The sequence below is a fragment of the Solibacillus sp. FSL W7-1324 genome, assembly GCF_038008025.1.
Taxonomy (GTDB): Bacteria; Bacillota; Bacilli; order Bacillales_A; family Planococcaceae; genus Solibacillus.
In genome coordinates this window covers 3,111,199-3,226,541 of sequence record NZ_JBBOYH010000001.1, presented here as the reverse complement: position 1 = coordinate 3,226,541, position 115,343 = coordinate 3,111,199, and the positions used below count along the sequence as shown (strand labels likewise).

General features: G+C 39.0%; 112 protein-coding genes and 1 riboswitch (2 of these 113 only partly in view). Of the genes, 71 read left to right on the top strand and 41 right to left on the bottom strand.

Annotation, left to right across the window (positions count from 1 at the left end; translation table 11 throughout):
- Positions 1-390: the 3' portion of a thioredoxin family protein gene (locus tag MKY71_RS16165; protein WP_340733311.1), read on the top strand. 168 nt of this gene lie to the left of the window's left edge; 390 of the gene's 558 nt are visible here — the last part of the coding sequence; its start codon lies beyond the left edge, outside the window; the stop codon is at positions 388-390.
- A 175-nt stretch (positions 391-565) separates the two neighbouring features.
- Positions 566-1,492 (top strand): diacylglycerol kinase, encoded by a 927-nt coding sequence (locus tag MKY71_RS16160; protein WP_339173807.1) that lies wholly within the window; start codon positions 566-568, stop codon positions 1,490-1,492.
- A gap of 123 nt (positions 1,493-1,615) precedes the next feature.
- Here the strand turns inward: MKY71_RS16160 and MKY71_RS16155 are convergent, their stop codons facing one another.
- Both MKY71_RS16155 and MKY71_RS16150 read right to left on the bottom strand, forming a co-directional pair.
- On the bottom strand, positions 1,616-1,759 hold the full coding sequence (locus tag MKY71_RS16155) for a hypothetical protein (RefSeq protein WP_340733310.1): 144 nt from the start codon (positions 1,757-1,759) through the stop codon (positions 1,616-1,618).
- Between the two features lie 172 nt (positions 1,760-1,931).
- Positions 1,932-3,617: a methyl-accepting chemotaxis protein gene (locus tag MKY71_RS16150; protein WP_340733308.1), complete on the bottom strand. Its 1,686-nt coding sequence runs from the start codon at positions 3,615-3,617 to the stop codon at positions 1,932-1,934.
- A gap of 189 nt (positions 3,618-3,806) precedes the next feature.
- Between MKY71_RS16150 and rlmD (MKY71_RS16145) the strand changes: the two genes are divergently transcribed.
- Positions 3,807-5,171 carry a 23S rRNA (uracil(1939)-C(5))-methyltransferase RlmD gene (rlmD, locus tag MKY71_RS16145; protein WP_340733307.1) on the top strand — a complete coding sequence of 455 codons (1,365 nt, stop codon included), beginning with the start codon at positions 3,807-3,809 and terminating at the stop codon, positions 5,169-5,171.
- 63 nt (positions 5,172-5,234) lie between these two features.
- On the opposite strand, the gene MKY71_RS16140 is transcribed toward rlmD (MKY71_RS16145), so the two are convergent.
- The 6 genes from MKY71_RS16140 to MKY71_RS16115 form a co-directional block, all read right to left on the bottom strand.
- A complete protein-coding gene (locus tag MKY71_RS16140; RefSeq protein WP_340733306.1) occupies positions 5,235-6,212 on the bottom strand; it encodes a choloylglycine hydrolase family protein in 978 nt (325 codons plus the stop codon).
- A 223-nt stretch (positions 6,213-6,435) separates the two neighbouring features.
- A complete protein-coding gene (locus MKY71_RS16135; protein ID WP_340733305.1) occupies positions 6,436-7,152 on the bottom strand; it encodes a ferredoxin--NADP reductase in 717 nt (238 codons plus the stop codon).
- A gap of 164 nt (positions 7,153-7,316) precedes the next feature.
- Positions 7,317-7,745: a MarR family winged helix-turn-helix transcriptional regulator gene (locus MKY71_RS16130; RefSeq protein ID WP_340733303.1), complete on the bottom strand. Its 429-nt coding sequence runs from the start codon at positions 7,743-7,745 to the stop codon at positions 7,317-7,319.
- Positions 7,746-7,883: 138 nt separating this feature from the next.
- Positions 7,884-8,513, bottom strand: coding sequence for a nitroreductase family protein (locus MKY71_RS16125; RefSeq protein ID WP_339173766.1), 630 nt, complete (start codon positions 8,511-8,513; stop codon positions 7,884-7,886).
- A 375-nt stretch (positions 8,514-8,888) separates the two neighbouring features.
- Complete coding sequence (locus tag MKY71_RS16120; RefSeq protein ID WP_340733301.1) at positions 8,889-9,149, bottom strand: hypothetical protein; 261 nt, start codon at positions 9,147-9,149, stop codon at positions 8,889-8,891.
- A 191-nt stretch (positions 9,150-9,340) separates the two neighbouring features.
- On the bottom strand, positions 9,341-9,877 hold the full coding sequence (locus tag MKY71_RS16115) for a hypothetical protein (RefSeq protein WP_340733299.1): 537 nt from the start codon (positions 9,875-9,877) through the stop codon (positions 9,341-9,343).
- 389 nt (positions 9,878-10,266) lie between these two features.
- Here MKY71_RS16115 and MKY71_RS16110 point away from each other — a divergent pair, with 389 nt between their 5' ends.
- Positions 10,267-10,452, top strand: a complete 186-nt coding sequence (locus tag MKY71_RS16110) for a hypothetical protein (RefSeq protein WP_340733297.1) — start codon at positions 10,267-10,269, stop codon at positions 10,450-10,452.
- A gap of 57 nt (positions 10,453-10,509) precedes the next feature.
- Here the strand turns inward: MKY71_RS16110 and MKY71_RS16105 are convergent, their stop codons facing one another.
- On the bottom strand, positions 10,510-12,555 hold the full coding sequence (locus MKY71_RS16105) for a methyl-accepting chemotaxis protein (RefSeq protein ID WP_340733295.1): 2,046 nt from the start codon (positions 12,553-12,555) through the stop codon (positions 10,510-10,512).
- 305 nt (positions 12,556-12,860) lie between these two features.
- Here MKY71_RS16105 and MKY71_RS16100 point away from each other — a divergent pair, with 305 nt between their 5' ends.
- Positions 12,861-13,766 carry an NAD(P)/FAD-dependent oxidoreductase gene (locus MKY71_RS16100; protein WP_340733293.1) on the top strand — a complete coding sequence of 302 codons (906 nt, stop codon included), beginning with the start codon at positions 12,861-12,863 and terminating at the stop codon, positions 13,764-13,766.
- Between the two features lie 217 nt (positions 13,767-13,983).
- Positions 13,984-14,835, top strand: a complete 852-nt coding sequence (locus tag MKY71_RS16095) for a DegV family protein (RefSeq protein WP_339173754.1) — start codon at positions 13,984-13,986, stop codon at positions 14,833-14,835.
- 137 nt (positions 14,836-14,972) lie between these two features.
- Here MKY71_RS16095 and MKY71_RS16090 read toward each other — a convergent pair whose 3' ends face one another.
- Positions 14,973-15,710, bottom strand: a complete 738-nt coding sequence (locus MKY71_RS16090) for a YqcI/YcgG family protein (RefSeq protein WP_340733290.1) — start codon at positions 15,708-15,710, stop codon at positions 14,973-14,975.
- A 167-nt stretch (positions 15,711-15,877) separates the two neighbouring features.
- Here MKY71_RS16090 and MKY71_RS16085 point away from each other — a divergent pair, with 167 nt between their 5' ends.
- The 6 genes from MKY71_RS16085 to MKY71_RS16060 all read left to right on the top strand — a co-directional run bounded on the left by MKY71_RS16085 (position 15,878) and on the right by MKY71_RS16060 (position 20,324).
- A complete protein-coding gene (locus MKY71_RS16085; protein WP_340733288.1) occupies positions 15,878-16,732 on the top strand; it encodes a dimethylarginine dimethylaminohydrolase family protein in 855 nt (284 codons plus the stop codon).
- Positions 16,733-16,900: 168 nt separating this feature from the next.
- The gene (locus MKY71_RS16080; RefSeq protein ID WP_339196174.1) at positions 16,901-17,752 is read left to right on the top strand and encodes a DegV family protein; all 852 of its coding nucleotides are present in this window, start codon (positions 16,901-16,903) and stop codon (positions 17,750-17,752) included.
- Between the two features lie 667 nt (positions 17,753-18,419).
- A complete protein-coding gene (locus tag MKY71_RS16075) occupies positions 18,420-18,563 on the top strand; it encodes a hypothetical protein (RefSeq protein ID WP_014822645.1) in 144 nt (47 codons plus the stop codon).
- 105 nt (positions 18,564-18,668) lie between these two features.
- Complete coding sequence (locus tag MKY71_RS16070; RefSeq protein WP_008405570.1) at positions 18,669-18,890, top strand: DUF2829 domain-containing protein; 222 nt, start codon at positions 18,669-18,671, stop codon at positions 18,888-18,890.
- Between the two features lie 55 nt (positions 18,891-18,945).
- Complete coding sequence (locus MKY71_RS16065; RefSeq protein WP_339196172.1) at positions 18,946-19,668, top strand: 3-oxoacyl-ACP reductase; 723 nt, start codon at positions 18,946-18,948, stop codon at positions 19,666-19,668.
- Positions 19,669-19,820: 152 nt separating this feature from the next.
- Positions 19,821-20,324, top strand: a complete 504-nt coding sequence (locus MKY71_RS16060) for a QueT transporter family protein (protein ID WP_339173739.1) — start codon at positions 19,821-19,823, stop codon at positions 20,322-20,324.
- Positions 20,325-20,387: 63 nt separating this feature from the next.
- On the opposite strand, the gene splB is transcribed toward MKY71_RS16060, so the two are convergent.
- The 4 genes from splB to MKY71_RS16040 form a co-directional block, all read right to left on the bottom strand.
- The gene (gene splB / locus MKY71_RS16055) at positions 20,388-21,416 is read right to left on the bottom strand and encodes a spore photoproduct lyase (RefSeq protein WP_340733284.1); all 1,029 of its coding nucleotides are present in this window, start codon (positions 21,414-21,416) and stop codon (positions 20,388-20,390) included.
- A 217-nt stretch (positions 21,417-21,633) separates the two neighbouring features.
- A complete protein-coding gene (locus MKY71_RS16050; RefSeq protein WP_340733283.1) occupies positions 21,634-22,698 on the bottom strand; it encodes a polysaccharide pyruvyl transferase family protein in 1,065 nt (354 codons plus the stop codon).
- The gene (locus MKY71_RS16045; RefSeq protein ID WP_340733281.1) at positions 22,695-23,837 is read right to left on the bottom strand and encodes a glycosyltransferase; all 1,143 of its coding nucleotides are present in this window, start codon (positions 23,835-23,837) and stop codon (positions 22,695-22,697) included. Before MKY71_RS16045 ends, MKY71_RS16050 begins: the two co-directional genes overlap by 4 nt.
- A complete protein-coding gene (locus MKY71_RS16040; RefSeq protein ID WP_340733280.1) occupies positions 23,830-24,528 on the bottom strand; it encodes a glycosyltransferase family 2 protein in 699 nt (232 codons plus the stop codon). Before MKY71_RS16040 ends, MKY71_RS16045 begins: the two co-directional genes overlap by 8 nt.
- A 156-nt stretch (positions 24,529-24,684) precedes the next feature.
- On the opposite strand from MKY71_RS16040, the gene MKY71_RS16035 reads away from it, so the two are divergent.
- Together MKY71_RS16035 and MKY71_RS16030 are read left to right on the top strand one after the other, a co-directional pair.
- Complete coding sequence (locus MKY71_RS16035) at positions 24,685-24,861, top strand: DUF2642 domain-containing protein (protein WP_340733278.1); 177 nt, start codon at positions 24,685-24,687, stop codon at positions 24,859-24,861.
- A gap of 16 nt (positions 24,862-24,877) precedes the next feature.
- On the top strand, positions 24,878-25,090 hold the full coding sequence (locus MKY71_RS16030; protein ID WP_340733276.1) for a hypothetical protein: 213 nt from the start codon (positions 24,878-24,880) through the stop codon (positions 25,088-25,090).
- A 194-nt stretch (positions 25,091-25,284) separates the two neighbouring features.
- On the opposite strand, the gene MKY71_RS16025 is transcribed toward MKY71_RS16030, so the two are convergent.
- Positions 25,285-25,410 (bottom strand): hypothetical protein, encoded by a 126-nt coding sequence (locus tag MKY71_RS16025; RefSeq protein WP_285848938.1) that lies wholly within the window; start codon positions 25,408-25,410, stop codon positions 25,285-25,287.
- 95 nt (positions 25,411-25,505) lie between these two features.
- Positions 25,506-26,951, bottom strand: coding sequence for a 4-hydroxyphenylacetate 3-monooxygenase, oxygenase component (gene hpaB, locus MKY71_RS16020; RefSeq protein ID WP_340733274.1), 1,446 nt, complete (start codon positions 26,949-26,951; stop codon positions 25,506-25,508).
- 552 nt (positions 26,952-27,503) lie between these two features.
- On the opposite strand from hpaB, the gene MKY71_RS16015 reads away from it, so the two are divergent.
- A complete protein-coding gene (locus MKY71_RS16015; RefSeq protein WP_340733273.1) occupies positions 27,504-28,358 on the top strand; it encodes a malate synthase in 855 nt (284 codons plus the stop codon).
- Between the two features lie 64 nt (positions 28,359-28,422).
- On the opposite strand, the gene MKY71_RS16010 is transcribed toward MKY71_RS16015, so the two are convergent.
- Positions 28,423-28,863 (bottom strand): YtoQ family protein, encoded by a 441-nt coding sequence (locus MKY71_RS16010; RefSeq protein WP_339173718.1) that lies wholly within the window; start codon positions 28,861-28,863, stop codon positions 28,423-28,425.
- Between the two features lie 161 nt (positions 28,864-29,024).
- Here MKY71_RS16010 and nadX point away from each other — a divergent pair, with 161 nt between their 5' ends.
- Complete coding sequence (gene nadX / locus MKY71_RS16005) at positions 29,025-29,801, top strand: aspartate dehydrogenase (protein ID WP_340733272.1); 777 nt, start codon at positions 29,025-29,027, stop codon at positions 29,799-29,801.
- A gap of 147 nt (positions 29,802-29,948) precedes the next feature.
- Positions 29,949-30,914 carry a tRNA dihydrouridine synthase gene (locus MKY71_RS16000; protein ID WP_339173712.1) on the top strand — a complete coding sequence of 322 codons (966 nt, stop codon included), beginning with the start codon at positions 29,949-29,951 and terminating at the stop codon, positions 30,912-30,914.
- 104 nt (positions 30,915-31,018) lie between these two features.
- Here MKY71_RS16000 and MKY71_RS15995 read toward each other — a convergent pair whose 3' ends face one another.
- Positions 31,019-32,587 carry an IS1182 family transposase gene (locus MKY71_RS15995; RefSeq protein ID WP_107934954.1) on the bottom strand — a complete coding sequence of 523 codons (1,569 nt, stop codon included), beginning with the start codon at positions 32,585-32,587 and terminating at the stop codon, positions 31,019-31,021.
- Positions 32,588-33,246: 659 nt separating this feature from the next.
- Here MKY71_RS15995 and MKY71_RS15990 point away from each other — a divergent pair.
- On the top strand, positions 33,247-34,908 hold the full coding sequence (locus MKY71_RS15990) for an SLC13 family permease (protein WP_340733271.1): 1,662 nt from the start codon (positions 33,247-33,249) through the stop codon (positions 34,906-34,908).
- Between the two features lie 119 nt (positions 34,909-35,027).
- Complete coding sequence (locus MKY71_RS15985) at positions 35,028-36,596, top strand: alkaline phosphatase family protein (RefSeq protein WP_340733270.1); 1,569 nt, start codon at positions 35,028-35,030, stop codon at positions 36,594-36,596.
- A gap of 32 nt (positions 36,597-36,628) precedes the next feature.
- On the opposite strand, the gene MKY71_RS15980 is transcribed toward MKY71_RS15985, so the two are convergent.
- Together MKY71_RS15980 and MKY71_RS15975 are read right to left on the bottom strand one after the other, a co-directional pair.
- A complete protein-coding gene (locus MKY71_RS15980) occupies positions 36,629-37,513 on the bottom strand; it encodes a patatin-like phospholipase family protein (protein ID WP_339173706.1) in 885 nt (294 codons plus the stop codon).
- A 305-nt stretch (positions 37,514-37,818) separates the two neighbouring features.
- Entirely contained in the window at positions 37,819-38,064 is a 246-nt protein-coding gene (locus MKY71_RS15975; protein ID WP_340733269.1) for a hypothetical protein, read from the bottom strand.
- Between the two features lie 229 nt (positions 38,065-38,293).
- Between MKY71_RS15975 and MKY71_RS15970 the strand changes: the two genes are divergently transcribed.
- On the top strand, positions 38,294-39,691 hold the full coding sequence (locus MKY71_RS15970) for a hypothetical protein (protein ID WP_340733268.1): 1,398 nt from the start codon (positions 38,294-38,296) through the stop codon (positions 39,689-39,691).
- A gap of 106 nt (positions 39,692-39,797) precedes the next feature.
- Here the strand turns inward: MKY71_RS15970 and MKY71_RS15965 are convergent, their stop codons facing one another.
- Entirely contained in the window at positions 39,798-40,358 is a 561-nt protein-coding gene (locus tag MKY71_RS15965; protein WP_340733267.1) for a DUF3298 and DUF4163 domain-containing protein, read from the bottom strand.
- A gap of 267 nt (positions 40,359-40,625) precedes the next feature.
- On the opposite strand from MKY71_RS15965, the gene MKY71_RS15960 reads away from it, so the two are divergent.
- A complete protein-coding gene (locus tag MKY71_RS15960; protein WP_340733266.1) occupies positions 40,626-41,882 on the top strand; it encodes an MFS transporter in 1,257 nt (418 codons plus the stop codon).
- A gap of 67 nt (positions 41,883-41,949) precedes the next feature.
- On the top strand, positions 41,950-42,189 hold the full coding sequence (locus MKY71_RS15955; protein ID WP_340733659.1) for a hypothetical protein: 240 nt from the start codon (positions 41,950-41,952) through the stop codon (positions 42,187-42,189).
- A 63-nt stretch (positions 42,190-42,252) separates the two neighbouring features.
- On the opposite strand, the gene MKY71_RS15950 is transcribed toward MKY71_RS15955, so the two are convergent.
- Positions 42,253-42,489: a DUF1540 domain-containing protein gene (locus MKY71_RS15950; protein WP_079523677.1), complete on the bottom strand. Its 237-nt coding sequence runs from the start codon at positions 42,487-42,489 to the stop codon at positions 42,253-42,255.
- A 287-nt stretch (positions 42,490-42,776) separates the two neighbouring features.
- Between MKY71_RS15950 and MKY71_RS15945 the strand changes: the two genes are divergently transcribed.
- The 3 genes from MKY71_RS15945 to MKY71_RS15935 all read left to right on the top strand — a co-directional run bounded on the left by MKY71_RS15945 (position 42,777) and on the right by MKY71_RS15935 (position 45,973).
- Entirely contained in the window at positions 42,777-44,264 is a 1,488-nt protein-coding gene (locus MKY71_RS15945) for a class I adenylate-forming enzyme family protein (RefSeq protein ID WP_340733264.1), read from the top strand.
- A gap of 159 nt (positions 44,265-44,423) precedes the next feature.
- Entirely contained in the window at positions 44,424-44,921 is a 498-nt protein-coding gene (locus MKY71_RS15940) for a YehS family protein (protein WP_340733263.1), read from the top strand.
- 152 nt (positions 44,922-45,073) lie between these two features.
- Complete coding sequence (locus tag MKY71_RS15935; protein WP_340733262.1) at positions 45,074-45,973, top strand: radical SAM/SPASM domain-containing protein; 900 nt, start codon at positions 45,074-45,076, stop codon at positions 45,971-45,973.
- 52 nt (positions 45,974-46,025) lie between these two features.
- Here MKY71_RS15935 and MKY71_RS15930 read toward each other — a convergent pair whose 3' ends face one another.
- The gene (locus MKY71_RS15930) at positions 46,026-46,601 is read right to left on the bottom strand and encodes a metallophosphoesterase family protein (protein ID WP_339173692.1); all 576 of its coding nucleotides are present in this window, start codon (positions 46,599-46,601) and stop codon (positions 46,026-46,028) included.
- Between the two features lie 211 nt (positions 46,602-46,812).
- On the opposite strand from MKY71_RS15930, the gene MKY71_RS15925 reads away from it, so the two are divergent.
- The 12 genes from MKY71_RS15925 to MKY71_RS15870 all read left to right on the top strand — a co-directional run bounded on the left by MKY71_RS15925 (position 46,813) and on the right by MKY71_RS15870 (position 60,255).
- Positions 46,813-47,658 (top strand): MurR/RpiR family transcriptional regulator, encoded by an 846-nt coding sequence (locus MKY71_RS15925; RefSeq protein ID WP_339173691.1) that lies wholly within the window; start codon positions 46,813-46,815, stop codon positions 47,656-47,658.
- Between the two features lie 57 nt (positions 47,659-47,715).
- The gene (locus MKY71_RS15920; RefSeq protein ID WP_339173690.1) at positions 47,716-49,116 is read left to right on the top strand and encodes an extracellular solute-binding protein; all 1,401 of its coding nucleotides are present in this window, start codon (positions 47,716-47,718) and stop codon (positions 49,114-49,116) included.
- 79 nt (positions 49,117-49,195) lie between these two features.
- Complete coding sequence (locus MKY71_RS15915) at positions 49,196-50,089, top strand: carbohydrate ABC transporter permease (RefSeq protein WP_339173689.1); 894 nt, start codon at positions 49,196-49,198, stop codon at positions 50,087-50,089.
- Positions 50,090-50,102: 13 nt separating this feature from the next.
- Positions 50,103-50,927: a carbohydrate ABC transporter permease gene (locus tag MKY71_RS15910; RefSeq protein WP_339173688.1), complete on the top strand. Its 825-nt coding sequence runs from the start codon at positions 50,103-50,105 to the stop codon at positions 50,925-50,927.
- Positions 50,928-50,937: 10 nt separating this feature from the next.
- Complete coding sequence (locus MKY71_RS15905) at positions 50,938-51,969, top strand: serine hydrolase domain-containing protein (protein ID WP_339196138.1); 1,032 nt, start codon at positions 50,938-50,940, stop codon at positions 51,967-51,969.
- Between the two features lie 13 nt (positions 51,970-51,982).
- Entirely contained in the window at positions 51,983-52,960 is a 978-nt protein-coding gene (locus MKY71_RS15900) for a BadF/BadG/BcrA/BcrD ATPase family protein (RefSeq protein ID WP_340733258.1), read from the top strand.
- Positions 52,957-53,862, top strand: a complete 906-nt coding sequence (gene murQ, locus MKY71_RS15895; RefSeq protein ID WP_339196135.1) for an N-acetylmuramic acid 6-phosphate etherase — start codon at positions 52,957-52,959, stop codon at positions 53,860-53,862. The genes MKY71_RS15900 and murQ overlap by 4 nt, the downstream gene beginning before the upstream one ends.
- A 161-nt stretch (positions 53,863-54,023) precedes the next feature.
- The gene (locus MKY71_RS15890; protein WP_340733256.1) at positions 54,024-55,166 is read left to right on the top strand and encodes an acyl-CoA dehydrogenase family protein; all 1,143 of its coding nucleotides are present in this window, start codon (positions 54,024-54,026) and stop codon (positions 55,164-55,166) included.
- A gap of 23 nt (positions 55,167-55,189) precedes the next feature.
- Complete coding sequence (locus tag MKY71_RS15885; protein ID WP_340733255.1) at positions 55,190-56,371, top strand: acetyl-CoA C-acetyltransferase; 1,182 nt, start codon at positions 55,190-55,192, stop codon at positions 56,369-56,371.
- A gap of 524 nt (positions 56,372-56,895) precedes the next feature.
- Positions 56,896-58,131, top strand: a complete 1,236-nt coding sequence (locus MKY71_RS15880; RefSeq protein ID WP_340733254.1) for a DEAD/DEAH box helicase — start codon at positions 56,896-56,898, stop codon at positions 58,129-58,131.
- A gap of 3 nt (positions 58,132-58,134) precedes the next feature.
- Positions 58,135-59,364, top strand: coding sequence for an aminopeptidase (locus MKY71_RS15875; protein ID WP_340733252.1), 1,230 nt, complete (start codon positions 58,135-58,137; stop codon positions 59,362-59,364).
- A gap of 21 nt (positions 59,365-59,385) precedes the next feature.
- Complete coding sequence (locus MKY71_RS15870; RefSeq protein WP_340733250.1) at positions 59,386-60,255, top strand: SGNH/GDSL hydrolase family protein; 870 nt, start codon at positions 59,386-59,388, stop codon at positions 60,253-60,255.
- A 50-nt stretch (positions 60,256-60,305) separates the two neighbouring features.
- On the opposite strand, the gene MKY71_RS15865 is transcribed toward MKY71_RS15870, so the two are convergent.
- A complete protein-coding gene (locus tag MKY71_RS15865; protein ID WP_340733249.1) occupies positions 60,306-61,949 on the bottom strand; it encodes a glutathione ABC transporter substrate-binding protein in 1,644 nt (547 codons plus the stop codon).
- Positions 61,950-62,344: 395 nt separating this feature from the next.
- Between MKY71_RS15865 and nikC the strand changes: the two genes are divergently transcribed.
- From nikC to MKY71_RS15835, 6 genes are all read left to right on the top strand, one after another.
- Complete coding sequence (nikC, locus tag MKY71_RS15860) at positions 62,345-63,241, top strand: nickel transporter permease (RefSeq protein WP_339173672.1); 897 nt, start codon at positions 62,345-62,347, stop codon at positions 63,239-63,241.
- Positions 63,242-63,256: 15 nt separating this feature from the next.
- Complete coding sequence (locus MKY71_RS15855) at positions 63,257-64,210, top strand: ABC transporter permease (protein WP_339173670.1); 954 nt, start codon at positions 63,257-63,259, stop codon at positions 64,208-64,210.
- Positions 64,211-64,231: 21 nt separating this feature from the next.
- Complete coding sequence (locus MKY71_RS15850; protein WP_340733248.1) at positions 64,232-65,269, top strand: ABC transporter ATP-binding protein; 1,038 nt, start codon at positions 64,232-64,234, stop codon at positions 65,267-65,269.
- Entirely contained in the window at positions 65,241-66,254 is a 1,014-nt protein-coding gene (locus tag MKY71_RS15845) for an ABC transporter ATP-binding protein (RefSeq protein WP_339173666.1), read from the top strand. The genes MKY71_RS15850 and MKY71_RS15845 overlap by 29 nt, the downstream gene beginning before the upstream one ends.
- A gap of 95 nt (positions 66,255-66,349) precedes the next feature.
- The gene (locus MKY71_RS15840) at positions 66,350-67,513 is read left to right on the top strand and encodes an exonuclease SbcCD subunit D (protein ID WP_340733247.1); all 1,164 of its coding nucleotides are present in this window, start codon (positions 66,350-66,352) and stop codon (positions 67,511-67,513) included.
- A 2-nt stretch (positions 67,514-67,515) separates the two neighbouring features.
- A complete protein-coding gene (locus tag MKY71_RS15835; protein WP_340733245.1) occupies positions 67,516-70,569 on the top strand; it encodes an SMC family ATPase in 3,054 nt (1,017 codons plus the stop codon).
- Between the two features lie 46 nt (positions 70,570-70,615).
- Here MKY71_RS15835 and MKY71_RS15830 read toward each other — a convergent pair whose 3' ends face one another.
- Together MKY71_RS15830 and MKY71_RS15825 are read right to left on the bottom strand one after the other, a co-directional pair.
- Positions 70,616-70,747 carry a hypothetical protein gene (locus MKY71_RS15830; protein WP_340733243.1) on the bottom strand — a complete coding sequence of 44 codons (132 nt, stop codon included), beginning with the start codon at positions 70,745-70,747 and terminating at the stop codon, positions 70,616-70,618.
- A 68-nt stretch (positions 70,748-70,815) separates the two neighbouring features.
- On the bottom strand, positions 70,816-71,148 hold the full coding sequence (locus MKY71_RS15825; RefSeq protein WP_339173660.1) for a DUF4870 domain-containing protein: 333 nt from the start codon (positions 71,146-71,148) through the stop codon (positions 70,816-70,818).
- A 115-nt stretch (positions 71,149-71,263) separates the two neighbouring features.
- Positions 71,264-71,372, top strand: a riboswitch (TPP riboswitch).
- Between the two features lie 101 nt (positions 71,373-71,473).
- Here MKY71_RS15825 and thiT point away from each other — a divergent pair.
- The 4 genes from thiT (at position 71,474) to MKY71_RS15805 (ending at position 74,629) form a co-directional block, all read left to right on the top strand.
- The gene (gene thiT / locus MKY71_RS15820) at positions 71,474-72,040 is read left to right on the top strand and encodes an energy-coupled thiamine transporter ThiT (RefSeq protein ID WP_339173658.1); all 567 of its coding nucleotides are present in this window, start codon (positions 71,474-71,476) and stop codon (positions 72,038-72,040) included.
- A gap of 189 nt (positions 72,041-72,229) precedes the next feature.
- A complete protein-coding gene (map, locus tag MKY71_RS15815) occupies positions 72,230-72,982 on the top strand; it encodes a type I methionyl aminopeptidase (protein WP_339173655.1) in 753 nt (250 codons plus the stop codon).
- A gap of 169 nt (positions 72,983-73,151) precedes the next feature.
- On the top strand, positions 73,152-73,994 hold the full coding sequence (locus tag MKY71_RS15810; protein ID WP_339173653.1) for a polyphosphate kinase 2 family protein: 843 nt from the start codon (positions 73,152-73,154) through the stop codon (positions 73,992-73,994).
- Between the two features lie 74 nt (positions 73,995-74,068).
- The gene (locus MKY71_RS15805) at positions 74,069-74,629 is read left to right on the top strand and encodes a GNAT family N-acetyltransferase (protein ID WP_339173650.1); all 561 of its coding nucleotides are present in this window, start codon (positions 74,069-74,071) and stop codon (positions 74,627-74,629) included.
- A gap of 57 nt (positions 74,630-74,686) precedes the next feature.
- On the opposite strand, the gene MKY71_RS15800 is transcribed toward MKY71_RS15805, so the two are convergent.
- From MKY71_RS15800 to MKY71_RS15790, 3 genes are all read right to left on the bottom strand, one after another.
- Positions 74,687-75,256 (bottom strand): beta-class carbonic anhydrase, encoded by a 570-nt coding sequence (locus MKY71_RS15800; protein ID WP_251690696.1) that lies wholly within the window; start codon positions 75,254-75,256, stop codon positions 74,687-74,689.
- A gap of 162 nt (positions 75,257-75,418) precedes the next feature.
- A complete protein-coding gene (locus MKY71_RS15795) occupies positions 75,419-75,619 on the bottom strand; it encodes a hypothetical protein (protein ID WP_339173645.1) in 201 nt (66 codons plus the stop codon).
- A 160-nt stretch (positions 75,620-75,779) separates the two neighbouring features.
- The gene (locus MKY71_RS15790; RefSeq protein WP_339173642.1) at positions 75,780-77,015 is read right to left on the bottom strand and encodes an aminopeptidase; all 1,236 of its coding nucleotides are present in this window, start codon (positions 77,013-77,015) and stop codon (positions 75,780-75,782) included.
- 192 nt (positions 77,016-77,207) lie between these two features.
- Here MKY71_RS15790 and motA point away from each other — a divergent pair, with 192 nt between their 5' ends.
- The 4 genes from motA (at position 77,208) to MKY71_RS15770 (ending at position 80,917) form a co-directional block, all read left to right on the top strand.
- Positions 77,208-78,008: a flagellar motor stator protein MotA gene (gene motA, locus MKY71_RS15785; protein WP_339173640.1), complete on the top strand. Its 801-nt coding sequence runs from the start codon at positions 77,208-77,210 to the stop codon at positions 78,006-78,008.
- Positions 77,992-78,747: a flagellar motor protein MotB gene (gene motB, locus MKY71_RS15780; protein ID WP_339173639.1), complete on the top strand. Its 756-nt coding sequence runs from the start codon at positions 77,992-77,994 to the stop codon at positions 78,745-78,747. The genes motA and motB overlap by 17 nt, the downstream gene beginning before the upstream one ends.
- 173 nt (positions 78,748-78,920) lie before the next feature.
- Positions 78,921-80,009 carry a carbohydrate kinase gene (locus MKY71_RS15775; RefSeq protein WP_340733241.1) on the top strand — a complete coding sequence of 363 codons (1,089 nt, stop codon included), beginning with the start codon at positions 78,921-78,923 and terminating at the stop codon, positions 80,007-80,009.
- Positions 80,009-80,917 carry a pseudouridine-5'-phosphate glycosidase gene (locus tag MKY71_RS15770; protein ID WP_339173634.1) on the top strand — a complete coding sequence of 303 codons (909 nt, stop codon included), beginning with the start codon at positions 80,009-80,011 and terminating at the stop codon, positions 80,915-80,917. The genes MKY71_RS15775 and MKY71_RS15770 overlap by 1 nt, the downstream gene beginning before the upstream one ends.
- 86 nt (positions 80,918-81,003) lie before the next feature.
- Here the strand turns inward: MKY71_RS15770 and MKY71_RS15765 are convergent, their stop codons facing one another.
- The gene (locus tag MKY71_RS15765) at positions 81,004-81,225 is read right to left on the bottom strand and encodes a DUF1128 domain-containing protein (protein ID WP_339173631.1); all 222 of its coding nucleotides are present in this window, start codon (positions 81,223-81,225) and stop codon (positions 81,004-81,006) included.
- Between the two features lie 184 nt (positions 81,226-81,409).
- Here MKY71_RS15765 and MKY71_RS15760 point away from each other — a divergent pair, with 184 nt between their 5' ends.
- Together MKY71_RS15760 and MKY71_RS15755 are read left to right on the top strand one after the other, a co-directional pair.
- Positions 81,410-81,739 carry a YtxH domain-containing protein gene (locus MKY71_RS15760; protein WP_339173629.1) on the top strand — a complete coding sequence of 110 codons (330 nt, stop codon included), beginning with the start codon at positions 81,410-81,412 and terminating at the stop codon, positions 81,737-81,739.
- A 54-nt stretch (positions 81,740-81,793) separates the two neighbouring features.
- The gene (locus MKY71_RS15755) at positions 81,794-82,729 is read left to right on the top strand and encodes a YihY/virulence factor BrkB family protein (protein ID WP_339173626.1); all 936 of its coding nucleotides are present in this window, start codon (positions 81,794-81,796) and stop codon (positions 82,727-82,729) included.
- 102 nt (positions 82,730-82,831) lie between these two features.
- On the opposite strand, the gene MKY71_RS15750 is transcribed toward MKY71_RS15755, so the two are convergent.
- Positions 82,832-83,923, bottom strand: a complete 1,092-nt coding sequence (locus MKY71_RS15750; protein WP_339173624.1) for a CdaR family transcriptional regulator — start codon at positions 83,921-83,923, stop codon at positions 82,832-82,834.
- Positions 83,924-84,039: 116 nt separating this feature from the next.
- Here MKY71_RS15750 and MKY71_RS15745 point away from each other — a divergent pair, with 116 nt between their 5' ends.
- Together MKY71_RS15745 and MKY71_RS15740 are read left to right on the top strand one after the other, a co-directional pair.
- Positions 84,040-85,158: a glycerate kinase gene (locus tag MKY71_RS15745; protein WP_340733237.1), complete on the top strand. Its 1,119-nt coding sequence runs from the start codon at positions 84,040-84,042 to the stop codon at positions 85,156-85,158.
- A gap of 15 nt (positions 85,159-85,173) precedes the next feature.
- Positions 85,174-86,520: a GntP family permease gene (locus MKY71_RS15740; protein ID WP_339173620.1), complete on the top strand. Its 1,347-nt coding sequence runs from the start codon at positions 85,174-85,176 to the stop codon at positions 86,518-86,520.
- Between the two features lie 54 nt (positions 86,521-86,574).
- On the opposite strand, the gene MKY71_RS15735 is transcribed toward MKY71_RS15740, so the two are convergent.
- Positions 86,575-88,479, bottom strand: coding sequence for a heavy metal translocating P-type ATPase (locus MKY71_RS15735; protein WP_339173618.1), 1,905 nt, complete (start codon positions 88,477-88,479; stop codon positions 86,575-86,577).
- 215 nt (positions 88,480-88,694) lie between these two features.
- Between MKY71_RS15735 and MKY71_RS15730 the strand changes: the two genes are divergently transcribed.
- Positions 88,695-90,074: an L-cystine transporter gene (locus MKY71_RS15730; protein WP_339173616.1), complete on the top strand. Its 1,380-nt coding sequence runs from the start codon at positions 88,695-88,697 to the stop codon at positions 90,072-90,074.
- Between the two features lie 621 nt (positions 90,075-90,695).
- Here the strand turns inward: MKY71_RS15730 and MKY71_RS15725 are convergent.
- Positions 90,696-92,234 (bottom strand): fumarate hydratase, encoded by a 1,539-nt coding sequence (locus MKY71_RS15725; protein ID WP_339173614.1) that lies wholly within the window; start codon positions 92,232-92,234, stop codon positions 90,696-90,698.
- Positions 92,235-92,491: 257 nt separating this feature from the next.
- Positions 92,492-92,677, bottom strand: a complete 186-nt coding sequence (locus tag MKY71_RS15720; RefSeq protein WP_445265723.1) for an SE1561 family protein — start codon at positions 92,675-92,677, stop codon at positions 92,492-92,494.
- 455 nt (positions 92,678-93,132) lie between these two features.
- On the opposite strand from MKY71_RS15720, the gene MKY71_RS15715 reads away from it, so the two are divergent.
- Positions 93,133-94,293, top strand: a complete 1,161-nt coding sequence (locus MKY71_RS15715) for an MFS transporter (protein ID WP_339173612.1) — start codon at positions 93,133-93,135, stop codon at positions 94,291-94,293.
- Positions 94,294-94,308: 15 nt separating this feature from the next.
- Here MKY71_RS15715 and MKY71_RS15710 read toward each other — a convergent pair whose 3' ends face one another.
- The 4 genes from MKY71_RS15710 to MKY71_RS15695 form a co-directional block, all read right to left on the bottom strand.
- On the bottom strand, positions 94,309-94,545 hold the full coding sequence (locus MKY71_RS15710; protein WP_339173610.1) for a carboxypeptidase: 237 nt from the start codon (positions 94,543-94,545) through the stop codon (positions 94,309-94,311).
- 160 nt (positions 94,546-94,705) lie between these two features.
- Positions 94,706-96,067, bottom strand: a complete 1,362-nt coding sequence (gene rlmD, locus MKY71_RS15705) for a 23S rRNA (uracil(1939)-C(5))-methyltransferase RlmD (RefSeq protein ID WP_339176656.1) — start codon at positions 96,065-96,067, stop codon at positions 94,706-94,708.
- A gap of 131 nt (positions 96,068-96,198) precedes the next feature.
- Positions 96,199-96,990, bottom strand: coding sequence for a polysaccharide deacetylase family protein (locus MKY71_RS15700; protein ID WP_339173607.1), 792 nt, complete (start codon positions 96,988-96,990; stop codon positions 96,199-96,201).
- A 49-nt stretch (positions 96,991-97,039) separates the two neighbouring features.
- Entirely contained in the window at positions 97,040-97,939 is a 900-nt protein-coding gene (locus MKY71_RS15695) for a TIGR01777 family oxidoreductase (RefSeq protein WP_340733651.1), read from the bottom strand.
- Positions 97,940-98,048: 109 nt separating this feature from the next.
- Between MKY71_RS15695 and recX the strand changes: the two genes are divergently transcribed.
- Genes recX through MKY71_RS15680 form a run of 3 tightly spaced genes read left to right on the top strand, consistent with a single transcriptional unit; the run spans position 98,049 to position 99,457 of the window.
- A complete protein-coding gene (recX, locus tag MKY71_RS15690) occupies positions 98,049-98,864 on the top strand; it encodes a recombination regulator RecX (RefSeq protein WP_339196091.1) in 816 nt (271 codons plus the stop codon).
- Positions 98,857-99,186: a YfhH family protein gene (locus MKY71_RS15685; protein ID WP_079523624.1), complete on the top strand. Its 330-nt coding sequence runs from the start codon at positions 98,857-98,859 to the stop codon at positions 99,184-99,186. Before recX ends, MKY71_RS15685 begins: the two co-directional genes overlap by 8 nt.
- A 1-nt stretch (position 99,187) precedes the next feature.
- Complete coding sequence (locus MKY71_RS15680; protein WP_339173599.1) at positions 99,188-99,457, top strand: YfhJ family protein; 270 nt, start codon at positions 99,188-99,190, stop codon at positions 99,455-99,457.
- Positions 99,458-99,540: 83 nt separating this feature from the next.
- On the opposite strand, the gene MKY71_RS15675 is transcribed toward MKY71_RS15680, so the two are convergent.
- A complete protein-coding gene (locus tag MKY71_RS15675) occupies positions 99,541-100,530 on the bottom strand; it encodes a metal-dependent hydrolase (protein WP_339173597.1) in 990 nt (329 codons plus the stop codon).
- 114 nt (positions 100,531-100,644) lie between these two features.
- On the opposite strand from MKY71_RS15675, the gene mutY reads away from it, so the two are divergent.
- From mutY to MKY71_RS15625, 10 genes are all read left to right on the top strand, one after another.
- A complete protein-coding gene (gene mutY, locus MKY71_RS15670) occupies positions 100,645-101,703 on the top strand; it encodes an A/G-specific adenine glycosylase (protein ID WP_339173595.1) in 1,059 nt (352 codons plus the stop codon).
- 45 nt (positions 101,704-101,748) lie between these two features.
- Positions 101,749-102,060, top strand: coding sequence for a hypothetical protein (locus tag MKY71_RS15665; RefSeq protein ID WP_340733232.1), 312 nt, complete (start codon positions 101,749-101,751; stop codon positions 102,058-102,060).
- Between the two features lie 246 nt (positions 102,061-102,306).
- A complete protein-coding gene (gene ntdP, locus MKY71_RS15660) occupies positions 102,307-102,855 on the top strand; it encodes a nucleoside tri-diphosphate phosphatase (RefSeq protein ID WP_339173590.1) in 549 nt (182 codons plus the stop codon).
- Positions 102,856-103,007: 152 nt separating this feature from the next.
- Positions 103,008-104,732, top strand: coding sequence for an ABC transporter ATP-binding protein (locus MKY71_RS15655; RefSeq protein WP_340733650.1), 1,725 nt, complete (start codon positions 103,008-103,010; stop codon positions 104,730-104,732).
- Positions 104,733-104,880: 148 nt separating this feature from the next.
- Complete coding sequence (locus MKY71_RS15650; RefSeq protein ID WP_339173588.1) at positions 104,881-105,900, top strand: ABC transporter ATP-binding protein; 1,020 nt, start codon at positions 104,881-104,883, stop codon at positions 105,898-105,900.
- Positions 105,875-106,852: an ABC transporter ATP-binding protein gene (locus tag MKY71_RS15645; protein ID WP_339173585.1), complete on the top strand. Its 978-nt coding sequence runs from the start codon at positions 105,875-105,877 to the stop codon at positions 106,850-106,852. The genes MKY71_RS15650 and MKY71_RS15645 overlap by 26 nt, the downstream gene beginning before the upstream one ends.
- 33 nt (positions 106,853-106,885) lie before the next feature.
- Positions 106,886-108,529 (top strand): ABC transporter substrate-binding protein, encoded by a 1,644-nt coding sequence (locus MKY71_RS15640; RefSeq protein ID WP_339173583.1) that lies wholly within the window; start codon positions 106,886-106,888, stop codon positions 108,527-108,529.
- Between the two features lie 84 nt (positions 108,530-108,613).
- Positions 108,614-109,618 (top strand): ABC transporter permease, encoded by a 1,005-nt coding sequence (locus MKY71_RS15635; RefSeq protein WP_339173582.1) that lies wholly within the window; start codon positions 108,614-108,616, stop codon positions 109,616-109,618.
- Positions 109,619-109,634: 16 nt separating this feature from the next.
- A complete protein-coding gene (locus MKY71_RS15630; protein ID WP_339173580.1) occupies positions 109,635-110,525 on the top strand; it encodes an ABC transporter permease in 891 nt (296 codons plus the stop codon).
- 244 nt (positions 110,526-110,769) lie between these two features.
- Positions 110,770-111,993, top strand: coding sequence for an IS110 family transposase (locus MKY71_RS15625; protein WP_340732598.1), 1,224 nt, complete (start codon positions 110,770-110,772; stop codon positions 111,991-111,993).
- Positions 111,994-112,415: 422 nt separating this feature from the next.
- Here the strand turns inward: MKY71_RS15625 and MKY71_RS15620 are convergent, their stop codons facing one another.
- The gene (locus MKY71_RS15620; protein WP_340733231.1) at positions 112,416-113,510 is read right to left on the bottom strand and encodes an FUSC family protein; all 1,095 of its coding nucleotides are present in this window, start codon (positions 113,508-113,510) and stop codon (positions 112,416-112,418) included.
- A 68-nt stretch (positions 113,511-113,578) separates the two neighbouring features.
- On the bottom strand, positions 113,579-114,865 hold the full coding sequence (locus MKY71_RS15615; protein WP_340733230.1) for a glutamate-1-semialdehyde 2,1-aminomutase: 1,287 nt from the start codon (positions 114,863-114,865) through the stop codon (positions 113,579-113,581).
- Between the two features lie 133 nt (positions 114,866-114,998).
- Between MKY71_RS15615 and bcp the strand changes: the two genes are divergently transcribed.
- Positions 114,999-115,343: the 5' portion of a thioredoxin-dependent thiol peroxidase gene (gene bcp, locus MKY71_RS15610; protein WP_340733228.1), read on the top strand. It continues 123 nt past the right edge of the window; the window shows 345 of its 468 coding nt (coding positions 1-345); its start codon is at positions 114,999-115,001; its stop codon lies off the right edge, out of view.

Below are 115,343 nucleotides of genomic sequence, written 5' to 3'. Positions count from 1 at the left end.
ATTACGGAAGACTGGTGCGGGGATGCGATGATTAACAACCCGATCATCCGTAAAGTAGCGGAAGCGGCAGATGTGGAAATTCGTACAGCATTACGCGATGCGGATACAGATTTAATCGATCGTTATTTAACAAACGGCGGACGAGCTATTCCAATGTATTTAATTTTAAATGAAGCCGGGGAAGTAATTACTACATGGGGACCACGTGCACCACAACTACAGCAGCTAGTTACAGATTTACGTGCGACTTTACCGGACAAAGAAGATCCTTCATTTGAAGAAGCTCAAAAAGCGGTATATGAAAATATGCGCGGACAATATGTAAACGATTCAAAGCTGTGGAGCTACGTATATGAAGACTTTAAAAATAAAGTAAACGCAGCGATATAATTTTACTTATTCTGTTACTTTTACGAGTTCTTACTATATAATATAGTAGGAACTTTTTTCTATTTTAAATGTATTATTGAAGAGAATATCCCAGATGCAATTGTTGCTTTTCTAAATCAGACAGCAGTATACTTTTGACAGAATGAAAAATATAATTAATCAGGATGAGATCAAAATGAAAAGAGCGAGAATTATATATAACCCGACTTCGGGTCGTGAGGCATTTAAGAGGCATCTTCCGGAAGTACTGGAGAAGCTGGAAATAGCCGGATACGAAACTTCGTGCCATGCAACGACTTGTGAAGGTGATGCGACAAAGGCGGCAATCGAGGCTGTACGTCGTGAATTTGATGTCGTAATTGCGGTAGGTGGAGACGGTACGTTAAATGAGGTAGTAGCAGGTATTAGTCAATGTGAAAAACGTCCGAAGCTTGGTTTGATACCAATGGGCACGACAAATGACTTTGCACGGGCTGTTCGTATTCCCCGAAATGTCGAGGAAGCACTGAACATTATTGTTGCAGGGGATACGATACCTGTAGATGTCGGCATTTTGAATGAAAACCGCTACTTTATCAACATTGCTGCAGGCGGGCGAATCACTGAGCTGACTTATGAAGTTCCGAGCAGAATGAAAACGGTACTTGGACAGATGGCGTATTATTTGAAAGCGATTGAAATGATTCCTTCCATTAAAGCGACACATATGAAAATCCAAATGGATGATGAAGAGTTTGATGGGAAAGCAATGATGTTTTTATGTGGCTTAACAAATTCAGTCGGCGGTTTTGAAAAAATCGCACCGGATGCATCGATCAATGACGGGCTGTTTACCGTTATGATTTTAAAGGAATGCAATATTGCGGATTTCATTCGCATTGCTTCACTTGCATTACGTGGCGAGCATTTATCCGACGAGCGCGTTATTTACCGAAAAGCAAGCCGTGTTGTCGTATCATCCGATCAGGAAGTTCATTTAAACCTAGACGGGGAGTACGGCGGTGATGCACCAGCTATTTTCCAAAATTTAAAACGACATATTGAAGTATTCGTGCCAATCAATCGAATTCGTGAAATTGAAACGGATGAAGAAGTAATTTAACGAAAGCTTGCAAGGGTAGTGGAATGCCCTTGTGAGTTTTTTGTTTTGTGAGGGGAGCGGGTGCGGGTGCGCTTGCGGCGGAGTTTGTTCTAATATATTGCTTAAATGTTCTAATAAAATAAATTAAGTTCTAATAAAAGGCGGAAGTTCTAATATATCAGCTTGATCTTCTAATATCGGTCTAAGATGTTCAAATAAACCGGCCAAATGTTCTAATATCCTTTCACCATCTTCTAATAAAGCTCCCCATTGTTCTAATATCCGCACACCTCCATAAAAAAGAGCAAACTAAACACTCTGCAGAAAGTCTATTTTCTAATTTCCCGCTCAACTTTTCTAATAAACGAAAATTTCTTCTAATATCCAACGAGAAACTTTTAAAAAACCCTCACTTCAACAATTAAAACCGTTAAAGTGAAGGTGATTAAAAGCAATCATTCTATAATGTAAATTTCTCCATACTTTGTTGGAGCTGTTTTGCCTGGTCGGCTAAACGTTTAGACAGCTCTTCCATTTCAACAACAATTTCAGTTTGAAGTTGAGTCGCATTGGCTACTTGCTCAACATCGGTCATCGTTTTTTCAGTACCTTGCGAAATTTCGATGACAGAAGCGGCAACTTCTTCAGAGCTTGCTGAAATTTGCTGTGATGTAGCAGAAATATGTTCTACACGCTCCGTTATACTGTAAATATTGTCGGTAATCGTATGGAATGATTGACCGGCACGATCGATGATAACAACGCCATCCGTTGCACACTTGAGACTGTTTTCCACCGCTTCGCCAACATTTTGGGAATTGTGCTGAATCGTTTCGGTTAAATGCACAATTTCGTTTGCCGATTTTTTCGACTGCTCTGCAAGTTTGCGAACTTCATCTGCAACTACAGCAAAGCCTTTCCCGTGTTCACCAGCTCTAGCCGCTTCAATGGCAGCATTCAAGGCGAGCAGATTTGTCTGATCTGCGATATCGGTAATAGCTTTCGTTATTGTACTGATCTGCCCCGACTGTTCGATTAACACATTTGATAGGTTGGATATCGATTGAGTCGATGTATGCACTGTTTCCATTTGCTGCATCGCTTCATCAATAATTTTCACACCATCATTGGCAAACTGCGTTAATGTGACAGCACCGCTATGCAGGTCCTGTGTTGCACGTGCGATCGAGTTAATTCCCTGAGCTGTTTCATCTACAGCAAGTGCACTTTCATTTGCTCCAATGGTCATCGTTGAGGCTGTTTGTGCAGTATGCTCGATCAGTTCTTTAATATGAGCCGTTTCCGAAGAAATCGACCCACTGTTTCTCATAAGTGCATCCGCCGAATTGCTAAGCTGATTCGCATTTTGCTGAATACTTAACAACAACTCCTCAAAGTTACGCTGCAATGAAATAAAAGCATTCGACAGCAACCCGAATTCATCTTTTGTGTGAACCGGTTTATGTTCAACTTTAATATTCCCGTCTGCGATTTGTTCCAGATCATTTGTAATGGATTGAAGACGCTGTGTAATACCGTATTTCGTATAGACCATATAAAATCCGATGACGATAAGCGTAATAATAATGAAAACAATCGACAAAATCGTAGAAAGTGAGATCATGTCTTTCGTATTGTTTACGACTTTATCAAGCTCTTTGTTTTCGACCTGTTCTACTTTCTCCGCAAGTTCACTAGTGAATACACTCGTATATGTATAATCTCCATTTACCATAGACAAAGCGGACGAAATATCACGTGCCTGTACAGAGGAGATCACCTTATCCATTTGCCCGGCAATTATTTCCGACTGATCTTTTAAGTTTGTAATAATCGGTTTAGCTTCTGCTAAAATATTTTCTTCTTGTACTTCCTCAATTAATTGAACGAGGCTTGTTGTATGGTTGTTTAGTAAATCCAAGTTATTTTGAGAAGGGTCTACCGCATAGGCACGTGCATAAATCCCTTGGGATAATATGTGCTGCTGAATATCGTTAATACGCGTAACCTGTGCCATTTGTACATCAACGGCTTTGGAAACCTCATCGCCAATACGGAAAAACTGAACGGTTGCAAATCCGATTGAAAGCAGAAGAATCGCCCCGATTAAAATAAAGCCTATATTAAGTTTTTTGCGAACTGACATGTTTTTTCTTCTCCTTGAAATTAATAGAATTATTTAAGCTATATGGTAAATTATATAGGCAATACTTACTGAATACTAGAACAAAAGTAATAATTTAAATTACTCTGAATATTAGTGGAAAGTATAATAAGTGCAAAATATATAGAGCGTGGTACAATAAAGTGATTGAAATGAGAGGAAGAAATGAACATGTCTGCACCAATTAAAAAAAATGATCGTCAAACAGTTTATATAGAAGATTTAACACATGATGGCAATGGCGTTGCGAAAATTGATGGCTATCCATTATTTATACAAGGGGCACTTCCTGGAGAAACTGCCGAAATTCATGTAATGAAAACATTGAAGAATTATGGCTTTGCAAAAGTGATCAATATACTGCAAAAGTCGCCTGATCGTGTAGAAGCGCCATGTGTCTATTTCTCGCAATGTGGGGGATGCCAGTTACAGCATCTTTCGTATGAGGGACAATTGAAATGGAAACAAAATATGGTTGCAAATGTGATGAAGCGTCTTGGTAAAATCGATGCTCCTGTCCTTCCGGTAAAAGGGATGGAAGAGCCTTGGCATTACCGCAATAAATCACAAATACCATTCGCTCAAAACGAAGCAGGACAAATGGTGGCAGGGTTCTATAAAACGAAGTCACACTCAATCGTTGATATGGAACGTTGTTTGATTCAAACAGGGGAAGCCGATGTTGTCATGGCAGACCTGAAACGTGAATTAGAAATTTTAGGTGTGCGTCCATATGATGAAAAATCCCATCAAGGCATGCTGCGTCATGTTGTCGTTCGTAAAGGGCGTGCAACAGGCGAAGTGATGGTCGTACTCGTTACGAAGTCCAAAAAATTCCCGCAGGCGAACGCGGCGATCGAAAAAATCCGTGCGCTAATCCCGAATGTTACGTCCATCGTGCAAAATGTAAACGGCGAGAAAACAAATGTCATTTTCGGTAATGATACATTTACGCTTTGGGGCAAGGATACAATTGAAGATACAATCGGCAATGTCCGCTTTGAAATTTCGGCACGCTCGTTTTATCAAGTCAACCCTGTTCAAACAGAAGTGCTTTATAAGCAGGCACTTGATTATGCACAGCTGACAGGCAATGAACGTGTAATCGATGCATATTGCGGTATCGGTTCCATTTCACTGTTTTTAGCCCAAAAGGCTGGTCATGTAATGGGTGTTGAAATTGTTGAGCAGGCAATTGAGGACGCGAAACGCAATGCCGCACTGAACGGTTTTACAAACACATATTTCGAAGCAGGCCCGGCAGAGGAAGTTATTCCACGCTGGTATAAAGAAGGTAAAGAAGCAGATGTATTAGTAGTCGATCCACCGCGTAAAGGCTGTGATGAAGCGTTACTGAATACAATCATCGAGCAAAAACCGAAGCGTGTAGTGTACGTATCATGCAACCCTGCAACGCTTGCACGCGACCTCCGCATTTTAGAAGATGGCGGATATAAAACAAAAGAAGTACAACCAGTTGATATGTTCCCGCACACTACTCACTGTGAAGCGGTCGCTTGGCTGGAGTTATTATAATTATAAAAAAGGTGTCCGAGAAGCGATTCTGGGACACCTCTTTTTTAGATGAGCACTTTTTATCTAGGTAGGAGAAGGATACCTGATATTTCCGAGACAGATTGGTTGCGTACCATGAAGGTCGTAATTCCAAAGGCTGGATGTTAGTATTTGATTATTCTCATAAGTTTTGAAGTAGTATTCACATGTACTCGTGTTCATAAAAGCAACGTACTTCGTATAATCATCAGTCCCTCTATCAGTTATTACGATACCTTTAGGAATAAAAACGCTATTCAGCAGATGGAAGCATGTCATAATTGTTTCGACCGGGTTGTCTGGAAGATGGACATGAGTTTTTAAAAATGCGGTACGAACAAAACGACTGGGAGAAGTAAAGCCACCTGGCAATTGCGCTGTTCCACCCCCTTGACTAAAAGGAGTTAAGGATACATTTCCCCAATTTACATTCTTTTTTTGTGTTGTTGAAATCTCCATATAATTTCTTAAGTTTGTCAAATGCCACCTGAAATCCGGGCTATTTGCCATGACGCCTATAGGATTTTCTATTACTTCTAACCCCGTTTTCGTTTGCTCAATTACAATGCATTTTCCACTTCTATCTGTAGCAATCCAGTGGAGGGGAGCAGCCTTTTGTGTAACCGGATCGGCTACTCCTACAATTTGAATGTTTTTTAATAAAGGCGCTACATCATCTACCGAGCTACACCGACCTAATAAATAATGAAGAAAATCTAAGGAAGCGATAGGCTCCTTATTTTCCAATGGCAAATCATAATCCGCGTAACCTTCAAAATATAGCGTTGCCGCAGCAAACCCTCGTTCATTGACTCCATCAAAAAAGCCCAGCATGCCATCTGTTTCTTGACCGATAGCCATGAAGCTAAAGCGGTTATGGTTAGTTTTCATTGTCGCAAGACTATTCCATTGATAGTTTCTTGGAATTACCCAAAGTTTTGGTTCAATAGGGTGGGAAAAATCCATCGTTCTGCCAAAGATGTTTTCTCCCTGCAAAGATAGTACTGAAATAGCAGTACACATATCACATACCTCCATTGGTTTTAAATACCTTAAAATTCAATCTATGCTAGGGGAGGCTTGAAAAATGAATGTAACCATAATATTTGAAGTCAAAATCAAATGAGTTCCAATAATTAAAACTCCAAGCAAGAATGCGAATGCGGTTAGTGTAAAATAAAGATAAAAAACAGGGCTAACCGAAAAGTGGAATACTTTTTCGGTTAGCCCTGTTTCATATAATCACTTAAATTGTAGTTTCTACCGGGAAGAAATTAGCTAATTGTCGTTCACGTTTATCAAGGACAATTTGTTCCGGTTTAATGCCTTGTTCACGCAATACGTCGATGTTTTGCAAAATAAACTCATCACTGCCGACAACGTAGAATAGACCGTCCTGATCTGCAGCAAGTTTTTTCACTTCTTCATAGTAATCATTTCGATTATTGACATACTGCGATGTGAAATTTTTATCTGGTGCAGTTTCAAAAACATCCGTAAATAAATAGTCTTGTGTTGAATCGATCGTAAGAGAATGAATGCGGTCGATGTGATCAGGTCGTTCCAAATAAGTAAGTACAAGCGGTCTGAATGTTGCGAGACCTACACCGGAGGATAAAAGGTAAATATTTTTATCTTCTCTTTTCAGCGGTACGTTGGAATGGATTTTAAATAGTGCCACTTTATCGCCGACTTCCAGATTTCTTAAAATCGATTTAAACTCAGAGCACAGTTCTCTTATGCGAGTTGTGATCCCGACAGTCTGCTCATTTGGTAGTGTACAGATGGACATATGACGAACTAAACTTTTATTTGGCTGATCCCCGGCATTAAACCCTTCTAAAGCAAGGTGTGTATGTGCACCTTCTTCCCACGTGAAGCCTTCAGGGAGATCCAGCATAAACGTTTTCACTTCTGGCGTTTCTTCAATGATTTTATTTATTTTCGTCCAGTAAATTTGCATAATACATTCTCCTTAAGTAATGCTTATTTTCTTATAGTTATAGTATACCATAGATGATAAACGTTCTCATTTAATTTATTTCCAGTATATTATAGCAACAAAAAAGAAGAACGATATCCTCAATAAGGGGAAATCGTTCTTCTTAGTTTATTATTATGCACCGGTTAAAGATTATCTACATTATCATTCAAGCGTGTAAGAAATTGCTTAAGTTGCTGTAATTCGCTATCCGAAAAATCTTCATAAAGATCATTCAGAAACTGATCTTTAAACATTGTGCAACCTTCAAGTAATGCTCGTCCTTTATCGGAAATCGTAACAAGTACTTCCCGGTTGTTTTTCTCATTGCGTTTACGTTCGACATACTGCTGTTCTTCAAGCAGCTTCAAATGGCGTGTGATTGCAGCTTGGTCGATAGCTAAGGATTGTTGCAGGACCTTTTGAGTAACGCTTCCTTTTTTTATTAAAGAAACTAAAATTTCGTATCGTGTCAAACTGACTTCTGTTCTTTTTTCAAAAATTTGCGTTACATGACGGTCTAATCTTTTTAACATCATGATCATCTGTTTTTTATCATCCAAACAAACTTCCATACTAACCCTCCTTACATTGAGTGCTCTTCGTTCTAGGTATCTATCCCTATATGGTAGCATTTCCGTTCATTCGGATAAAGCATAAAAAATTTCACACTATATGATTACACCTGTCAGATAAAGGAACCTGTAATACCATTAGCTAGAGAAACGAATAATTTGATCGAATGGTAATCGTGATGAGTTACGAGCAGGCATAGCCGCTTTTCCGATAGCAATTAAAATCATCGGTACCTCATTTGCAGGCAGTTCATATCTTTTAGCGAATGCAGCTTTATCAAAGCCGCCCATTATTACTGTATCATAGCCCATATCCTTCGCTAAAAGTACGATTTGCATAGAAATTAAACCTGAATCTAAGTGGGCGATATTACTGCGTTCAGCATCAGAAAAACTGCTGTATGCCGCTTCGGAATTGGAAATCATCATATCTGCAATCTCACGTGGCATATAACCCAATTCAACATTCAAATCGTTAATTTGCTTAGCATTTTTATACATTTCAATATCGCCGATTACCGCAATAATTGCTGACGATGTTTCGATTTGCTCCTGATTAAATCCGGCAATGCGCAACTCTTTTTTCTGCTCAGGATCATCAATAACTAGGAAGCGCCAAGGCTGCAGGTTACTTGATGATGGAGCTGTTGTTGCCTGTTGTAGTATATGTTGAATTGTCTCGCGAGGAATCGCAACCCCCGGTACATATTTACGAACGGATTTACGTTCTTCCATTAATTTTTCTAAAGCTGATTTTTGTTGTAGCATTTTTTTCACCCTTCTTTATCGAAATTGGAATAGGTTTTTATTTTAGTTGATGAGTCAATGATTGACAAGTCATATGTCTTATACATAAATTTCACTAGGGAAAAGGTATAAAAAAATTAGCTCGCAGCACAAGAAGACCGATTAAAAAATTATATCAATAATGAATTAATCCTAGTAGAAGGGGGAACCCTGCGCTTCGAATTGTGCTGTAATTGAGCTTGAGCTTCAACCTGAGCCTGGATATTCGCCTGAGCTTCAATCTGGGCTTGGAACTGGGTATCCGCATTGAGCTATGCAGTTTTTGGTCGATAGAGGTTAGAAACAAGAAATCATCAGAAAAGGCAGAGGAATAAGCTTCCCCTACCTAAAAATTTCTTAATCTTGATATTCCATATAGTGTTCGGATAATTGATTATTCAAGCGTTCTAATTGAATGATTTGTGAATGGGGCAATCCATCTGTTTTCGTCTTTTGAGAACACATCCAACATGAACAGTGAATTTTCCCTTTTGCAAAATATCCGTTAAAACGAGGATCCCATCCAATGTGCTTCGCAATATTAAGCTTCCGTTGAATGACTCTCTTTCGATGATGCCGATTATAGGCTCGACTTCGATTTTTAGTATGTGGTTTCATTACCGTCAACTCCTTGGGTTAGGGCTCAGCCTGTAAAAGTCCCCCAAAGAAGAAATTGGACCGTTACAGGCTGAGTATGTTGGCAATAAATATATTGTAAAGGTTCAAAACAGTCACTCCCAGATAAAATATTTTCTTTAATTATACATTAAATGTTGTGTTGCGTATGATCTGAATAAGCATGACATTTATTAATAATAGTTATGTGGACACTTAAATCGGTAAAAAAATTGCATTACAATTGCTGATGCGATCATATCGGACATAGCCAATGCCTCGGCTTCAATTTCATCAAACACTTCAATATCTGTTTGATAGTCTTTTTGAATCATGGTTACGGCTTCTTTTTTAGTTAGCTCTAAATGTTTATAGAACATTTCCTGCAGTGCATCTTTCGATAAGTATGGGTTCAGATTGCTTAAAAATAAAACAATGTCATCCGCATTTTTATACCATTCTTTTTCTTTAGTATTCACTGTGTTTGTATCTCCTTTGACAGCGGCTGTTACAAGTTCCGCAGCAATGACTAGGTGATCTTGAATAAGCTTAGCGTAGTAATCCGCAATCTGGTCTCCATAAAACGGGCGCAGACAATTGCCTAAGTCAATTGCATTATGCAGGAGGCGCTTTTGTACAAATGGTAGATCCGGCAATTGGAACACAATGCTAATAATCGTCATCCGCGTCCAATTGACATGCTCCATCCAAAGTAATCGATTCATCGCCATATAATCGGCCTCTGTTTTACTTATGCAACGCTGATCAAGAGTGCTCAGTTGCCGAGTTAAAAAATGCCGAAGCGGTGCAGTGTATTGGGAAAAGGGTTGCGCATAGGAAGCGCTAAGCGGATAGGTGAAACCATTTGTATAATAAGGATACACTCATACCATTCCTCTCTACTTTTCAGTCCATAGTAAGATGAAAATTGGGCTCTTTTATTAACATACTCATACGTATTGAGGTGTGTGAAAGTGTTCGCGTGGATTTCATGGTATTTAATACAATAAATTTATAAATACTAGTCGCAGCCGAATTGCACAAAAATTTACAGTAGAGCTTTTAAACAATGGGATAGAAATTTACTTTCCACACACACTGTTAGTGGAGGTGAGTTGGAATGGGTAACAATAAACATAAAAACAATAAAACTCAGGATAACAAAAAACAGCAAAACCAAAATCAAAATGCGAACAGACCACGAGCAAACAGAGAAGAATTTGCTCAGGAAGTAAACTTTGATCAAAACCAGAACCAGAACCAGAATCGCAATAAAAACCAAATACAGAATAAGAAGGATTGTTAATTTTTCATAAGAAAACCCCAATACACGTGTCATTGTGTATTGGGGTAATTTAATTTCCTATAGCTTAAATTTCGAAACAGAGTCAGTTAATTTTTCAACTTGTTTATTTAAGTGCGTAGCATGCATCGTCACTTCAGAAGTAGCGGATGTTTGTTCTTCGATTGAACTCGCAATTTCTTGCGTCTCTGCTGTAACCTCTGTTGTCATTTCATTAACAACTGCTATTGAAGAGACGACGACATTTTTTTGCTGTTGCATTGTTGATACATTATCCATCGTGTTTGAAATCGACACTTTCATATTTTCCAATGTATCAGAAAGTTGTTTAATTGCATTATCTACAGTATTAACGGCTAATTTCTGATCTTCGCTGATCTCGTTTGTCTGATTCATCACTTGAACGAGTTGCTGCGTGTCCTCTAAAATACTTAGAATGATTTGCTGAATATTCGTTGTTGCCGCTTTTGAGCTTTCTGCCAAGCTTCTTACTTCATCTGCTACAACCGCAAATCCTTTTCCGTGCTCACCTGCTCGAGCAGCTTCAATAGAAGCATTGAGTGCTAGTAAATTTGTTTGTTCAGTAATTTGGGCGATCACATCGGTTACTTTCGAAATGGATTTCGTTTTTCCATCTAACTGTTCGGTTACGACCGTTACCTCATTAAATGCGCGTTCTAAATTCGCATAGGATGTTTCCAATTGTTGTACTTTATCAATGCTTGTATGAACTTCTACCAATGCTTCGTCAGCATCATTTACCATTTGCTGAGTTTTGAGCTCAATAGATTCTATTTCATCGGCCAATACATGGATAGCTGTAGAACCATCATGCATTTTTTCTGCCTGTGTACTTGTATTCATAGCAATTTCTTCGATGCTGTTCGAGACATTATTTAACGCCTGCTCATTTTCCTTGGCAATAATAGATAAACTATTTGAAGAATGTTGGATTTCCATTGAATTTTCATTTACTTGATTAATTAAATTGCGAACCTCGTCTAGCATATGGTTGTATTGATTTGCTAAGTCTGCAATTTCATCATTTGACTTTGTTTCAAAACGTGAAATAAAGTCACCGCTTGCTGTTTTTTCAAATATATCATTAAAGCTATTTAAAATATCGACTAATTTTCGTGCCATGAAATAGGCGAATAAACATCCGATTATTAAACCGATCAATATTGAAATCCAACCGACAATCGATAACTTATTTAACTGTTGTGCATAACTATCTTCATCTACTAAAGAAACAATCTGCCAGTTATTCTTCTCGATAACTTGAATTTCACCTGTATAATTCACGTCATCCCATTCAAACTGTTCAATTTGGTTAGTGCCATTTTTAGCATCTGACAGCCAGTTAAACTTTTTCTCTAATTCGGAAGTATTTAATAGATCGGTAACACCAGCAATCTTGCCTGAATTATCGGCATTGATATTTGTTCCGTCCCCATCTTCGATAAATGAAGATACAATCAATCCATTTGGATCGACAATCATTAATTTTGAAGATGATTTTGCTTCAATGCCTTCGCGAATCTTACCAATTGTAGAGAAATCGATATCATAGCCGACCGCACCGACTAGTTCGTCCTCTTTAAATACCGGGGCAATAACAGAAGTCATTAACTTGTTAATACCAGTATCCAAATAGACATCCATCCATTGTAAGTTGGGGTTTGCATTCAATTTTGCAAAAGTTTGAGATTCACGTACATCCCATTCATAATCAATTGCAGGTGTAGAGTGCAGTTTGCCCGATTTAAAATCCATGAAGTAGACGGACAGATAATTTTCGTTATTTTCTTTTAAAGTGCTTGTAATTTCATCAATATGTAAATAGTCGACTTCATCTTTTTGTACGATCGTTTCGATAACCTGCTCGAATTGTAGAAGGTTTGTTTCGTAAGTTTCCAAACCTAATGACACCTGATCAACAGCATTTTCAGCATTGTTAGAAGAAGTCTGTTCATTTTCTTCTGTTAAAATATTTCGTACTGTCCACTGACTAAATAACACAGTAATGACGACCGCTGCAATAACTGCCAGTGATATCAGTACCATCCACTTAGTTTTTATCTTTAAATTTTTGAGTATATTCATTTTCATCTACCTTTTACCTATATATTGACTTTCATTCCCAAAATGAGGGTTGCAAAGACGAGTAATAGAATATATGATTGCGGGACTTTTGTCTATCTAAATTTATCGACTTTACTATATATATTAAAAAGTTATAATTTTTTGATTTTTGAGACGTCTTTTATACAAAAATCATTGACTAAAGGATACTTGTGGATTTTTGGTTCACAATATCCAAGATGGGGCATAAAGAATTATTGAGGTTTTTTCTATAAAGATACTGGGAATTTAAAGAAATTAGAAACAAATATGAGTGGGTGATAAAAATGGATATATTGGATTGTATTATAATCGGCGGAGGACCATCTGGATTAAGTGCCAGTTTAGTTTTAGGCAGAGCTAGAAGAGAGATTGTATTGTTCGATGATAATACGAATCGCAATCGTGTGACTGCAGAGGCACGCGGATTTATTACTCGTGATCGGACAAACCCTCAGGAGTTTAGAGAAATAGGTTTGAAGGAACTCGAGAACTATCCAACAGTATCGTACGTAAACGCAACTGTTACGGAAATAACTAAGGATAAAGATAGTGACAGGTATATTGTCAAAGCTTCTAATGAGAAGGAGTATATAACGGAAAAAGTTATTTTGGCTACAGGCATTCAAGAGGTTTTTTTCATACCGAGTATAAGGAATTATTACGGGAAGAGTTTATTCAGTTGTCCCTATTGTGATGGCTGGGAACAGCGGGATAAGCCTTTAGTGGTCATCGCGGAAAAAGAAGAGCATGTGCTGCATTTGACTAAGTTGATTTATAACTGGTCGCAGGATTTAGTTGTGCTGACAAATGGCCTTGAACTTTCGGAAGAGGCGACTTCGCAGTTAGAAAAACGGAATATCAAAATAATAGAGGATCAGATAAAAGCATTAATTGGTAATGACGGGTTTTTAGAAAAAATCGAGTTTGAATCGGGAGAAACGCTAGAACGATCTTTTGGTTTTGTAGCACCAACGTATTACCGTGCGAATAAGCTTGTGGAAATGTTAGGTTGTGAAGTTCATGAAAACGGGAAAGTCATAACTGACGGTGTTGGCAGAACATCTGAAAAAAATGTCTACATTGCAGGAGAAACCGAAACAGCACGACCTTCATCGTTAATGATTTCGGCTGCAAGAGGAAATAAAGCAGCAGTTTCAGTGAATGTAGATCTTACTGAGGAACGATTTTGAAGTAGCTAGAAAAAGATTAAGCTCAATAGATTACAAAACGAATTTGAAAAAAATTCGTTTTTTTCTATTGGGGATGTCTAAACAGGTTATGCAATCTCAACTCTTACATATAAATATAGTAGAGGTTTAACAAAATAATATAGTGGCATCTATAGGTTCACTATTGATAAAAATATAAGTACGCAGAAATAGCTGCGTTAATTGGAAGGTGTATAGGATGAGTAAGATTATATTATCGACTGACAGTGGGGCAGATTTACCGCAAGAATTGGTTGAAAAATATCAAATTCAAGTAGCTCCAATGCATATCATTATGGATGGGAAAGATTATTTGGACGGGGAACTTTCTGTAGAGGAAGTCTTTGATTATTACAATCGTACGAAGAAGATCCCGTCTACTTCAGCTACTAACGTTCAGGAATATCATGATTTATTTTCAAAAATCAGAGCAGATTTTCCAGATAGTATTATTATCCATATTGGATGTACATCGAAAGCATCTGTCACTTTTCAAAGCGCGGTCATAGCAGCAGAAGACTTTGATGATCTGTATTTAATCGACTCATTAAATATAACTGGGGGACTTGCAGCAATCGTTATGCATGCAGCATTATTGATTGAAAACGAACCTTCCATTGACCATATTCGTTTAATAAAGGAAATAGAATCCTTTGTTCCTAAAACTAGGCTTTCAATTCTACCAGGCAGTCTCGAATTTTTGAAAGCTGGAGGAAGAGTAAGCAATCTTGTATATATTGGTGGTGCACTGTTGAAAATAAAACCTTGCATTGAATTGAAAGAAGGTAAACTAGTTTCAACAAGAAACTATCGCGGGAAGATGAGTATGGTAGCAGAGAAGTTTATGCGTGATTTTTTAAATGAATATAATATTGATAAAAAATTGCTATTTTTGATTTACTCAATCGGACTTGATGAAGGTATTAAAAATCGGATGGTCGAAATTGCAAAGGGGAAGGGATTCGAAAATGTGAAATGGATGCAGGCTGGAGCTGGGATATCTGCGCATGCTGGTCCAGGGGGCGTCGGGATTGCCGGATTAGAATGTTAGCTGGCAAACCGTTGAAGCGTCGGCTTGTAACAATTTTTTTATTTTTATTTGCACTGACTATGTTATTTCGTTCGAAGAAGCTTAATTAAATAAATAAAAGAACGAATCTCACGATGGATTCGTTCTTTTTTATAGCACTATAATAGCAATGATTTATGTTGGAAAGGGCATTTCCCTTGGATCGGTACAATATCGTCGCCGATAAAGGATTGTTTCCATTCGTTATGTGTCGGATCTCCAAAGTGGCCGATATCCGGGTGCTTCGGAAGTTGATCCCAAACCTCTACACGCTTCCGTACTTTATCCCTGGACATAATACCGCCTTTTTCGGTACCTTCTAAACCTTGGAAGATTTTACGTGGCTGGAATCCGAGCACCATCGCATTTCCTAAATGGCGGGTTTTGCGCTTCTTATATGCAGGAGCATTTCCAAATACAAATATTGGTTCTCCGGCGAAGTGGAAATCCCATAAATAATGATCTGGATCACGAGGGCTGTTTTCTGGCCATTCTACTTTATCGGCTGTATGTAGATACTGGAGAATATCCCAAAACTGTTGACGGTAATCATCGAGTGCCCCTTCTTGTTCGAAAGGTTCAACAAATACAAATAGACCGTGTCTTTTATAATTGGGCTGTTTAAATAATTCTAAAAATCCTTCTACTGCTTGAGGTAAATTATTCCAGTCGTCCTGTGTAATATATGCATACCTAAGTTCGCCTTTAAGCTCGCCACTCATCCCAAAAAAACAAGGAAATGTTTTATCCGTTACTGTTTTATGAAACGTTTCGTATTCTTTATAGAGCCAACTTGGTAAATCCGTTCGATTGTGGAAATCTTCTTTCGTTAATAGAGCCTGACCCTTCGTAATCATAAAATCTCCTCCGTTAATGTTCTTCAGTTTATTCTTATTGCATTTCCATACCCTAATGAAAATTACTTGAAACAACAGTATTCACCTTATATTGATTAAAAATTGTTTATGGAAACGCAAAAATAGGGAATGGTAAAAAGGTGAATTAAGAATCTGGAGGATGACTTATGGTAAATACATTTTCAAAGCAATCCCAAATAGCATGTCAAAGCGAATATGGAACTTTAAAAAAAGTTGTATTATGTGAACCTGAATATATGGAAATTAAAGAAGTAATCAATGATGTTCAAAAAAAATATAAGCATGATAATATCGATCAGGATCTTGCACTAGCCCAGCACCGAAAGTTTGAACAAACGCTACTTAATGCTGGTGTGGAAGTAATTAAACTCCCTCCTAGTAAAGAGCACCCGGAACAAGTATTTACAAGAGATATTGGTTTTACTATTGGAGATCAGTTGTTTGTTTCGCAGATGGCAAATCCTATCCGTCAAGGTGAAGATGAAGTACTGGCACAATGGCTAAAGGAGAATAAAATTTCGTATCATAACCTTTCTAAATATTCAATTGAAGGTGGCGATGTGATTATTGACGGTCCTCGGGTTTTTGTCGGAATCAGTGATCGCACATGCGAGAAGGCTATTCAAAATTTACAAAAACAACTGCCTGATTTTGAAGTCCTTCCAATCCCGTTTAACCCAAAATATTTACATTTAGACTGTGTATTCAATATTCTTTCATCAAAAGATGCACTTGTTTTTCCGGATGCATTCGAACCGGAAGTAGTTAAACATTTATCAAGTATGTATGACTTAATCGAAGTAAGCGAAAACGAGCAGTTTACAATGGGGACAAATGTGCTTTCGATTGGACAAAATCGTGTGCTGAGCTTGCCGGTTAACAGTGATGTGAATTATCAAATGAGACAGCATGGTTATGAAGTGCTGGAAGTCGACTTTTCAGAAATCATTAAGTCGGGCGGCTCATTCAGATGCTGTTCGATGCCATTAGTAAGACAGTAGATTTTAATAATGATGCAAATTCCTGATTTGTATTCGAATTTACTATATGTATTTTATACGAAGCTCATTCTAAAAGTTGTGCATCCCGCATTTCCTTTATAGTGTATATTTAAGGGAGATATGCAAAAAAGATGGCAGCAATGTCTGCGTTTTTGAAAGGAAGGTACAATGAAAAGAATTATTTTATCGACTGAGAGTGGTGCGGATTTACCGAAGGACCTGGTTGAAAAACATCAAATTCAAGTAGTACCGATGCACGTTATTATGGATGGGAAAGATTATTTGGATGGTGAGCTGTCAGTAGAAGAAGTTTTTGATTTTTATGATCGAACAAAGTCAATACCGTCTACGGCAGCGACGAATGTCCATGAATATGAAGAGTTGTTTACAAAGGTTCGATTGAAATTTCCTGAAAGTATCATTATTCACATTGGCTATACGTCAAAAGCATCTGCTTCCTTTCAAAGTGCGGTAATTGCAGCAGAAGATTTTGATGATCTTTTTCTGATTGATGCGTTAAATGTAACTGGTGGATTGGGGGCAGTAGTGATGTATGCAGCTCGCTTGCTTGAAGAAGAGCCTAAGATTAGCCCTGAGCATTTAATTGCAAAAATTGAATCAATCGTTCCTAAAACAAGGCTAGCGTTCCTGCCAGGAAGTTTAGACTTTTTAAAAGCAGGTGGACGGGTGAGCAATATTGCGTACATCGGTGGTGCATTGCTTAAAATCAAGCCATGTATTGAGTTGAAAGAAGGAAAGCTTGTTTCAACTAGAAAATACCGTGGCAAGATGGAAATTGTTGCAGAAAAGATGATGAGGGATTATTTAGATGAATACAATATCGATCGGGAACAATTGTATTTAATCTACTCGGTCGGACTGGATGAACAGATTAAAAAACGTCTGGAAGCAATCGCGAAGGAAGCCGGTTTTAAAAACGTAAGATGGATGCAGGCTGGTGCGATGATCTCGACTCATGCGGGTCCTGGAGGATTTGGGATTGCCGGTATAGAATCATAAAAATAAGAAAGAACCTGGATTTTTAATTCCAGGTTCTTTTTTTGATTATCACTTTTGCTCCTCCATGACACACTGCCTCGCTTTCAGATTAAATTTTAGATTGCTCCAAAATATTCTGTTTAAGCTCATTCAGTTTTTGTTGGTCCTTTTGAGATTGATCTTTCGCACTCATCGGGTTAACCCTCCAGTCACTTAGATTTGAAGTGAAATCTTTAATAGTATAGGCTGTATTTCGTTTTTTAAACGTTGATTATGAAAAATTTTTAATTTATTTTAAATTGTACTGTCTAATGATTTTAACAATAAGAAAGAACCTGGAGTTTTTAATTCCAGGTTCTTATTTTGATTACCACTTATGATCCTCCATGACACACTGCCTCGCTTTCAGATTAATTTTAGATTGCTCCAAAAATATTCTGTGTAAGCTTATTCAGTTTTTGTTGGTCCTTTTGAGATTGATCATTCGCACTCATCGGGTTAACCCTCCAGTCATTTAGATTGAAGTGAAATCTTTAATAGTATAGGTAAGATCTTATTTTTTATACAAAAAGTTTTAAAATTTCTACGGAAAATGATTTGGTTTCATAACTCTAAAAATTGTCTTCATACATTCATCAATTTTACGCAAAATAAATAAGAATCCAATTCGTTTCGGAGGTGAAAGAAGTTGGCGAAAAAAAGTAAAACAAGCTTCACTAAGAATAAAAAGGAAAAAAAGGATACGAATCGTCGTGAAGAGTATTCAAAAGAGTTTAATCAGGTAATTCATAATAACCCACCGCAAGAAGTTACAAAGCATAGAGGAACATAAGGCTGCCATGCACCGGGATATCTTTTTGACACCCGGTGCATGTGATTTACACAACTTATTGTTATAATATGTGTAAGAAATATGAATACATAAAGGAAGATGAAAATGACATTTGAAGAAATTTTGCCTCGTTTAAAAAATGGAGAGAAGATAATCCGTAAAGGCTGGGGCGGTGCTGAACTATATGTAAAGTATGTGCCTGCAACTACATTGGATGACTTGGACATGAATCCGTATTTTGTTATTAATGTAACTGGTGAAGGGTATACGATGTTTACACCGACAGTTTGTGATATTTTAGCGGATGATTGGGAAATCGTTCTATAAGTAATTAATGCTTGCTTGTTTATTGCAAGTCAGTTATTTTTTTGGAGGGAAAACAGTGGGAAAGCAATTTGAAAATAAAGTCGTCGTCATTACGGGTGCCGCATCCGGAATCGGACGAGCACAAGCAGCAGCTTTTTTAAAAGAAGGGGCTACTGTTATTGGGATCGATATTGAAAAAGCAGTAATAACGGATGACAAGTACTATCACTATGCAGGAAGTGTAACGGATCATCAGTTTATTGAAGAAACGATTGGACAATTAGAAGTAATCGATATTTTATGTAATACAGCCGGTATCCTTGATGGTTATGTCCCGTCACTTGAAACAGAAGAATCATTATGGGACAAAATCTTTAACGTGAATGTAAAAGGGATGTTCTTTGTAACGAATGCGGTATTAAAGAAAATGCTTAAGCAAAAGCGCGGTGTTATTGTAAATATGGCATCGATTGCTGGAATGATTGCAGGTGGCGGTGGTGCAGCATATACCGCGTCCAAACATGCCGTAATCGGTTATACAAAACAGCTTTCCTATGATTATTGCAAGGAAGGGATACGTATCAACGGGATTGCACCGGGTGCAATTGAAACACCGATGAATGCGGCCGATTTTGAAGGGGCAGGTGAAATGGCGAAGTTAGTGGCAGAGCAAACACCTGCTGGCAGATGGGCGAAGCCTGAAGAGGTTGCAAACGTGACATTATTTTTAGCGAGTGAAGCAAGCGATTATATGCATGCAACAATTATACCGGTTGATGGTGGATGGATGAATAAATAAAGTATTGCCATTATTTAATATTTACTCCATAATGAATGGGTGCAAAATCACACTATGACACTTTGGCAGGGTACTAGCACCCATGCTCCTTTGGTCATAGTTATCAGTAAAATAGCAACTTCATGCTATTTTATAAAGGAGGAAATTAAATAATGGAAAATTCTGTTTCATCATCACGTGTCAACGTGCATGAAACGGCTAAAGTTGCGATCGTTGCTTCTCTTTATGTAGCAGTTACGCTTGTTTTGGCTGTCATTAGTTTCGGAGCCGTCCAATTAAGGCTGTCGGAAATGTTTAACTATTTAGTGCTATTCCATAAACGATACATAGTAGGAGTAACATTAGGTGTCGTCATTGCGAATCTCTTTTCACCAATGTGGTGGATTGATGTACCGGTAGGCGGGATTGCTACACTCATTGTCTTGATTATTTGCCGAATCGTTACAAAAAATATCAAAAACTTAGTGCTGAAAATTATTGTAACCGGTATTATTTTTACGGCATCCATGTTTACAGTTGCAGCTCAGCTGATGATCGTTTTTGATCTGCCATTTTGGCCAACGTACGGAATGGTAGCAGTGGGAGAAGCCTTTTCAATGCTAGTAGGCGGCGTCACAATTTATTTATTGCAAAAGAAAATTGATTTTACAAAATAAAAATTAACAATCCGTTAAATAAAAGAAGCAGACCGTTCATTTTGAACGTGTCTGCTTTTACTTTTATGTGAAATACTCAAGTTTGGCATTCGGAAAGAATTTTTCCATGTAACTGTAAAGCTTTTCTTTCATTTCGTCCTCTTCGTTCTTTTGATAAATATACTTACTGATTCCGTATTTACCCCATTTCACACGTCTTACAGATTCATCCAGTTTCAGCTTTGTCTTCGGATAGTTTTTATTAATCACATTTTTAGCGGCCTTTGTAAAACGGTGCTGAATAAATTCAAATGTAATATCTTCACGGACATCTTGGGGGAGTTCAGCATCAAGTCGTTCAAACATATGATAATAGCCATCCTGCCATCCATCATGAAGGTAAATTGGCGCTACGATAAATCCAAGAGGATAACCGGCTCTCGCTACTTTGCCGGCTGCTTCGATCCGCTGGGCGAGCGAGGAGGTACCGGGTTCAAAATTTTTTATGACATAATCCGCATTAATACTAAAACGAAATCTTGTATGGCCATTATGTTTTGCATCGAGTAAATGATCAACATGATGGAATTTTGTAACGAACCTTAATCTGCCCAGCTCGGTTTCGCCGAAATGTTCTATCGCTTTCTTTAATGAATGTGTTAAGTGATCCAGCCCTACAATATCCGAAGTACAGGCCGCTTCAAACCGTGTGATTTCAGGTGCACGTTCTTCAATATACCGATCTGCTGCTTCAAATATTTCCTCGACATTTACATATGTGCGAATGTACGGTTTGCTTCCCATTGTTGTTTGTAAGTAGCAATAATGACAGTGACCCATACATCCTGTAGCAAGGGGAATAGCATATTCAGCAGATGGCTTGGACGTATCGAATTTCAAAGTTTTGCGAATACCAACGACAAGTGTAGACTTAGCAATTCGATATTTTTGCAAATCATTGTCACCGGGGAAGTTTCGTATTTGGTTATGGGAGGTTGTATAACGTATCTCAATACCTAAAGCTTCAAATTTTTCTTTTAGTTCTTTGCCGAGCGGATAGTCCAATGCTTTCGGTTCGAAATATACAAGCTGGGGTACGAAAGGTTTATTCATGTTTTTTGCACAACACCTTCCTTTTATATTTGCTTTAGTTTGCCTTAAGAAAGAAGCAAATATGAGGTGGTAATTATTGCAGTAGCAAGGTTATTTGTCACTTCCATATGTAAATTTCTCAAAAAAAAAAGACTCCTTGTAATTCGCTAATCAGTCTTAAAGCAACCAGTATCCTAAGTCCGAGTGTCGAGTGGAGTCTTGTTGATAATATATTAAATTAAAAATAATGATGATTGAATGGTGATTCTAAAAGAGGGGTACATGTTTGCTTTGTCATATTGTATTGCTTAACTGGCATCAATTCACTTTTCTCAATCATCGCGATACGATTTAATACTTCATCCGTTAACTGCTTTGAACTTGTAGAAACGACTAGATTCAGCAATCCGAGCAGTGCTGCAAAATCGAAAACTTTAAAGCGGTATCCTAGTGGAATCGCTGGTACACCGGCAGCCATTGAAAGCATGTTTGCATGGAGTTTAAAGTTTATCGTTGCAGTACACGTTGATAATTTATGAATCATTTGTTGTTCGGTATAAATGTTTTTATCTAACTGAACATTTTCTGTGTCGCCGATTTTATTAAAAAGTCTTTCGCAATGGGATCGATCGTCTGACCACATCGTATAAATCAGTATTTTATAACCCTTTTCAATTAGTCTTTTCACTGCTGCGACTAATTGTTCTTCTACTAAACTTTCATTGGCACCGTACAGACGGTTAAATGTCGTTCCCCAATTGATCCCGATTAGTTTGTCTTGGATATGAGGTTTTATTGTGTCTTTATTTTGTAATAGTAAAGCAGGATCTCCGATTATTTTAACTTTTTCCGATTTTTCTTTCCCAACCATAATTTCGATCGCCTTTTTTGTTAAGGGACCTCGGACGCCTACAAAAAGTGCATGCTCCAAAACTTCTTCCAGTACATCAATATCTTTTTGTTTAAAGTTTTGTTCCAAAGAAGTCAGCTGATCATTTATCAATAAATTCAGGTTTGACTCTTCAATCCAGTCTAACCCTGATCCCCAGATGAGTACGGACTTTCCTTTATGAATAGCGTTTTGAAGAATTTGAAGGTAGCCAGGCAATAATAAGGAGCCTCCGCCAAGTACAACCGTATCAAACTCATCGAGATTTTTTAAATCCGTTCCGGGCATTGATGGCTTAACAGTGATTTTTTCCATATCCAAGTATTTAGTACATGTATCTCTGAAAATATGCCATAACAGTTCATCACCCAGGTTATTAAATCCGATCCAGCCCATATATAAAATCTTTTTCATTTTTTCATCCCACCTTTTCTCGTTTTGGAATAAACCGCCAATGTTTCTTTTACTACATTATTAATATTAAATTTTTCCTCAGCTATTTCTCTGGCTGTAATTCCGTTTAGTTTTAGGCGATGTTGATCCTTCAAGACTTTTTTCAAATCATCACGTAATAAATGTCTGCTGCAAGTTGCTTTAGAACCATGATCTCCAAAATAATGACTCCATGCATCTTCAAAATTGTTCACATCTACAATCCCGAAATATCCATGGTTGCCGACAGCAACTACTTGCTTTTCTGAAGCCATAGCCTCTAAAGCTACACGGCCTGTGCCTACAACGCAATCAGCTGCAGAGTAATAGGGATGCAGATTTTTTTGTTCTCCAACGATATGAATAAAAGCTCCATCACACATTTCTTCAATCATTCGAGCCAATGTTTTTATCTCGTTCAATTTATTACCATCACCAACTACAATGACATGTAGATTAGGGATAGTATTTAATTTAAGATCTTTGCAGGCTCTTAAAAAAATAGAACAAACTTGTGCTTTTGCCCATGTGATTCTGCTGGCATAGAGAAGAACGGGCGCATCTTTGGGTATTTTTAATTCACTTCTTATATCTTTTACTTGGGAATTTCTTGGGTAATCGTTTAAATTGATTCCATTTGGTATTAAATATGGGTTTTCTATTTCAAATGTTTTTACATAATTGCATAAAGGAGGGCTTACACAGATGACTGCATCGGATAATTTAAGGAGTTCCTGTATTTCATGATTTGGATAATATGTTCCGTGTATCGTGATGATCGTAGGGATATTTCTATTTTCAGCCGCTCTTCCTGCTAAATATCCGGAAGGCGTCTGATGAATATGAACATGGGTAATATTTTCGTTCTCAATAATTTTTTCAAGTTCTTTCACTAATGCCAATTCATGATTTTTTTCTAAAGGAATCGTTTTTGGAAACTCGATTGAGTAAATAGGGCAATTTAATGCTTCAAATGCCTCAACTAAACTACCGGTTTTATTTGCAGCAATCGCCACAAAGATATTATTGTTAACTAGTTCTTTTGCCAAGCCTAATACATGGGTTTCGGTTCCTCCGATATATAAAGCATCTATCACTAGTAAGATCCTTTCATCAGCCACTCTTATCACCTCCATAAAAAGTTTTGGAACGTTGTTGCTCATGTTTCCGATAGTAATATAAAATTTCCTTCAGATTTTCTATTTTTAATTTTGCATTTAAAAATTTTACGATGAATTCATAGTCTTCTGCTCCGACAATTCTTCGAGTGGGGCCGCCAAGCAAATCAAAAACTTTTCCGCGAAATAAAATTGTTCCGTGACAGACACAGTGACCGCCTGCTTCGTAACATTTTCTTATTGACTCGCCATACTTCAACCAGTCGGCAACTTTACCGAGTGATTCCAAGTTCCCGTCATAAAATACTTGGTAATTTGATCCGACTAAATCGTAATCGGGATTGTTTAACAAAAAATCCACTTGCTTTTCAAAACGCAGAGGGTGCGAAATGTCATCTGCATCATTAACGGCAATATACTCGCCGGAACTCATAAAATAGCCGATTGTCAGAGCCCCTGCAAAGCCTGTATTTACAGGTAAATTACATATAATAACCGGAAAAGGGGGTTTGGTATTTTCCAGCCAGTCTTCAACTATTTTTGATGTATTGTCAGTTGAAGCATCATTTACAAGAATAACCTCCATTTTTTTGTATTTTTGTGACTTAAGACCGTCTAGGCAATCTACTATAAATGACGCGGCATTATAGCATGGAATAACTACACTTACTAATCCTTCTTGTCTTTCCTTCATACTTCTCACCTCAGTAGTATGATATGAATCTTATTTCACAATAATTGTGCGACATAATTAGATTTTTTTGGGAATCTTGAAAAATAGAATATCTACCCAAACAAGATCAGCCGGGAAACATATCCTTTTAACATAACATCATAAAGGGGGGTAAATATGTGGCAATTACGTAGAACGCTCGAAACTTTAAAAGGATCGAGTCTTACAGTTGCAACGGAATATGCAAAAGTCACGGGTACTTTATTGGAAGTAAACTTTGACTATATTACACTTTCATCAAACTCAGATTTTCTTTATATTCCGTTAACGAGTATTAAAAATATAGCTTACTAAAAAGGAGGGGATTAGATTGAATGGCATTTTGTATATTCAGCTCTTGAGGTTATTAAACCAAGAAATAACAGTTGCAGTTGGTGAGGAGCTTGTTACCGGAACACTGGAATCGGTAAATCAAGATTTCCTGATTTTAAAAGAATCTACAGATACGTATGAAAGAGAAAGTAAAACAAGAATTATCGTTTTAGCGCAGATCAGCTATATACAAGTACCGATGTTTGGTTAAGTGCGTAAGTGATGAGGCAATGGACGAAGTAGACTATGAAGAAAAATACAATCTGAATTGGGACAAGCACCCTAAAGGGATAGCTTAGAAAAACGCAAAAAATATCACTTTTCTCCTTAGAGCAAAGTGATATTTTTTATATTAAATTGTCTTTGCATTCGGAAGTATCAGTATATAACAATAAGTCGAATTAATTAAAGAGGTCTGCCGCCTTCATTTTCCCAGCGGTTCATATCGCTGCTTTCATCGATTGCATCTTCGTCAAATGGATGGGAATTTGTACATGCCACAATAGAGCTCACCATTTTCAGCAATGTCATTTTAATATCATCCTTTTTGATTATCGTTCTACTCTAGTATATGCGGCAGTGAAAGATTAGTGCGGTTCCCAATTAGGCATAAAGCGTCAACGTTCTTAATTTTTCTGATTGAGGAAAGTATAAATTGCCTCTACAAATTCTTTTTTAGGATACGTAAAATATAATTCGGTCGCTAACCGAACCGTATCACCGAAGAAGAAACGTTCGTATTGTGTTTGCCTCGTTCCAAATGAACTCATCGTTAAATCCCAAGCTAACCGGAATATTCTCACCCGTTCTTCAGCAGGTTTAGTTGCGGCTTGAAGATATTGATCCAAATCGGCTCTGATGGGGGAGTGAAATGCCTTTTCTGTTGGTAGTGTTATTATTCCGCTTGCACCGATAAGCTGGATAATTTCAGTGAGCCGTGGATAAATCTTCGAAAACGTATAACCGGCAACTTTTAATGGGAAAATTGCTGGTCGCAAATAGCCATATTCATCAAGTGCTGCATCATTCTCCGATTTCTCCAATAATGCCTTCATCGTTTCCAAGCCTGCAATAATTTCTGTCATCTTTTCATGGATATGCTGATATTCATATACTTTGATCGTTTCGATGAGAAGTTCGGCAATTCCTAATATAAATTCCGTTTTCACAATTTGCCTGATTAAAACTTGATACTTGGCAAAATGATTAAAGGCACTGTGAATAAGGAATTTTTCTGCAACCTCCACATTGTTATAAAAAAAGACCCGTTCCCATGGCACTAAAACATTGTCAAACACAACGATGGAATCCATTTCTTCATATTTTGAACTTAAAGGATGGTCAAATGCAGACTCTCCGCCTATAAAGGAATCTCTGCAAATGAATTTTAATCCTTTCGTATTTGATGGGACGGCAAACGAAAAAGTTTCATCTTCGCCGAATACAAGCTTACCGACATTAAATACAAACACTTCATCAGTTAAACCGCCTTGTGTCGCTAACAGACGTGCACCTTTTATAATAAGGCCATCTTCAGTTTCCGCGATAACCTTTGCTGAAATCGGTTCATTTGTATTTTCAATATAACTTTGAGAACGATTAACTTGAGGTGTAATAAATGTATGGGTAAGCGATAGGTCATTTTCCCTGACCATTTCAAAAAATGCGCGGAGATTATCTGGGAAACAGTTTTCTTGGCCTTCAAGAAGTGCTGCAGATGAGGTGAACCCCATTAAGACAGAATTCAAATAGTCGGGACTTCTTCCTAGAATTCCATGTGTATGTTTCGCCCAATGTTCCATCATTTTGCGCCTTTTTATTAACTCCTCTTTCGTTTTAGGCATCAAATAAGAAAGGCCGACACGTTTTCCTGAAAGGGGGGATACAAAAGTCATTTCATCAATTATTGTAGGGTCATGCTGTAAATCGTAGAGGGAAGCTTTCGTCTGAATAAGTCCTTTGAATACGGGATGTTCAGATAACAGCCCTTCCACCTTTTCTCCGTCCAGCCATATTTCATTATTCAACGCATTTAATCGGTTAATATAGCTCTCACCATTAATTGCACCCATTCATCCACTCCTTAAGTTTCATGATGATCGTCCAGCCATTTACTTACTTATATGCAAATACAGGCTTGAACTAAAACAAGGCATGTTTATATATACGCAACATATGTGAAGTCTGACAGTAAAGTGCTTTGTGATGAGTAAATTTTAAAAAGGAGGCTAAGAGGGGTGGGTCATTCTTTTTGTGAAGAAACAAAAAAACACCCATTTCGGACGTGTATTTACGCAGTCAAAACGGATGTCTACTATAATTTTAATGGATAAATATTTTAGTTGACTTAGAGCAAAATTTCATTTTAACCTAACGGAAAATAAAATGTCAATAAATTTTTTGTATTTTTTGATAAAAAATGTTATAATGGTCTTACAATTGTTTTCGGTGCGTATTATGTATTTCTTTGTACTTTTTTATTCACTATAAAGGATGCGTTTATATGTACTTTTTTTATTCAAGAGAGCAAAAATTTTAACAGTTGTCAAAGCTCTAAACGGGGTTAATTATTGACCGGCAATTGAACGTAACTGTGTTTTTATTTTACAAGGAGGATTTAAATAATGAATCTAATCAATAAAAAAGTTACACATAAGCATTTCGGAATGGGTAGTATCGTTAAACAGAATGAATCTAGTATTGAAATACATTTTGCATCGGAAAGTAAAAAATTCGTTTTCCCTGATGTATTTGGAAAGCACTTAGTACTTCACGATAAAGATGATGTGCAAACACTCGAAAAAATTATTCAGAAAAAAGAATTAGAACGAAGAGAAGAAGAGTGGCAAAAAGAAGAGAATTTAAAACTCCAACGTAAAAACCAGGAAATTCGTTTAATACATGAAAAACATATGAAAAATTTCAAGCTTCACCCAGAGTCACAATTAGTTTTTTGGTGTGATGATGAAGAAAAACGAACTGCCTTTTCAGATTGGAAGGTTTTTTCGGGATTAACGAAAAGCGGTGTAAATAAAGGGAAGCCTGTAAAACCGATTCGCCTGCATTTAAACAGTGCTGTTTTGTTAACGGCAGTAGATGAAAATTCTTCTGAAAAAGAACGACGTATTTTAGGTATGTATATGGTAGAGGAGAACTTTATCGGGAAATTGAGTGAAGATGGATATATTCCGGCACATTCAAAGTACCGAATTGAACTGACTGAAGAGGAAGCAGAGAAGATGCTGTTCTGGAACTATTACGTAAACGAAAAGTTCACTCATAAAATGACATGGAATACTGGTAAACATCGCTATTTCAACAATTTATGGATGGCTCAAATTTTATGTGATATCATCTCTTTGAAAACAGATCCTCAGGAAAAAGAACTTGCTCAGCAATTCTTCACACATTTCTGTAAAATGAATGATATAACAGCAAGTGAATTGCCACAGCCTAATGGTGCCTTGAAGCGTATTTAAATTATATAAAAAAGAACGAATTCCAAGGGATTCGTTCTTTTTTATCGTGTACATTGCTATTGTTTTAATCAAATATATAGCGGATAACTTCCATTGCCTGATCAACAGTTTCCACCGTTACATTTGCTTTATTGGATAGCTCTTTTAAAGGGTGAATTAAAGACTCGGGACGGATGATGATTGTCGGTTTGTCCATTGCAATTGCTGTACTTACATCCATTGCGGTATTCCATTGTTTATACTTCTCGCCGAATAGTGCAATGACGATATCCGCTTTCTGCATTAATACCTGAGTCCGGAAGTTATTAATATCAGAAGCAGCATTGTCTTTGTAATATGGTGATGGTTGGATACCTAATATTTCCTCGCCAATATTATCTGACCGGTCATGATCTGTCTGAGGTGCTACAAAGTGAAGCGGAAGATTTTTTTCCTTCGCCTTTTGTGCAACTTCTTCACGCCAATTATCATGAATTTGTCCTGCTAAGTAAACGGTTAGTTCCATATGAATGCCTCCTCTATATTTGCCTTATATTCATACTAACGAATTCACCTATATAATTGAAGTAAACCCTCTGATAAAGGATGGGAGAATGCCGTACTGAAATTATGATATGGTTGTAGAAGAGTATAAATAAAAAAAGAATAATTTAAAGGAGGTACCCAATGAAAATTGGTATAATTGGCGCCGGTGCAATTGCTCACTTTCTTTTGGAAGAAATAAATGAAAAGCTGCAAGAAAACTTACGCATTACGAGTATCTTTGTGAGGGATAGGGAAAAGCATCAATTGCTAAAATCCACTTATGGCATCAAGCTGTATACAGAAATTGCTGCATTTTTAGATTCAGATATTGATATAGTAGTGGAGGCCGCAAATATTGAAGCGGTTCATACATTGCTCCCTTCTGCAATCAGAAAAAAGGATGTTGTCGTCATTAGTATTGGTGCTTTGGTGGATGAGGCACTTCTGGTAGAGCTAAATAACTTAGCGAATGAATACAACAGAAGACTTTACTTGCCATCAGGCGCGGTTGGCGGATTGGATTTACTGCAAAATGCACATGCGCTTGGTACAGTAACATCCGTCGAGCTCACAACACGTAAGCCGGCAAGCTCATTAGTTGATGAAACACTTGAGGAAGCGAAGGTAATATTTGAAGGGAATGCGGCAGAAGCGATTAGCCGTTATCCGAAAAATATGAATGTATCAATTGTACTTGCATTGGCGAGTATTGGGTTTGAAAAAACTAGAGTCACATTAGTGGCGGATCCGAAAATTGATAAAAATATTCATCATATTGAAGTTACAGGAGACTTTGGAGAGGCAACATTTACTATTAAGAATAACCCGCTCCCTGCAAATCCGAAAACGAGTTATTTAGCAGCGATGAGTATTTTAGGAACGCTAAAAAGGATTAACGGGAAGCTGCTTATCGGTTAATGGAACGTAAACTTATTCTATTTATTAAAAGTCTGCTTTTTAAATCATCTGCTTTTACTTTTATATATGATTTACGCTAATATTGTTAGAGGAAATTTAAAAGAAATAAAGTTGATTGTTTGTAATGAGAGGAATTGAACTTAACATATGAAAGAGAATTTTTGGCAGGAGCTACCGAAACCATTTTTTGTGCTCGCGCCGATGGAAGATGTAACAGATTTAGTATTTCGTCATGTAGTTGCTGAAGCAGGAAGACCGGATGTATTCTTTACGGAATTTACTAACTCGGAAAGCTACTGTCATCCTGATGGGATTAAAAGCGTCCGTGGTCGCTTAGCATTTACAGAAGATGAACAGCCGCTTGTAGCCCATATTTGGGGAGATAATCCTGAGAATTTCCGCAAGATGAGCATCGGGATGGCGGAATTGGGCTTTAAGGGAATCGATATTAACATGGGGTGCCCGGTACCGAATGTTGCAGGACGAGGAAAAGGCAGCGGTCTGATTTTACGTCCGGATGTGGCAGCAGAACTAATCGAAGCTGCTAAAGCAGGCGGTTTGCCAGTAAGTGTGAAAACACGACTTGGCTATAAAGAAATTGATGAGTGGAAAGAATGGCTTACGCATATTTTAAAACAGGATATTGCAAATCTTTCCATCCATTTACGTACACGTAAAGAAATGAGTGCTGTTGATGCACATTGGGAACTTATCCCGGAAATTAAAGCGTTGCGTGATGAGATTGCACCAAATACATTATTAACAATTAACGGTGATATTCCGGACCGACAAGTTGGTTTAGAACTTGCGGAAAAGTACGGAATTGATGGAGTGATGATTGGTCGCGGTATTTTTAAAAACCCATTTGCTTTTGAAAAGGAGCCAAAGGAGCACAGTCCTGAGGAGTATCTTGATCTTCTGAAGCTACAGCTTGATCTGCAGGACAAGTATGCCGAAGAACTTCCTCGTTCAATGTCAGGACTTCACCGCTTTTTCAAGATTTATGTTAAAGGGTTCCGAGGTGCCGGCGAACTAAGAAACCAGTTAATGAATACAAAGTCTACAGACGAAGTGCGTGCACTTCTTAATAGTTTTGAATTAAATAAAGAATAAAAAATAGGGGCTGGGACAGAATTAGTTCCAGTTCACGCAAAAAGAGAAATTGCACAATGCAATTTCTCTTTTTGCGTTTTATAAAGAAAATATTGGAAGAGGTGTTATCCTCTTACCGCATATTTCCTTAAATTTGTGGCCATTAATGCCAAGCCTATTTCGTTAGTAACCTTCGATTTTCCACGAACTGAAAATCGGCGGAAACACAAATTAGCCTTCAAGAATCCAAAAACTGGTTCCACGTCAATTTTACGTCGACGATAAATGGCAGCCGTTTTTTCTTCTGAAAGCTTCGCTCTTACTTCTTCTTTTTGTTGTTCCCAATTCTCGTTAATCATGAGTCTACGGTTTTTCCCTTCCGCAGCTTTCGTACATTTTGTACGGAAAGGACATCCTGTACATTCCTCACACTCATAGATTTTAAATTCTCGTTGGAAACCTGCTTTATCCGTACGAACAGAATTGTATTGGAATCTTAATCTCTTTTCATTTGGACAAATGTAGACATCGTTTTCTTTCTCATACACCCAATTACTTGTCTTAAAAGGGTCATTTTTATATTTTCGCTTCTGTTCGTTCAAGTATTGATTAAATGTAATGAGTGGAGTTCGTTTGCGTTTGTTAAGAATATCATGGTAATTCTGTTCACTGCCGTATCCGGCATCCGCTACAATATGTTTTGGTAACTCAAAATAATTTTCTTCAATTTGATTAAGAAATGGAATAAGTGTTTTCGTGTCTGTTGGATTTGGAAATACATCATAAGCGAGTGTGTATTGACCTTCAGTAGCGATTTGTACATTATAACCTGGCTTCAATTGACCGTTTTGCATATAGTCATCTTTCATCCGCATGAATGTTGCTTCGTGATCTGTCTTTGAATAACTATTGCGTGTACCAAACACTTCAAAATCCTTTTCATATTTCTGTTTTCTTATAATCCAATCATATACTTGTTTGAGGATTTGCTTTGGTGTTTTTCGTTCGCTACGTAATCTTTTTCGCTCAATGACATCTTCAGAATGTTCTATTTTGCTTGTATAGTCGTCGACTACTTCTTCTAGGTGATGTGCTACTTGAGTTAACTCTTCTATTGATAACTGCTCATCACTTTCACGTTTGATTTCAGGAATAATTTGATGTTCCAATAACTCATCGTAAAGTTTATTTGATTTTTCTACGAGGTTGGTATGATGTTTTTCCACTGATTTTTTCCAAACAAATGTGAACTTATTGGCATTTGCCTCAATCTTTGTGCCATCGATAAAAATCGCTTCTTGATCGATGAGTTTTTCTTCAACTAGCTGACAACGAAATTGTACAAAACATTGGCGAATGAGTTCCTTCATATTGGGATGTACACGAAAACGGTTAATAGTGCGATAACTTGGTTCATATCCTTGGGCAAGCCACATCATACGGATACTGTCTCTTGTCAGATCCTCTATTTTTCTTCCTGAAAAAGTGGATTGTGTGTAACCGCATAAAATCAGCTTTAGCATCATACGTGGATGATATGATGGACAACCAGTATGGTGAATAAAAGGAGCGAAAGCTTCGTTCGGAATGCTTTCGACCAAATGATGGATAGAAAAGGCAATATCATTTTTATGTAACTTTACTTCTAAATCTAGCGGTAATATAATTTGATTCATGTTATAATCTTTAAACATAGGGACACTTCTTTCGTTTGAAATTTGGTTGTAGGATACTTAAATTTTAACAGAGAATGTCCTTTTTTCATGCCTGAAATTATGCAGAGATTTACTTGATATAGAAGAAAAATTAGTTGTTCGGAGTGAAGGCGGCGACTCCCAGGGGACAAGCACGTGGGAGAGACTACAGGCTCGAGCCGTGCCCCCAGGAAAGCGTCCGCCGTAACGGAGAACAACGACTACATAGTAGACACATAATAATAAAGCCGTTCAAACTTTACTCATCGTAAAATTTGAACGGCTTTTGATTTTGAGGCGGGTTTTGTCCCACCCCCTTTTTTGTTATTAAGGCGGTTTTCTAATTTTGACTAAAATAAATATTTATAAAAAAATTTATTATCTGTTCACTGTATCGATTTATTTTTTTGGAATAATAATAAAGTGTTGTATAACAATATTTGTTGTATAAAAATACTATATACATGAGAAAAATATGGTATTTATTGTATATTTATTGTATATTTATTGTATAAATTTACATTCATATTAGAATCTTAATATTTGGAATACTATTGCTTTTTTTCTTAACCTAAGTAAAAATGTAAAAGAGAACAGCAAAATAGCATCATAAAAAATGGAATAAAGCTATTTAAAATCAGAATTTAGGGGGTAAGGTATTGTTTTCAACAACTTGGAATCGGTTATGGGAAATGCATGATCAAGTAAAAGACATGTTTACTTTTTTCATAAAACCAAATTCTTCAAAGGTCGTATCAAAGGGAGTTACCGGTAATTACCAAAATGAGAATTCAGGTAATGGTGGTGGGTATACGCCACGCAGTTATACAACAGCTCAGATGGTTGGTCTGTTTTTAGGCCCACTACTCTTTATTTTAACTTTACTTTTCTTTCAGCCAGAAGGTCTCTCGACAGAAGCAAGGGGTGTATTGGCGAGTACGATTTGGATTGCGACATGGTGGATTACCGAAGCGATACCAATTCCGGCAACATCTTTATTGCCGCTCGTATTGTTCCCGTTAACGAATAGCCTGGATGTGAAAGCAACCGCTTCTTCGTACGGGGATGAAACAATTTTCCTGTTCATGGGTGGATTTATCATCGCTCTAGCAATGGAAAAGTGGAATTTACATAGACGTATTGCTATTTCAATTATTTCAATGGTCGGTACAAATATGGACCGAATTGTTCTTGGGTTTATGATCGCAACAGGATTTTTATCGATGTGGATTTCCAATACCGCTACAGCAATGATGATGATTCCGATTGGACTAGCCATCATCAATCAAGTTGCGGATGGATTAAAAAATGACCCTTCGATTGATACATCTCCGCAGCGTTTTGCTTTTGGTAAGGCATTGATGCTCGGGATTGCATATTCTGCCTCACTTGGAGGAATCGCCACATTAATTGGTACACCGCCTAATACATTACTTGCGGGTGCTATTAATAAAATGTATGGCATCGAACTATCATTTGCTGGATGGATGTTATTCGGTGTTCCATTTGCATGGATTTTTATTTTTGTAACATGGATTTATCTAGTTAAGATTGCGTTCCCGTCAAAGTTAAAAACATTGCCTGGTGGGCGTGAGGTTATTGATAAACAGAAAAGTGATCTTGGGGCAGCATCAATTGAAGAGAAGCTTGTATTCGTTGTCTTTGCATTAGCAGCATTTTCTTGGATTACCCGCACATTTTTACTAAGTAAATTTGTCGATGGATTAACAGACGGGATGATCGCCGTTATTTTTGCTATTGTGTTATTTGCGATTCCTTCAGTGAACCGTAAAGGGGATCGATTGATGGATTGGCAAACGGCAGTAAAGTTACCGTGGGGCATTCTGCTTCTATTCGGAGGAGGTCTTGCCATTGCTTCAGGTTTCGTAGGAACGGGCTTGTCGGAGTGGATCGGTACACAACTTATGGGGCTTGAAGGTGTAAGTGTTATCGTATTAATCTTCCTGGTAGCAGCGCTTGTTCTGGCTTTAACGGAGATTACTTCAAATACTGCAACAGCTTCAATGATGTATCCGATTATGGCATCTCTTGCTGTAGCATTAGGCGTTCATCCATATGCATTAATGATTGCTGCTGGTGTAGCTGCATCATGTGCTTTCATGCTTCCGGTAGCAACACCGCCAAATGCAGCCGTTTTCGGATCGGGCTATATTAAGATTACGGACATGATGAAGGCTGGATTTGCACTGAATGTTTTCGGCGTTGTTTTCATAACATTGTCCATTTATTTCCTGCTGCCAATTATGTGGGATATCGATTTAAACTCCGTACCGGAAATGTTTAAGGTAATGAATAAGTAGTATAGAAAAGGTGGAATCGTGATTAACGATTCCATCTTTTTTTGTGGCACATAATATTTCTACATACAATGAGCAGTTGAAAACATACTACTATTAAATAATTGGTTGCAGGTGACACGATGAAACGAAAAGTAATAGTTGCAACGATTTTAATTGTTGTTATCTGTGCTAGTTTCTTATTAGCACTTTCAATTTCCCCAATAAAAAAACTGGAAGGTCAAGTTATGAATAACACGAAGAAACCTGTAGTACTCATTGTCGTCGATTCATTAATGAATGAACCGTTGCAAAAAGTGATCAAAGAGGATGATGCACCAGCTTTAGCATATTTAATGAACAACTTACAGCTTCATCAGGAAATGATTAGCTCCTATCCGACGATGTCTGTCACGATTGATAGTACACTGTTAACCGGTACATATCCAAATCAGCATAAAGTACCGGGATTGATTTGGTTTAAAGAAGAGGAAAATCGAATAATCAGTTATGGGAGCGGAATCAGTGAAATATGGAATAACGGAATTAAAAATGTTGCTCTTGATAGTGTTGTCCATTTAAATGACAGTCATTTAAGTAAAGAAGTCCAAACACTACACGAAGAGCTGGCGAATCGGAACCTTTCTTCCGCTTCGATAAATGGTCTGTTATATCGTGGAAATTTTCAACATCGCCTTAATGTCCCGGGACTTATTACTATGGCGAATCTTTTACCGAAGGAGATTCATATCAATGGCCCCACGGTTTTTTCGCTTGGAACATTAGCGCAATACAGTACAGAAAATAATCACCATAATTTTATATGGCAGCGTCTAGGTGTCAATAATGAGTTTACGGCAAATGAATTGAGATATTTAATTCAACAAAAGAAGTTGCCGTCTTTTACGCTCGCTTATTTACCCGATGCGGATGCTCCCATACACAAATATGGTCCAGATTATATAAAGGGTATAAAAAAAGTGGATCAGGCTGTACAACACATTTTAAATAGCTTTCCTTCATGGGAAGATGCTATTCAGGATGTAACGTGGATTGTATTGGGCGATAGTGGTCAGTCTTACATACTAGATGATAAAAATACATCGCTGATTGACTTGAATCAAGCATTGAAAGATTATACTTTTTGGGAGAGAAAGAATCCGAATGCCCAACTTGCAATTGCCGTTAACGAGCGTATGGCTTATATTTATGCAATCGATCAGCAAGTTGAGCTATCCGAAATCGTGAATATTTTAAAAGAGGATGAGCGAATTGGTTTTATCGCTTGGAAAAATGGACAAACAAACTATGTTGTTAGCCCACATAGTGAGGGCAAGTTGGAATTTTCACCAAAAGGTAAGTACGTAGATGATTATAATCAGTCATGGCAAGTTACAGGAGATGTCTCAATTCTGGATTTAAATATATCGAAAGAACAACATATCGGTTATCAGGATTACCCGGATGCACTTGCAAGGCTACATGGAGCGCTTCATTCACAGGAAGGGCGTTTTATTATCGTGGATGCTAAACCTTCTTATGAGTTTATTGAAAAGCATAGCCATAATCATGCGGGTGGTGGAGCTCATGGCTCACTTCACAAAGTAGATTCGATTGTTCCGATTATCGTGACTGGGACAAGTGTATTACCTGAATCTGATCGTTTAGTTGATATAAAAAAGTGGATACTTCAATTACTGGGTGATTCGTAACAAAAAATCATCCGGTTTTTTATTGAAGATTTTTACCAAACTGGAGACCAGGTTTTTAAAAATTGTGCTGTCCGTTCTTTTCCGATACTCATTAATTTATTTTTAGTCGCCTCATCTAAATCGAATTGGGTTGCACTATATTCTTCAACCGGTATAAAGATAATATCTTTCTCATGTCTACGGGAAATATAACGATTATCATGTGCAGTTTGCATCGTAGAGAATAATGCTTCAAAAAGTTGAATCCCATTATTAATATCATGCGGCTTCATATCCTCGCTTGAACTACTAAGTTTCATGCCGAGAACAGGCCGCTCCTTATTTCCATTATCGTAAATCCACATTGGAAAATTACTTAAAACGCCGCCATCTACAATAACAGACTCTCTTTTCCCATTTTTTAAGTAGACAGGTTCAAAGAAGAAGGGAAGACCGCAGCTCATCCGTAATGCACGGGAGACCGGGAAACTGTTTGGATCAATATCGTATTGATGTAAATCTTCGGGGAGCACTAAAATCTTGCCGTTCGTTAAATCGGAAGCTACCAGTTTTAAACTCCCTTTTGGTAAGTCTCCGAATGTGTAGATGCCTTTTGTCGCCAGCTTTTCGAGAAACCAGTTTTCCAGGGATTTTCCGCGATACAATCCCATCCTTTTATATAAATTAAGCCATTTTAAAAATGGAAGTTCGATGATGAATTTAGGAGGATCGAGTAAAACTTTTAAATTCAGCTCATCAAAAATCTCCTCAAGTTCTTTCGTGTTAAAGCCTGCCGCGATAAAAGTGGCTAATATGGCACCAGCACTTGTACCGGCTACACGTTCGAATTTGACCCCTTTTTCCTCAAGCGCCTGAATGGCACCGACATAGGCAAAACCTTTAATTCCGCCGCCTGAAAAAACCCCGTCGACAATCATTCGTTCTCTCCTTTCTTTTATTGATAAATCCAACGTAGGATTAGAAAGTTTAGCAAATTGAAACGATAGTTAAATTTGTCGTCATAACAGTATATGTCGGTGAAAAGAAAATGGGTTTATTAATTAAGGAACAAAGTGAACAGATGATTTACTTTTTGATGAAATTATAGTTTGTGGGGTAAATGGTTTTTTGTTGATAGGTGGTGGAACATCTGTGTCCCGGGGACGATAGAAGATATTGTAATGATGGGTTTATTTAATAATTTAGTTAGTACATGTCCGAAACTTTATTTCGGACATGTTTTTTATTGTTCCTGTATAAACAGGACCTTCTCAAAGTCGCATTCTTTGCAAACGAGTAAATGTGGACAAACCTCATCTTTGGCGGTATTTGGATAGCCATCAAAAAGCTTAACGGTATCTTCATCATTATAATGTCCGTACGGATCTGAATAATCGGCTACCTTTCCTCCATCTTGCAGCGGATTGTTACATGTCGGACAGCCTATACTGACTTTTTCTAATGCATTGCATAACGGGCAAATCGCCATAAGCACACCTCTATTTTCATCGTTTATATGTAATATGTATCTTTCCCGCCACTTAATAAACACAAATAATCAATGAAGTTATTTTTATGAATGCTTTACTAACATTGGGCTATGATTTAGAGAATCTAGGCGAATAACTTGATAACCCAAAAAATATATATTGTTACTAGGCGCTCACAACCTTTCTTTTCTCTCCATATGCTAAGTAAAAAAGGAAAAGAGGTAGAGTATGGGGATTGAAATAACAGCTCTCCACTGGATCTATGTTGTTTTCATCATGCTGCTCATTATCTTTATGGTAAGACGGCTGGATACAACATTGATTAGTATTGTGGGGATTTTCGTTATTGCTTTCGTCGCGACAGGGGATTTTGTTTCTTCAATTGGCGGGGTTTTTAATAGCTTTATTTATGCGATAACCGAACTTTTATCTACTATTTTAATTATTTCAATTATCGTTGCGATGAGCCGGGTACTTACTAAAACGGGGATCAATGAAGTAATGATCGCCCCTTTCACAAAGATTATTAAAAACCCGACACTAGGGTTTTGGACAATCGGGATATTAATGATGATCATTTCCTGGTTTTTCTGGCCATCACCTGCAGTAGCGCTGCTCGGAGCGGTTTTATTACCTGTAGCGATAAGAGCGGGACTGCCGGCATTAGGTGTGGCGATGGCAATGAACTTATTCGGTCACGGGATTGCGTTATCCAGTGATTTTATTATTCAGGGTGCACCGAAATTAACGGCTGATGCTGCCGGACTTCCTGTAGGAGATGTCATATCGGCAAGTATTCCGCTAGTCATAACGATGGGGGTTGTGACGACAGCTGTAGCATTTTACCTTTTGAAACGTGATATGAAGCGCGGCACTATTCCTTTAGTCGGAACGTATGATAATAGTACGGAGCAAGAGCTGGAGCAATCGGAAGATCTGTTATCGATGACTCAAAAGAAAATCTTTGCTCTTTTAATTCCGGTTGCCTTTGTACTGGATGTGGTTGCAATGGCTATTTTCGATCTTCAAGGGGGAGACGCAACAGCACTGGTAGGAGGCACTTCAGTTTTTATCCTGCTGATCCTTTGTGTGATTGCTTATAAAAAGAAGGGGCTCGACAAAACGACGAGCTACTTTATTAAAGGGTTCCAGTTTGGGTTTAAAGTATTCGGACCGGTCATCCCGATTGCGGCATTTTTCTATTTAGGGGACGCGGGATTCCTTACAATTCTCGGAAATCATCTGCCTGAAACATCACACGGTATTGTGAATGACCTTGGTATGGGATTGGCGGCGCTTGTACCATTAACAACGGAAATTGCTGTTGTGACATTGACAGGTGTCGGGGCTATTACAGGACTGGACGGATCCGGCTTTTCCGGAATTTCTTTAGTGGGGTCACTCGGAAATTTATTTGGTACAGCAATCGGAGAAGGTACAGCAACATTGACTGCTCTTGGTCAAATTGCAGCCATTTGGGTAGGTGGCGGGACACTTGTTCCATGGGCGCTTATTCCTGCAGCAGCCATTTGTAATGTTAGTCCGTTTGAGCTTGCCAGAAGAAATCTTGTACCGGTAATCATCGGTTTAATCGTGACGACGATTGTAGCGCTTTTCATTATTTAACATTGGAAAGGGATGTATAAGATTTTTTACACGGCACCTCATGACAAGTATGAAAAGAGATGTACTATATTTTGAACTTGAAAATATAGTACATTTTCACTTAGCATCAACCGTTAGTCGCCAGTCTGCCAAGCGGACCGGATTCGTCGATCATATCTGCCAAATCAAAAACAGAAATCGGAAACATTGGCAGACCTGCTACATATGGTGTTATCTCATATAGCTGAAAGTAAATAACGAGTGTTTTATCTGCAATATAGAAATCCTGATCAGGACTTATACCCGGAAAATCACCTAGTGTAGGAAGGTCCCGCTCCTGTATTTGAATATCAACAAGAGCAGAGAGTCTTCTGACATAATTGCTGCCCGGTTTAAATAAATCCTTGAGTGTACATAGCTTCTTTTTTTCTATATCAAATGTCAGTGATTCAATTGTCGTCATTCCATGTGCGGCCTTTTGATGATACGTATAATTGGAGAGGCTCAAACTTAATACTTGCCGCTGATTGTTTTTTATTTCATATAGCCCCAGCATTTCTTCTACCGATGTCGGCATTTCGCCAACTTGCTGTGCAATTTGTTTGTGCACCTGCTCCTTAATCGCCCCATTCATCTCGATTTCCCACGACTGATCAAACTTGTAAAAAACATGTGGATAATATACCAATTGATTCGGCCCATAATCTAAACGAACAGTACTGACAGGCATTGGACCAATTTGAAGAATAGTTTCACTTCCTTCACCATTTTTTCTTAAATAAAACTATGCAACTTACCTGCATACTGTTATTTATATGTAGGGTATATAACTTTATGAAAATGTTGGCTAGAAAAGATAACAGGCAAAGTAATGTCATAAAATGAAGAAAGAAAAAGAACGCATAATTAAAAATTTCACACGTATAAAGAAAAAATTTTATGGGAGTAGTGATCATTGGAAAAGCAAAATAGTAAGTACAGATGGATCGTATTTGTTTCAGTATTGCTTACGTATTTACTGATGGCCAGTCAACGGACAGCGCCCGGATTAATTACTGATCAGCTGATGCACGACTTTAATATTACGGCTACGACAATCGGATTGATAACAGGGGTGCAATTTTTTGTTTATACTAGTCTGCAAATACCGATGGGGATTTTGGCGGATCGCTTCGGTCCGAATTTCTTTCTTATTTTTGGTGCCGTCCTTACCGGTGTGGGGACAGTTCTTTACAGTGTCGGTACACATGAATCGGTATTATTTATATCGCGAATTTTTACCGGAATAGGGGATGCGACGATATGGGTTAATATGATGCTCATATTAGGCCAGTGGTTTTATAAGAAGGAATTTGTCCGATTAGTCGGTTTTGCCGGGATGACAGGCAGTTTAGGGTTCCTGTTGGCGACTGTTCCATTTTCTGCTTGGATTGGACTCTTTGGATGGAGATGGGCATTTTTCTCTTTAGGTCTTCTTGTAAGCTTATGCGGCATACTGCTATTTATGGTGCTAATAAAACAAGCAAAAAAGGCTTTTCCGCAAACTAGTCCTGTAGTAACAGAAACTGCCCAACGCGAAAAAACAGCGGGCATTGTAAAAAGAGTTTTTTCAAGCCGTCAAGCATGGGCTTTATTTTTATGCCACTTTGGGGTAGTTGGCGGGTATGTCGGGTTTATCAGTTCATGGGCTGTACCGTATGGAATGGATCTTTACGAAATGAGCCGGTCTCAAGCGAGCCAGTTAATTATGGTAGGGCTGGTCGGAGCAATTATTGGGGCTCCATTTATGAGCTGGGTGGCAAGTATGTATGAATCGATTAAAAAACCTTATATAGCGGTACAATCGCTTGTTTTTGCCAGCTGGTTTATGTTTCTTTTATTTCAAGGGTATCCATCCTTAGTTGGGGTCATCATTCTTTTTTTCCTTATCGGCTTCGGGTATGGCGCAAGTGCATTGACATTTGCTGCTGTAAGGCAGTCATTCCCGATGACAGAGTCCGGCATTGTATCGGGTTTTGCGAATACAGGAGGTTTTTTAAGTGCCGTTTTACTGCCGATTTTTTTAGGGGCCATTTTGGATTATGTTCAGGCAAGCTCGATCGATTTACAATCCGGTTATTTTTATGGCTTTATAATTCCGGTTCTTTTTTCTTTAGTCGGTTTAGCCGGAATTATGTTGTACAAAGAAGCACATGTTACGGAAACATTGTAGGATTGATTAACTAATAGTTACATAAACAATTATTCATCGTACATCCTATATCTGAGGAGGTGGATGGATGAACGAAAAAAATTACACAAACGCAGGAACGGATATTGATGAAGTAAAACGTCTGAATGCCGCTTCAGGTTCTTCGTATAATGAAACACTTGCTATGCTTGCGAAGGAACAGGAAGTGAAGACGAACGATGAAATGCCGCTTCGCCCTTTAACGGAAAATCTGGAAGTCGACAGCCGTACTTACAAGGTCAATGAAGTGCCTGGCAGTGGGCAGTTAGGCGGCAACGGTCCGCATTAAACCGTCAATAAAAAGGAAGCTGTCTAAGTGGTATACACATTTAGACAGCTTCTTCAAAATTACTTAGTGCCGCTTTTCTGCATCTTTTTTACAAATAAATGTTTTGCAGCAAGTGTCGCTGGAAGACTTGGCTTCTTTTTGTTTTGGAGCCTGCAAATCAAAGTCAGAAGCAAATTCCGACCGCTCTTTTTTGTTGGTTATACTTTCCATATCGATTTCTATTTTTTCGGCCCCACAAAAATTCCCCTTAGCATGGAAAAAGCAATCGGATACAGTACATTTCACCTCTAAAGCTGGCATAGTTTTCCTCCTCTTTGATTTAGCAATGTTGAAGTAAAAGGCGAGTGATTACTTTCCTTTTCAGACTTCATCATTATTTTGTCCACTCTGAATGTTTTTATGTTCAAATAAAATGGATCAATTAGCTTTATTTGACAACTAGCATATCCAAAATAAACGTATACCATTCGCAGAATCTAAAATTTCCATGAGTCGCAAAAAAATAACAAGCAGAAAACATTGCATTAAGCAGCTTAAAATTGTTAAAATTTAGAATATTAAGATTTATATATAAAGGGGGATTTTTAATGACAGTTTTACAGGCATTAGTCGACCAAGCTATGGAGACACCAAATGCAACGGCTATTCAATTTGAAAATGAAGTATGGTCCTACAAAGAACTTCTGAACAACTCGCGGAAAATTGCCGGCTATCTGATGGAAAAGGGTTTTCAAAAAGATGATATTGTAGCAGAATTTGCACTTAACTCCCATTTGTTCATGGCTGTTTATTATGGTGTTCAGCTCGCAGGCTTAACCGTAATGCCTGTGAATACAAAGCTGGCTCCTCCGGAAGTGGATTTTATATTTAAGCATTCAGAGGCAAAAATTTTAATATATGATGAAAAACTGCAAGCGACGATTGACCTTACGACACATGGTTTTCAGGAAATCCTTTCACTTTCACAAATCAGAGAAATTATTAATGGAAACAGCGCTTCCCTAGAATTGCCGCAGTTAGATCTAGAAGACACATCCGTTGTCATGTATACATCCGGAACGACTGGAAAACCAAAAGGGGTTATGCTCAGTCACCGGAATATTTTGGAGACAGCGCAAATCTGGTCCGACTCGATGAATATGACGAATGTGGACCGCATGTTTATTTGTACACCATTGTTCCACTGTGCAGGCAGCCATGTGTTTGCGGTGCCGACAATTTATAAAGGGGGAGCAGTTCTTATAGATGAAGCGTTTTCACCAGATCAGACACTGAAAAATCTGGTTGAAACAAAGGCTTCGATTTTCTTTGGCGTGCCGGCAATGTATACGATTTTATTGAACAAACCTGAGCTGCAGTCCTATGATTTCAGTCAACTGCGCCTGTTCTGCTATGGGGCTGCACCGATGCCGTATGAGCTTGTTAAGCGCCTGAAGGATACATTCCCGAATGTAAAAGTACAGAATCTGTACGGGCAAACGGAAAATTCACCTGCAGCGAGTTCATTGCTGGATGATGCTGCACTGTTTAAAATCGGTTCAGTAGGCAAACCGTTAGCGCGGACGGAAATTCAGCTGCGTGATGCTACTGGTGAAATTGTGCCATTAGGTGAAGTCGGTGAAATTTGCGTGAAAGGTCCTCAAGTAATGAAGGGATATTTGCGCGCACCGGAAGAAACAGCAAAGTCAATTCAGGATGGGTGGCTGTATACAGGAGATTTAGGCCGATTTGACGAAGAAGGTTATTTATATATTGTAGACCGCAAAAAGGATATGATTATTCGCGGCGGTGAAAATATTTACCCGATTGAAGTAGAAGAAGTACTTTACCAAATACCTCAAGTTTTGGAGGCTGCGGTCGTGGGGGTTCCTCATGAAGTTTACGGTGAAGTTCCAAAGGCGTTTGTTGTATTAAAAGAAGGCCAACAACTAATCGAGCAGGATGTGCTGGACTATTGCATGACACAGCTTGCAAAGTATAAAGTTCCGTTTGAAGTCGACTTTATCGATCAACTGCCCCGTAATGCATCCGGGAAAGTACTGAAGCATACGTTAAGACCAAAACAGACGATTTAAAATTAGGCAGCCTCGATTTTTTGTCGAGGCTTTTTCGTGATTAAAATATGAACCATTTTCCAATCCTTTATAAAAACGGGTCCCCCTAAAGAGTCCGGCTAACAAACCTGTCCTGTCTTTTGGTATAATAGGCGTTAGCAAAACATGATGGAGGCAATTATGGATAATAATGATATTTTAATCCGTGTACGTTACGCATTGGATTTGAAAAATAGAGAAATGATCGAAATTTTTAAATTGGGCGGCGTTACGGTTTCACCGGAGGAAATGCCGAAAATTTTAACAAAGTCTATGGAAAAAGATGAGGAAGCACCTGCCGATTATGATCAGATGAAAGTGAATCATAAAAACTTGGAAGCATTTTTCAATGGGCTGATCACGTATAAGCGTGGACCGATGCCGAAAAAAGAAGGACAGCCAGCGCCAGTGCAGGAAAAGCCGGACCATGTGAACAATATGATGCTGAAAAAACTGAAAGTGGCATGCCAGCTGACGACTGAAGAGATGCTGGATGTACTTGATGACGGCGGTATTGCCGTATCAAAAGGCGAGCTTGGTGCCATTATGCGGAAACCGGGACACCGTAACTACAAAGAATGCGGCGATAACTTTGCCCGTAAATTCCTCAAGGGCCTATCTGTGAGGTACCGCGGATAAAAATACGAACTGCCTAGAATTTGATTTATATTCTAGGCGGTTTTTTATTGGCAATATATATTAAGCCAAACAGACAACTTCCTTTTTACATAAGAAATTTGTTACAATGAGTAGTATTGTTTAGGATCAAAAAAAGGAATGGTGAACGAGCGTTGAAAACTTTTAAGAAAGTGTATATCGAAATTACAAGTGTATGTAATTTAGCATGCAGCTTTTGTCCACCTACAGAGCGAGCAAAAGGATTAATAAAGGTCGAGCAATTCGCTCATATTTTAGATGAAATTAGCGGCTATACAAAATATATATACCTACATGTAAAAGGGGAGCCTTTATTGCATCCGCGCATCGGGCAGTTACTCGATATTGCACATGAAAAAGGCTTTAAAGTAAATATTACAACAAACGGGACATTAATTAAAAAGAACCGTGAAAAGCTGCTGGGCAAGCCTGCACTCAGACAAATAAATTTTTCGCTTCATAGTTTTGATGGACATGAAGGTTCTGAAAACCGTGAAAAGTACTTAGGCGATATTTTGGAGTTTGTACGGGATGTACGAAAATATAATGTCATTATTTCTTACCGCCTATGGAATTTACAGCGTAATAATGTTTCCGAGCTGGCAAATCGCAGAAACCGTGAAACACTTGAAATTCTGGAAAAAGAGTATGAGCTGGACTATGAAATTCAAGAGCGGGTAGAAATGGGCTCAGGAGTAAAAATCGCAAAAAACATTTATTTAAACCAAGATCATGAATTCCGCTGGCCGAGTCTGCTTGAAAAAGCGGATGAAGGCAAAGGGTTCTGTCATGCATTGCGAACACATGCGGCCATTTTAGTAGATGGCTCTGTTGTACCCTGCTGTTTGGATGGCGAGGGTGTCATTAATTTAGGGAATGTCCACGACCAGAAGTTCGGCGACATTATTACTACTGACCGTGCACAAAACTTGGTAGACGGGTTTTCTCGTCGTGAAGCTATTGAAGAACTTTGCAAAAAATGCGGTTTCCGCCAAAAATTTGGCATGGATTCCGAGCTGCCGGATGTTTTATAGTCCGTTATATTGAAAGATTAAAAAGGCTGTCCTGATTTGGGACAGCCTTTTCCTATTGTGCTTGCATAAATGTAACTGTCATTTCCTCGCTGTCATATAAACACCATTCTTTATTATCTACAACAGGACCGACATTAATCTGATATTGATTTTTTCCGACTGCCAATGGAATATCGTAAGGGACGGAATGACGTAGCCCATCTTTATAGATCGCTGCTTCATGACTATGTCCAAAAAACAGTAATGGCGTTTCAATGTTCGGGAAGGTAGGATTGAATGTTTCATCCCATTCAAATTGGTGCCCATGAATTAAAGTGGCATGCTCAATTACAAGCGCATTTTCGTATTGCAGAAATCGCTCATCCCCTGTAACTAAAGCAATACGTTCTTCCTGATTCCCGATAATTGAAGGGAATGTTAAGAGGCTCATAAACCTTTCATCAATGATCGCAGCATCCTTTAGCTGTGCATGCCGAACCGTTTGAGCCTTTTTCTTGCCGATTTTACATTCAAACAAATCTCCTAATCCAATAATCTCTGCATTGGGCGCTACTTGTTGTATATGGTTTAATACCTTTTTCGTATTTTTATAATGCGAATGTAAGTCGCTCAAAATTGCGTATTTCATAAAGATTCACCACCGTATAATTGAATTTCTACAATATTATAGCAATAGTCAATTTACCAATAAAATAAAACATTTATCCCCTTTGATTTTCAGAAAATTTAAATAAAATCTTGACGACTAGCAAAATAGGTTTTATTATGAAGTTAAATTTCATATATTTTACATGAAAAAGGAAGTTTTACAACATTTTGTCTGAGAGTAGGTTATAAACTTGGAAAATAGTATTGAAAGAATACGATCGGGGATGGAGTTGCTGAAACCTGCTGAAAGGAACGTGGCTTTATACATTTTAAATCATTTAGACGATGTCATTCGCATGCCGATTGCTGTGCTGGCTGAAAAAGCTAAAACAAGCGAAGCAACCATTGTGAGGATGTGCCGGGCATTAAACTTTTCCGGTTTCAAAGATTTAAAACTAAGTATTGCTTCAGCGCCTACTCTGGAAATTCCACACAACCACAACTTTGAATTAGAAAAAGATTCAACGATACTCCAAATGATACAGACGATTCAAATGCACAATATCGATGCAATCAAAAAAACGCTCATGATTAATGGCGAAAGAGAATTTGAAAAAATCATCCACAAAATTAACGATGCAAGAAAGATTATCTTTATAGGCATCGGCGCTTCAGCAATCGTTGCACAGGATTTCGAGCACAAATTGAAGCGGATCAATAAAAACTGCGAAACAATTTTTGATAGTCATGGTCAGCTTATTGCCGCAACTCATGCGACGAGTGAGGATGTTGTATTCGCAATCTCGTACTCAGGTGAAACAAAGGAAATTATAAACGCCCTTACAGTTGCAAAAGAAAATCAAGCAACGATCATTACAATGACACAAAATAAGCGAAATACAATAAAGAGCTTGGCGGATTATGCTCTATACGTTGTCTCTAATGAAGCGGATATTCGTAGTTCGGCAACCGCATCACGTATCGCCCAACTGACATTAATTGATATTTTATATACAGGAATAGCAACACTAAACTATGATAACTCGATTATTGCGCTGAATCGCACACTCGAGGTAATTAAAGGTTTCTCTCGTTAATATCGGTGCTGACTATATTCATATAGTTAACATAATGAAAATGAAGGGGTGTAATGTATGTTTGTTATCAAAAACAGAAAGCAGACTTGGTTTTTAGTAGCATTAATGAGTTTAATGTTATTGCTCGTTGCGTGTTCGAATGACGAGGAATCAAACAGTGACAATGAAGGAAACAGCACTACTGAACAATCAACAGCGCCATCGGATAATACTTCTGGAGAAAATACAGGGGATGGTTTGTCAGGCACACTGGAAATTCAATATTTTGTTGGAGGATATGGTGATGGATGGTGGAAGCAAGTTATAGGAGACTTCCAAAAACAGAACCCGGATTTGGAAATTATAGAACATGCAGGTCCAAATATTAATACAGAGATGAACACACGCTGGATTTCCGAAACACCACCTGATGTCGTATACATCGATGGTGCTGGAGCTAGTGAAACACAAATGATCGCTGAAGGTCAGTTAATGGATATTAGTGAATTTGCAAAAGGAATTACACTTGAAAATGGTACACCATTATTAGATAGCTTTATTTCGCCAGCAGAAGAAGTAGATGGCGGGAAAATCTATAGTTTACCATTAGTATTCGATACTTGGGGAACTTGGTATGACACGAAGTGGTTCGAAGAAAACGGATGGGAAGTACCAACTGACTTTGACAGCTGGATCAGTTCTATGGAAAAAATTAAAGCCGATACAAAAATTGCGCCATTTGTAACGACAGGTCAACATACACAATACTTCCACCGTGGCGTATTGAATCCTGCATTTGCTGCAGCAGGCGGTGAAGAGTTATTAAATGATTTAAACAATGGTGTAATTGAAGCTTGGAAAAAACCTGAAACGCTTGAAGTGTTGAAGAAGGTAGAGAAAATTGCAAAAGCAGGCGTAATCGATAGCGGTTTTGCAGCTTACAATCATACGCAATCACAAATGAACTTCTTAATGCATAAAAATGCTTACATTCCAGTAGGTTTCTGGTTACCGAACGAAATGAAAAATGATACACCGGACAGTTTTGAGTTTGGTTTTACACCAACACCGATGAATGATCCAGGTCAGCCATTAGCGCTTGTACCGGATATTCGTACAATTGCAATTGCCGAAAAAGCGAAAAATCCGGAAGCTGCGAAAGCATTTTTAGAATTCATCTTTACGGAAGAATATGCACAGGCATTTGCTGAATCAACAGGTGCGATTATGAACATGAAAGACGTTGATTTATCTTCAAATACAAATGTTCAGGATTTCTTGAAAAATATTAATGAAATGATCAATAATCCAGGTGCTGTTCATACGTATAAACGTTATACACCAGATGCTGAACAGCAAAAAATTGCAGTTGAAATTACAAATGAAATTAAATTATTAATTATTGATATCTTACTTGGTGATATAACTGCTGAAGAATTCGTCGATAAGATGGTGAAAAAAGCAGAGGAACTAAGCTAAGAAAATTAGGGGATGGAAATGGGGTTGCTAAAAGCTTTTTAGCAACCTTATTTAATCAATAGAGAAAGGAGTAACGACAATGACATTTTCATCAAAAAGCAAATATTTGTTTTTAGCATTTTGTTTACTGCCGACTTTTCTGCTCTTTTTAATTTTTACTGTATATCCTATGTTAGGCGGTTTGTATTACTCATTTTTTGATTGGTCCGGAACAAGTGCAAATAAAACATTTGTCGGCTTAGATAACTATATTCGTCTATGGAATGACTCCATTATTGTGAAGGCGATCGTAAATGACTTTTTCTTCGTATTTGTAAAAGTCATTGGAATTATGACACTAGCTCTATTTTTTGCAGTGGCATTAACGCAGTTGAAAATTAAAGAAGCGCCATTTTACCGGATTGTATTTTTCTTTCCGAATATTATGTCCGTAGTAGTGATCGGGATTTTATGGCAGTTTATTTATGATCCGAACATGGGGATTGTAAACAGCCTATTAAATCAGGTCGGATTAACAGAATGGGCCCGCCCTTGGTTAGGGGATAAAACATGGGTGCTGCCTAGTATAGCGATTCCGGCAATTTGGGCAGGGATTGGATTATTTATGCTTCTTATTATGGGTGGTATTTCGAATGTACCGAAAAGTTTGTATGAAGCTGCAGATATTGATGGCGCATCCGAATGGCAGCAATTTTGGCATATTACGGTTCCGCTCGTTTGGCCGCAAATTAAAACATCGATTCTTTATATTATTATTACGTCTCTTAATGGTTCGTTTGTACTTGTGCAAGTAATGACAGGTGGTGGACCGGGTAGTGCTTCAGAAGTAATGGGGTCTTATTTATACCAGCGCGCATTTGAAGACTTCCAATTTGGCTATGGTGCCGCAATTGGTGTTCTCATCCTGGTCGTATCGCTCATTACTGTTCTTGTGTCACAGTTTATTTTGAAAAAAGAAAAAGTCGAATATTAACGGGGGGATTTAGATGAAAGTAGTTTCACAAATATTAGTACGTATCCCGTTAATCCTATGGGCGTTTATCGTAATCTTCCCATTAATATGGATGTTTATGGGTGCGTTTAAATCGAATGCAGAAATTTTCACGTCACCATGGTCTATGCCGACTGATTTTAGTTTTACAAATTTTGAACGCGCATGGAATGACTACAATATCGGGCGGGCATTTTTAAACAGTTTCTTTGTTACAGTACTTGGTTCTTTTTTAACACTTCTATTATCGATTCCAACAGCTTACGCATTGGAGCGTGTGCGTTCCAAATTTGGTGAAGTGCTGATCAATGTTTATTTGGCGTCAATGATGATTCCATCCGTGTTAGGTTGGATTCCACTATTTTTCTTATTAATGAAGTTTAATTTACTGGATAACTTGTGGGCGTTATCACTTGTTTATGCGATTTCACATGTACCGTTTACGATTTTCATTCTCGTCGGGTTCATTGGAAATATTCCTAAAGAGCTGGAAGAAGCAGCGGTCGTCGATGGTATGAGTCCATATGGAATTCTATTTAAAATTGTGACACCACTCATCAAGTCGGGAATTATAACAGTTACCATTTTGAATGCCATTTCTTATTGGAACGAATTTTTCATGGCGTTAATCTTACTGCAAACAGAAAGTAAAAATACGTTAGGTGTTGCGATGAACTTACTGAAAATAGACGCACAGTATGATAGTGCATGGGGCGTACTATTTGCCGGGCTATGTATCGCTGTTATTCCAGTCATCATTTTCTATTCGATTTTCCAACGCCATATCGTAAAAGGTATGACAGAAGGGGCAATCAAATAGGAGGGGAATTATGTCTTTTTCACGAGTAGAAGAGTTTATTGAAACAGCGATCCAAAACAAAGAACTGCCTGGTGCAGTACTGGCTGTAGCAAATGCAAAAGATATTCTTTACTGCAAAGCATTCGGTGTGGCCCATACGGAACCAGAAATTCCAATGACGGAACAGACGATGTTTGATTGTGCTTCATTAACGAAGGTGACGGCAACGGCAAGCGCAGTTTTATTGTTGCTTGAGCAGGGTTTGATTGATTTGGATGATTCGATTGGCTACTACTTTCCGGAACTTAAGCTCATGCATGAAGAAGTCAGGGTTCGTCACTTATTAACACATACGAGCGGCTTTCAGGCTGAAATCAAGTTTTATAAAGAAGAAGTCGCATACGCGGATGTCATTGAACGAATAGCTCAGGAAACAGAACGGAAAAATGTTGAGCAGCAGGTGATCTATAGTGATGTGAACTATATTTTACTAGGAATGCTCATCGAAAAGGTTACAGGAATGTCATTAGCGGACTATGCCGGTAAAAATATTTTTCAGCCGCTACATATGCACAATACCGGATTTAATCCGTCTGCCCAGTTACAGGGAAAAATCGCTGCAACTGAATATCGTACTTATTTAAACAAACATCAGTGGGGTGAAGTGCATGATGAAAATGCACTGCATTTTGGCGGAGTAAGCGGACACGCCGGATTGTTTTCGACTGCTGAAGACTTGGCGAAGTTTGCTCAAGCTTTTATGAAAGATACCGATTCTATTTTTTACGAGCAGACTAAACAATTAGCGAAACAAAGTTTTACTAGGCAGCATGAGGAACAGCGTGGATTAGGGTGGCAATTGTATTCAGCACCTTCATTTTCCGGTCAATACTTAAGAGATGGTTTTGGACATACAGGTTTCACAGGCACTTCAATTTGGATATCGGATGAGAAGCAATTAGCAATTATATTGTTAACAAATCGCGTTCATTTTGGACGCAGTTGTGAAATTCAACGGTTTCGGCGAATTGTGCATAACTTAATTGCACTTGAAAATGAATAGATAAGGTGAGTATATGTCAGGGAAACTATGGATTGGTATAGACGGTGGCGGCACGAAAACAACCGCCGTAATCGGTGATGAAAGTGGCCATTTGCTTGCAGTTGCCAAAGGAAGTTCAGGCAATTTAACAGCGATTTCAACAGAGCAGCTGTACACACTTATAAATGAATTAATCGACCAGTTGTTAATAAAGACAGGGGCAGCATTAACCGATGTGGAAATGGTGTTTGCTGCAATGGCAGGTGCAGATCGACAAGCTGAACAACAGAAAATATATGATGCATTTAAGCATTCACCAGTTCTTGAGAAACTTAAAATCCAGAGTGATATCCATGCCGCATTGGCAGCGGGATCGTGGGGCAGGGAAGGTACTTTACTTATTGCCGGAACCGGAGCAATTATATTCGGTTATGAGCAGCAAAAAACATTTCGTGTTGGTGGCTGGGGCTATTTACTGGGTGATGAAGGAAGCGGCTATCATTTAGGTAAGCTTGCCATTCGTTCCGTATTGGATGCACATGATGGCAAAGTCCCTTTGAAACCTTTTCAGGAAAACATATTGGCCCATTTTAATGTGCTGTCACCAGAACAGCTCATTACAGTAATTTATAGCAGCCCAAATCCCGTCACAGCTATTTCTTCTATGAGCAGAATCGTGCTGGAAGCTATTGAAGAAGATCAATTAGCAAAATCCATTGTCGATAAAGTTCAAGAAGCATTAATGGAACTTATTGAGAGTGCGTATTCGCGAATCGATCGGACGAAACCGGTTGTATTACACGGGGGATTATTTTCGAATGATTCATTTTATGAAAAGTTTACCGTCCGTTTTTCATCACGGTTTCCTGATTTGGTCGCTTTGAAGCCAACAATTTCGGGGACAGTTGGAGCATACTTATTAGCGCTGCATGAAAAGAATATTGAAGTAAGTGATCAAGTTAAACAAACGATTCAACAAACATGGCGTCTATTGGAAGGTGAGATAACATGAATTACGATCAATTAACGACTGAAAAACGAAATGATAAGACAATGGATTTGGATGTAATGCCTGTCTCGGACATACTTCAAATCATGAATAAAGAAGATATGCTCGTTGTAAAAAGTGTTGAACAAGTTTTACCTACCATTGAAAAAGTAATTAAAAGAGTGGTTGAAAACATTTATAACGGTGGCCGCCTTTTTTATATCGGAGCGGGTACTAGTGGTCGTTTAGGAATGCTTGATGCATCTGAATGTCCTCCTACTTTTATGACTGACCCGGAGCTGGTGCAGACGATTATGGCAGGAGGAAAGGAAGCATTTTTCCAGGCAGTTGAAAATGCGGAAGATCGTTTGGAAGATGGCTTCAACAAATTAAAGGAAAAAAACATAACGCGGTTCGATTCTGTTATCGGTATAACGGCAAGCGGGACGACGCCTTTTGTAATGGGTGCTTTAGAGTACGCCCAATCTGTCGGTGCCTACACGGTAAGTTTGACGAGCAATATTAATTCTGAAGTAAGCCGTTATGCGGATGAAGCGATCGAAGTTGTCGTAGGGCCGGAAATATTAACAGGATCAACGCGGTTAAAAGCAGCTACATCACATAAAATGATTTTAAATATGATTAGTACATCAACGATGGTGCAATTAGGGAAAGCATACGAAAATTTAATGGTCGATGTACATGCAAGCAATAAAAAATTAATAGAGCGGGCAAAAAGAATTGTCATCGATGCGACGGACTGCAAATATGAGGAAGCGGAAGCGGTACTTGAAAAAACGAAATTCGCGGTGAAGCCGGCAATTGTCATGCTAAAAACAAACGAAAATTATGAGCGAGTAAAACTTGCGTTAGAACAAGTAAATGGCCATACAAGGAAAGCAATTTTACTTTTAAACAATAGTTAATACCGGGAGTTGTCATGAAGTATTCTGGCAACTCTTTTTTGTTTTTTACAAGAATTTCTGTATAGTGCAATAATATTTCTTAGAAAACCATTGTTTCCATATTTTGTGCCTGTTAAAATTGAAATGTAATAATATTCAGAAAAAACAAAGGGGGCGGGAAAATGAACATTTATACAGAAGAGCATGAAATGTTCAGAAAAGCATTACGTAAAATGCTGGATAAAGAGGCCTATCCGTATTTTGAACAATGGGAAAAGGAACGCGATATTCCACGTGAGTTTTGGCTGAAGCTTGGGGAGAATGGTTTTTTATGTCCAATGGTGAGTGAAGAATATGGGGGACTTGCACTGGATTTTGGCTATTCTGCTATATTAACGGAAGAACTTGAACGTGTCGGTGCGGGGTTAGCAAGCGGGATATCACTTCATTCCGATATTGTGACACCTTATATTGAAGCTTACGGGACAGCTGCACAAAAGGAAAAATGGCTTCCTAAAAGCGTGACAGGCGAGTACATTTCCGCTATCGCTATGACGGAACCGGGTGCAGGTTCTGATCTTGCTGGCATTCAGACGACAGCGAAAAAAGATGGGGACTTTTACATTTTAAACGGAGAAAAAACGTTCATTACAAATGGCATTCATGCAGATTATGTTGTTGTCGTCTGTAAAACAGACCCACAGGCAAGTCCGGCATATAAAGGGGTTAGTCTGCTTATTGTAGAAAGTGGGACACCTGGTTTTAAGCGCGGAAAAAAACTCGATAAAATCGGGATGCACAGTGCAGATACAGGGGAGCTTATTTTTGAAGATGCACGTGTACCGGCAGAAAACTTATTAGGGGAAGAAAACCGAGGCTTCTATTATTTAATGGGAAAACTGCAGCAGGAACGGCTTATTGTTGCAATCGAAACGCAAATTGAGGCTGAATGCTGCTTAAAACTGACAGTAGACTATGTAAAAGAACGGAAAGCATTCGGCAGCCGCATCGCCGATTTCCAGAATACTCAATTCAAGTTGGCAGAAATGGCTACTGAAATTGACCTTGGCCGTACATATGTCGATAGTTTAATAGCCAAACATATTGCAGGACAGGATATCGTGAAGGAAGTATCGATGGCCAAATGGTGGATCAGTGAAATGGCCAAGCGTGTCGTATCGGATTGCCTGCAGCTGCACGGTGGTTATGGTTATATGGAGGAATATGAAATCGCAAGACGATACCGCGATATTCCGGTAGCAGCCATCTACGCGGGTACGACCGAAATCATGAAGGGGATTATCGCGAAACAAATTATAAAATAGATACTTACTAAGGGGATGGAATAATGAAGAACGTATATATCGTAGATGGAGCACGTACAGCATTTACGGCTTTTGGTGGATCGTTTGCAACAACGGATGCAGTACAGCTTGGTACTAAAACAGCAGTGGAAGCGTTAAAGCGTGCTAACGTCCAGCCTGAGCAAGTCGACCATGTTATTTACGGGGGTGTAATTACAACGGGCGCGAACTCGGCATATTTAGCACGTCATATCGGCCTTTATGCAGGGGTGCCAAAGGAAGTGCCGGCATTGACGTTAAACCGTCTATGCGGTTCAGGTATGCAATCGGTCGTATCGGCGGCTCAAATGATTCAGCTAGGTGAAGGGGAGGTTGTACTCGCTGGGGGAGCGGAAAATATGTCCCAATCGCCATATTCGAATTTTGAGCAGCGTTTCAATGGATCGAAACTTGGTAACCTGGAGTTTATAGATATGCTTCAAGCGACATTAACTGACCAGTATACAGGTTCAGGAATGGGAATGACGGCAGAAAAACTTGCGGAACAATATACGATTTCCCGCGAGGAGCAAGATGCATTTGCACTTCTTTCAAACGAACGTGCCGCAAAAGCGCGTCAGGACGGGACTTTTGCGAAAGAGATCGTGCCGGTTGCTGTTGCTACGAGAAAAGGCGAGATTTTAATAGATCAGGATGAACATATTAAAGAAGGCGGTACACTGGAGAGCCTGGCAAAATTACGTCCGGCATTTAAAAAGGATGGTTCAGTTACTGCAGCGAACGCTTCGGGAATTAACGACGGGGCAGCATCGGTCGTTGTCGCAAGCGAAGACTTTGTAAATGAACAAGGATTAAAGCCATTAGCCCGCATTGTATCATGGGGAATCGCTGGTGTGGATCCGACAATCATGGGTATCGGCCCGGCTCCAGCGATTCGTCAAGCTTTGGAGCGTGCGAATTTAACAATTGAGGACATGGACTTAGTGGAAATTAATGAAGCATTTGCAGCTCAGTATCTCGCGGTAGAAAAGGAGCTTGGTCTGAACCGTGAGAAAACGAATGTAAATGGCGGGGCAATTGCACTCGGTCACCCGGTCGGTGCAAGTGGAACTAGAATTATCTTATCTGCTGCATATGAACTGCAACGACGCAACGGGAAGTATGCGGTTGCCAGTCTTTGTATCGGTGGCGGACAAGGTATTGCTTTAATTATTGAAAGAGTGTAGAAACTAGGCGTGCTGGAAGGTGGCTTCCGGCATGCTTTTTTCTGTGGCCCGGGTGGGGTTTTATTAGAAGATTGAGGAGTGTTATTAGAAGAAATAAAGGGGATATTAGAAGAAACGGTGAGGTTATTAGAACTTCGGTTGATGTTGAAAGTTTTGGTCGCGCTTTTTACTCTATATCGTATGGAAAAGCATCCGGTTTGAATTTTATTAGAACATTGCTGAGGGATATTAGAAAATGTCACGACGTTATTAGAAAAAGTTAAGGTGATATTAGAACAAAGCGGACCGATATTAGCACAATTACCGGATATATTAGAACATCGCCATTTTATTAGAACAATTTAAAATATATTAGATGATTTCAGAATTTATTAGAAAATCTCCCAGCTTCAACAAGCCATTTTTCAATTGACACATAACTTCCTTTTTCTCATGTTAAACACTGACTGAAATTCCGCCAAATTTCCGCATTAATAATGGAATATGGTACACTAAAGCCAACGAATAAAAGGTGGTAAAACAATATGTCAGCAATTAGCTTATTAAACGAAACACTTCAAAATAAATGGTCGTTTGAAACGACAATGAAAATACAAGAGGAAATGATTCCTGCGATGGTCGAGGGAAAAGATATCGTAGCAGAATCTCCGACAGGCTCAGGAAAAACACTAGCCTACACTTTACCGATTTTAAATAAAGTAGACGGTAATAAGAAACAAACTCAAGCATTGATTGTTGCACCTTCACAAGAACTTGCGATGCAGATTGTTGAAGTAATCCGTGACTGGACAGCAGGAACAGATATCACTGTGCAACAACTAATCGGCGGTGCAAACTCTGCCCGTCAAATCGAAAAATTAAAGAAAAAGCCAACAATTGTAGTCGGGACACCAGGTCGTCTAAATGAATTGGCACGCCAAGGTAAATTAAAACTTAAAGAAATCGAGACAATCGTGTTGGATGAATGCGATCAGCTGCTTAGCCGCGAGTACCGTGTTGTTGTAAAATCGTTTATCGAAAATGCTGCATTTGGCCGTCAAGTCGTTGTCGTATCGGCTACGATTACTGAAGAAATCAAATTAGTAGCAGAGCGCTTAATGTTCGAGCCGATCAGCATCGAAATAAAGCCGGAAGATATGGTGAAGTTCGGTAAAGTTGTCCACTCTTTTGTGAAAGTAGAAGAGCGTGACAAAACTGATATGCTTCGTCGTTTAGCTAATATTGAAGGATTGCGCGGATTGGCATTTGTTAATAACATCGACCAAGTATTAATGAAACAGAACAAGCTGGAATATCGTGATGCCCCGATTGTAGCACTTCATTCGGATATGAAAAAAGATGAGCGTAAAAAAGCGCTGGATGCGTTCCGAAAAGGGGAAGCACGCATTTTAATTGCGACGGATATTGCTGCACGAGGTTTAGATATTTCAGGTTTAACACATGTTATTCATGTTGATGTACCAAGAACAATCGAGCAGTATACACACCGTTCCGGGCGTACAGGACGTGCCGGTGCAGACGGAGAAGTACTGACATTATTATCGTACAAAGACGAAAAGACATTCAAAAAATGGTTGCGCGATCTTTCCTTAAAAGGTGTTCAAAAAGTATGGACTCAAGGACAGCTAATCGAGGGGAGTGCAAAGACAGTAACATCGAAAGCGGCACCTGTTGCAGCAAGCAAAGCAGCAGTGAAAAAGCCGTATCAACCAAAGTCCAATAAAAAAGGTATGACTTTCAGTAAGAAAAAGGAGAAATAATTTATGACATTCCAAGAGAAGTTAGAGCAATTTGCAGATTTAGCCGTTCGTATCGGTGTAAATATTCAAAAAGGGCAATATTTATTAATCAACACATCTACGGATACGCTTGAATTTACACGCATAGTCGTTAAAAAAGCATATGAAGCCGGTGCAAGCCGTGTTCATGTAAACTTAACGGATGCCAGCTTTGAGCGTTCTTATTATGAAAATGTTACGGTGGAAGAAACAGCTAATTTTCCGCAATGGGTTGTTGCACAACGTGAAGAATTAATTGAACGAAAAGGTGCACTTCTTTGGATCGATGCGGAAAATCCGGATTTACTGGCAGGTATTGACTCTGCGAAAATCGGAGCACAGCAAAAAGCAGCCGGGGCAGCATTAGTGAACTACCGTAAAGCTGTTATGAATGATGATATTGCATGGTCAATTATCGCTGTTCCTTCGCCGAAATGGGCAGCAAAAGTATTCCCTGATTTACCGGAACAGGAGCAAGTTCCAGCATTGTGGGATGCTATCTTCAAAACAGTGCGTATTGGTGAAGGGGATGCCGTAGCGAACTGGCAAACTCATATTGAAAACTTACACGCACGTGCAGATATGCTGAATAAGAAAAAGTATGCGAAGCTTCATTACACGGCACCTGGTACAGACTTGACGATTGAACTTCCGGACAAACATTTATGGAAAAGCGGAAGCAGCGAAGCACCTGATGGTACGACATTCATCGCGAATATGCCGACAGAAGAAGTCTTTACGCTGCCTGCAAAATATGGTGTAAACGGCTATGTATCCAATACGAAGCCACTCGTCTATAAAGGGAATATTATCGATGATTTCAAGCTGACTTTTGAAAAAGGTAAGATTGTGAATGTTGAGGCAAAGGTTGGCCAGGACCTATTACAGCAGTTAGTTGCTTCTGATGAAGGGTCTTCATATTTAGGAGAAGTGGCATTAGTGCCGCATGAATCACCTATTTCTTCATCAAATATTTTATATTACAACACATTATTCGATGAAAATGCCTCTAACCATTTAGCAATCGGAGAAGCATATCCGACATGCTATGAAGGGGGCAAGGAACTCGAAAAGGGTCAACTGGAAGCATTGGGGATTAATACATCAATCACACATGAAGATTTCATGATCGGCAGTGCTGACATGGATATTGACGGGATTTTGGCAGATGGTACAACAGAACCGATTTTCAGAAAAGGTAATTGGGCATTCTAGCAATTGAAGTGGGGTGAATAAATGCGGAAAATAATATACAGTCTTATTTTTTGTATTGCTCTGTTTCCAACGGGAGCATTAGCCGATGAAAGGGAAGTTTATATTGCACTTGGCGACTCTTTGGCGGCAGGGCAAACACCTTACAGTCAAATTGATGCAGGTTATACCGATTACATTGCTTTGCAGCTGGAGCGCAATGGCAAGCTCGGACATTTTTCAAAAGAACTTACTTTCCCGGGTTATCGTGTTGGAAATGTCATTGAAACTGTTCAGTCTGAAGAGGCTGCACCATTATTAAGTGAAGCAACATTAATCACACTATCTGCCGGAGCGAATAATCTTTTGCCGCTTATTACCCATAACCCGCAACAGGGAACAATTGCTTTTAATCAGCTTAATGCAAATTTCTCATTAAATGAAGTGCGTACCCAAATGGGGGAGCTGCTTTCGCTAATTAATGAAAAGGCACCGAAAGCGACAGTTTATGTACTTGGTTATTATTTTCCTTATGTAAGTGTTCATAATGAACAGGCAGAGGGGGCGGTAGAGGCGGTACAGCTTTTAAATACGATATTGAAGCAGGAAACGGAAAGAGCAGGCTATATATTTGTGGATGTATATGAACCATTTGAACAGCAACGTGCAACATATTTGCCGAATGTGGCGGATGTGCATCCAAACCAGCTAGGCTATCGGATTATGGCTAATGAAATGTTGAAAAGCTATGCCGGGAATGAGGGACTCATTTTACCAATCGATGCAATGCCAGCCCCAAACCCGAAAACATTAGAAGAAATACTGCAGCTGCAAAGGGAGTCAGCTGTAGAAGAAGTACCACAACCACATATCGTACTGCATACGCTGGATCAGCCGAGGCCGATATTAGTATAAAAAAAGCATTCCATCAAGAATTTCTTGAAGGAATGCTTTTTTGTATTCAATTACTCGCTAATTTTAACGTCACGTAATTGATAGATGCTGTCAGTACCAACGTTGAAGCCAGAAACTTTGTCAGATACACCAGTTAAAGTATATGGGTGTAATACGAATGCCATTGGCGACTCGTCTGAGATAAGTTGTAATGCTTCTTTGTAGATTGCTTCACGTGCAGTTGGATCTGCTTCACGACGACCTTTTTCTAATAACTCATCCACTTTTTCGCTTGTGAAGAATGAACGGTTACCTGGGTCACCATGTTGTGAAGAGTGGAATAATGCATATAGACCGTAGTCCGCATCACCAGTCGGGTTAGACCAGCCTAAGATGAACATATCGTGCTCACCAGCAGCTGTTTTTTCCAAGTAAGAACCGAATTCCATTACTTCGATTTCAGCTTGAATGTTTAATTTCTTTAATTCTTCTTGTAAAACAATCGCAACTTGTTGACGAGCTGGGTTATCATTCGTCCAAATTGTTGTTTTGAAGCCGTCCGCATAGCCTGCTTCTGCAAGTAATGCTTTCGCTTCGTCCATGTTGTAAGCCATAGAAGTCACATCTTCTGTGTATCCGAAAATACCAGGAGCTAATGGTGAAATCGCTGGAATACCGAAGCCTTCATAAATACCTTCGATTAAAGTCGGGCGGTCGATTGCTTTAGAGATTGCTTGACGTACTTTTGGATCGTTGAATGGTTCTTTTTCAGTATTGAAACCAAGGTATGTTAAAGATGAAGAAGCTGTTTCTAATACAGAAGCGCCATCAAAGCTATTAACATTTGCTACTTGACCAGGCTCAACTGCACCGATAATGTGTGCATAACCAGATTGTAATTCCGCAACACGAGTAGCACTTTCTGGTACTACTTTAAATGTTACTGAATCAATGTGTGCTGGAGTGCCAGCGTATTCTTCGAACTTAACTAATTTAATTTCAGTACCTGGAGTCCAGCTCTCAAATTTGAATGGACCAGTACCAACCGGGTTTGTTCCGATTACAGAACCAGCGTTAACTGATGAGTCAGCTTCCATTGCAGCGTAATCTTCTTCGATTGATTTAGGTGAAATAATACTACCACCATTATGCGTTAAGTGAGCAAGTAATGGTGAGAATGGGTATTCAGTTACGAATTGAACAGTAGATTCATCTACTACTTTAACATCTGTTACCATCTCGAATAAGAAAGCACGTGGAGATGCAACTTTTGGATCTAATAAACGGTCGAATGAAGCTTTAACTGCTTCAGCGTTAAATTCTTCACCGTCATGGAAAGTAACACCTGTTTTAAGTTTGAATTCCCAAGTTAAATCGTCAACTTGAGTCCAAGATTCTGCAAGACCAGGTACTAATTCCCCGTCTGCATCACGGTTTACTAAAGTTTCATAAAGGTTTGATTGGATGTTAGATGATGGTACGTCATTTGAACCATGTGGATCTAATGAGCTTGCATCAGATAACTCAGCGATAATTAAGTCGCCGCCAGCCGCAGCTTCCTCTGTAGTTCCAGAGTCAGTATTTGTTTCAGTTCCAGTGTCTCCGCTATCTTTTGATGTGTCTTCTGAATCATCTCCACCAGCACATGCAGCTAGCACAAGTGCAAGAGTGAACGTTAGAAGTAGCATCCATAGCGACTTTTTCGAAAATGACATGTTTGAAGTCCCCCCATATAGTTGATTTTAGAATATTACAAAAATGTAATTTCTGTTAATAGAATAGCACATGAACACAAAGCATCAAATACTAAAAAGAAAAAAACTTTTTTAAGTAGAAAAATTACGTATTTTATAGTATCTTATTATAATATTGTTAAATTCAGAAAAATGATAAAAATATAACAGAACCAAGTTTTTGGTTATATTTCCAGATAAAAGTATATTATGTAAGTATAACTTTTGAACTAAAAAACATAAAAATATTAAAATATTCTGAATTTTAGTAAGAAAATATTATGTTGAAATGTTCAGATTTCACTCTATATACTAATGCTTATACAAATTTAATATTGTTGTAAGAAGGAAAATAAAAATTGAAAGGGTGAATTAAAATGAGTACAACACAAACAGAGCAAAATCCTTCAACTGTGAGAAAAAGCAGCCCACAAGCAGAAGCTTTTAAAACGTTTATGAAGCGTTTATTAAAAAATAAAGCGGCAATAGTCGGTGGATTAATTATTCTTTTTATCATTTTTGTAGGGATATTCGGACCGTTTTTAGTTAAGACAGATCCAAATGCTCAAAATATTTTAAACAAACTACAGCCACCTTCAAAAGAACATTGGTTTGGTACTGATAACTTCGGTCGGGATATTTTCTCCCGTATTGTTAACGGTACAAAACTAACGCTAACGGTAGGATTTTTATCAGTATTTATAGGTGGGGTTATTGGAGTCGTAATTGGAATTGTTGCGGGATATTATGGAGGTGCTGTAGATACAATTACAATGCGTCTTATGGATATTTTGCTAGCATTCCCTGGTATTTTACTAGCACTTGCGATTGTATCAGTATTAGGTGGTAGTTTAATCAACGTAATTATCGCGGTTGGGATATTCTCGATACCAGCATTTGCCCGTATTGTCCGAGGATCGACCTTACAAGTAAAAAAACTCGAATACATAGATGCGGTTAAAGCACTCGGTGCATCAGATATTCGCATAATCTTTAAGCATATTTTACCAAATATTATGTCACCGATTATCGTACAAGCAACAATGCGTATTGCAACGGCGATTCTGACAGCGTCCGGTTTAGCATTCCTAGGTTTAGGTGCACAGCCGCCAGCAGCGGAATGGGGAGCAATGTTAAGTGATGGTCGTGCGTTTATGCATAATGCGGGACACATGGTATTAATTCCTGGAATGATGATTGTTATCGTAGTATTGGCATTTAACATTTTTGGTGACGGGTTACGTGATGCGCTTGATCCGAAGATGAAACAATAGGAGGTGGAACAGTAAATGACTAAATATATTATTCGTCGTTTATTACAAACGATTCCCGTATTGCTTGGGGTTTCAATTTTAGTATTTTCATTGATGTTCCTAATTCCTGGAGATCCTGCTCAAGTAATGGCAGGGGAAGGTGCATCTGAACAAACGGTAGAGAATTTACGTGAGAAACTGGGTCTGAATGATCCGCCATATGTGCAATACGGCCGATTTTTAGGAAATGCCCTGCAAGGTGATTTAGGAAATTCCATTCGTAGTGGGCGCCCGGTAATGGATGAGATACAGGCACGTTTTTGGATTACAGTTGAAGTGTCTGTATATGCCACAATTGTAGCAGTATTTCTCGGTTTAATTGCCGGAATCATTTCGGCAGTGCGTCATTATACGCTTACCGACGTATCGATTATGATTGTTGCGCTTTTCGGTCTATCAATGCCGAACTTCTGGTTAGGTTTACTGCTGATTCAATGGTTTGCATTAGGAAATCTGCCATTTGGTTTGGACTTACCGGAATTTCTAAAAATGCGTCCTTCGGGATGGGGAGATTCATGGCGCCAAATTATTTTACCTGTCATAACATTAGGGACAGGGGGAGCAGCAATCATTGCTCGTATGACACGTTCATCAATGCTTGAAGTAATCGGTCAGGACTATATCCGTACTGCTCGTGCAAAAGGTGTATCAGAGCGTATCGTTATTTACCGTCATGCATTGAAAAATGCGCTAATCCCAGTTGTAACGGTTATTGGTCTGGAGTTTGGTGGCTTCTTGGGCGGTGCTGTATTAACAGAAACGATTTTCGCTATTAATGGTATGGGACGTTTGACAATTGATGCCATCAGGCAACGGGATTTCCCGATTGTTCAAGGAACTGTACTTGTAATTTCACTATTATTCGTACTTGTAAACCTGCTTGTTGATATTTCTTACAAGTTCTTAAATAAACGAATTGATTTGAACTAAACATGAAAAGAGGTGTGGCAAATGAATGAAACGGAAAACATTTTAGTCGTAAATAATTTACAGACAGCGTTCGGAACAGATGCTGGAGAAGTACGTGCTGTTGACGGTGTAAGCTTTACTGTTCCGAAAGGTAAAACAATCGGGATTGTAGGGGAATCGGGTTCCGGAAAAAGTATCACATCACTATCGATCATGCGATTACTTGCATCGAACGGTAAAACGAAAGGTGGCGAAGTTCTTTTTAAAGGGAAGGACTTGCTGAAGCTTTCGGAAAAAGCGATGCGTGATATTCGTGGAAACCAGATTTCTATGATTTTCCAAGAACCGATGACGTCTTTAAACCCGGTTTATACAGTAGGTCAACAGATTAGTGAAACAATCCGGATCCATAAAAAACTGGACAAAAAAGCAGCGATGCAGCAATCCGTAGAGATGCTGAAGCTTGTAGGTATTCCGTCTCCCGAAAAGCGTGTTAAGCAATATCCGCACGAACTTTCAGGAGGAATGCGTCAACGTGTAATGATTGCGATGGCACTTGCATGTGACCCGGAAATTTTAATTGCGGATGAGCCTACAACGGCACTTGACGTAACGATACAAGCACAAATTCTGGAATTGATAAAAGATCTGCAAAATCGTTTAGGCATGTCTGTTATTATGATTACCCATGATTTAGGAGTAGTAGCTGAAACATGTGATTATGTGGCAGTTATGTATGCAGGACAAGTAGTGGAATACTCAGACGTGCGATCATTATTCAAAAATCCAAAGCACCCATATACATTAGGATTACTTAATTCATTGCCACGTCATGATGTGGAGCAGGAAAAACTGATTCCGATTAAAGGAATGGTGCCAAGCCCGCATGAGATGCCGGTAGGATGCCGCTTTGCTCCTCGTTGTCCTGTTGCAATCGAGCTTTGCCATAAAAAGCAGCTGGACTTACTGAATACAGATGACAATAGTTCGGAGCAAATCCGCTGCTGGATGTATTCGGATGAATGGGATGGAGAATCGGAGGTGACGCTATATGGCGAAAAAAGAACTGTTAAAGGTTGAGGGACTAAAACAGTACTTCCCGATTAAGGGAGGATTTTTAGGCCGTACAGTCAACCACGTAAAAGCGGTAGATGATATTTCCTTTACGATTTATGAAGGAGAGACAGTCAGCATTGTAGGAGAGTCGGGCTGTGGTAAGTCTACAACAGGCCGTGCAATTTTACGATTGGAAGAGCCGACAGACGGTTCAGTTGTGTTTCAGGGAACGGATGTTACGAAAATTTCTAAAGGTGAAATGCGTAAATACCGCAAAGACATGCAAATCATTTTCCAGGATCCGTATGCGTCGATCAACCCGCGCCAGACCGTTGCAAGTGTACTGAACGAAGCGATGCATATTCAAAAAGTACTGCCGCCAAATCAGCGACGTGCCCGTATTGAACAATTGCTTGAAACGGTTGGATTACGACCATATCAGGCAGACCGTTACCCGCATGAATTCTCTGGTGGTCAACGTCAGCGTATCGGTATTGCCCGTGCGTTATCGGTTGATCCAAAACTGATTATTTGTGACGAAGCCGTATCGGCACTGGACGTATCGATTCAGGCACAAGTACTGAACTTGCTGGAAGAGCTGCAAAATGAATATGGATTAACTTATTTATTCATCTCACATGACCTGGGGGTAGTACGTCATATTTCAGATCGTATTATCGTAATGTATCTAGGGAAAATTGTAGAGATTGCAGATAAAACAAGCCTGTTCGAAAACCCGCAGCATCCTTATACGAAAGCATTATTATCAGCAATTCCAGTACCTGATCCGGATGCTGTGAAAAATCGTATTGTTTTAAAAGGTGATGTACCGTCACCTATCGATCCACCACAGGGCTGCCGATTCCATACACGCTGTCCATTTGCGACAGATAAGTGTAGAACGGAAGAACCTGCTTTGCGTACTTCTTCTATTATGAAGGATATGCATGAAGCGGCATGCCACTACATGGAAGAAATTTCAGCTGGTAAAATGGCTGTAAAGCAGTAATAATAGACCGCATCGTACGAACGAATATTCGTACGATGTGGTTTTTTTATTTTCCCTCATGTACACTTATAGTTATAAGATAGGAGGCGGTATTCATGAAAATTTTCCACACAGCAGATTGGCATTTAGGAAAAATAGTACAAGGTGTATCAATGACGAAAGACCAGCAATTTGTGCTTGAACAGTTTATCGAAGAAATTAGAAAAGAAAAGCCGGATGTCATCATTATTGCCGGGGATTTATATGATCGATCTGTACCACCGACAGATGCGATCCAACTTTTAAATAAAACATTGAAAGAAATATTAGTCGATGAAAAAACACCGATTTTAGCAATCGCTGGAAATCATGATAGCGCTACACGTTTAAATTTTGGCAGTGAATTTATGAAGGCGAGCGGTTTACATATCGTCGGACATTTAGAACAGAATATCGATCCGGTCATCATGCATGATGAATATGGGGAAGTTCACTTTTATTTAGTTCCTTTTGCAGAGCCGTCAATTGTTCGGGCTTTATTTGATGATCAATCCATTACATCGCATGAAGCTGCGATGGCGAAAATCATTGAACAGATTCAGCAGTCAATGGATGATACAAAACGCAATATTATCATCGGTCATGCCTTCATTACAAAAGACGGGACGCCTGAGCCAAATACGAGTGATTCTGAACGTAAATTGACAATTGGCGGTACGGAATGTATTAGCTCAGCATTATTCGAACCATTTTGTTATACAGCGTTAGGACATTTACATCAGGCCCATTTTGTTGCAAACGAGAAAATTCAATATTCCGGATCACCCCTTAAATATTCGGAATCGGAAGTGACACATAATAAAGGATTTTTAATTGTTGATTTAAAAGAAGACGGAACAGTGCAGATCGAAAAAAGAAAACTTACACCAGTTCGGGACATGCGTGTCGTGACAGGGCTGCTTGAGGATATATTGCAGCATAAAGTAAACGAGGACTATGTATTTGTTAAACTGCAGGATGAACATTATGTGAAAGGTGCTGCCGAACTTGTCCGCACGGTTTATCCGAATGCTTTGCATATTGAACGAACGGTTGTTTATGAACAGCTGGAACAGCATGCGACAACAATGAACCGGGTTCAGATGGATGATTCGGAGCTGTTTGAACTATTTTACACGGAAATGACAGGCAAGCCTCTAACTGATGAAATTAAAGAGATTTATACCGATGTTTTAGAGCAGCTAATCGAAAATGAACGTGAAAAACAGGAGGTGCTGTAACGATGAAACCAATCAAACTATCGATGACAGCATTTGGACCATATCATCAAAAAGAAATCATTGATTTTACTAAACTCCATGAACATGGAATTTTTGTTGTTTCCGGTGCAACTGGAGCGGGAAAAACGACTATTTTTGATGCGATTACGTTTGCACTTTATGATTCGGGCAGTGGGGAGGATCGTGAAAAATCACTATTTTTACGCAGTGATTTTGCGGATGAATCGGTAGATACCGAAGTCGAGCTAGAATTTGAAGTGCGTGGTCGCCTTTACCGTATTTGGCGGAAATTTGGTCATGATGGTGCAAGTGCAAAGCGCGAGTTTTTTGAGATTACGGATGGGGTTATTGTACCCGCTGTTGAAAAGTTTCAAGTAAAGCTCATTCAATCAAAAGTTGAAGAACTGATCGGTCTGACACAGTCCCAATTCAATCAAATCGTCATGCTGCCACAAGGGGAATTTCAAAAGCTTCTCACATCGGAATCTAAGCATAAAGAAGAGATTTTCCGGAAGATTTTCAAAACGGAACGCTTCACGAAAATGGTGGAACTGCTGAAAGAGAAAAAGAATATTGCCGAAAAACATTATGAACAAGCAAGGATGCAGCAGGACAATACAATTCATGAAATTCGATCCCGACTCCCGCATCGAGAATCGGAATTGTTTTCTTTGCTGAACAATGATGTCATTAATCTGTATCAAGTAAAGAGTGCTTTGCAGACAGAACAGCAATACTATGAAGATCAGTGTACCGCATTAAAAGGGGAATATGATGCTTCAAAGAAGGAATTGCAAAAATTAGTTAAAACATTAAATGAACAAAGACTGTTAAATGAACGGATTGAAAAGTTTTTAATACGGAAAGAGCGCCTTGAAGAATTATTGCAGCAAAAGGATAAAATACAAGCAGAACAACAGAAGCTTGTCCTTGCCAAAAAGGCGAATCAGATCGAACCGTTAGAACGTGAATATGAGAAGGTAAAACGACAGCTTGAACAAGCGGAAGTCTCCTTAGAAAAAGCAAATACGGACTATCAACGTGCACAGGCACAACTTCAGCAGGCGACAAATCATTATCAGGAGCAAAAGCAGCAAGAACCATTGCTGGACAACTATACGAAATCGATTTCACAGCTCGAACAGCTTGTTCCAATTTATCAGTCGATTAATACACAGCGTGAAAATGTGTCTAAGCTTGCAGAAAACCAAAAAAACGCCAAGCAATTATTTGATAAGCTGCAAAACGAAGCATTGTCTTTAAAAGAAAAACAACAACAGCAGCAAGCCATTATAAATGAGCTGGAAGATGCGACAGTGACATACCATGAAACATATGAAACCCATGCTGCATTAACACGAAAAATTGAAATGGCTAAAGAAGTAGCTGCAATACAAATGAATGTTGATTCTCTAGTAAATCAGCTTGCCGGTAAGAAACGAATTGCTGATGAAGCACAGCAAAAGCTGAAAAATATGGAGCAGCAAATACGCAGCAATCATGCAACCTTTCTAGCAGCATCATTACACCACGGGGAAGCCTGTCCTGTATGTGGAAGCACTAATCATCCAGCCATTCATAACAGTGAAGCGGTTGTCATTGATGAGGATGCACTGGCACAACTGCGTCAAGAGGCCGATCGAACGATGCAAAGTTTTTACCAAGTTACTTCAAAGCTGGATGTGGAAAAGGCAACATTGGATCAGAAAATAAGTGCGCTTCAGTTACTTGATGCCCAGCTTTCAAAACTACATGAGTATGAACAGCATTTAGCAGAACTGACAGCGAAATTATCAAAGCAGAAACAGCAGCAGGCCCAGCTTGTCACAGAAAAGAAAATGATGGCCCAGCTTTTGGAAAGTAAAGAAGTACTGCAAGGCCGTATTGAAAAAGGTCAGCAATACGTAATCGATATTGATAAGCAATATGCGCAGGAAAAAGGGAAGCTTGAGCAAAGTGAACAGTCATTATTGCCACAGTTTTCTACATTGGATGAAGTAACGCAAGAATTGGCAAACCACCAGCAAAAACATCACCAGTTAAAAGCTGCGATTCAAAATGCCCTTGAAGCGATGCAAAAAATCCAATTGGATGAGAAATCTTGTGAAGTGAACTATCACCATGCCAAAAATCTTGTAACAGAAAAGCAGCAGGAATCTCTTTTAGCACAAAAAGAATTTGAATCCGCATTACAGCAGGAAGGATTCGATTTGGAAAAGTATAAAACTGCATTACTGCCATTAAATATACAGCAGCAAATTCAGGATGCGGTTGAAGCATATAAGCAAAATGTCCACACATTATCTGTTCAAATTGCTGAGGAAGAACCTTTGCTCGAAGGAAAAGAACAAGCCGATTTAACGGCAAGTGAGCAACAGATTCATGAGTTGAATGAGCAGATCGAGGAACATTACTCAAAAATGACATTGATCCAGTCCTATGTTGAACAATGTAAGGAGACGCGCGATAAACTCGACCAATCCGCGCAACAGATCGAAAGCTATAAAGAGAAACTAATGCAAGTCGAACATGTTTACAATTTAATTCGAGGTCAAAATGATGCGAAAATTTCATTTGAGCGTTTTGTTCAAATTGGTTATTTGGAAAAAGTGACACATGCGGCAAATGAACGTTTGCGTGTCTTATCAAATGGCCAATACTTCCTTAAATCTACAGGTAGAAAAGAAGGAAATGCCCAAAGCGGACTCAGCATTGATGTATATGACAGCCATACAGGGCAAACGCGGGATGTAAAAACACTGTCCGGCGGTGAAAAATTCAATGCCTCTCTTTCATTGGCATTAGGAATGGCCGATGTTATTCAAAGTGTTCAAGGAAGCGTGCATATCGATACGATGTTTATCGATGAAGGCTTCGGTACTTTGGATGAAGAGGCGTTAAGAAGAGCAATCGATATATTGATCGATCTTCAGCAAACAGGCCGCTTAATTGGCGTCATTTCCCATGTAGCCGAACTAAAAGCAGCAATGCCTGCCATCTTGCAAGTGCAAAAACTCAAAGAAGGCTACAGTAAAACAGAGATTATTATTAAATAACGCAAAAACACATTTCCCTCACGCAAAAGTGGGAAATGTGTTTTTGTTAGCGTTTTGGAGTTCGTCGTGTAGTTGCAGGTTGCGGTGTTGATTTTTTGTTGTCCATCATTTTTTTTATGATCGGGTACACGATTGGTCCATATTTAATTGCTGTTTTAATAAGCTTATTTAATTTCATTAGTAAACACTCCTTAACGAATACATTTCGTATAAAAAATATACCCAAAATAGGAGCTTTCATAAACATTAACGTAAAACTTTAATCGCTAGAACTAAATTCCAAATCGCCAGGATGAACGTAATAACGACTAAAAGAATAAATCCGATAAAATGCGAACTAAAGAAAAAATCCTGGAAACTTAAGGTCAACGTATCATTCAAGGAAAGAACGGAAGTAAAAAGGTAAATAATATACAGAATTCCTAATAGTATCGGTATGAGTTGAGAAATGAATGCTTTTTTAGAATGGCCTTTAACGGCATCATCTTTCGTAACAATAAATATAATTAACGGTAAAATAAACGGTGCAAAATAAAAACTTAAATAGCTTAATGCACTTAAACCTTTCGATTGATCCACTATTCATCACTCCTTCGTATCTATTATATGTAATTCTAGTACGTTTCAAAATAATAGCTGTTGAAAGTTGTAAAAATATTCGTTACAATGAGCATGTTCAAACAATAAAAATTAGATGTACCACAAGGGGTGCCGAGAAAGTCGGCTGAGATTGTGCACGGGATTGCACTGACTCTTTGAACCTGTAAGTTAGCACTTGCGTAGGGATGTGGATAGAATCCGACTGTTCAAACGATAGTCAGGCTTTTGTCCTGATTATCGTTTTTTTACTTTTTCTATCCCTCTTCACTTTTGTTACATCGGATAAAAAGAAAGGGGAATTGTTATGGACAGAAAGAAATTATTAATGATGGTGGAAATCGCAATATTTGCTGCCATCGGACTGGTATTGGATCAAGTATCCTTTAAGATGTGGGCACAAGGCGGATCGATCAGTTTTGTTATGGTACCGATCATGTTAATGGCCATCCGTTGGGGATTAACGGCGGGACTGACAACTGGCTTGCTGATCGGCGTCATGCAAATGATGTTCGGTGCGTACATTGTCCACTGGTTACAGGCAATTTTAGATTACGGGCTTGCCTTTACTGTAGTAGGGTTAGCGGCAATTGTGAGAAAGCCGTTATTAGAGGCTACACAATCGCTCAATAAAGTAAAAATGGCACTTTATATTGTCATTGGTGCACTTATAGGCGGAGCTTTAAGATTTGTTTCACACTTGCTCGCAGGTGTCGTATTCTTTAAAGAATACGCGGGCGATGATAATGTATGGGCCTACTCAATTATTTACAACAGTACTTATATGGTACCTGCTACTATACTTACGGCAATCATCGCAGTTATTTTATTCACATCTGCTCCTCGTTTGCTTCAAAAAGTAAAAACAACATAATATATAGAAAATACAAGGCTTGCAGCAAGGGATACTTCGCCCGCTGCAAGCTTTTTCTCCATTTAATAGTAGAAAGTCGTGCTAAATTAGTAATAAAACGGCAAATTTTAAAATCCTTGAACAATTACAACCGATTTTAAGTATGCTATAGTTAAGGATAGACATTGTTTAAGAGGAAGGAAGTTACACATGATTGTTACTACTCAAGAAGAAATCCAGGCATTTAAAAAAATCGGACGCGTTTGTGCTGAAATTCGTGAGGCGATGAAAGCTGCGACAGTACCTGGCGTGACAACGAAAGAATTAGATGAGATTGCAGGCCGTATGTTTGCAGAAGCAGGCGCGGTTTCCGGTCCTAAAGGCGAATATGATTTTCCGGGATATACATGCATTTCAGTAAATCACGAAGTTGCACATGGTATTCCAGGGAACAAGGTCATCAAAGAAGGCGATATTGTAAACATAGATGTTTCGGGCTCTTTAAACGGTTATTTTGCAGATACAGGTATTTCATTTGTCGTTGGTGAAGGTTATGAAGATAAAGAAAAACTTTGTACTGTAGCAAAATCGGCATTTGATCGTGCGATGACAAAGGTTAAAGCCGGTTCGAAATTAAACCAAATCGGTAAAGCGGTAGAGCGTGAAGCACGTGATCACGGTTTAACAGTAATTATGAACTTAACAGGTCATGGTTTAGGGAAATCATTACACGAAGAGCCAAACCATGTATTGAACTATTATGATGCTTGGGATACAACAATCATGAAAGAAGGTATGGTGTTGGCAGTAGAGCCGTTTATTTCGGCGAAGGCTGAGCATATCGTAGAATCAGGTGACGGCTGGACATTCATTACACCGGACAAATCATTAGTTGCCCAAATCGAACACTCGATTATTGTAACAAAAGATAAACCAATCATTTTAACTTCATTGGAAGACTAAGTTATAAACGTGGGAGCACTCAGTGCACCCGCGTTTTTTTGTTCTATAAAAACTAGGTATAAACATAAAATAATCAAATGATTCAAATAAATGACTGCAACAATTACCAATTCCATATACTTTCAAGTAAAATATACATAAATAAATGGAGTAGGGGAGGCAGCGCTATTTGAAAAAGCTAACAGATGTGGATTTATCGCAAAAACTGGAGAAGGAAATCTATAAGAAACAATTGAAAGCTTTACAATACGAAATGCTAAACGCCCAGCAATTTTTATTCAACAATAAAATCGGCCTAATTATTGCATTTGAAGGAATGGATGCAGCAGGCAAAGGGGGAGCGATCAAGCGCCTGACGGAACGTATCGATCCGCGCGGGTTATTGGTATGGCCGATTTCGGCCCCGCAGCCTCATGAGATGCGGTATCATTATATGCAACGTTTCTGGAGAAAGTTGCCGCAGCATGGACAAATCGCGATTTTCGACCGTTCGTGGTATGGGCGGGTCCTTGTGGAGCGTATCGAAGGCTTCGCTGAAGAAGCGGAATGGAAACGTGCTTATGAAGAAATCAATAGCTTTGAGAAGCAATTGACAGATGAAGATTATATAATGATTAAATTTTGGATTCATATCGATTCGGATGAACAGCTTAAACGATTTAATGAAAGAGCAGCCGATCCATATAAGTCATGGAAATTAACGGATGAAGATTGGCGGAACCGTGAGAAATTTGATTTATATTGTGAGGCAGCCGATGAAATGTTTGAGAAAACCGATTCGGAAAATGCGCCTTGGCACTTAATACCAGGGAACAATAAAAACTACGCGCGTGTTCAAGTACTAAAAGAAACAGTTGCCCATATCGAAAAAGAAATTGTAAAACGGGGCATGAAACTTACAAACATTTTCGAAAAGGGTAATAAAAAAACAACAGACAAAGAAAAAACGGAATCTATAGATATAAAGCCAAAGCCTGTAAAATCCAAAAAGAAGAAGTTGAAAAAACAGTAGGCAAGCTTTTGAAATGAAATGAAGGTGGTTCAATGAAAAGCTTATTCAAGCTATTTCACAAGAAGGAGGGTCCAATGGTTCGACTAATTGGGCAACAATGTTCGCTTCGCACATTTACCCCGTCGGATGCGAAAGGGTTGGCAAAATTATTAAGAGACAATAAATTGTATTGGTCCGAATTTGAGCCATTACATCGTGATGAATTTTATACTGAACAAGTACAGTATAATAAAATTTTAGAAAGCATTCATTTGCTGCAGTCAAACCGGGAGTTTTCTTTCGGCATTTTTTATAATGCGACTGGTCAGTTAATCGGACACATTTCACTTTATTCAATTAAACGTTTACCGTACTCAAGCGGTTTTATCGGCTATTCGATGGATGAGAATTTCACAGGCAGGGGGATTGTCACTGAGGCGGTCCGTATAGTGATGGATTTCGCTTTTAACACATTGAATCTTCACAGAATAGAGGCCTATGTTGCACCACCAAATTCAGCTTCCATTCGTGTATTGGAAAAGTCCGGATTTACAAGAGAAGGGTTATTGCGGGAGCTGTTATATATAAACGGAAAATGGGTCGACCATTATATGTACGCTATTTTGCAGCGGGAATACAGAGGAACTATATCATAAAAAAGGGGGAGTACTCATTCATTCGGTTGATGAGTACTCCCGCTTATTGTTTATTATTTATTTTTGATCGACTGTGCCGTCAGTAACTAAATCCAGCTTTCCTGTTGCAGGGTCGATAATAAGACCATGTACCGGAACACCTTTTGGCATTAATGGATGTGTTCTGACTAAGTCAACACTTTTTAGTACACTTGTTTCAACATCCCCAAAACCGCATAACCATTCTTTTAAATCAAAACGAGCGTAATTGATAACGTCGATCGTTTCCTGTTTAACCCCACGTTCAAGCATATGACCAATCATGACATTCGGATCAACTGCACTCATCCCGCAGTCGTAGTGGCCGATAATGTATACTTCATCCGCCTGTAACTCATAAACTGCTACAAGTAAACTACGCATAATCCCGCCGAATGGGTGATTTACGATTGCTCCTGCACTTTTTACAACTTTGACATCCCCGTTGCGCAAGTTCATTGCTTTAGGCAGTAATTCAACTAAACGCGTATCCATACATGTTAAAACAACAATTTTTTTATCAGGATATTTTGTTGTAGCGTACTGCTCGTATTGTTTTTCATCTACGAATTTTCCGTTAAACTCTAAAATTGTTTGTAATGCAGACATTTGTTCTTCAAACCCCTTTCGATTCTTTTATATTTTAAATTATTTTTTAGATAATTCAAATAAATGCGCACTATTAAGGATAAATTTCTACTAAAAAGAGAGAAGTATCGCAAAAATCCGCTATCAAAAAAACAACCACTCAATAGAGTGGTTGTAAAAATATTAATGATGATGGTGACCATCCAATGATTTTTCGTTCGGTGCAAATGTGTTTGCCTTTGAATCTACTATAACAGAGTCGTGTGATTGTAAACCAATACGTAAGTACATAATAAACATAAATAAGAATACAAGAAGTATTACCGTAAACCCTAACACTATCGTATAGAAGTCAGATAAGAACGGATAATGGTGATCGAACATTATAAAAACTCCTCTCTATTTTAGTGATAACAATCATTAACCAATTATAACCTAATAAATTGGAACATTGTAGGGGAATTTAGTTAGTTAATGTAGAAAAAATTGTAAATATGACGACATCTTGAAAATTAATTATTTGGCAATAATACTGAAACAGCTGTTAAAATGCCCAGTTTCCATTACGGAAAACTGGTTCAGCTTGTCCGTCTGCTGTAATTCCATCAATATTCATCTGTTCAGAACCGATCATGAAGTCAACATGTGTAATGCTTTCGTTTAGACCGTTAGCTTTTAACTCGTCACGTGACATTGTCTTTCCGCCTTCAATACAAAATGCATAGGCACTGCCGATTGCCAAGTGGTTTGATGCGTTTTCATCGAATAATGTATTGTAGAATAAAATATTCGACTGTGAAATTGGAGAATGGAATGGAACAAGCGCCACTTCTCCTAAATAATGCGAGCCTTCATCTGTAGCAACAAGATTTTTTAACACTTCTTCACCTTGCTCGGCCTCAACTTTAACAATGCGCCCGTTTTCAAATGTAAGTTTGAAGTTGTCGATAATATTACCGCCATAGCTTAATGGCTTTGTACTAGTCACATACCCGTTTACACCATCTTTATGCGGTACTGTGAAAACTTCTTCAGTTGGCATATTTGCCATGAACTCATCGCCTTTTTCATTGACACTGCCTGCACCACACCATAAATGACCTTTAGGCAGTTCGATCGTCAAGTCCGTCCCGGGAGCTGTATAATGTAATTTCGCATAGTTTTTATTGTTTAAGTAATCAACCTTTTCATGCAGGTTATCATTATGCTGTGCCCAAGCTTCAACCGGGTTGTCCAGATCCGCACGTGTCGCTTTAAAGATGGCATCCCATAATGCATCTGCTTGCTTTTCTTCCGGTAACTCAGGGAATACTTTGCTAGCCCATTGTTTTGATGGAGCAGCGATTACCGTCCAGCTGATTTTGTCTGACTGAACATATTGACGGTACTTGTTCAATGCAGTACCAGAAGCTTTCTGGAATGCTGCAATTCGTTTTGAATCGATCCCTGACAGTAAATCCGGACTTTGGGATACGATGCTCATAAATGCCGCACCTTGTTCAGCAAGCCATTCACGTTCCTGCACTTTCCAAGGAGGGAAGAAATCGAAAGAATCTTCCGGTGCCAACTCATATCGAGCACGTGTAATTTGATCATCTGTATAATCTACAAATACTTGTTTTGCTCCAACTTCATAAGCGATTTTTGTCACTGCCTGTACAAAAGGTGCCGATTCGATGGAAGCCGCAATATACAAATATTGATTCGGCTGAATATTGACACCGATTTTTACTGCCAGTTCTGCGTATTTCGTTAAATTTGCTTCAAACATAGAATTCATTGATTCATTCCTCCAATAATTATCTTAAAAATTAGTTAATTTCCAACACAATAATAGTCATATTCCAGCTTAGAAAAGAACAATAATGTGTCAAAAACAAAAAAATCTTCTTATAACTAGTGTAAAGGAAGTTAATAAAAATTTAAATATACCGAAATAAAGAAAAGACATCGTAATTTGGAGGTACTACATATGGATATATCATCAGTTGTTGGGATTATCATCGCCTTTATCGCCCTGTTAGTAGGGATGTTCTTAAAGGGCGTTACACCGGAAGTGTTAATAAACCCTGCTGCGATTTTAATTATTATTTTCGGTACGATTGCTGCAGTAACAATCGCTTTCCCGATGAAGGAACTAAAAAGAGTTCCAAAGCTGTTCAAAATCTTATTTTCTGAAACAAAACTCGCAAGTGATATCGACTTGATCAAAATGTTTTCGCAATGGGCTGACTTAGCTCGTCGTGAAGGACTATTGGCGTTAGAAAGTAAAGCGGCTGAGATTGAAGATCCGTTTTTAAAAAATGGTCTGACATTAGCGATTGATGGTCAAAACGCTGACTATATTCGCGATGTGTTAACAGAGGAAGTTGAAGCGCTTGAAGATCGCCATGCAAGTGGAGCAGGTATTTTCTCGCAAGCAGGTACATATGCACCGACATTAGGGGTATTGGGTGCCGTAGTCGGTCTTATCGCTGCCCTGAAAGATATGACTGATATTGATAAATTAGGACATGCCATTTCAGCGGCCTTTGTGGCAACATTATTGGGGATTTTCACAGGTTACGTTTTATGGCATCCGTTTGCCAACAAGCTAAAACGTAAGTCTGCTGTAGAAGTGAAGCAAAAGATGATGATGATTGAAGGAATTTTATCCGTACTTGAAGGTGAAGCACCTCGTGTAATCGAGCAGAAACTGGCTTCATATTTAACGATGGAAGAACGTAAGCAAATTACCGAAAGCGGGGCGGGTGGCCTTGGCAAAGAAGCGTAAAAGACATAAAAAGCATGAGGAGCATATTGACGAGTCCTGGTTAGTACCTTATGCAGATATTTTAACTCTGTTATTAGCATTATTTATCGTACTATTTGCATCAAGCTCTGTGGATGAGCAGAAATTAGAGCAAATGTCAGCAGTATTTAATAATATTTTTACTGGTGGTACAGGAGTAATGGATAACCCAGCCATTATTCAATCACCGGATAGTACGCCACCAACAGGAATATCCAAATATATGGAGGATCAGGAACGCCTCCATGAAACGCAAAACCGTGTGGACGAGTTTATTGCGATTAATGAGCTCGAAGACCAGTTTGAAACGAAAATGACAGATGAAGGATTATTGATTACAATCCGGGACAGTATTTTATTTGATATGGGGCGAGCGGATGTAAAGGCGGAATACAATACAATTGCCGATGAGCTTGCTCAATTATTAATGTTTGATCCACCGCGTAATATTGTTATTACAGGTCATACAGATAATGTACCGATTAAGACACCGGAATTTGATTCTAACTGGGATCTGTCGGTTATGCGTGCGGTAAACTTCATGAAGGAAATTGTTTCGGGCAATGAAAGACTGGATTCCAAATACTTCAGTGTTAAAGGCTTTGGAGAATTCCAGCCGATTGCTACAAATGATACAGCAGAAGGCAGAGCTAAAAACCGTCGTGTTGAAGTGCTCGTACAGCCGCGTATAGCAGAAAATGGCGATATAATCGTTGAATAATGAGAAAGCTGTTTGGAAGGGTAAACCTTCTGAACAGCTTTTTTGTTGATTCATAACTCATAATAGAAGAAAGTACTTCCATACTACTTGGAATGAAAAAATTAATGTTAATTTGACATTCATCAAACAAAAGTTTATAATTATAAACAAATGTTTGATTCGAGGTGATAAAGTTGAATGAAAAGGAAAAATTAATTTTTCAATTAATAAAAAGAAATCCCTACTTATCACAACAGGAAATGGCAGAACAACTTGGTATGTCCAGGCCGGCGCTTGCCAACATGATTTCATCGCTCATAAAACGTGGAGAAATTTTAGGACGTGCCTATGTTTTGCCGGAAAAAAATCAAATCATTGCAATTGGTGGTGCCAATATCGATCGTAAATTCACTATTGAGCAAAATGTCCAGCTGGGGACTTCCAATCCTGCTGCGGTTACAGAATCTGTAGGCGGTGTAGCCCGTAATATCGCAGAAAACTTAGGACGTTTAGGCAACCGTGTTTCCCTTATTACTGTAATGGGTGAAGATCATGATAGTGCATTTATTGAACAAAATTGTAAAAGTATGATGAATGTGGATTTAGTAGAGAAATTAAGCGATTATAATACAGGTTCCTATACAGCAGTACTTGATAATACGGGCGAACTCGTAATATCAATGGCAAATATGGAGATTTATGATCAGCTGTTGCCGAGTATTCTAAAGAAGCACGAAGCAATATTACAAAATGCCAGCTGTATTGTCATCGATTTAAACAGTCCGCTGGAGACAGTAGAATATATTAGGAAATTTGCAATAGAGCGTAATATCGCATTGGCGGTTATCCCTGTTTCTTCACCTAAAATGAAGCATATGCCGCAAGATCTGACCGGTATACGCTACTTTATTTGCAACCGTGATGAAGCGGAAAGCTATTTAAATGTGAAGCTGGATACATTCAGCCATTATGACAAGGCTGTTAATATGTTGATGCAAAAAGGAGCGGAACATGTTGTGCTCACTTTAGGCGAGCACGGAGTTATGGTAGGTAATGAAGGCAAGGTAGTACATTACAAGGCCATTGCAACGAGAAACATAGTAGATGTTACCGGTGCCGGGGACGCATTTGTCAGTGCATTTTTACACGGTGTATTAAACGATGAGGTGCTTGTAGAGGCAATCCAGCTCGGGTTGGTAAATGCATCGAAAACTTTACAATCAGATAAAACAGTTCGTGAAGATTTAACAAAAGATAACTTACTTGAATGGAGGAATTTATAATGGAACAATATTTATCATATTCACAAGAGGTATTAGAAGCTAAAGAGAAAGGCTTACCGATCGTCGCATTGGAATCAACAATTATTTCACACGGTATGCCGTATCCACAAAATGTACAAACAGCTCGCGAAGTGGAACAAATCATTCGTGATGGCGGTGCAGTGCCGGCAACAATCGCATTAATCGATGGAAAAATTAAAATCGGTTTATCTGATGAAGAATTAGAAATGTTCGGTAATGCTCAAGGTGTAGCAAAAACAAGCCGTCGTGATATCGGCTATTTACTTGCAACAAAAAAAATCGGTGCAACGACTGTAGCAGCAACAATGATCTGTGCTGAGCTTGCTGGCATTGAATTATTCGTAACAGGCGGTATTGGTGGAGTTCACCGTGGTGCCGAAACAACAATGGATATTTCTGCAGACTTGGAAGAGCTGGCAATGACAAATGTTGCTGTAGTATGTGCAGGTGCAAAATCAATTTTAGATATCGGCTTAACATTGGAATACCTTGAAACAAAAGGTGTACCGGTAATCGGTTACGGAACAGATAAATTGCCTGCATTCTACGCACGTGAAAGTGAATTCGATGTAAATATCCGTGTTGATACTGCAGAAGAAACTGCCGCAATTTTACGCGCAAAATGGGATTTAGGTCTACGTGGCGGTGCATTGATCGCTAACCCAATTCCAGTAGAAGATGCTATGGAATCAAGTGTAATCGACGGAATTATTGAAAATGCATTAAATGAAGCAAAAGAACAAGGTATCGCTGGTAAAAATGTAACGCCATTCCTACTAGGTAAAGTGAAAGAACTGACAGAAGGCAAATCACTTGATGCAAATATTGCCCTTGTAAAACATAATGCTCGTGTAGGCGCAAAAATTGCTGTCGAATTAAATAAATAATTATTATTTCCTGGGGAATAGGAAATGAAAAAAAGAAGCTTGTCGAATGAATCGATAAGCTTCTTTTTCACATTATACAGCTGAGGTTATTTACGAAGGGCGCCTAGTTCTGCTACGATGGCATTCATTTCACTTGGGCTGAATGAATCGCGTTTCATAACCATTTCATATAAATATTGTAGATCTTCGTATTTTTCTTCGTCAAATGAAGAAGACTGCATAGCATCAACATTTACCATACGAAGTTTTTCTTTAATCTGCTCAATCATATAGACGACATTTTGCTGCGACGGATTTGATAAGTCCATAATTTGTGTGCCCTACCTTTCAATGTTTACAAAAATATCATTTCATGCAACCATCATATTGTCAACAGGTTAAAGTTTACTGAATACTTTTAATAATATCGAACATTCGTTAAAATACAAATAGAGAAGTTTTATGAAAAATTATTAGGGGAATACGAAAGCATATATAGGAGGAGAAAAATTAATGAAAAGTAAACTATTACCTTTTATAGCGATTGGAGCTGTAACTGGAGCAGCAATTAGTATGTTGGATAAACAAACTAGAGAGCATACTGTTGAAACAGCCAAAAAAGCGAAGGATACAGTAGCGTATTATTCCGAAAACCGCGATGAATTAATGGCATTGGTAGAAACAAAAATGGAACAAGCGCAATCATTGTATGGAACAGTAAATAATGGTGTCCAAACAATTATGCAAAATCAAAATGATATTAAAGAGTTACCAGCTACAATTCAAAGTATGGTTTCTGAAACGATTCAGGCTTTCTCGAAAAAGGATGATCAAATCGGGTAACCGGATGTCCATGATATCCACTGAATCAACATAATGTGAACAGGTGGTGGCAGCATGGAAGAAAAAGAAGAACTAAAAGAAAAGATCTCACTAGTTAAATCATATGTTTCGCCCGAGCGCAGCCAAATAAATGTATTGACGACAAAAGGGTTCATCCAGGATTTAATTTATCGAATTAAGAATGTGGACATGTCAGGCATGGGGGCACAGCTGGCCTATTTTTTCCTGTTATCATTTTTCCCGATGCTTATTTTTATGGTAACGCTTTTACCGTATTTAAATTTGGAACAAGGGCAAATATTCGACTTTTTAAGTGATGTAATGCCTGACGAAGTATATGGACTGATTGAAACTACGCTAGCTGATGTTTTAAACAATCAAAACGGCGGACTGCTTTCAATCGGTATTATTGGTACGCTCTGGTCTGCCTCAAGAGGTGTTGATGCACTGATGAAAGCATTAAACCGTGCGTACGATGTTGAAGGCAGAGCAGGGTTTTTAAACCGTTTATGGTCACTTGTTTTTACAGTTGCATTAGTGGCAGTTATTTTAATCGCCCTGTTATTCCCGGTGTTTGGTCAGCAAATCGGTAATATCGTTTTCGGCTATTTTGGTGTAGAGGAATCATTCACAACCATTTGGACCTTTGTGCGCTGGATTATGCCGCCAACACTTATTTTCATCGTAATCTCAATCATGTATTGGATTGTTCCGAATACCGACCCGCGATTAACGATGTTTAGTGTTATTCCAGGAGCTGTATTTGCGACATTGGGCTGGCTTGTATTAACTTACGGATTCTCATTCTATATTAACAATTTCGGAAATTACAGCTCAACATACGGAAGTATCGGCGGGGTCATTATATTAATGCTTTGGCTCTATTTCACAGGAATGATTCTCATCCTTGGCGGATTACTAAACGCATCATTCCAAAAAAGACAGCTTGCAAAGGAAAGTAAAAAGCAAGCTAAATCACCTGTTTTTTAAGGTGTACCCGTGGAAAGCTTCCCTTGATGGAAATCAATTTTAACGCTCAGCAAAAAGCTATTTTTCTTTAGAGGAAAATAGCTTTTTTTATGTCCAAACTTTTTATTGATTTAGTCCTTCACGGTGCCATAGGGCGATTTGAAGTTTTAGTGCATCGTGAAACTCCGTAGGATTCAAATTCGTGTGCTCTCTAATTTGAGATAGCCGGTAAGTTAATGTATGTCGGTGTATTTGCAGTTCATCGGCAGTTGCTGAAAAGGATTTATTATTATTAAAAAAACTTTGCAAAGTAATTAATAATTTATCATCCAGCCCATTTAGTGTTTTTATACTGTAGTGCTGGGCAGCCTCCGGATTAAACAGCGTGAAAACTTCAACTTCCTTATGGTAAATTACTTTCGATCCGGTATTGTGATGTCTTAAAGCGAGTTGTGCTGTTCTATAGGAATGCGGTAAACGTTCGAGAGTATCTGCTTGTTCACCGACAGCAATTTTTATACTGAATTTGCTTTTAATATATGTATTAAAAGCTTCTACTAATTTAACGAGAGTAGGCTGATCCATTTCAGTCGTTAATATAAAATATTCGTCCAACTGAAAATGTCCAAATATGACGGGTTTGTTATAAAAGAAATCCTCGATATATTGAATAAGTGTCCGGTGGGAACCAGTCTTTTGCTCGGCCTTCAATAATATGATGCAATATGGAGCAATAAAAGGAATAGCCAGTTTTTTTATCCGTTCTTTTATAACACGATTAATGGATGTACCGCTAGTCAGTTCTTCAAAAATATGTACACTCATTTTCCGCTGCCACTCGCTTTTAGATTCGATAAGCGCCTGATGAACTAAAACTTCTGCTGTTAGCTGAACTAGTGAAGAAATATTTAGCAGCTCCTCATCGACCACACCGGTAATTCCAATAATACAAACGATTTCCTCCTGAAAGAAGATCGGCAAATTAATCCCATGTTTTGTTTGGGGGAATTCATGTAGATTGTCATCTGAAATTATGAGTGTTTTCTTCGTTTCCGCTACATACTTTGCACCTTCGTGAAACTTTTCCACCCGTTCCTTATCACCGGAAGCCAATATAATACCGTCAATGTTCATCACATTTACATTACGCTTTAATCGAAGCATTGTTTGCTCTACAATTTCGTTTGCCAGCCTTAACGTTAACAATTTATACACCTCGTACAAAAATAAAGTAATATTTATAAAAAAATTATACAATAAGTATAAAGTAAATTCAGAATTTTATCACTATAATCTTTGTAAGCGCTTTATTCATGTAAAGGAGGAATCATATGAAGATTATTATAAGCCCGGATTCCTTTAAAGGAACATTGACTTCAGGAGAAGTTACAACAGTTATAAAGGAAGCGATTAAAAGGGTGGACAGTAACATTGAAACGATATGTTTACCGATTGCGGATGGCGGTGAAGGAACACTTGATGCATTAGTCAAAGCGACAAAAGGTAAGTATTTGACAGCAACTGTTCAAAATCCTTTAGGGAAACTGATTGAAGCTAAATATGGAGTACTCGGTGACGGAATAACTTGTGTAATAGAAATGGCTCAAGCTTCAGGCTTAACGCTTATCGATGAAAAAGAAAAAAATCCCCGTTTTGCGACAACCTATGGAACGGGTCAACTTATACAGCATGCAATGGATTCAGGATATCGTCACTTCATAATTGGCATCGGGGGTAGCGCTACAAATGATGGTGGCCAAGGAATGCTAAGGGCACTTGGTATGAAGTTCATTGGGAAAGATGGTAAGGAAATTTTAAACGATGTTTTTCAATTTAAGGAACTCGAGAAAATTGATCTGTCTAGTTTCGATACAAGAATCTCTGAAAGTACATTCATGATTGCCTGTGATGTAGATAATCCGTTAATCGGTTCAAATGGGGCTACTTCTGTATTCGGACCACAAAAAGGAGTAAAACCGAGTAATATTAATATATTTGATCAAAATCTAGAACATTATATTACGATAATCGAGTCACAGCAAAACGTAACAGTTCGGCATTGTGCAGGAGCTGGTGCGGCGGGAGGAATTGGATCAGCGTTTATGGCATTTTTTCCGCACCAATTTAAGCCTGGTGTAGATATTGTGCTGGAAGCAGTGCAGTTTTCAACTCATCTGGAATATGCGGATTACGTCATAACAGGTGAAGGGAAATCGGATGAACAGACACTTTCCGGAAAAGCTCCAATAGGGGTTGCTAAACTGGCTCAAGAACAAGGTGTTCCTACTATTTTGCTTTCAGGAATGGTGGAAAATTCCCATATACTAAAAACCTATTTTCATCAGGTTGAAAGCATTGTGAGTGAAGAAATTTCAGTGGAGCAATCATTGAATAATCCAAGCTTCTATTTGAATCAAAAGGTTATGGATTTAATAAAAAGATTACTATAAAGGAGTGGGGAAGAAATGTTGTTTCTAATTATTCTGATTGGTGTGTTGTTCATTGTCTTTGCAACCGCAAAACTAAAGCTGCATCCTTTTCTTGCATTATTAATTAGTTCATTCTTTGTCGGTATTGCAGCAGGTATGCCTTTATTGACAGTTGTAGAGAGTATTAACACAGGTTTTGGAGGCTTGATGACGAGTATCGGTATCGTTATCGTAGCAGGTACGATTATCGGAGTTATATTAGAAAGATCCGGTGCTGCATTTCGTATGGCCGAAGTCGTATTAAGGGTGATCGGACCGAAACGACCGCAATTAGCGATGTCGATCATTGGCTATATTGTATCTATCCCGGTATTTTGCGATTCGGGTTATATTATTCTAACGAGTTTAAAGAAAGCGCTCGCTAAACGTGCAGGCGTAACAATTGCTTCAATGGCAGTTGCTTTAGCTACTGGTTTATATGCAACACACGTGCTTGTACCGCCTACACCAGGCCCGATTGCGGCTGCAGGTAATATTGGTGCGACAGATTATTTAGGGACAATTATTTTAATGGGATTAATCGTTGCCATACCAGCAACAATTGTAGGTTATATTTGGGCAACGAAAGTAGCCTCAAAAATCCGGGTTGATGCAGATGATGAACCGGCATTAGATTATGAGGATATTATAAAATCGTTTGGTAAAATGCCTTCTACATTTAAATCATTCTTACCGATTGTGTTACCGATTGTGTTGATCGGTGCTGGTTCCATTGCTGCATTAGTTGGCGATCCGGAAGCAGGGGTTAATATGTTCTTCAGATTTCTCGGTTCACCTACAGTAGCACTTATACTAGGGGTATTTGCTGCATTTTTACTATTGCCTGAACTGAGTGAAGAAACATTATCAAACTGGATTGGTGAAGCATTAAAAGAAGCAGCACCAATTTTATTAATAACAGGTGCCGGTGGGGCATTTGGCACAGTTATAAAAAATACAGGTGTCGGTGATAAATTGCAGGAAATGGATTTAGGTGCATTGGCAACAGGTGCATTATTTTTATTAATTCCGTTTTTAATTGCCGCAGCGTTAAAGACAGCACAAGGTTCTTCAACAGCAGCAATTGTTATTACATCTTCTTTAATTGCACCGATGTTACCGACTTTAGGAATCGAAGGGGCAGTACCGCTAGCTTTAGTTGTCATGGCGATCGGTGCAGGAGCAATGACAGTAAGCCATGTAAACGACAGTTTCTTCTGGGTCATTACACAATACAGCGGAATGAAAGTAACGGATGCCTATAAAGCACAAACGATGGCAACATTGCTGATGGGATTGACGACAATTATTGTAACAATGGCTTTATGGTTTGTATTGGTTTAATAGAAAAAGCAAAAAGGTGCATCCTGTGAATGGGATGCACCTTTTAATGTTGGATTAAACATTTTTACTCAGCATACGTAATCCATTTAAAATAACTAAAATCGTACTGCCTTCATGACCGATAACGCCTATCGGAAGGCTGATCGCTTGGAAAAAGTTCGAAATGATCAGCAGTGCAATTACTGTTAATGAAAAAATAATGTTTTGTTTTACGATACGCTGCATTTTTCGAGAAAGCTTAACCGCATGGGCAATTTTAGATAAGTCATTTTTCATTAAAATGACATCCGCTGTTTCGAGTGCCACATCTGTACCGCCGCCCATTGCTATACCGATGGAGGCAGTTGCCAGAGCAGGGGCATCATTAATACCATCGCCAACCATTCCGACATGGCCGGAAGTTTTTTGATATTGTTTAATATGCTCGACTTTCGTTTCCGGCAAGCACTCCGCTACATAAGTGGAAACGCCTGCTTCTTTTGCGATCGCTTTTGCGGTTGTTTCATTGTCCCCAGTCAGCATCGCGACATTAATTCCAAGTTCTTGCAGTGCGGCTACCGCTTTTTTCGCCTCGTCCCGAACGACATCTTTTAGGGCGATCAGTGCTGCGATGCCCTGATGATCTTTCAGGAAGACAACTGTTTTACCTTCATTCGCTAATTGTTCGAGTGCTCCATCCGCAAATTGATTTGCCAAACCGGCTCCTACGAAATCAGGTTTCCCGATTATATAGGACTGTTCATTAAACTGCGCTTTCATCCCGTAACCCGGAATATCTTCAATAGTAATATTGTGCGGTGGGATAACATTCTGCTTTTTGGCAAATGCGTTGATTGCCTGTGCAAGGGGGTGGTTTGATTGTTCCTCGATGCCTGCAATTAAAGCCAACGTCTGTTGTTTGTCTAACTCATCACGTACGATAAAATCCGTCACAACCGGTGTTCCTTGTGTTAATGTACCGGTCTTATCGACAGCTAATACACGGATAGCACTTAAATGTTCTAAATGCACACCGCCTTTAACAAGAATTCCGTTTCTTGCCCCATTAGAAATTGCTGAAAGGGTAGCGGGCATAATAGAAGCAACTAACGCACAAGGAGATGCAACAACTAGCAGCACCATCGCGCGGTATAGAGTTGTCGTCCAGTCCCAGCCTAGTAAATAGTGCGGTAAAAACATCATCAGTGCTACGGCCAATAATACCGCCTTTACATAAACACTTTCAAAACGTTCAATAAACTGTTGTGAAGGTGATTTTTCACTATGTGCAGATTGAACAAGTGTAATGATTTTTTGGAATACCGTTTCGGTGCTAGGTTTCGTTACTTTTACAGTTAATACACTGTTTAAATTTACTGTCCCTGCAAAAACTTCATTCCCTACATTTTTTGTGATCGGCATTGATTCACCGGTAATCGCTGCCTCATCGACCGTTGAGACACCTTTGAAAATTTCGCCATCTGCCGGAATACGTTCGCCGGGCTTTACTAGAATATGGTCGTTCACCTTTAGGTCTTTTACAGAAACTTTAATCGGTTCAAATCCGCCTCGTACAAGCCATGCTTCTTCTGGCTGTAACTCCATTAATGAAGAAATTTCACGATTATTTTTATTCATTGCATATGTTTCAAGTGCACCACTTAAGGCAAAAATAAAGATTAATACGGCACCTTCCATCCAGTAACCGATAATGGCTGAACCAATGGCAGCGATAATCATTAAAATTTCGACATTTAAAGACTTATCTTCAATTGTATCTTCAATACCTTCTTTTGCTTTTGCATAGCCACCGATAAAAAATGCTGTTAAATAGGCTATTATGGCAGCTGTCGTCTGTTCTGTAGATTCCATTCGCCACGCGAGCAAAATGATAAAACCGGATACTAATGCAGCAATTAATTCTTTATGTTCTAAGATTTTCTCATTTAATGATAAGTTTTCTCGATTAGAATTATTCATAAATACCTCCTTGATAATGATTATTAATATTGATAAGGACTGATAATGAATTTCAATTAGTTTAGAATGATTTCTTATTTAGAATAATTATAATATAGGAAACTTATTTTGTAAATAACATACAATAGAGAATTAAAAAAAATAATGCCAACTTGACTTATAAGGATTATAGAGTAATATAGTGAAGTACATTTATTAAATAGGAGGAGTTTACTTTGGATTTATACGTATTGCTTAATATTGCTTTGCTATTAGTCGTAATTGCGTTTTTATACTTCCTTAAAACGAAGCATGTTAAGTTTTCGAATCGTGTTTTTATCGCCTTAGGATTAGGTATTTTGCTTGGGGCCGTTTTACAAATTGCTTATGGGGCGGGAGCAGATGCCATTAATGAAACTGTTCCATGGTATAACATCGTCGGTACCGGCTATGTAAAATTACTTCAGATGATTGCGATGCCTTTAGTATTCATTTCAATATTAGCGGCATTTACAAAAGTTACATTTGGTAAAAACTTAGGGAAGTCAGCAGCAGTTATTTTATCGGTATTGATCGGTACGACTGCTGTTGCAGCTGGTTTAGGTATTACATCAACAGTTCTGTTTGATTTAGATGCATCTCAAATTATGCAAGGTGAGGCCGAAATAGCTCGTGGGGAGTCATTGGTTGAGCGTTCGGCGGAAGTGACACCTTTACCGGAACAGATCTTATCGATGTTTCCTGCGAATCCATTTGCGGATTTAACAGGATCACGTGCAACATCAACAATTGGGGTTGTGATTTTTGCGGCATTTTTAGGATTTAGTTATTTAACACTCCGTCGAAAAGAAGAAGAAACGGCGGCAAATGTTAAAAAAGGTGTCGATGCACTTTACGGTTTAATTATGGGTGTTGTCCGTATTATTTTACGTTTAACTCCATATGGTGTAGCTGCCATTATGGCACGTACAGTTGCAACAAGTGATTTTGGAGCGATAATGGATTTAGGTAAATTCATCCTTGCTTCATATGTGGCATTGATCGCTATGTTCATCCTGCATTTAATCATTGTTTCATTAACAGGTTTAAGCCCATTGACTTATGTGAAGAAAACAGCAGAAGTATTACTGTTTGCCTTTACTTCACGTTCAAGTGCAGGGGCATTACCGTTAAATATTCAAACACAGACTAAGCGTCTTGGTGTTCCAGATGGTATTGCCAACTTTGCTGCCTCATTTGGTCTTTCAATCGGGCAAAACGGTTGTGCGGGTGTATATCCGGCAATGTTGGCCGTAATGATTGCACCGACAGTTGGTATCGATCCGTTAACACCTGGCTTTATCGCAACATTGATTTTAATTGTGGCGATTAGTTCGTTTGGTGTAGCAGGTGTAGGTGGTGGTGCGACATTCGCAGCCATTATCGTATTATCTGCAATGGACTTACCGATTGCTTTAGCAGGTGTTTTAATTTCGGTAGAACCTTTGATCGACATGGGTCGTACAGCGCTTAATGTAAGCGGGTCAATGGTTTCGGGTGTCGTATCAAGCCGTGCAACAAAAGAGCTCGATACAACAATCTACAATGAATCAGCCGATAAACAATTAGTTCAATAATAGTTAAAAGAGACTGGGACATAACCCAAAAAAGCTATTTTTCTCTGAGAGAAAAATAGCTTTTTTTTGCTGAGCGTTAAAATTGATTTCCATTCCGGGACGCTTTCCGCGGGCGTGGCCTGAGCCTGTAGTCTCAGGCGTCACGCTATTCCCGCAGGAGTCGCCCTCCATTCCAATCAATTTTGCAATATATCCATTTCTTAATAAAGGCTTTCCTTTTATTTAACAATAATTCTACTTATGTCCCGGCCTCTTTTTATAATCAAACAGTCGATCTCGCATAAAAAAACATGCGAAGAAAAATAGCCAAAGCATTACTGAAAGATAGATATATATAAATCCAAAAGTTACATAAGGAAAAATAATACTAACGTAAAGCGTATATAAAAGAGCAACGAGTAAACTACGCCTATACTGATATTTTTTGCTCACGTGTATTTGAGCAGCTATAAATATTGCATTGATCAGTATCATAATATAGAACATAAAACACCACCTATACCTTATATAAAAAATAGTATAACATGCCAATAAAAAGAATAGTTAGAATAATATGTAATTTGAATAGAGATAAAAAAACGGCTTCAACCTTTAGCAGTTGAATCCGTTTTTTCTTATCTATTAGAATACACGCTCTGCATGCATCGCTAGTTTATCTAAAGAAGATTTCTCAACATCAGCATGTAATGAGTTTCCATGAGAGTCCATCGTTACAACTGCTGTAAAGTCTTTTACTGTTAAATGCCACATTGCTTCTGGAATACCGAATTCCATTAAGTCAACGCCGTCAACAGATTTAATGCAGTCTGCATAGTACTGAGCAGCACCACCGATTGCGTTTAAGTAAACGCCACCGTGTTCTGATAAAGCTTTAAGTGTTTTTGGACCCATACCGCCTTTACCCATAACAGCGCGGATACCGAATTTTTTCATGATATCGCCTTGGTATGGCTCCTCACGAATTGAAGTTGTTGGACCGGCAGCTTTAACAACCCAGTTGCCTGCTTCGTCTTTAGCCATTACTGGACCGCAGTGGTAAATAATTTGACCATCTAAGTCTACTGGCGCTTCTACACCTTCACCGATTAAGTGGTGGTGGATTGCGTCGCGACCAGTGTACATACGGCCTGAAATTTTTACTACATCGCCAACTTTAAGTGAACGAATTTTTTCTTCAGTAATTGGTGCAACTAATTCAACTACTTTGTTGTCTGAGTTGTCTTGTTTTTCTTCATCGCGGAAAGTGATTTTCTCACCTTCTTGGTAGTGCCAGTTAGTGATTTCACCAGTCGCTGGATCGATATCGATTGCCATACGACGGTAAGCCCAACAGTTGTACGCTACAGATACGAAGAATGAAGCCGGTAAACGGTCCATTACACCGATTTTACATCCTAATAATGTCGCTTCACCGCCGAAGCCCATTGTACCAACACCGAATGTATTTGATTTTTCTACAATATACTTTTCTAGTTTTGCTAAGTCTTCGATTGGATTCACATCATCAACGTGACGGAACAATTGCTCTTTTGCAAGATCATAACCTGAAGAGCGGTCACCACCGATACCAACACCGATGAAACCAGCAGAACAGCCTTGTCCTTGTGCTTGCCATACAGAGTGTAAAATACATTTACGGATACCGTCTAAGTCACGACCGGCACGACCTAAACCTTCCAATTCTGTAGGTAAAGAATATTGGATATTTTTGTTTTCACAGCCGCCGCCTTTTAAAATAAGCTTCACTGTAATATAATCATTTTCCCATTGCTCAAACTTGATTACCGGAAGACCAGCACCAATGTTTGTTCCAGAGTTTTTACCAGTTAATGAATCAACTGAGTTTGGACGTAATTTTGCATCACCTGTAGCTGCAGCAATTGCAGTTTGGATTGCTTTTTTAATTTCGATTTGGTTTACGCCAACTGGAGTATATACTTTAAATGTTGGTAGACCTGTATCTTGACAAATTGGAGATACATTGTCTTCTGCCATTACAATATTTGTAGTGATTGTGTCTAAAGACATCGCTGCACGAGTACCAGCATTTTCTGCTTCTTTTGCAGCTTTAATAGCACGACGAACGTCTTTTGGTAAGTTAGTAGATGTTTCAGTTACTAAAGAATAAAGACTTTTTTCTAAAGTTTCTAAGTATGCCATCTTATTTTTCCCCCCAGAAAAATATGTGTATTTTAATTAATGAAAAGCTTGATATAAATGTAGAACAAAACTTCCACGTAAAAGGGAATGTGTTGTCCTTCTTAATAAACCATCTTACATTATAACTCTTTTAAAGTGGAAAAAAAAGAGCGCTTACATGAATGTTGTCAGATTGAAAGAAATAACAGCGAATAATAGCAGAATTGGTCAAAAAAACGAAAAAAGCAATACCTATTGTACAGGCATTGCTGAATTTTCTATTTTTCTTCGCGAGATTGGAATTGGTCCATTTTTTCTTCTAAATCATCCATCATTTGAATTAAGCGATCAATATCTTCAAGTTCCGTTGTTTCAGGATCGATTGCATCAAGCACTTCAAGGAAAATTTCCAGACGTTCTTTTAAATAGGTTACTTGTTGTTCTTTGTTTGTAATTGGCTTCATAATGTATGATGCTCCTTTTGCATTGACTTATTAATATTATACTACGCTATTTTCTAAAAGTTAAACAACAACTTGTAGAATATATCGGACCATTCTATTAATCTAACTTTAAAAAATAGGAAATTGTATAGTACTTGTTAATTATTTTAACATTCTGTTAATTTTGAATATTTACATTATTGAAGTGTTATGATAAAGTAAATTCATACTTAAATACGAAGGAGATGGTCGGAAAAAGAATGTATAGACAAACTCAGGAAAAGGAGGACGTTTAAACATATACGGCTATTAATTGCCGATACGATTGTTTACGCAACGCAGAAATGGAATATAGTGATATTTAAAACCCTAGTTGACTTTTAGAGATAAAGTTGGCTAGGGTTTTTGAGTTTACTTTTATTTCTTCCAAAAGCTGTGATACGATATTTTGTATGAACTAAGGGAGAATAATTGAAATGAGTTATGAACAGCGCAGATTTGCTATTTTAGTAATTATTGTATCAATATCAGGTTTTTCACAAGGAATGCTTTTACCTCTGATTTCAGTAATTTTTGAAGGGGATGGCGTATCGTCAACGCTCAATGGATTTAATGCAACAGGGTTATACATAGGAACACTATTAATTTCACCATTTATCGAGCAGCCATTACGAAAATATGGCTACAAACCAATTATTTTATTAGGTGGGGCACTCGTTTTCATATCACTGTTTTTATTCCCGTTATGGAAAAGTGTGATGTTTTGGTTTATTCTTCGTCTGTTAATTGGCATCGGGGATCATGCACTGCATTTTTCAACGCAAACTTGGATAACTTCAACAACAGCTGCACATAAACTAGGTAAAAGCATGTCAATATACGGCATATCTTTTGGTGTAGGCTTTGCAGTCGGTCCGTTGTTTGTCCCGCTAATTAAAATTTCGGAAAGCTTTCCGTTTATTATTTCTTCGGCCTTATGTTTATTGGCATGGTCTTTAATATTTTTCGTGAAAAATGAAAAACCCGAAGCGTTGGCAGGAGATGCGAATGAATCTGGTTTCAAGCGTTACAGTCTCGCTGTAAAATATGGCTGGATTGCCTTTTTACCACCGTTTGTTTATGGATTTTTAGAGTCTTCTTTAAATGCTTTATTCCCGGTATATGCGTTACGAAAGGATTTTGATGTAGCTTATGTATCGATAATTTTGGCAGGCTTTTCAATCGGTGCGATTGTTATGCAGTTTCCGCTTGGTGCATTAGGTGATAAAATTGGTCGCCATAAAGTCATTGTTTCAGGATTGCTCGCCGGAAGTATATTTTTCTTAATAGGAAACTTCTTGGAGTATTCCGAAATGTATGTAGCGGCAATGTTCTTTTTGGCAGGTATGTGTGTAGGATCGATGTTCTCGCTCGGTATCACATATATGACCGATTTGACTCCGAAAGAGCTGTTGCCGACAGGGAACTTGCTTTGTGGTATTTTCTTCAGCTTAGGCAGTTTAACCGGCCCGCTATTGGGCGGATTATATTTGGAGATTTTCCCGAGCAGCGGGTTTTTATTTGTGATTTCGGTCATGCTTCTGACAGTAGCCGTTATCATCCAGTTTTTTGGCAACTCGAAAAAAACAGCTATATAAAAAGCAGACGTTCTCTTAATTGGAACGTCTGCTTTTTACTGAAAAGAAGACTATTGCTGTAGTAATCATTGCTAAAATTATGTAGATGAACACATTTAAGTAATTTACACCACCAAATGTCACAGCAGCTTGAAGTGAGCTTGCTGAAGTTGCGGAGTTTTCATCATTGCTTGGGAAAATGAATCCTGCAAAAGATGAGATCGCCCAATAAGAAATTATAAAAGTGATCACGACAAATAGAAAGTTTTTCATATTAATACCTCCTGGCGAATTCTATTTTACATGAAAAGTATAGATGAGGGGAGGTTCTGCTGAAATGATTCTTTAAAAAAGCGGCGCAACCCTATTAAAAAGGTTCGCCGCTTTTGTGTTGTTTTGCTTCGGGATCTGGTTGGTGAAAACATAGATTTTACTATTTTTTTAAAGTCAATTTCACAACACATTCTACCTGTGCTGTTTGCGGGAACATATCAACCGGTTGAATATATTCTACGTTGTAAGCCTTTGATAATTCTTTTAAATCACGCGCTAGTGTTGATGGGTTACAAGATGTGTAGACAAAGCGCTTTGGTTTGATTTTTAATACAGTTCGAATAAAGCCCGGCTCTAAACCTGTACGAGGCGGATCCACACAAATGACATCCGGACGGTAATCTTCTTTTGACCAGCGGAACAGCCATTTATCGGCAGAGCCTGGGAAGAAACGTACATGCTGCAGGTTATCGTTTGTACGTGCATTGTACTTCGCATCGGCAATGGCTTCATCGACATTATCCATACCACGCACTTCACGGGCACCTTCTGCCAGCCACATACCGATAGTCCCAACACCACAGTATGCATCGACAACATTTTCTTTTCCTGTTAGTGCTGCGGCTTTTTTAATTTCATTGTATAAATGTACTGTTTGTTCAGGGTTAAGCTGGAAGAATGCACGAGTTGATAAATCAAATGCAAATTCGCCCAACTTTTCATGGATTGCGTCTTTTCCATCTAAAATATAAGTGTCCGGACCAAATATTAACGATGTTTTCTCGCGGTTGACGTTTTGGGTAATAGACACGATTGAAGGATCAATCTTTTTAATACGTTCAATCAATTCCTCTTTATGAGGCAGTTCACGGCGTGTTGTTACAAGACATACTTGTGTTTCGCCAGAGCGCATTCCTGTACGGACAACAATTGTACGAACTAAGCCATTTAATGTTTTTCCGTCGTAAATCGGAATATTTAGCTTTTGTAAAATTTTACGAGTAGCAACGGTAATCTTTGAAGTTACAGGGTGTTGTACAAGACAGTCGTTTATATTTAGTAGCTGGTTTGTTCCTTCTGCAAATAAACCTGCATAGACACGCTTGCCTTCTTTGCGTACTTGGAACTGAGATTTGTTACGGTAATGCCAAGGATTATCCATTCCGATCGTTGGGCGGATTTCAGCAGTTTGACCGATTTCTTTTGCGTATTTTTCGAATGCTTGTACGACAATATCACGCTTATTCATTAACTGCGCATCATAAGTCATATGCTGTAATTGACAGCCACCACACTCAGAATACACAGGGCAAGGTGCTTCTTGACGGAATTCGCTTGCTTTACGTATTGCTAAAATTTCCGCTTCAGCAAATTTTGGTGATACTTTTGTTAATTTTACTGTTACTTCTTCTCCAGGAATCGCACCTTTTACGAATACGACATTGCGTTTATAAAAACCTACGCCTTCACCATTAATACCGAGGCGCTTTATAGTTAACGGGAACTTTTGCCCGACTTCCATTTTAATTTCACTCAAGTTTACACGTCCTTTAAATAGAGTAACTCGCACCAAAATTTAGTGCGAGTCACTTCCTTTTCTTCATCATTACAGTATAACGGAAAGTACAATGAAAAGAAAGGAACGCTACTTTTCTAATACGGGGAAATCTTTTCGTATTCAAGCACCAAATCATCCAAAGAGCCAAATGTATAGCCTTGTGCTTTCGCATCTTTTATAAATTGAGGTAACGCTTCGGCATTATCCTGCGCTACTGTATGCATTAATATAATCGCGCCAGGGTGAAGCTGGTTCATCAATGCATCATATGCATATTTAGCACCGCGACGTTCATCCTTCAGCCAGTCTTTAAAAGCGATTGACCAGAACATATGGCGATAGCCCGCTTCATTTCCGACTTTCAGTACTTCTTCATTAAATATACCTTCCGGCGGTCGGGCATAATAAGTCCGTTTGACACCAGTCAGTTCATTTAATTTATCATCAAACTGTTTCCATTCCTTCTTCATGCCTTCAGGGGTCAAGCGCGCCATATTCGGATGACCATATGAATGGTTTCCGATAATATGACCATCTTTCACCATTGTTTTTACTAAGTCGGTCGCGCTCGTTAAATAGTGGCCGGTCAAGAAGAAAGTGGCTGGAGCTTTTTCTTCCCGCAAAGTATTTAAAATACTCTCGGTATAGCCGTTTTCATAGCCGTTATCGAATGTTAAGTAAACAATTTTCTTTTCTTCATTCCCCTTATAAATCGCACCATATTTACTTAACATAGACTCAAGCGGTTCACCTATTTCTACAGGTGCACCATTACGGCTTGGCTTAAAGCCCCAATGAAATTCCTCTGCTTTTGCAACAGATACAGATATAAAGGAAATAAATGTGGCAATTAACACGAAGCTAATCCCTAAAATATGTTTTTTCAATGAAAAAGCAACCTCCTTTTACAAGGTAGGTTGCGTGAAAAGCATTGTTTTATTCATATAGATCACGAATTGCATTTTCTACAGAAACAAACTTAAATTCAAAATTGGCGTTTAGTAATTTTTCGGGTACGACATGCTGACCTTCCAGTACGAGCATACTTTTTTCGCCAAGAGCAAGTTTTAAAGCAATGCTTGGGACCGGAAACCAATGCGGACGATTCAGTGCTTTGCTAATTGAATGCCCAAATTGCTTCATTCGTTTTACATTCGGTGTCGTAAAATTAATCGGCCCTGATAAGGCATCATTTTCTATTGAAAAAAGTATGGCACGTGCCACATCTTCTACATGAATCCAGCTAAGCCACTGTATACCTGAGCCAATTGTTCCGCCGACACCAAGTTTATAAGGAAGTACCATCATCGGCAATGCACCTTCACCTTTTTCCAAAATAACGCCAAAACGGGTTAAACAAGTACGAATGCCCATTTGTTGGGCCTGCATTGCTTTTTCTTCCCACTGTGCTACAACGCTTCCTAAAAAATCAGATGCTTTTTCGGTCGCTTGTTCCGTATAAACAGCTGTTTCGGAAACAGGATAAATACCAACAGCGCTTGCATTAATGAGTACTTTCGGTTTTTGCTTCACATTTTGAATAATACGGATGATTTCATCGGTAGACTCCAAACGGCTTGAGAGGATTTTTTGTTTTTGCTCATCTGTCCACCGACCCTCATTAAGCGAGACCCCAGCTAAATTTACGAATGCATCCGTATTTTCAACATGATGCTCCGGTGTTGCACCGTCTTTTAGCCATTGCACATAATGGATACTATTTTCTGTTTTCGGCTTTCCCCGTGTCAAAACGATGACTTCGTGACCCTGTTCAAGTAATAGTTTGCTCAATCTCCTGCCAACCATTCCTGTACCGCCTGCAATTGCAACTTTTATAACAAACACCGCCTTTATGTCTTTTTGTTTCTATTAGTATACCGTTCCATGAAACTATAAGTAAAAAGATGTATACTAGAATGTACATTGTTATTGTGAGGTGTACACGGTGCAAGTCCAAATCATTACAAAAATTGGTCGTCAAAAAAACAATCAAGAGCGCTACAATATATACTTAAATGAAAAATATGCTTTTGCGGTAGATGAAGGCACACTTATTAAGTTCGGTCTGCAAAAAGGCAAAGTACTTGAGCAGATGGAAATAGATGAAATACAATATGAAGATGAAATTGCAAAAGCGTTTAACAAAGCACTTAACTTTTTAAGCTTCCAAATGCGCAGTGAACATGAAGTGAAAACCAAGCTTCTGAAAGCAGGGCATGGGGAAGCTGTTGTACAGGAAGCCATTCATAAATTAACCGGCTTAGGCTTTTTAAATGATGAAAGTTATTCAAAAGCACTGCTTGAAACGAGAAAGCGTACGACGAAAAAAGGGCCGGCTGCAATTCGTCAGGACCTGATGCAAAAAGGGATTGATAAAAATTTGCAGCAGAAAGTATTAGCAACATTTGAACATGATGAACAGGTAAAGCTTGCAATGGAATTGGCGGAAAAAGCCGTACGTTCCAATACAAACAAAACGCCGACACAAGTGAAGCAGAAAATTCAGGATGTGCTGTTGCGTAAAGGATATTCCTATGAGATTGTTAAAGAAATACTCGAGCAGATTACATTAGAGCGCGATGAAGACGAATGGTCCGAGCTAATAGAAGCTCAAGGCGAAAAAATTTGGCGCAAATATGCAGCCAAACTGACAGGGTCTGATCTTCGGCAAAAAGTTAAGCAGGCACTTTATCAAAAGGGCTTTCCAATAGAGAAAATCAATGAATATATAGAACAGAAGGAGCAACAACAAAATGAATGAATTAACATATAGTTCAATGTCTGAACAGGAATTACGTCAGGAAATTGCAAATTTACGAGAACGTGCAAGAAAAGCAGAACAGTTAGGGATTGTAAATGAATACGCTGTTTATGAGCGTAAAGCATTGATGGCTGAGGCATATTTAGTGGATCTATCCACTATTATTCCAGGTGAAATCTATCGTTTGAACGGATCGCCAGGTGAGTTTTTCCAAGTGGATTATTTAAAAGGCCGCTTTGCATGGGGACACCGATTAGGATCAGAACGTTTTGAAGAGGCATTACCAGTTTCTATTTTACGTCCAATGAAAGAAGGGAAGTAGCATGGAAGATTTATATCAAAGACTGACAGAACAATTATTAGAGAAAAACCCTAAATTACCGGCAGGTCGTGCCCGTACATGGGTGGAGTTATTGTGCAGCGATTTCGAGTCCACATCTGCCAAAGCCGGTGCGAATTACCGTGGCTCGGAGTACACGGCTAAATTGGTGAGCCAGTTAATTGAAAGTTATGGTGATAAGCTTCATTTATTTGCGGCAAAAAATCCGAAATATGCGCAACTTTTAAATGACAGTGATGATACTTTGAATTAAAATTATTCAGCGATAATTTAGCTTCAACGGCAATTGCAATATAAAAAAAACCACCAGTTGGGGCTGGTGGTTTTCCGTTTTTATTAGTCATTGCCGGCTCCTATTTGCAGTCGTTTCTGTAATTTTTCTTCTGTGAAAATCCAGCCGGTATAAGAATTGACAATGTTAAGCTCTTTATCTAAGTGGGCGACAGCAACGAAAGGGTAACGATCATTACTGCGATAGCGTAAATCGATTAAACGCAGTTCTGTTACGCCGCTTTCAAGCTCTGAAATTTCCCAGCGGTAAAGTGGTGAAAACGATAAGAAGGCAGCTAAGTTTGGATCTTTTATCGCTTTTTCGACGAGCTCAGTTTTCGGAATCGGTTCAATTTTGAACTTATCGTAAATATTGACCGATCTGCGATAGGCACGGCCGACATAGAAGTGCGTTTTAGATTTAGCGGCAACTTTCCAATGGAAAAAGCGCATTGTCGGAGCGACAATTACAAATTCTTCGTCCTGCAGTTCATGATGAACCGCATTTTTAACCGCCTTTTGAAGAGCAAAACGTAAAATATAATAGAAGAAAATAATGATATACATGACCGTAAATGTGAGCACAGGCTCTGTCCCTAATAACCAAAGTAAAATACCGATACAATGCAACGTAAATATAATCGGATCGAATGTATTAATAACACCGAGTGCAACCCACTTTTTTGAAAACGGACGCAATGCCTGTGTGCCGTATGCGTTGAAAATATCTACAAACACATGTAAAAATACGGCGATCTGTGTCCATAGCCATACATTGAACAGATGGACATCAGGCAAAATAAGAGCGAGTACACCTGTTATTAAGAGAGGCCATAGTAAAACGGCCGGTATTGAATGTGTAATCCCGCGATGATGGCGTATATAAACCGCATTATTCCGAAGTTTTAAAACCGTATCAATATCCGGTGCCTGTTGTCCGATAATCGTTCCAGCCATTACAGCCGTAAAGGTCATGGAATGACTTGCGACAGTCGGGTCTACAAGTGCTAGGCCTCCGATAGCAATGCCCATGACGAGATGTGTGCCTGAATCCAAATGTATCAACCCCTCGATCTTAAAACCGTTCGAGAACGGAAAAATTTAGCAATAGTATCCACATTATAATATACCCTTTTTTAAGGAAATAAAATCGAATTTTTGGAGGACAATGTGAACTATCCATATACAAAACAATTTCGCCAGGCTTTAGTGCAATGGTTTTTGGAAGAACAACGAGATTTGCCTTGGCGCCGTACGAAAGAACCCTATCATATCTGGGTGTCTGAAGTAATGCTGCAGCAAACAAGAGTCGATACAGTCATTCCATATTACAACCGTTTTATAGAAAAATACCCGACAGCGGAAAGCTTAGCCTATTCCCCGGAAGAAGAGCTGCTTAAAATGTGGGAAGGACTAGGGTATTATTCCCGTGTCCGGAATTTGCAAGCAGGTGTCAGGGAAGTAGTCGAAGTGTACGGCGGTAAAGTACCGGATAACCGTATCGATATTTCAAAGCTTAAAGGTGTTGGACCTTATACAGCAGGAGCAATATTAAGTATTGCTTACGGAAAGCCGGAGCATGCTGTAGATGGAAATGTTATGCGTGTACTTAGTCGTGTATTAAATATAGATGCAGATATTGCTTTGCCGAAAACAAAGAAAATTTTTGAACAGGCAGTAACGGAACTGATTGATCCTGAAAATACATCTGCTTTTAATCAAGGACTGATGGAGCTCGGGGCACTAATTTGTACCCCAACTTCACCAAAATGCCTATTATGCCCGGTACGTGATTATTGCACAGCATTCCATGAAGGTGATCCTTCCAGCTTGCCGGTTAAATCCAAAAAGCTGAAAACAAAAAATATTGATTATGATGTATATATTATCCGTGATCAGGAAGGACGCTTTTTAATGGAGAAACGTCCGGAAAATGGCCTCCTTGCAAACATGTGGCAGTTTGTAATGATAGAACGCCAGACAGATGAAAGTAGTTTAACCAAAGTGGAAAAACAATATAACGTCACTTTGGAGCACAATTTTAAGGAACCGATTTTAAGTTTCAAACATGTGTTTTCTCATTTGAAATGGCAAATTGAAAGCTATTTAGTGGATGCAGTTGAAGTGAATGGCAATACGGAAAATACAGCATTCTTTACTAAAGAGCAAATTGCCAAATTACCAATGCCTGTACCGATGTTGAAAATCTGGGAAAAAATCAATGCATAATTCTTTTATCACCAGACCACAATAATGGTCATGGAGGTGACAAAGATGAGTCGCAATGAACAAAACCGTAATAAACAAAACCAACGTAATAATAACAATAACCAGCAAAACAACTTTGAGGAGTTTGGTCAAGAACTAAACTTCAACGAATTTGATCAGCAAAACCAAAACCAAAAGCAAAATCAAAACCAAAACCAAAAACAAAATAACCGTCAAAACAACCGACAAAACAATATCCTTGAAGAGTTCGGCCTAGACGAAGACTTCAATGAAGTTCAACAACAAAACCAAAAACAGCAACGCGAGCAAGAGCAGCGTAACGCACAATTCGCGAAACGTAACAACAACAACTTCTAAGGAAGTGCAGAAAGATGTTCTGAAGGTATAAACTTTCAGAGCATCTTTTTTGTTTTAAAACGAAGGAGTAGGGAAATCATAAAACAACTGGCTTAGTTTTAATATGTGCAACTATAAAGGATACGCGATAATTTTCACGCAAAATTGAAAATAATTGCATTCGAACTACAAGTTTTGCCAAAGCATTGTTATAATACAATAAAGACTGCTAGAATTTTTAGCTAAGACGAAAAGGTGGGCTTTATGATGGCATTACCGGTTGAAGGAGAAAAAATCCAAATACATAGTTATAAGCACAATGGTAATATCCACCGTGTCTGGCAAGAAACGATGGTATTAAAAGCAACAAAAAATATTATTATCGGTGCAAATGAAAAAACACTCGTTACGGAATCGGATGGTCGCACCTGGCTGACACGTGAGCCCTCGATTTGTTACTTTCATGCAGAGCATTGGTTCAATATTATTTGTATGTTGCGTGATGACGGTGTGTATTACTATTGCAACATCAGTTCACCGTTTGTGTTTGATAACAGCTGCTTAAAGTATATTGACTATGATTTGGACGTAAAAGTGTTTCCGGATATGACTCATGCCTTATTGGATGAAGATGAGTATGAGCAGCACAGATTGGAAATGAACTACCCTGAAGTCATAGATAAAATTTTACAGCGGAATGTTAAAACATTGGTAAGCTGGATTGAACAACGCCGTGGACCATTTGCTCCGGATTTCATAGAATCCTGGACAAATCGGTATCTCTTATTAAGTGAAATTCAGGCAAATAAAGAGTAAATGAGACACAAGTAACTTTTTTATGTTGCTTGTGTTTTTCTTTTGGGTAAAGTACATGAGTAAATGTTTAATGGGGAATTATGTTATGATAATTGCTGTTGCAAAATTTCTGGAGGGAAGTGTTTTTTGCATTGGATAGTATTAAACGTTATATGCGGTTCGTTAAGCCGTATAAACTGCTTTTATTTTTAACAATCGTAATCGGCATACTAAAATTTGCGATTCCGCTATTTTTACCGTGGCTCCTGCAAATAATTATCGATGATATATTGTTAAATGATGGTATGTCTACAGAAGAAAAAACAAGCCAGTTGTTTACATGGATCGGCATTGCACTCGTCTTGTTTTTTGTTATTCGACCACCAATCGAATATTACCGCCAATACTTTGCGCAAAACTTGAGTAATAATATTTTATTTGATATACGTAAAGAATTGTATGGCCATTTACAGAAGCTAAGCTTAAAGTATTATGCGAATACGCGCGCCGGAGAAGTTATTTCGCGTGTCATTAATGATGTTGAGCAAACAAAAAACTTTGTTATGACCGGATTGATGAACTTATGGCTCGATTTGGCGACCATTTTAATCGTAATCGGTGTCATGTTTGCAATGGATGTAAAGTTGACACTTGTATCGCTTATCGCACTGCCGTTTTACGCATTTAGTGTCAAGTATTTCTTCGGAAGACTTCGCAGCTTAACGAAGGAACGCTCACAGGCTCTGGCGGGTGTTCAAAGTTATTTACATGAACGTGTTGCCGGGATGAGCATCATCAAAAGTTTTACATTGGAAAAGCACGAACAGAAGATTTTCGATGAAACGAACGGAGAGTTCCTTAATAAAGCGCTGGACCATTCACGTTGGAACGCCAAATCTTTTGCTGTCGTTAATACCATTACAGATATGGCACCGCTGATCGTGATTGGCTATGCAGGTTATCAGTATTTGCAAGGCGACTTATCTATCGGTGTACTTGTTGCGTTTTATGCCTATATTGAACGCCTGTATGGACCGCTTCGCCGATTGGTAAGTTCATCGACAACATTGACTCAGTCAATTGCCTCGATGGACCGTATGTTTGAACTGATGGATGAGAAATATGAAGTTCAAAACAAGCCTAACGCAATGGTGTTGCCCGCAGCAAAAGGGAAACTTCAATTTGATCATGTTACATTCAAATATGATCAAGGTGGCAACACGATTTTAAATGCAGTTGATTTCACGATTGAACCTGGACAAACCGTTGCCTTCGTAGGTATGAGCGGTGGGGGAAAATCGACAATCGTCAGCTTAATTCCGCGTTTCTATGATGTGACGGAAGGAGCGGTTAAGATTGATGATCAAAACGTTAAAGACGTGACAATCGAATCTTTACGCTCACAAATCGGGATAGTATTGCAGGATAATATTTTGTTTAGTGATTCCGTGAAGCAGAATATTTTAATGGGAAATCCGCACGCAACAGATGAAGAAATCATTGCTGCTGCCAAAGCGGCGAACGCCCATGACTTTATAATGGGATTACCGGAAGGCTATGACACGAAAGTGGGGGAACGCGGCGTCAAACTTTCAGGCGGGCAGAAGCAGCGAGTTGCTATTGCACGAGTATTTCTTAAAAATCCGCCGATTCTAGTATTGGATGAGGCGACTTCTGCACTCGATCTGGAAAGTGAAGCACTAATTCAAGACTCGCTTGACCGTTTAGCACATGAGCGGACAACGATAATTATCGCTCACCGACTGTCTACAATTACCCATGCCGACAACATTTTCGTTATTGAACACGGAGAAGTTATCGAATCCGGTACACATCAACGACTAATGGAGCAACAAGGCGCATATTATAACTTATTCCAAGTACAAAAATTAGATTAAAACTGAGTGACTATGTTGAGATAAATCAGCATAGTCACTTTTTTATATATTAAAATTACATTTTTTTACGATAATGTTGTAAATTAGTAGATGTTATAATATCATATTTTCAAATACTTTTTAATCTTCAGAAAATTGGGGTGGTTAAATGAGTCGAAAAGCTGTGCTTGAAGTGAGAGAGTTAGAAACGACATTTTTTTCAGACAGTGGAAAGGTTGCAGCTGTCGATCGAATAAGCTTTTCAATTCATGAAGGGGAAATTCTCGCCATCGTAGGGGAGTCCGGTTGTGGTAAAAGTGTTACTTCCCTCTCTATTATGGGGCTTGTACCGAGTCCTCCCGGAAAAATTACAAATGGAGAAATTTTATTGAAAGGGCAAGATATTTCAAAGTTTACCGATAAGCAAATGCGCAAAATCCGAGGCAATGAAATCGCAATGATTTTCCAGGAACCGATGACTTCGCTGAATCCATTGTTTACAATCGGCAATCAATTGATCGAAGCAATCCGAATCCATCATCCGAAATGGTCAAAAAAAGAAGCGAGTGCCCGGGCAGTTGAAATCATGAAGCTGGTCGGTTTGCCGCGCGCGGAGCAATTGCTTAAAGACTATCCGCATCAACTGTCAGGAGGGATGAGGCAACGTGTCATGATTGCGATGGCTCTTGTTTGTAATCCGAAAGTGCTTATTGCCGATGAGCCGACAACAGCCCTCGATGTAACAATACAAGCCCAAATTTTAAAGTTAATGCGGGATTTGAATGAACGGCTGAACACCGCTGTTTTACTCATTACACATGATTTGGGAGTTGTTGCGGAAACTTGTGAGCGCGTCATTGTCATGTATGCGGGGCAAATTGTGGAAGAAGCTCCGGTCAATGAAATATTTAGAAATCCGCAGCATCCTTATACAAAAGGGCTGATCCAGTCAGTACCGGATATGCGCTACAAAAAGGATACCCTTTATTCGATTCCCGGGAATGTTCCAAAACCGGGCTCGATTCTGGAAGGATGCCGTTTTGCAGCACGTTGTGAATATGCATTCGATCGTTGTATGACAAATAATCCTCCGCTCTATGAATCATCAGGTACACATAAGGCAAGATGCTTCTTATTGGATATGGAAGAAGGGGGAGTGACACATGTCGAAAGTGCTGCTGAAAGTTGACAATCTGAAAAAGTATTTTCCGATTCGGCATGGGATGTTCGCACGCCATGCTGGTGATGTGAAGGCTGTTGATGACGTATCATTTGAGCTTTATGAAGGGGAAACATTAGGCATTGTCGGAGAATCCGGTTGCGGAAAATCTACTACAGGCCGTGCGATTATGCGTTTGCATGAACCGACAGACGGCCAGGTGATATTTGATGGCGTAGAGCTCACAAAATTAAACGGTGAACAAATGCGAAAAGTCCGCCGTGAGATTCAAATGGTGTTTCAGGATCCATACGCCTCATTAAATCCAAGACATACGGTTGAAAAAATTTTAGAGGAACCGTTAATTGTACACGGAATCGGGAATGCGAAGGAACGAAAAAAGAAAGTCCATGAGTATTTGGAAATCGTCGGTTTAAGCTCGTATCATGCGAAGCGCTATCCTCACCAGTTTAGTGGCGGACAAAGGCAGCGAATCGGAATCGCCAGAGCTTTAATGACTAATCCGAAACTGATTATTGCAGATGAACCAGTTTCCGCACTGGACGTATCGATTCAAGCACAAGTTTTAAATTTAATGCAGCGATTGCAGGAAGATTTGAAACTGACATATATATTTATTGCCCATGATTTAGGGGTTGTGCGACATATTAGTGACCGGGTAGGCGTGATGTACTTAGGTAGGCTTGTTGAAATTGCGGAAAGCGAATCGCTCTATCACGAGCCATTACATCCTTATACACAAGCGCTATTATCGGCTGTACCAATTCCGGATCCGCAGTTTGAGCGGGAACAGCTATTGCTGAAAGGGGATATCCCGAGCCCGTCAAATCCTCCGACAGGATGCACATTCCATACGCGCTGTCCTTTTGCGATGGAAAAGTGCAAACAAGTCATTCCGATGCTCCAGCAAGTTAAACCAGGTCATTCTGTTGCGTGTCATTTATATGAAACGCCACAATGATAATAGATTAAAAAAGTCTAGGGGGTTTTTTTATTGAGGAAAGGTAAATTGTATTTAGTAAGTCTTATGATGCTATTAATAATGTCATTATTTTTAGCTGCTTGTGGTGCTGACGATGCAGAAACGTCATCATCAGAAACAAGCAACGATTCAAGTACAGATACAGACAGCAATACAACAGACAATTCAAGTTCTTCAACACCTCAAGTATTAGTATTTGGCCGTGGAGCAGATTCTGTTTCACTTGATCCAGGTATCGTAACAGATGGCGAATCATTCAAAGTAACACAAAATCTATTTGAAACATTACTGAACTTCGGGGAGCAAGATACAACAATCAACCCTGGACTAGCAAAAGAATGGGAAGTAAGTGAAGACGGTTTAACTTACACATTCCAGCTTCAAGAAGGTGTGAAATTCCATGATGGTACAGACTTCAATGCAGAAGCTGTTATTAAAAATGTAAATCGCTGGAAAGGTGGAAAAGAGGAAGATTTCTACTACTTCAACTCTATGTTTAAAGCAGAGGGCGAAGATATTATTAAAGATGTAACGGCTGAAGGAGATTACACAGTTGTGTTCACACTTTCTCGTCCGCAGGCACCATTCCTTAAAAACTTGGCGATGAGCCCATTCGGAATCGGTTCACCGACTGCATTTGAAGCAGCAGGCGATAAATTCGGCGATAACCCGGTAGGTACAGGTCCATTTAAATTTACTGAATGGAAACGTAATGACTCAATCACGATTGAGAAGTTTGAAGACTACTGGCAAGAAGGTTTACCGAAATTAGATAAAGTTATCTTCCGTTCAATTCCGGATAACTCTGCTCGTTTAAATGAATTAATGGCAGGCAATATCGATTTAGCTGATGGTATTAACCCTTCAGACGGTAAAACAGTTGAAGGCGATTCTACGTTACAACTGATCGAACGTCCATCAATGAACATTGGCTATTTAGGTTTAACGAATACTCGTGCACCGTTTGATAACAAACTTGTACGTCAAGCAGTGAATTATGCAATCGATAAACAGGCGATTGTTGATGCGTTCTTCGAAGGACGTGCAGAAGTGGCAGCAAACCCGATGCCACCATCAATCAGCGGTTACAACGATGCAATTTCTCCATATCCGTATGATCCTGAAAAAGCGAAATCTTTATTAGCTGAAGCTGGCTATGACGGAAAAGAAATTGAATTATGGGCAATGCCGGTACCTCGTCCATATATGCCGGACGGAGCGAAAGTGGCGGAAGTTATTCAAAAGAACTTAGAAGATGTTGGGATTCCATCGAAAATCGTAACTTTTGAATGGGCAACATATTTAGAGAAAGCGAAAAACGGTGAAGCAGATGCATTCATGCTTGGCTGGACTGGTGATAATGGGGATGCAGACAACTTCATCTACACATTATTAGACAAAGACAATATCCTTTCAAACAACTATGCGTACTATACTAATGAAGAAGTACATGGTTTATTAATTCAGGCGCAGTCTGAAACAGATGAAAATGTGCGTAATGAGTTATACAAAAAAGCACAGGAAATCATTCATGAAGATGCACCATGGGTTCCACTTGCACACTCTACACCATTACTTGCTGCAAAAGCAGGTGTGAAAGGGTTCCTGCCACACCCAACAGGTTCTGATAAATTAGATAACGTTTCAATGGAATAATAGAAAGTTCAGTGAAAGGGGAGGAATATTCCTCTCCTTTTTTTCAACTAGTAGAAACATACATTCAAAAAAGGGGTGAAGAGCATGCTTCACTACATTGGCAAACGTCTACTGCATTTAATACCTGTATTACTTGGGATGACCTTTTTAGTGTTTCTGATTATTCGTGCCATTCCCGGTGATCCAGCACAAGTCATTTTAGGACAGCAAGCTACTGCAGATGCAATTGCGGCACTTCGCCTGAAACTTGGCCTAGATAATCCGTGGTATGTTCAATATTTCGATTACTTAAAAGGAATTGTAACGGGAGATTTGGGAGAGTCATTAAGAACAAGACAGCCGATTTCTTCTGAAATGTGGCCGTATTTAGCAGCTACATTTGAACTGGCATTTTTCGCGATGATTGTTGCCGTTATCGTCGGGGTAAATGCAGGGATTGTTTCGGCGTGGTTTCAAAATTCATGGTTTGATTACGTGGCGATGGTCATTGCTTTAATCGGTGTTTCGATGCCGATTTTCTGGTTAGGTTTAATGGAGCAATGGGCATTCGGTATTCAGCTGGGCTGGTTGCCTACATCAGGAAGGGAAGAAGTTCGGGATCCGGTAACGGCTATCACGCACTTTTACTTAATTGATACATTAATGCAAGGCCGGTTTGATCAATTCATTGTTGTGTTAAAGCACTTATTATTACCTGGCATTGCACTTGCAACGATTCCGACGGCGATCATTGCTCGAATGACAAGAGCCTCGATGTTGGAAGTAATGCGTTCGGATTTTGTTCGTACAGCACGGGCAAAAGGTCAAAAAATGTTTGTTGTTGTTTATAAGCATGCACTCAAAAATGCGTTGATTCCTGTTTTGACGGTAGTCGGCTTGCAAACAGGTATGCTTTTAGGCGGGGCAATCTTAACAGAAACAATTTTCAGTTGGCCGGGAATTGGACGCTATATATATGAAGCGATAGGATTCCGTGATTATCCTGTCATCCAGTCGGGTATTTTAATCGTTGCCTTTTTATTCGTAATGATTAACCTGATTGTTGACCTTTTATATACAGTGATTGATTCGCGCATTAAATACAACTAGAGAGGAGGCGCATAGCATGGCTGAAGTTATACAAAATCAGGTTCAGCGGATTGAAGAAGAACGAGTGAAGGGACCATGGCAAGAAGCATGGACGAATTTCAAGAAAAGCAAGTCTGCGCTGTTCGGCAGTGCAATCGTTTTATTCTTTGTGCTTCTGGCGGTATTCGGTCCTATGTTTGCACCACAAGGTATAAACGAACAAAATTTAAGTATGCGTCTGCAGCCTCCATCTGCTGATTTCTGGTTTGGAACAGATGATCTCGGTCGGGATATCTTTTCGCGAATTTTACATGGAGCACGTATCTCGTTGACGGTCGGTTTATCGGCCGTGCTGATTTCCGCAGTTGCAGGCAGCTTTTTAGGGATTATTGCAGGTTACTATGGTCGATGGGTTGATACGATCATATCGCGACTGTTTGATATTATGCTTGCGTTCCCAAGTATTTTACTGGCGATCGCAATTGTATCGATTTTAGGTCCATCATTGCAAAATGCTTTAATCGCGATTGCGGTTATTAATATACCGAACTTCGGCCGACTAATACGGTCGCGCGTGCTGAGTATAAAAGAAGAAGAGTATATACATGCCGCAAGAGCAATCGGTATGAAAAACTCCCGGATCTTATGGAAGCATATTTTGCCGAACTCGATGACTCCCGTAATTGTACAGGGGACACTGGCGATTGCGACAGCGATTATCGAAGCGGCAGCACTCGGATTTTTGGGGCTTGGTGCAGAAGCGCCACAGCCGGAGTGGGGGAAAATGCTTGCGGATGCGCGGATGTTTTTACTGAACGCACCATGGGCGATGATTTTCCCGGGACTTGCGATTATGCTGACAGTAATCGGCTTTAACCTTATGGGTGACGGATTGCGGGATGCACTTGATCCGAAGATGAAAAGTTAAACATACTAACATTAGTAGTACAAACCAAGGCCATGGTTTGTGCTACTATTTTTTTATAGTAGAAGTGAAGAAAAGCCGACCAGCCTCTGGGACCATTTGTGAGTCCGTATAAAAAACCGGCTAACTTCACGCCCTTATATGAATCAGTTTAGTATGTTGGGTCCAAAGAGATCGTGTATAAGAAAGTGGAATCGATAAGGTATTGTGAAGGCTTCTATGACTGGCTAAAAAGGAGAATGAAATCATGAAACATGTCATTGCGTTAGATGTTAGTAAAGGCAAAAGTTCGGTCGTTATTTATGATCGGTATCGAAAATGTGAGTTTGAAGGCGAATTAAATCACACACGAATTGACTTTGAGCGATTACACGAGCGTATCGAAGAAATGAAGAAACTAGATGGACAAGCTCCTGAAATTGTATTTGAAGCAACAGGCGTCTATTCCAAATCAGTAGAAGCGTTTTTCAAAAATCATGGCTATACATATAGTCGGATGAATCCACTTGAAGCGAATTTACAGATGGCGAAAATGCGACGCCATAAAACGGATGTAAGTGACGCACATGAACTAGCCAAAACGCATTTTAGATTGGAACGTGAAGCGACTTACGTTCAAGATGATTATTATGAACAGATGCGTGCACTTACACGCTATTATGATGAAATCGATGAGGAAATGATTTTACTAAAGAGTCGGATGCATGCGATTTTACATATGAGTTTTCCAGAGCTTGAAAAACTCATTACGCCAAGTTCCGCATTATTTTTAAATATCGTACAGCTTTACCCACACCCTACCCTTGTTTTGTCTCATTCAAAAACCGTCATAAAAAATCGGTTGAAGGCGAATACGAAAAAGAACCTTTCCCTTACTCGTGCAGAGAAAAAAGCCGTTGAACTAATGGAAGCAGCTCAAAATAGTTATCCGGCCATTAAGCCGACAGATGTAAGGTGTGATCAAGTAAAGGATTACGCAACTCGTATTGCAGAACTGAAGGAAAAGAAAGAGGCGCTTGTCCAACAGATGACGGAGCTATCAAAAGAACGTCAAGAATATATTGTATTACGCTCCATTCCTGGTGTGGGTGAAACAACAGCTTGTCGCTTGATTGGTGAAATCGGTGATATTCGCCGCTTCCGAAATGCAAAACAATTAAACGCCTACGCAGGGATCGATATCATGCGCTATCAATCCGGGAACACACAATATCGGGATCGTATCAATAAGCGTGGGAATAAACATTTGCGGAAAATTTTATATTTCATGATGCAAGGGATGCTTATGTTAAAAGAGAAACCAAATCATTTTGCGGATTACTATTATAAATTAAAAACGCAACCTCAGAGAAAGCCTCATAAGGTTGCGATCATCGCCTGTGTTAATAAGTTTCTGAAAGTGACATTTCAGTTATTAACACGAGGCATCCTTTACGATTATGAGTCCGCACTACCAGCTCAGAAATCGTAATAAAACGTAACTCCACTATATCATACAGACCTCTCGAAAAAAATAAAAATCGTTAGGTCTTTTTGGCATATAAAAATATAAGTGTAAAATAAAGAGAGAAACTATGCCCCTACACTTAAATCTAAAATAGCTACTAAAGTTGTAGAATACACTTGACTAATCGTAAGAAAAGAGGCTGGGACATAAGTATAATTATTGCTAAATAAAAGGAAAGCCTTTATTAAGAAATGGATATATTGCAAAATTGATGGGAATGGAGGGCGACTCCTGCGGGGAATAGCGTGACGCCTGAGACTACAGGCTCAGGCCACGCCCGCGGAAAGCGTCCCGGAATGGAAATCAATTTTAACGCTCAGCAAAAAAATGCTATTTTTCTCTCAGGGAAAAATAGCATTTTTGGGTTATGTCCCAACCTCTTTTATTTAGTAAAACTCCGATTCCAGGTCGAGGTTTTTTTCCTCACTGTGGAAGCTGCGATAGGAAACGATCAGTGTATCAAGATGCTCCAGGTTTTCCTCGTAATCTAATATCCGCGATAAAATATAAAGCAGATGGTAGCTTGAAAACTGTTCATCTTCTTCTGCCTCTTCCTGAGCAAAGGCAATCTGCTTGATAAACTGCTCCATTAGCTCACTGCCTTGCAAATATTCATCGTGACGTGTCCACTTAGAATGTTCAGGCCTAAGCTTTCCGGTGTACTTCAATAACAGCTGTTCGTGGTAGGTTAGCAAGAAGTCTAAGCGTTCCTGGATAATGACTTGAAACTTTATCGGCAACTTCCCGAGCTCGTTTTCATGTTTGTGTAAACGAACGAGCAACTCATAGCTTTTCTTCGAAGTTAATAACATTTGACGGTAAATAACAAGCTTGCGGGCTTTTACGTACTTACGGTTCCTGAAATAGCTGCGTTCTTCTTTGAAAAAACCGTACATTGTATCAATTTCGTTTAGTCGTGACTGCAATTTATTAACGGCCATTTTTGTAGATGTATGTTCACTCGCTTGGCGAACGGCCAAACGTGTCCAGCGAATAATATCATCCTGAACAGAGTTGATTTTTTTAAATAGCTTTATTTCGTATTTAGGCGGTAAAAACAATAAGTTTACAACGAAAGCAGCGAACACACCTAGCATTACAGTGCTAAATCGGATTAACCCAAACATTAGAAAATCATCGCCCGGTACTTCCATAATGGCGATCATCGTCACAAGGGCAAGGGAGACTGATTTTTCGAGCTTTAGCTTCATCATAAGACCAAGTACGATAATAGCGGCAATACCGACAGACACGATATGATGTCCAAAGATAAGACCGAATAGGACTGCAACAGTAGCGCCGATTATATTACCCTGTATTTGTTCTAAAATTGTAAGATAAGAGCGGTAAATGGAAGGCTGGATTGCGAATACAGCAGCAATTGCAGCAAACACAGGTGACGGTACATTCAGCATTTGAGCTAAAAATAAAGCGAATACTATTGCAACACCCGTTTTTAAAACGCGGGCACCTAGTTTCATATTTTTTCCTCCTTTCTGATAGATTGAATGAAGAGAAGCCGCTATAAAATGTATAGCGGCAATTGTTATTAAAGTTGTGAAAATGCGTAATCTACTGCTTTTAATGTTTCTTCGACGTCTGCTTCTGTATGTTCTGTCGTCAAGAACCATGCTTCATATTTTGAAGGGGCTAAGTTGATGCCTTGGGATAACATCAATTTAAAGAAGCGACCGAACTTTTCACCGTCCGTATTTTCCGCTTGCTCATAGTTTTCCACTTTTACATCAGTAAAGTAGATAGCAAATGCGCCTTTTAAACGGTTTAATGTAATCGTTACATTATGTTTTTTGGCAGCAGCTAAAATGCCTTCTTCAAGAAGAGCACCTAAGCGGTCCATTTCTTCATAGATCCCCGGTTGCTGCAATACTTCAAGGCATGCAATACCTGCCTGCATACTTGCAGGGTTTCCGGCCATTGTACCAGCCTGATATGCAGGGCCAAGAGGAGCAACTGTTTCCATAACTTCTTTACGACCACCGTATGCACCGATTGGCAGACCGCCGCCGATTACTTTCCCCATTGCGACTAAGTCCGGAGTTAAGCCGAGCATAGTATGTGCTGCACCGTAGTGGAAACGGAAAGCGGTAATAACTTCATCATGGATTGTTAATGCACCATGTTTTTTTGCGAGTGCATGTACATGTTCCAAAAATCCTTTATCCGGTTCTACAATCCCGAAGTTCCCGACGATTGGCTCGATTAAAATCCCGGCAACATCATTGCCCCATTTTTCCATTGCCAATGTAAATTCTTCTTTATTGTTGAAAGGTACGGTAATGACCTCTGTTGCGACTGCATGAGGAACACCGGCAGAGTCAGGTGAACCTAATGTTGCTGGACCTGATCCCGCTGCAACAAGTACTTGGTCGAAGTGACCGTGGTAGCAGCCGGCGAATTTAATAATTTTCGTACGCCCTGTAAATGCACGTGCAACACGTACACATGTCATCACAGCTTCTGTACCGGAGTTGTTAAAACGTACTTTATCCAATGTAGGAATGGCTTCTTTCAGCATTTTAGCGAATTTAATTTCATGCTCTGTCGGTGTACCGAATAATACGCCTGTTTCTGCAGCATGGGCGATGGCTTTTGCAATATGCGGATGGCCATGACCTGTAACGATCGGTCCGTAGGCTGCTAAATAATCGATGTAACGATTACCGTCCACATCCCAAAAGTATGCTCCTTTACCGCGGACCATGACAACAGGTGCTCCGCCGCCTACTGCTTTATAAGAACGGGATGGACTGTTTACCCCGCCGACGATATGTTCGAGTGCTTCTGCATGAAGCTGTTCAGATTTAGTATGATTCATAATTTATTCCTCCAAAATAGGTTACATGAAATGATTTCATATCTATTGTAGTATGTAATGAAAGGGAACGCCAAAGAAATTGAAGCATCGGGCATTGTTTTGTATCATAGAAGAAAATTTTGGAGGAATGGACATGACATTAGAAGATTTACAAGCACCGGGATTTGCATTGCAAAATGAAGAGGGGGAAACGGTTACGCTCGAAGAATATAAGGGCAAAAACGTTATTCTCTATTTCTACCCGAAAGATTTAACGCCTGGCTGTACAACACAGGCTTGCGACTTCCGCGATAAATATGATGATTTCTCAGATTTGAATGCTGTAATTTTAGGTGTGAGTCTGGATGATGCAGCGAAACATACACAGTTTATTGAAAAGCACGGATTGCCTTTTTCATTATTAGTCGATGAAAATCATGAAGTTGCTGAGAAATATGGTGTCTGGACATTAAAGAAAAATTTCGGAAAAGAGTATATG

What these genes read in the sequence shown, in the direction of transcription:
- MKY71_RS16160 (WP_339173807.1), top strand. Translation starts at nt 566, where the DNA reads ATGAAAAGAGCGAGAATTATATATAACCCGACTTCGGGTCGTGAGGCA.
- MKY71_RS16150 (WP_340733308.1), bottom strand. Translation starts at nt 3,617, where the DNA reads ATGTCAGTTCGCAAAAAACTTAATATAGGCTTTATTTTAATCGGGGCG.
- rlmD (WP_340733307.1), top strand. Translation starts at nt 3,807, where the DNA reads ATGTCTGCACCAATTAAAAAAAATGATCGTCAAACAGTTTATATAGAA.
- MKY71_RS16140 (WP_340733306.1), bottom strand. Translation starts at nt 6,212, where the DNA reads ATGTGTACTGCTATTTCAGTACTATCTTTGCAGGGAGAAAACATCTTT.
- MKY71_RS16135 (WP_340733305.1), bottom strand. Translation starts at nt 7,152, where the DNA reads ATGCAAATTTACTGGACGAAAATAAATAAAATCATTGAAGAAACGCCA.
- MKY71_RS16130 (WP_340733303.1), bottom strand. Translation starts at nt 7,745, where the DNA reads ATGGAAGTTTGTTTGGATGATAAAAAACAGATGATCATGATGTTAAAA.
- MKY71_RS16125 (WP_339173766.1), bottom strand. Translation starts at nt 8,513, where the DNA reads ATGCTACAACAAAAATCAGCTTTAGAAAAATTAATGGAAGAACGTAAA.
- MKY71_RS16120 (WP_340733301.1), bottom strand. Translation starts at nt 9,149, where the DNA reads ATGAAACCACATACTAAAAATCGAAGTCGAGCCTATAATCGGCATCAT.
- MKY71_RS16115 (WP_340733299.1), bottom strand. Translation starts at nt 9,877, where the DNA reads ATGGCGATGAATCGATTACTTTGGATGGAGCATGTCAATTGGACGCGG.
- MKY71_RS16110 (WP_340733297.1), top strand. Translation starts at nt 10,267, where the DNA reads ATGGGTAACAATAAACATAAAAACAATAAAACTCAGGATAACAAAAAA.
- MKY71_RS16105 (WP_340733295.1), bottom strand. Translation starts at nt 12,555, where the DNA reads ATGAATATACTCAAAAATTTAAAGATAAAAACTAAGTGGATGGTACTG.
- MKY71_RS16100 (WP_340733293.1), top strand. Translation starts at nt 12,861, where the DNA reads ATGGATATATTGGATTGTATTATAATCGGCGGAGGACCATCTGGATTA.
- MKY71_RS16095 (WP_339173754.1), top strand. Translation starts at nt 13,984, where the DNA reads ATGAGTAAGATTATATTATCGACTGACAGTGGGGCAGATTTACCGCAA.
- MKY71_RS16090 (WP_340733290.1), bottom strand. Translation starts at nt 15,710, where the DNA reads ATGATTACGAAGGGTCAGGCTCTATTAACGAAAGAAGATTTCCACAAT.
- MKY71_RS16085 (WP_340733288.1), top strand. Translation starts at nt 15,878, where the DNA reads ATGGTAAATACATTTTCAAAGCAATCCCAAATAGCATGTCAAAGCGAA.
- MKY71_RS16080 (WP_339196174.1), top strand. Translation starts at nt 16,901, where the DNA reads ATGAAAAGAATTATTTTATCGACTGAGAGTGGTGCGGATTTACCGAAG.
- MKY71_RS16070 (WP_008405570.1), top strand. Translation starts at nt 18,669, where the DNA reads ATGACATTTGAAGAAATTTTGCCTCGTTTAAAAAATGGAGAGAAGATA.
- MKY71_RS16060 (WP_339173739.1), top strand. Translation starts at nt 19,821, where the DNA reads ATGGAAAATTCTGTTTCATCATCACGTGTCAACGTGCATGAAACGGCT.
- splB (WP_340733284.1), bottom strand. Translation starts at nt 21,416, where the DNA reads ATGAATAAACCTTTCGTACCCCAGCTTGTATATTTCGAACCGAAAGCA.
- MKY71_RS16050 (WP_340733283.1), bottom strand. Translation starts at nt 22,698, where the DNA reads ATGAAAAAGATTTTATATATGGGCTGGATCGGATTTAATAACCTGGGT.
- MKY71_RS16040 (WP_340733280.1), bottom strand. Translation starts at nt 24,528, where the DNA reads ATGAAGGAAAGACAAGAAGGATTAGTAAGTGTAGTTATTCCATGCTAT.
- MKY71_RS16035 (WP_340733278.1), top strand. Translation starts at nt 24,685, where the DNA reads ATGTGGCAATTACGTAGAACGCTCGAAACTTTAAAAGGATCGAGTCTT.
- MKY71_RS16025 (WP_285848938.1), bottom strand. Translation starts at nt 25,410, where the DNA reads ATGACATTGCTGAAAATGGTGAGCTCTATTGTGGCATGTACAAATTCC.
- hpaB (WP_340733274.1), bottom strand. Translation starts at nt 26,951, where the DNA reads ATGGGTGCAATTAATGGTGAGAGCTATATTAACCGATTAAATGCGTTG.
- MKY71_RS16015 (WP_340733273.1), top strand. Translation starts at nt 27,504, where the DNA reads ATGAATCTAATCAATAAAAAAGTTACACATAAGCATTTCGGAATGGGT.
- MKY71_RS16010 (WP_339173718.1), bottom strand. Translation starts at nt 28,863, where the DNA reads ATGGAACTAACCGTTTACTTAGCAGGACAAATTCATGATAATTGGCGT.
- nadX (WP_340733272.1), top strand. Translation starts at nt 29,025, where the DNA reads ATGAAAATTGGTATAATTGGCGCCGGTGCAATTGCTCACTTTCTTTTG.
- MKY71_RS16000 (WP_339173712.1), top strand. Translation starts at nt 29,949, where the DNA reads ATGAAAGAGAATTTTTGGCAGGAGCTACCGAAACCATTTTTTGTGCTC.
- MKY71_RS15995 (WP_107934954.1), bottom strand. Translation starts at nt 32,587, where the DNA reads ATGTTTAAAGATTATAACATGAATCAAATTATATTACCGCTAGATTTA.
- MKY71_RS15985 (WP_340733270.1), top strand. Translation starts at nt 35,028, where the DNA reads ATGAAACGAAAAGTAATAGTTGCAACGATTTTAATTGTTGTTATCTGT.
- MKY71_RS15980 (WP_339173706.1), bottom strand. Translation starts at nt 37,513, where the DNA reads ATGATTGTCGACGGGGTTTTTTCAGGCGGCGGAATTAAAGGTTTTGCC.
- MKY71_RS15975 (WP_340733269.1), bottom strand. Translation starts at nt 38,064, where the DNA reads ATGGCGATTTGCCCGTTATGCAATGCATTAGAAAAAGTCAGTATAGGC.
- MKY71_RS15970 (WP_340733268.1), top strand. Translation starts at nt 38,294, where the DNA reads ATGGGGATTGAAATAACAGCTCTCCACTGGATCTATGTTGTTTTCATC.
- MKY71_RS15955 (WP_340733659.1), top strand. Translation starts at nt 41,950, where the DNA reads ATGAACGAAAAAAATTACACAAACGCAGGAACGGATATTGATGAAGTA.
- MKY71_RS15950 (WP_079523677.1), bottom strand. Translation starts at nt 42,489, where the DNA reads ATGCCAGCTTTAGAGGTGAAATGTACTGTATCCGATTGCTTTTTCCAT.
- MKY71_RS15945 (WP_340733264.1), top strand. Translation starts at nt 42,777, where the DNA reads ATGACAGTTTTACAGGCATTAGTCGACCAAGCTATGGAGACACCAAAT.
- MKY71_RS15940 (WP_340733263.1), top strand. Translation starts at nt 44,424, where the DNA reads ATGGATAATAATGATATTTTAATCCGTGTACGTTACGCATTGGATTTG.
- MKY71_RS15930 (WP_339173692.1), bottom strand. Translation starts at nt 46,601, where the DNA reads ATGAAATACGCAATTTTGAGCGACTTACATTCGCATTATAAAAATACG.
- MKY71_RS15920 (WP_339173690.1), top strand. Translation starts at nt 47,716, where the DNA reads ATGTTTGTTATCAAAAACAGAAAGCAGACTTGGTTTTTAGTAGCATTA.
- MKY71_RS15915 (WP_339173689.1), top strand. Translation starts at nt 49,196, where the DNA reads ATGACATTTTCATCAAAAAGCAAATATTTGTTTTTAGCATTTTGTTTA.
- MKY71_RS15910 (WP_339173688.1), top strand. Translation starts at nt 50,103, where the DNA reads ATGAAAGTAGTTTCACAAATATTAGTACGTATCCCGTTAATCCTATGG.
- MKY71_RS15905 (WP_339196138.1), top strand. Translation starts at nt 50,938, where the DNA reads ATGTCTTTTTCACGAGTAGAAGAGTTTATTGAAACAGCGATCCAAAAC.
- MKY71_RS15900 (WP_340733258.1), top strand. Translation starts at nt 51,983, where the DNA reads ATGTCAGGGAAACTATGGATTGGTATAGACGGTGGCGGCACGAAAACA.
- murQ (WP_339196135.1), top strand. Translation starts at nt 52,957, where the DNA reads ATGAATTACGATCAATTAACGACTGAAAAACGAAATGATAAGACAATG.
- MKY71_RS15890 (WP_340733256.1), top strand. Translation starts at nt 54,024, where the DNA reads ATGAACATTTATACAGAAGAGCATGAAATGTTCAGAAAAGCATTACGT.
- MKY71_RS15885 (WP_340733255.1), top strand. Translation starts at nt 55,190, where the DNA reads ATGAAGAACGTATATATCGTAGATGGAGCACGTACAGCATTTACGGCT.
- MKY71_RS15880 (WP_340733254.1), top strand. Translation starts at nt 56,896, where the DNA reads ATGTCAGCAATTAGCTTATTAAACGAAACACTTCAAAATAAATGGTCG.
- MKY71_RS15875 (WP_340733252.1), top strand. Translation starts at nt 58,135, where the DNA reads ATGACATTCCAAGAGAAGTTAGAGCAATTTGCAGATTTAGCCGTTCGT.
- MKY71_RS15870 (WP_340733250.1), top strand. Translation starts at nt 59,386, where the DNA reads ATGCGGAAAATAATATACAGTCTTATTTTTTGTATTGCTCTGTTTCCA.
- MKY71_RS15865 (WP_340733249.1), bottom strand. Translation starts at nt 61,949, where the DNA reads ATGTCATTTTCGAAAAAGTCGCTATGGATGCTACTTCTAACGTTCACT.
- nikC (WP_339173672.1), top strand. Translation starts at nt 62,345, where the DNA reads ATGAGTACAACACAAACAGAGCAAAATCCTTCAACTGTGAGAAAAAGC.
- MKY71_RS15855 (WP_339173670.1), top strand. Translation starts at nt 63,257, where the DNA reads ATGACTAAATATATTATTCGTCGTTTATTACAAACGATTCCCGTATTG.
- MKY71_RS15850 (WP_340733248.1), top strand. Translation starts at nt 64,232, where the DNA reads ATGAATGAAACGGAAAACATTTTAGTCGTAAATAATTTACAGACAGCG.
- MKY71_RS15845 (WP_339173666.1), top strand. Translation starts at nt 65,241, where the DNA reads ATGGCGAAAAAAGAACTGTTAAAGGTTGAGGGACTAAAACAGTACTTC.
- MKY71_RS15840 (WP_340733247.1), top strand. Translation starts at nt 66,350, where the DNA reads ATGAAAATTTTCCACACAGCAGATTGGCATTTAGGAAAAATAGTACAA.
- MKY71_RS15835 (WP_340733245.1), top strand. Translation starts at nt 67,516, where the DNA reads ATGAAACCAATCAAACTATCGATGACAGCATTTGGACCATATCATCAA.
- MKY71_RS15830 (WP_340733243.1), bottom strand. Translation starts at nt 70,747, where the DNA reads ATGAAATTAAATAAGCTTATTAAAACAGCAATTAAATATGGACCAATC.
- thiT (WP_339173658.1), top strand. Translation starts at nt 71,474, where the DNA reads ATGGACAGAAAGAAATTATTAATGATGGTGGAAATCGCAATATTTGCT.
- map (WP_339173655.1), top strand. Translation starts at nt 72,230, where the DNA reads ATGATTGTTACTACTCAAGAAGAAATCCAGGCATTTAAAAAAATCGGA.
- MKY71_RS15805 (WP_339173650.1), top strand. Translation starts at nt 74,069, where the DNA reads ATGGTTCGACTAATTGGGCAACAATGTTCGCTTCGCACATTTACCCCG.
- MKY71_RS15800 (WP_251690696.1), bottom strand. Translation starts at nt 75,256, where the DNA reads ATGTCTGCATTACAAACAATTTTAGAGTTTAACGGAAAATTCGTAGAT.
- MKY71_RS15795 (WP_339173645.1), bottom strand. Translation starts at nt 75,619, where the DNA reads ATGTTCGATCACCATTATCCGTTCTTATCTGACTTCTATACGATAGTG.
- MKY71_RS15790 (WP_339173642.1), bottom strand. Translation starts at nt 77,015, where the DNA reads ATGAATTCTATGTTTGAAGCAAATTTAACGAAATACGCAGAACTGGCA.
- motA (WP_339173640.1), top strand. Translation starts at nt 77,208, where the DNA reads ATGGATATATCATCAGTTGTTGGGATTATCATCGCCTTTATCGCCCTG.
- MKY71_RS15770 (WP_339173634.1), top strand. Translation starts at nt 80,009, where the DNA reads ATGGAACAATATTTATCATATTCACAAGAGGTATTAGAAGCTAAAGAG.
- MKY71_RS15765 (WP_339173631.1), bottom strand. Translation starts at nt 81,225, where the DNA reads ATGGACTTATCAAATCCGTCGCAGCAAAATGTCGTCTATATGATTGAG.
- MKY71_RS15760 (WP_339173629.1), top strand. Translation starts at nt 81,410, where the DNA reads ATGAAAAGTAAACTATTACCTTTTATAGCGATTGGAGCTGTAACTGGA.
- MKY71_RS15755 (WP_339173626.1), top strand. Translation starts at nt 81,794, where the DNA reads ATGGAAGAAAAAGAAGAACTAAAAGAAAAGATCTCACTAGTTAAATCA.
- MKY71_RS15745 (WP_340733237.1), top strand. Translation starts at nt 84,040, where the DNA reads ATGAAGATTATTATAAGCCCGGATTCCTTTAAAGGAACATTGACTTCA.
- MKY71_RS15740 (WP_339173620.1), top strand. Translation starts at nt 85,174, where the DNA reads ATGTTGTTTCTAATTATTCTGATTGGTGTGTTGTTCATTGTCTTTGCA.
- MKY71_RS15735 (WP_339173618.1), bottom strand. Translation starts at nt 88,479, where the DNA reads ATGAATAATTCTAATCGAGAAAACTTATCATTAAATGAGAAAATCTTA.
- MKY71_RS15725 (WP_339173614.1), bottom strand. Translation starts at nt 92,234, where the DNA reads ATGGCATACTTAGAAACTTTAGAAAAAAGTCTTTATTCTTTAGTAACT.
- MKY71_RS15720 (WP_445265723.1), bottom strand. Translation starts at nt 92,677, where the DNA reads ATGAAGCCAATTACAAACAAAGAACAACAAGTAACCTATTTAAAAGAA.
- MKY71_RS15715 (WP_339173612.1), top strand. Translation starts at nt 93,133, where the DNA reads ATGAGTTATGAACAGCGCAGATTTGCTATTTTAGTAATTATTGTATCA.
- MKY71_RS15710 (WP_339173610.1), bottom strand. Translation starts at nt 94,545, where the DNA reads ATGAAAAACTTTCTATTTGTCGTGATCACTTTTATAATTTCTTATTGG.
- rlmD (WP_339176656.1), bottom strand. Translation starts at nt 96,067, where the DNA reads ATGGAAGTCGGGCAAAAGTTCCCGTTAACTATAAAGCGCCTCGGTATT.
- MKY71_RS15685 (WP_079523624.1), top strand. Translation starts at nt 98,857, where the DNA reads ATGAATGAATTAACATATAGTTCAATGTCTGAACAGGAATTACGTCAG.
- MKY71_RS15680 (WP_339173599.1), top strand. Translation starts at nt 99,188, where the DNA reads ATGGAAGATTTATATCAAAGACTGACAGAACAATTATTAGAGAAAAAC.
- MKY71_RS15665 (WP_340733232.1), top strand. Translation starts at nt 101,749, where the DNA reads ATGAGTCGCAATGAACAAAACCGTAATAAACAAAACCAACGTAATAAT.
- ntdP (WP_339173590.1), top strand. Translation starts at nt 102,307, where the DNA reads ATGGCATTACCGGTTGAAGGAGAAAAAATCCAAATACATAGTTATAAG.
- MKY71_RS15655 (WP_340733650.1), top strand. Translation starts at nt 103,008, where the DNA reads ATGCGGTTCGTTAAGCCGTATAAACTGCTTTTATTTTTAACAATCGTA.
- MKY71_RS15650 (WP_339173588.1), top strand. Translation starts at nt 104,881, where the DNA reads ATGAGTCGAAAAGCTGTGCTTGAAGTGAGAGAGTTAGAAACGACATTT.
- MKY71_RS15645 (WP_339173585.1), top strand. Translation starts at nt 105,875, where the DNA reads ATGTCGAAAGTGCTGCTGAAAGTTGACAATCTGAAAAAGTATTTTCCG.
- MKY71_RS15635 (WP_339173582.1), top strand. Translation starts at nt 108,614, where the DNA reads ATGCTTCACTACATTGGCAAACGTCTACTGCATTTAATACCTGTATTA.
- MKY71_RS15630 (WP_339173580.1), top strand. Translation starts at nt 109,635, where the DNA reads ATGGCTGAAGTTATACAAAATCAGGTTCAGCGGATTGAAGAAGAACGA.
- MKY71_RS15625 (WP_340732598.1), top strand. Translation starts at nt 110,770, where the DNA reads ATGAAACATGTCATTGCGTTAGATGTTAGTAAAGGCAAAAGTTCGGTC.
- MKY71_RS15620 (WP_340733231.1), bottom strand. Translation starts at nt 113,510, where the DNA reads ATGAAACTAGGTGCCCGCGTTTTAAAAACGGGTGTTGCAATAGTATTC.
- MKY71_RS15615 (WP_340733230.1), bottom strand. Translation starts at nt 114,865, where the DNA reads ATGAATCATACTAAATCTGAACAGCTTCATGCAGAAGCACTCGAACAT.